Source organism: Holdemania massiliensis, assembly GCF_022440805.1.
Taxonomy (GTDB): Bacteria; Bacillota_I; Bacilli_A; order Erysipelotrichales; family Erysipelotrichaceae; genus Holdemania; species Holdemania massiliensis_A.
The window spans coordinates 3,802,281-3,915,817 of sequence record NZ_JAKNTK010000001.1; the positions used below are offsets into that span (position 1 = coordinate 3,802,281).

The following is a 113,537-nucleotide window of genomic DNA, read 5'->3' on the forward strand; positions in this document are numbered from 1 at the left end:
TTGCGCGTTCAAATTTTTGCATAACCATTTCCCTCCTCAATTAGGTTATTAACCACGTGGCCGCTTCGGTGGACGGCATCCATTGTGCGGAATCGGAGTCACGTCGTTGATGACCGTGATTTCTAAGCCTGCTGTCTGTAAAGAACGAACAGCCGCTTCACGTCCAGGTCCTGGACCCTTAACGTTGACTTCGACAACCTTCATGCCGTGATCGACAGCAGCCTTGCCGGCAGCTTCGCCTGCCATCTGAGCGGCAAACGGTGTAGATTTACGAGAACCCTTGAAGCCTAATGCACCCGCGCTGGACCAAGCGATGGCATTTCCGCTTTCATCGGTAATCGTAACGATTGTATTGTTAAATGTTGAATGAATATGTGCAACGCCCCGAGCGACATTCTTGCGGACACGACGCTTGCGGCTTGTCTGTTTCACTTTTGCCATTGACTACTATCCTCCCGCTTATTTCTTCTTATTCGCTACTGTACGACGCGGTCCTTTGCGTGTACGAGCGTTAGTTTTGGTGCGCTGTCCGCGGACAGGCAGTCCTTTACGATGACGAACACCGCGGTAGCAGCCGATTTCCATCAAACGCTTGATGTTCAGCTGGGTTTCCCGGCGCAGATCGCCTTCAACTTTGATCTGGTCGACTTCCTGACGGATTGCGTTGACCTGATCGTCAGTCAGATCCTTAACACGGATATCTTCGCTGATTCCGCATTTCTTCAGGATCGTTTTTGCTGTGGAGCTGCCGATTCCGTAGATATAAGTTAAGGATACCACTACGCGCTTGTCGCGTGGGATATCGATTCCTGCAATACGAGCCATATCTCTCTAATTCCTCCTAGTTTCCTTGACGCTGTTTGTGCTTAGGGTTTTCACAAATAACCATAACGCGGCCTTTGCGCTTGATGATGCGGCACTTATCGCATATTGGTTTGACAGATGGTCTTACTTTCATGCGTTTTTCCTCCTGTAGACTATTTGTGTCTAAATGTAATACGCCCACGTGTTAAATCATACGGTGAAATTTCAACGGTAACCCGATCTCCCGGTAAAATGCGAATGTAATGCATACGGATTTTACCAGAAACGTGAGCTAAAATGGTGTGACCGTTGGCGAGCTTCACCTTAAACATTGCATTGGGAAGCGTATCTTCTACTATCCCATCAATTTCAATGACATCCTGTTTGCCCATAAACTGAATCTTCCTCCTCATCTGGATTGATTGTCAGAATTTCATACCCGTCATGCGTAATGACGATCGTATGTTCGTAATGTGCTGCCAGAGAGCCGTCTTTGGTAACGACTGTCCAGTCATCAGCCAACACCCGTGTGTGCGGCTTGCCTGCGTGAACCATCGGTTCGATCGCGAACGTCATGCCTTCTTTTAAAAGAATGCCTTTGCCCGGCGTTCCGAAATTAGGGATCGCAGGTTCTTCGTGCAGGTGCGTGCCGATTCCATGACCTGTATAATCGATTGGCACTGAATATCCGTGCGCTTCAACAAAAGATCCGATGGCGTGCGAAATATCACTTAAACGATTCCCAGGTTTTGCCTGTTTTAAACCTATAAATAGAGATTGACGTGTAACTTCCATCAAGCGTACCGCATCCTCGCTGACGCGGCCGACGGAAAACGTCCACGCGGCGTCCCCATGATAGCCTTTATAACAAGCTCCGATGTCAATGGAAATGAGATCTCCGTCTTTCAGCACAGTCTGATCTGGAATTCCATGAACCAGCACTGAGTTGACCGAAGTGCAGATAGACGCAGGAAAGCCCCCGTACCCTTTAAAGGACGGTGAGGCTCCCTGTTCTCGGATCACTTTCTCAGCGATCCTGTCCAGCTGTTTAGTAGTGACTCCCGGTGCGATTGCAGCGGCCACTGCCGCGCGGGCAAGGGCTACAATTTTCCCGGCTTGCTTCATCGTTGCGATTTCTCGCTGCGACTTGGCAGAGATCATTTCACGTTCTCCAATGCCGCGGCGACATCATTCCACACCTCATCAATTGAACGGGTGGCATTGATATCGACGACCAGTCCCTTTTCACGATAGTAATCCAGAACCGGCTTGGTATTCTTTTCATGCTCGTTGAGACGAACACGAAGTTGTTCCTCTGTATCATCAGCACGCTGAATGAGCGGAGAACCGCAGACATCACAAATCCCCTCCACCTGACTTGGGTGGTTGCGGACATGATAGATCGCGCCGCAGTTCTTGCACATACGGCGGCCTGTGATGCGATCGGCCAGAGTTTCAAACTCCACTACTAAGTTTATAACAATTTCCACTGGTTTGGCAATTTCTTTTGACAAATTTTCAAAAGATTTTGCCTGAATCAGGGTTCTTGGATAGCCATCCAACAGATAACCGACTTGACAGTCCGGCTCTTTCAGCCGATCTGCGACCATTGCGACCGTAATTTCATCCGGTACGAGCTTGCCGGCATTCATGTACTCCTGAGCTTTTTTTCCTAATTCCGTGCCTTCTTTGATGTTGGCGCGGAACATATCTCCAGTTGAGATATGCGGGACTTTGAAGTTTTCAAGAATCTTTGCCGACATTGTCCCCTTGCCGCTTCCGGCGGGTCCCATGATCAGAATGTTCATTCTCACTCACCTCTTATTTTTGAATAAAACCGCGGTAGGATTTCTGGGTCATCTGCCCTTTGAGCTGACTCATCGTTTCCATAGCCACGCCGACGACGATGATAATTCCGGTTCCGCCCATCGAAACGGAGGAAGGCAGATTTGTCACCATCGGCAGGACATACGGAAGCAGAGCGATAAACACTAAGAAGATCGCGCCCAGAACTGTGATCCGGTTGAGAACCTTGGATAAGTATTCCTTTGTTTCCGTACCCGGACGAATACCCGGAATATAGGTTCCGGATTTGCCGAGATTTTCTGCAATCTTCTCCGGATCCACCTGTAAATTAGTGTAGAAGAAGGTAAACAGAACAATCAGCACCGCATAGATGCAAAGGCCTAACGGCTTCTGCAGCGACAGGATATTATTCAGAGTGGTTGTGAAACTGTTGGCCTCAAAGAAACTCATGATCGTCAGCGGCGCCGTCATAATCGCCGAAGCGAAGATGACCGGAATGACGCTGGCAGAGTTGATTTTGAGCGGCAGATATGTCATATCATTGCGGCCCTTGGTCATGGAGCTGGATGTGTACTGTACCGGGATCTTTCGGGTTGCCAGCTGCATAAAGACAACCAGCACGATGATCAGCAAGTACATTAACACATACAGCATAAATGTCAGGATCCCATTGAACATCGCCGTGTTGTTCGTCGTGTCTACCAACGTATTGAAGACCTGAATGAACTGGAACGGAATGTTGGCAACGATCCCCGCAAAGATGATGATGGAAACGCCGTTTCCGATCCCCTTCGCCGAGATTTGATCACCGACCCATAACAGGAACATCGTGCCTGCCGTCAGAACCGTCGCTACATACAAATAAGTAGAAACGCCGGCGCCGGACAGAATGCCGTAGCTCTTGTCAAAGGCATAGACCATCGTAAAGGCTTGAATAAACGCTAAGACCACACCCATATACCGTGTGATCTTATCCATTTTCATACGCCCCTGCTGACCCGATTTCGCCATTTCCGTCAACGCCGGAATGACATCCATCGACATCAGCTGGATGATGATCGAAGCGGTGATGTACGGTGTAACGCCTAAGGCGAATACCGACAGACGTTGTAAGGCGCCGCCGCCCAGCAAGTTCATCATTCCTAAGATGGAATTGTCAGCAATGCCGGCGGTCAGCGCTGTCGCATCCACCCCGGGAACCGGAATGCCGGAACCCAGACGGTAGATGAACAGCATGGCCAGAGTAAAGAAGATCTTAGTCCGGATTTCTTTATTCTTGAACAGACTGGTAAAGGTCTGGATCATGTTAGATCACCTCTACTTTTCCGCCTGCTTTTTCAATTGCTTCTACAGCTGATTTGGAGAATTTATTGGCTTTGACCGTCAGCTTCTTTTCCAGTTCGCCAACGCCCAGAATCTTTACGCCGTCCAGTTCTTTACGAACTAAACCTGCCTGCTTCAGCAGTTCAGGAGTCACCTCAGTGCCGTCTTCAAACCGGTTCAGCAGTTCGATGTTGACAATCGAGAATTCCTTACGAGTAAAGTTTGTGAATCCACGCTTCGGCAGACGACGCCAGATCGGTGTCTGACCGCCTTCAAAGCCCAGTGCGACTCCGCCGCCGGAACGAGCGTTCTGGCCCTTGGAACCCTTGCCTGCGGTTTTGCCCCATCCAGAGCCATGGCCGCGGCCGATTCTCTTCGAGTTACGACGTGCACCTTCTGTGTATTTCAGTTCATGTAATTTCATATAAGCTGCCTCCCGTCTAACTTAGCGAATTTCCTGCGGCTTCTTCTCACGCAGTTTGCTAACGCTTTCGATCGTTTTCAGTTCTTTCAGACCGGCAACGGTGGCATGAACCATGTTGATCGGAGTCCGGGAACCGATGCACTTGGACAGAACGTCGCTGACGCCTGCCAGTTCCAGAACCGCACGGACAGCGCCGCCGGCGATAACGCCGGTACCTTCTGCAGCCGGTTTCAGGAACACTTCACCTGCGCCATAAACGCCTGTGACAGCATGTGGGATCGTGGAGCCATTGTTTACCAGAGGAACTCTGAACAGATTCTTCTTGGCATTTTCACTGGCCTTCTTAATTGCATCAGGAACTTCGTTAGCCTTTCCTGTGCCATAGCCTACGCGGCCTTTTTTGTCACCAATGACGACCAGGGCGGCAAAGCGGAAACGACGTCCACCTTTAACAACCTTGGTTACTCGGTTGATGACAACAACGCGTTCTTCAAATTCTTTATCGCGTTCAACTCTTCTTGGTTTACGTTCCATTCAGCGAGCCCTCCTAGAATTTCAGTCCGGCCTCTCTGGCAGCATCGGCCAGGGCCTGGACACGTCCGTGATAAACATAACCTCCACGGTCAAATACAACTTCTGTAATGTTCTTAGCTAAAGCACGCTTCGCCAGTTCGGTTCCGACTGTCTTTGCGGCTTCGATGTTTCCGCCGTTTTCCAGCTTCAGATCCACGCTGCTGCAAGCCACCAACGTTGTGCCGTTGACATCGTCGATGATCTGGCAGTGGATATGGCTGTTAGAACGGAAGACGTTCAGGCGTGGGCGTTCCGGAGTTCCGCTGATCTTTGTACGGACACGAATGTGACGACGAATTCTTTCATCATTTTTAGATACTTTCTTAAGCATTGTTCACTCTCTCCTTTCCCACTATTTCTTACCAGCCGTCTTGCCTTCTTTACGACGGACATGTTCGCCTTTATAGCGAATACCTTTACCCTTGTAAGGTTCAGGTTTCTTTGTAGCACGGACAACCGCAGCGAATTCGCCGACGCGCTGCTTGTCAATGCCGGAAACTTTAATTTCCGTTGCGGACGGACATTCAACTTTCAGGCCTTCCTCAATCTCGAATTCAACCGGATGAGAGAAGCCGACGTTCAATGTCAGCTTGTTGCCGCTGACAGCGGCACGGAAGCCGATACCGACAACTTCCAGTTCACGGGTGAAGCCCTCAGAAACGCCGACGACCATGTTGTGCAGCAGCGCGCGGGTTGTCCCGTGCAGCTGTTTGATCTGCTTGATATCGTTCGGACGAACGACTTTGATTTCATTGCCGTTGACATCGATCTGCATGTTTTCGTTAAACTGACGTGTTAAAGTACCCTTAGGTCCTTTGACCGTCACCTCATTGCCAGCCGCAACCGTGATTTCAACACCGGCTGGAATGGTAATCGTTTTATTACCGATACGTGACATTGTTTTCTATTCCTTTCTCTAACACGCTTACCATACGTAGGCGATGACTTCGCCGCCCGTATGCTTCGCTCTTGCTTCTTTATCCGTCATCATCCCCTGCGAGGTCGAGATGATCGCGATGCCTAAACCATTCAGGACACGAGGGATCGAGCCGCTCTTGGCATAGACGCGTAAGCCCGGCTTCGAGATACGCTTGATGCCGCTGATAACTTTTTCGTTATTCGGGCCGTATTTCAAAGTGACTGTAATCTTCTTTTCTGCAGCGGTTTCACCTGTGACTGCATAATTCAGGATAAATCCTTCATTCTTCAGGATCTTCGCAATTTCAACCTTCTGCTTGCTTGCCGGAATTTCAACGGCTTCGTGACGTGCCTGAATACCATTACGGATTCTTGTCAGCATATCTGCGATAGGATCAGTCATATTCATCATTGCTTTTTCCTCCTTCCGTATCCTTACCAGCTTGCCTTCTTGACTCCCGGAATCTGACCCTTATAGGCTAATTCGCGGAAGCAGATGCGGCAGACTTTGTACTTGCTTAAGACCGAGTGCGGACGTCCACAACGTTCGCAGCGCGTATATTCTCTGACTTTGTACTTCTGAGGACGCTGCTGCTTAATTTTCATTGATGTCTTTGCCATGGTTGTTGTCCTCCTTATTTCGCAAACGGCATGCCCATACCTGCCAGCAATGCCTTTGCTTCTTCATCAGTATTGGCTGTCGTTACGATAACGATATCCATACCGCGTACTTTGCTTACTTTATCAAAGTTGATTTCCGGGAAAATAATCTGTTCTTTCACGCCCAGCGTGTAGTTGCCACGACCGTCGAACGCCGTTGTGCTGACGCCGCGGAAGTCGCGGACACGCGGCAGGGAAATGTTGAACAGTTTGTCCAGGAATTCATACATGTGTTCACCGCGCAGGGTGACCTTGCAGCCAATCGGCATGCCTTCACGCAGCTTGAAGTTCGCAATTGACTTCTTTGCTTTGGTGATGACCGGCTTCTGGCCTGCCAGCTGAGTCAGTTCGGCAACAGCTTCATCCAGTGCCTTCGGGTTAGCGATCGCATCGCCAACACCCATGTTGATGACGACTTTTTCGATCTTCGGGCACTGCATGACAGAGCTGTAATTGAACTGCTTCATCAGAGATTCAATGACTGTCTTCTGGTATTTTTCAACAAGACGGTTCATTATTTCTTACCTCCCTTGACGACGTTGCCGGATTTCTTGAATACGCGAACCTTTTCGCCCTTTTCGACCTGAAAGCCGATCCGGCTGGCTGTTTTGGCTTTGGAATCATACGCCATGACATTGGATACATGAATCGGAGCTTCCTTTTCGATGATCCCTCCGTCCGGGTTAGCCTGAGTCGGCTTCAGGTGCTTCTTCATCAGATTGACACCCTCAACGATGACTTTGTTCTCTTTCGGCATAACGGCCAGAACTTCGCCGATCGTTCCCTTGTAATGTCCAGTGATGACTTTTACTTTATCGCCTTTTTTAATTTTCATCTCAAGCCACCTCCTATAAAACTTCTGGTGCCAAAGAAACAATCTTCATGAAGTCTTTGTCACGCAGTTCTCTTGCAACAGGTCCGAAAATACGGGTTCCTCTTGGTGTGTTGTCGTCCTTAATGATAACCGCTGCATTGTCATCAAACTTGATGTAGCTGCCGTTTTCACGACGGATGCCGTAACGTGTCCGGACGATGACCGCCTTAACGACGTCGCCCTTCTTTACAGTTCCGCCAGGAGCTGCTGTCTTGACCGAGCAGACGATGATATCGCCGATGTTCGCTCTTTTGCGCTTGCTGCCGCCCAGGCAACGGATGACTAATAATTCCTTAGCACCGGTGTTGTCCGCGACATTTAATCTACTTTCATTCGTAATCATTGTCAGTTCCTCCTTGTGCTATTAAAGAATTACAGCCTTTTCGACGATCTTAACCAGGCGGAAACGCTTGGTTGCGGATAACGGGCGGGTTTCCATGATCTCTACGATATCACCGATCTTCGCCTCATTGTTTTCATCATGTGCTTTGAATTTCTTTGAATATTTAATACGCTTCGAATAAAGCGGATGACTCTTGCTGGTTGCTACCTCAACCGTAATGGTCTTGTCCATCTTATCAGAAACGACTTTTCCGCGTAATACTTTACGGTTTGATCTTTCCATGACCAGTTATCCTCCTTATTTCGCCTCACTGAGTTCGCGCTCAGTGATGACAGTCTTGATGCGAGCGATCGTCTTGCGAATTTCCTTCATGCGGGAAGGATTCTCCAGCTGGCCGGTAGCTTGCTGGAAACGCAGGTTGAACAGCTCTTCTTTTAAAGATTCAATTTCCTGAAGTAATTCAGTATTGCTCTTATCACGAATTTCCTTAACGTTCATTTCCTATTCCTCCTCGCCTCGGCGCACAAACTTGCACTTGACCGGCAGCTTATGAGCTGCCAAGCGCAGAGCTTCACGCGCGGTTTCTTCATCGACGCCGCCGACTTCAAACAGGACACGGCCTGGCTGAACTACGGCTACCCATCCTTCAGGTGCGCCTTTACCGGAACCCATTCGGACTTCCAGCGGTTTCTTCGTAATTGCCAGATGCGGGAAGATTTTGATCCAAACCTGGCCGCCACGCTTCATGTAACGAGTCATGGCGATACGTGCCGCTTCAATCTGACGGTTGCTGACGTATGCGCCGGAGTAAGCAATTAATCCATACTCACCGAATACGATTTCACGTCCGGCCTTAGAGCGACCTTCATAACTCTGACGATGAGGTCTTCTGTATTTTGTTCTATTAGGCATTAACATGATTAATTACCTCCTTCAACGGTTCCTTCAGCCTTAGGTGCAGCTGCTTTAGCATCTCTGGCTTCGGCATTGCGGTTGTTGTTATTGTTGCGGTTGCCGCGGCGGTCATTCCGTCCGCCACGCCGGCGATCGCGGCCCTGAGGCATTTTTGGTGCTTCTGGTTCCTGAACCATCTGGCCCGGCAGAACCTCACCGCGGCAGATCCAGACTTTAACGCCCAGTTTGCCGTAAGTGGTCATCGCTTCAACAATCGCAAAGTCGATGTCCGAACGCAGGGTATGCAGAGGAACAACGCCCTCAGAATAACCTTCGCTGCGCGCGATATCCGCGCCGCCTAAACGGCCGGAAACCAGGGTACGGATACCCTTAGCGCCTGCCCGCATCGTCTTCTGAATCTGACGCTTCTGGCAAGTTCTGAACGAAGCACGCTGTTCCAGCTGCTCAGCGATAGCGCGGGCAACCAGATGTGCATCCAGATCCGGATTGGCAACTTCAACCACTTTGATGTGGATCTGCTTGCCGTTGCACATTTTCTGCAGCTTCTTCTTTAAGATTTCAATGCTCTCACCGTTGCTGCCGATGATCACGCCCGGGCGCGCGGCACGGATGATGATCTCAACACGGTTCTTAGAGCGTTCGATTTCGATTCTGGAAACGTAAGCCGCATGCAGTTCCTTAAACAGGAATTCACGGATTTTAACGTCTTCCATCAACAGGGTGCCGTAATCTTTTTCAGCATACCATCTGGATTCCCAGTCGCGGATGACGCCGACACGCATTCCAATTGGACTAACTTTCTGACCCATGAGAGTACCTCCTACCGTTCTTCAACCACAACAGTAATGTGGCTGGTGCGCTTTAAAATCTGAGCGGCGTTGCCCTTTGCCCGAGGCATGAATCGCTTCATCGTGATTCCCTCATCGGCATAGCACGCTTTGACATACAATTTCGATTCATCCAGCTGATGATTGTTGACCGCATTGGCAACGGCTGATTTCAGCACTTTTCCAACTGCATCGGCAGCGTGGTTTGGTGTGAACTTCAGGATTGCTTCTGCTTCTTTTGCATCTTTGCCTCTGACTAAATCCAGAACAAGTCTGACTTTGCGAGGGGCGATGCGGACAGTTTTCGCTGTTGCTTTGACTTCCATTGTGGCACCTCCTACGCTTTCTTGTCGTCACCATGACCGCCAAATTTGCGGGTTGGGACGAATTCGCCAAGTTTATGGCCGACCATATCTTCTGTGACATAGACAGGGACATGTTCCTTACCGTTGTAAACCGCGAACGTATGTTCAACGAACTGCGGGAAAATAGTGGAACGGCGAGACCATGTTTTGATGACTTCTTTCTTGCCTGACGCGTTCAGCTTTTCCACTTTTTTCATTAAATGGTCATCACAGAACGGTCCTTTTTTCAAACTACGACTCATTTTAGCTTCCTTCCTTTCGTTTACTTACCGTTGCGGCGGCGAGTGATCAATTTAGTAGACGCCTTTTTGGCTTTGCGGGTCTTGACGCCCATAGCTTTCTTGCCCCATGGAGTCATTGGTGATTTACGGCCAACCGGAGTTCTGCCTTCACCACCGCCATGCGGGTGATCATTCGGGTTCATAACAGAACCGCGGACTGTCGGACGAATGCCCAGCCAGCGGGAACGTCCAGCCTTACCTAAGTTGACCAGGCTGTGATCTTCATTGCCGACTGTGCCGATGGTTGCGCGGCAGTTGCTCAGAACCTTGCGGACTTCGCCGGAAGCCAAACGCAGGATTGTGTAGCGGCCTTCAGAGCCCAGAATCTGTGCGGAAACACCCGCGGAGCGAGCCAGCTGGCCGCCCTTGCCCGGCTTCAGTTCAACGTTGTGAACGAAAGTACCTTCAGGGATGTTGCGCAGTTCCATAGCGTTGCCGACTTTGATATCGACGGCTTCGCCGGAAACGATGGTCTGTCCAACCTGCAGCCCCTTCGGAGCCAGGATGTAACGCTTTTCGCCGTCTGCATAGTTCAGCAGCGCGATGTTGGCGGAACGGTTCGGATCGTACTCGATCGTTGCGACCTTAGCCGGAATGTTGTCTTTATTCCGCTTGAAGTCGATGACACGATACTGACGTTTGTGTCCGCCGCCCTGATGACGGGTTGTGATCCGACCGGTGTTGTTGCGGCCGCCCTTTTTGGACAGCGGTTCAAGCAGTGAGCGTTCTGGAGAAGTCGATGTGATTTCTTCAAAGCTCAGGCTTGACATACCACGACGGCCTGGAGTCGTCGGTTTATATTTCTTAATCGCCATTGGATTTAGTCCTCCTTACGCATTTTTCCGGAAATAGCGTGTTCTTCCGATATGTTTTTCAGCTTATTCAGAGAATAAGTTGATATCCTGTCCTTCCGGCAGTTTGACAACTGCTTTGCGGACAGCGCTCGTCTTGCCGACGTATTTGCCCATTCTCTTTGTCTTCGGCTTGCAGTTCAGGATGTTGACCTGTTCAACCTTAACACCGAAGATTTCTTCAACAGCCAGACGAACCTGTGTCTTATTTGTGCCTTTAGCAACCTCAAACGTGATCTTGTTGTCGGTGTCCATCAGCTTCATCGTCTTTTCTGTGATGATCGGGCGGATAATGATATCTCTAGCGTTACTCATTATGCGAATACCTCCCCAGCTTTGTTGGCAGCCGCTTCCGTCATGACCAGCTTCGCAGCGTTGGCAATGTCGAAGGCGTTCAGTTCTTCAACTGTCAATAAGGCAGCGTTTGGAATATTGCGCAGCGACATGAAGGCATTGTCGAAGTCCTCGGCGATATCCGCTACAAACAGCGTCTTGCCTTCAAACTTGAATGCGTCCATCACTTTGACAAATTCCTTTGTTTTGATCGCGTCAAACTTCAGCGCATCGACAACAACCAAGTTGTTTTCAATGACCTTTTCAGAAAGCAGCGATCTCAGAGCCAGCCGGCGAACCTTACGGTTCAGACGGTAAGCATAGCTGCGCGGTGTAGGACCGAAAGCGATGCCGCCGCCTCTCCACTGCGGAGCACGGATGGAACCCTGACGGGCACGGCCTGTGCCCTTCTGACGCCAAGGCTTCTTGCCGCCGCCGCTGACTTCGTGACGGCTCTTGGTGTCATGCGTACCCTGACGCATATTCGCGCGCTGCATGATGAGCGCGTCAAACATGACCTGCTGATTAGGTTCAATGCCGAATACAGCCTCAGCCAGTTCGATTTCACGAATCTCTTTAGCTTCCAGGTTATATACATTTAACTTTGGCATCTGTTATTCCTCCTCTTTTGTTTCTTCGGAATAGCTGATCAGATCTTTGGCCGAAACAGCAGCTGTTCCTTTGACGGATGACTTAACAACAACCAGTCCGCGCTTCGGTCCCGGAACGTTGCCCTTGACCAGCATGTAGTTGTTTTCAACATCAACCTTGATGATTTCCAGATTCTGAGTCGTTGTGGTGTAGCCACCTTCCTGACCCGCTCCGGCTGTTCCTTTTTCAATCCGGCCGTTGTTTCGTCCGGTTGTTGCCAGAGAACCGATATGCCGCATATTTTTCGATCCGCCGTGTGTCTTCGGACCCATTGTCGCGTTGTTTCTGACGATCGTACCGTTGTAGCCGCGGCCCTTGCTGGTGCCGGTTACATCGACGATCTCACCCGCTGCGAACAGATCAACCTTGACTTCGTTGCCGACTTCCAGATTCATCATTTCCGCTCCGCGGATTTCGCGGACAAACCGCTTCGCTGCAGTCGATGCCTTGGCAGCATGACCCTTTTCAGCTTTGTTGGAACCCTTTTCGCTCAGATCTTCAAATCCCAGCTGAACAGCTTCGTAGCCATCGTTTTCCAGGGTTTTCTTCTGCAGCACTACGTTCGGCAGTGCTTCAACGACTGTGACAGGGATCAATACGCCATCCGTAGTGAATACCTGCGTCATGCCAAGTTTACGTCCTAAAATACCTTTCATGATGTCACCTCCACTGTCCTTACAGCTTGATCTCGATGTCGACGCCGCTCGGCAGTTCCAGACGGCTCAATGCGTCAATGGTTTCTGCAGTCGGTCCGACGATCTCGATCAAACGCTTATGTGTTCTGATTTCAAACTGTTCACGGGAATCTTTGTACTTGTGGACAGCTCTCAAAATGGTTACCACCTGCTTCTCAGTCGGCAGGGGTACAGGTCCGACGACTTTCTTTGCGCCGTGTTCCTGAGCAGCCTTAACGATCTTTTCGCTGGCTGTATCCAGGATTCTGTGTTCGTAAGCTTTTAAACGAATTCTTACGCTGTTTTTTGCCATGAAATCTTCCTCCTTCATTTCATCCGCCTTTACGGCAGATTCGCTCGGTGTGAATTCCCCGGTCTTCACGCTTAGCTGGCGCTATCGTGACAACGCCGATCAGCGTGCCGGCAACCTCCCACGTCCATGCGAATGCTTCGCTATTATAGCACTCAAAAACAGGCAATGCAACACTTTTTTCAAAAAAGTTAAAAAGTTAGAAAAACGGCTTCAGATCAAGCTCTTTTCCACTTTTGAAAATCATAGATTTCCTTGTTTTCATAGCAACGAAGATCAGCGTGCCAAAGTCCTGTCCTGTTCCGTCCGCGGACTTTATTTCTTACTTTATTCCTTCTATATTTCACTGTTTTTTGCTCATTTTTGCGACATTTCTTATATGTCAGCGCTTACATTAAGAGGAAATTCGACATTTCATTCCGGTCAGGATCGGATTCCATTCCCCACAAGCCAAAATTTATATTATAATAAGGATACTTTCCAGGAGGATACCGGTATGTTTGAATTTCTGAAATCAAAAAAGCAGAACCCGCGCCGCACCGTCGTTGTCGCGCTGCATGGATTTGGCCGGCGCCGGACCGATGAGTTTCTGCCGCTTAAAAATTTTCTTGCGGAAAAGAAGATCGAGCTGATCCTGCCGGAGCTGTTTAATCCGCGCAACCCCCAGGACGTCGATCCGCAGAAATGGATTCAGCGGGCCGAGGAAGTGGTTGACGAGCTGACAGCGCAGAACGCCGACGTCATTTTGATCGGATTTTCCATGGGCGGCGTCATCGCCGCGCATCTGGCGGCTGTCAAACCGGTGAAGAAGCTGATCCTGCTGGCGCCGGCCTTCAATTATATCAATGTCGGCAACGCTGCGGATTTAATCACCGGCTGGTTCAGCAGTCCCAATAAAAAAGAACAGCCCGATGACTATCCGCCGCTGCCCTCTGATTTCACTTCTGTCTTTATGAATGTTGTCGATCTGTTGAAACAGGATGCCGTCTTGGTGGAATGCCCGGTCATGATCCTGCATGGCACGGAAGATGAAACGATTGCCGTTTCTTCCAGCCGTAAGATTTATAAGAAGATCCCGGCCGCGCAGAAAGGCTTAATTCTGCTGGAAGGGGTAGGCCATGCAATTCTGGATGATCCGGCCTATGCCTCCATAGCACTCCATACGATCGCGGCGTTTATTGACGGTCAGATCCATTTTTAAGCAGGCCCCTCTATTCCCAGTTCTTGGCACTTTCCTGCCCTTAAACGAATTGAACATTGTTTCACCCGACTTTTCATCCTGATCATAAATAAAGAAAGACCGCGAGGAAACTGGACTTGGCTTCTGCCGGATCCCTTCGTTTCGGTCTTTCTTTTCAAGCCTCTCTTTAGCCTTGTCTTTAGAGCTGCGGCCGTTTGGCACTGCGCCAGTAAGCCCATGCTGCAGCGGCTGAAAGCGCGAAGGCACCCGCACTCAGCATAAACGGAAACAACATATTCAGATCATAAACAATTCCCGCAGCCAGCGAGCCGAGAACATTGCCCATCGATTTAATCGCATTGAATAAACCGGTGATGATCCCAACTTCATTATTCTTTCGCCCTTCCACCGACAAAGCCTGCGTAATCGGCTGATATACCGCATTGGCCGTGAAGAACGCCAGGTTCATGGCGATAAACAGCGTCAGATTCCCCGGAATCAGCGCTCCGGCTGCCGTCAGCGCGCACAATGCCAGAACTACGATCAGCGACTTCTTAGCATCGGTACGGCGGATAATCCACAGGTTGATTGAGAAATTGGCGATCAGTCCGATGACGCCAATGACCGCTTTGATCAAACCATTATAAATTGGCTTAAAATCCAGCTCGGCCTTTAAGAAATAGTTGAAGGCATTTTCATGACAATTGGTAGCGAAGCCGGTCAGAAACACAACGATCAAAAACAGAATCATGACCGTGCTCATCAGACTGCGGGCACTGGCGAAGGAATTGAACGGATTCACCGTTTTCAGTAGTTCACGGGGCTTGACGGTCTGCGGGTCCACAATGGAATCTTCCACAAAGAACACCGTTCCCAGCCCCAACAGAATCATCCAGGTCGCCTGAACATTAAACGCTAACTGAAAATGAATTGTTCCCAACACACCGCCCAACAGATAACCCACAGCCAGCGACACAGACTGCATCGCGGTGTAGACCGCCAGGTTGGAGGCCTGTTTGGAAGGTTCGCTGACGTCGATCACATACGCCATTGTCGCAACGATCGCCCCGCCGGAAAAGGCCCCGGCCGCCCCGCGCGAAATCAGCACGGCCAGCTCACTCGCAGAAAAGCCCAGGCTCAGCTGCGCCAGGCCATAACACACGCAGGAAATCGTAAACACTTTGACCCGGCCGATATGATTGCTGAATTCACCCCAAAAGACTGAAGTTAAAAATGAAAAGAAGCACATGACCGCCATGGATGTTCCGAAAATCCGCGATGGAAGTTCCATTGCCGTATACAATGTCGGCGTCACCGGATGATGGAAATTCATTCCTATCCCCAACAGCACCGTGATCACCATCATCCTGAAAACCGATTTCTTTTTTGTCATCCTTGCATCCCCCTCACGACTTCTCTATAATACAAGTTAAACCCAGGTTGAAGTCAAGGTGAAAGAGGGAAAGTTATGAATTATTCGATCAAAGAAATTTCCGCACGGCTCAATATTCCAGCCTCCACGCTGCGCTATTATGAAAAACGTGGGATTATTGGCCCGTTAGCGCGCCGGGCCGGTCAGGTCCGCGTGTTTTCCGAAGCGGATCTCAAGCTGCTGCAGATCGTCCAGTGTCTGAAAAAAACCGGAATGCCGATTGAGGAAATCCGGCAGTTTGCCGAGCTGATCTGCCAGGGCGATGCAACGCTCAGTCAGCGCGCCGATTTGTTCGAGCATCACAAGGCACAGATTGAGCATCAGATTGAACAGCTGCAGGAAAACCTCGCTGTGCTGGAGAGGAAAATGAAAATATTCAGCACCCCTTCGGCAAAATAAACAAATCCCGTCTGGCATGATCTGCAGGCGGGATTTATTTTTTGATGGATGGATCCGGGAGGGGATGATCTTTGCGGTAATCACACAATGCCTGTTTGGCCTGGCAGCTGCCGGCTTGATAACTGGCGCAGGCCGTGCAGTCCCGGTGTTTTTTCGAGCGCAGCCGAATCAGACAGTACACGGTCCACAAACCGATCACGCCCACGACTAGAAACGTTGCCATAAGATCCCCACCTTTCTTTTCCTTATTATATCCGGATGCGGACAAAGAATAAATAGAAATGCCTGCCAGGGATTACGACATCCGAATCAATGACGCATCCTATTAATCCACGTCTTTATTTCCATCTTCGCTTTTCCCATTCCGCTTCTTTATCCAGGCGGCAAAATCGCTTGCTTCACGAAGTCAAAAAATCGAGGGAAGCAAGTCCCCTCGATGAAATGAATTTATCCGTGCCGGACCGGATGGTCCTGGCGGTATGCGCTGACCAAGGGATTCTCGACAGCATCACTATGACAAATTTTGTCCATACCGCAGCCGCTGCAGCCGCCTTTGCAGGACGAACCGGAGCTGCGGTGTTCCCGAATCAGACTGCGGATCGCAAGCAGACAGACGCCCGCGACAAGCATCAGGACCAGACTTTGTCCCAACAGACTTTGAATTTCAGGCTGCATTGTTTCTCCTTTCCGCCCTTCGGCTTAGATCTTCACGGTTTCCTTAAGCTCCACCTGCAGCGTCTTGCTTTCCTTATACGGGCGAATTAAGAGGTAAATCAGACCCGCCAGCAGGACGGCCGCGATGACCGTAAACAGCGTCAGCGGCACCTCGCCGGTGATGAAGCCGCCGATCTGGTAGACGATCATCGCCGCAGCATAAGCGAAGCCGCACATGTAACCAATCGCTCCGATTGTCCACTTCGGATTGTTCATTTCGCGTTTGATCGCCCCCATCGCAGCGAAGCAGGGTGCGCACAACAGATTGAAAATCATGAAGCTGTATGCCGACAGCGCGGTAAAGTCCGCCGCGACGAAGGACCAGATTTCATTGCCGACTTCACTCAATTCACCGCTGTAATGATACAGCACAGCGAATGTATTGACGACTTCCTCCTTGGCGATCAGACCGGTCATCGTCGCGACCGTCGCTTTCCAGCCCATATCACCGATCCAGCCCAGCGGATAGAAGATCCATGCTACCGCATTGCCGATCAGTGCCAACAAGGATTGATTGTTATCCTCTACCGCCTGAAATACGCCGTTGACAAAGCCATATCCCTGTAAGAACCACAGGACGATGGAGCTCAGCAGAATGATCGTGCCTGCCCGCTTGATAAACGACCAGCCGCGCTCCCAAGTTCCCCGCAGCACATTCGATGCGGATGGAATGTGATAAGCCGGCAGCTCCATGACAAACGGTGCCGGATCGCCTGCGAAAAGCTTTGTTTTTTTCAGCAGGATGCCGGACAGAATCACCGCCGCAACACCGATAAAATAAGCGGACGTCGCGACCCAGGCGGAATTGTTGAACAGGGCTCCGGCAAACAGACCGATGATCGGCATTTTGGCCCCGCAGGGAATAAAACCGGTTGTCATAATCGTCATCTTGCGGTCACGATCCTGTTCAATCGTCCGGGAAGCCATAATGCCCGGGACACCGCAGCCTGTCGCCACCAGCATCGGAATAAAGCTTTTGCCGCTCAGGCCAAAGCGTCGGAAAATTCGGTCCATGATGAACGCGATCCGAGCCATATATCCGATATCCTCAAGAATACACAGCAGGAAGAACAGCACAAGCATCTGCGGTACAAAGCCTAAGACCGCGCCGACACCAGCAACAATGCCGTCCTGAATCAAACTGGCCAGCCATCCGCCAACCCCCATCGTATTCAAGAACGTTCCGACCATGCCAGGAACCCATTCACCAAACAGAACATCGTTGGCCCAATCCGTTCCCAGTGTTCCGATCGAAACCGACCAGCCGCCCATCGAAACCGCATAAACTAACGCCATCACCGCAATGAAAATCGGCAGTGCCAGCCAGCGGTTGGTGACGATGGAATCAATTTTATCGGAGACCGACATCCGCGATTGATTTTTTCTTGCATAACATTGATGAATAATCGAGCTGATATAGTTATAGCGTTCATTCGTGATAATACTCTCGGCATCCTCATCCAGTTTGTCTTCCGTCTTTTGAATCAAAGCTTCAACATTTGGGACCGTACTCATCATCGAAGCGATTTTATCGTCGCGCTCAAACAGCTTAATCGCATAGAAACGCTGCATGGCGGAAGGGATATCAGAAGGCAGCTGTGAGATGATTTGATCCAGAACCTGTTCCACATTGGAGCTGAATCGATGCACCGGCGGCAAGGCTTCTTGGTTGTGCGCCAGCTTGACGGCCTGAGCCGCAGCTTCCTTGATTCCAGTTTGCTTCAAGGCCGAAATTGCCACCACCTCGCAGCCCAACGCTTTCGCCAGCTGCTGCAGGTGGATCTGATCGCCGTTTTTCTTGACGACGTCGATCATGTTGATCGCAACGACCACCGGAATTCCCAGCTCCAGCAGCTGCGTGGTTAAATACAGATTGCGTTCGAGATTGGTGCCGTCAACGATATTCAAAATCGCATCCGGCCGCTCATGAATCAGATAATTCCGGGCGACGACTTCCTCCAGCGTATAGGGAGAAAGTGAGTAAATTCCCGGCAGATCCGTAATCGTAACGTCTTTCTGATCCTTCAGCCGGCCTTCCTTCTTTTCAACCGTCACGCCCGGCCAATTGCCCACAAACTGATTCGAACCGGTTAAGGCGTTAAAAAGTGTCGTTTTCCCGCTGTTCGGATTGCCGGCCAGCGCAATTTTAATTCCCATGGTCTGTTCCTCCTTAAAATTAGTCTGAGCTAACTTTTATTCCAAAAAAGACAGGCGTATTCGCCTTTATTCCACTTCAATCATCTGCGCGTCTGCTTTGCGCAGTGATAATTCATAGCCGCGGACATTGACCTCAATCGGATCGCCCAGCGGAGCAACCTTACGCACGTATACCTGTGTGCCTTTGGTAATTCCCATATCCATGATCCGCCGTCGGACAGCACCCTCACCATGAAGCTTCTTGACGGAGACCGTTTCCCTGACGGGAATGTCTTTCAATGTTTTCATTCTGTTCTCCTTTTTTATATCATGATCTTATTGGCCATTTCCTTGCTGATGGCAACTCGGGATTCTTTCACTTTGACGATGACGTTGCCCTGGTTCTGAGAAACAAGCATGACTTCACTGCCTTCGACCAATCCCAATGAATTCAGGAAACGGCGCACTTCTTCCTTCCCGCCGATGCGTTTAACCGCGTTGATCTGCCCTGTCTGTGCCAATGTTAACGGCATCAACCTCACTCCTTTTCAAGTTGTAGATCGCAATCATTAGCCTTAGCTAACTTACGAAACTAATGTTATCCCAATCTAACTGTAATGTCAATCTCTTTTTGCAGAATTTTCCTCTTTTCAGGCATTTTGCTTGACAGTTAGGATATCAGCCCCTCTGATAAACGAAAAGCTGCCGGATGGATCGGAATGGTTGCGCTCTACTATTATAAGATGAGAAAAAGCAGGAATTCCGCTTTGCCCTTCCAGGCTACCCTCTCCTGCTTTCCATCTTTATTTTTCTATATTACTCAGAGTTTACAACAGATCGAGCAGTTCCTCAATCTGATAAATCCGCGGCAGATCCGCCTGACATTGCTGGCCAGGGTTGGAAAAAATCCAAATCGGCTGCATCCCGGCCCGATACGCACCGATGATATCCGTAAAGAACGTATCCCCGACAAACGCAATTTCCTGCGGCGGCAGCTGTAGCTGACGTGCACCTTCCAGAAAGATTTCAACATCCGGCTTATGGGCCTGAAACTCACCGGAAATGACGATCACCTCAAACAGATCCGCCAGTCCGCAAAGTTCAAGCTTGCGCCGCTGCATTTTAGAGCTGCCGTTGGTCACGATGCCGACTTTATACTTCTTTTTCAGCTGTTCAACGACCGCGCGGGCCTGTGGAAAAACAACGGTATAATCACCAAAGGTTTCTCCCCAATCCTGACATAAAGCTTCTCTCTGTTCCTCACTTAAGCCGTATTCCTTTGCCAACATCGAATACATATGGATCTTGGGAATGGATCCATATTCATCCCAGGTCAACAGCTTCTGAACAATATTTTCAAACTCCACCGGATCCTGCACCTGCGGAAACAGCTCAGCCACCAGTTTTCTGACCTTGGCATTCGCGGCGGCCTGCCGATCGATCAGCGTATTATCCAAATCAAATAAAATTCCCTTAATCCCAGTTCTCATGCATTCCTCCATAGTATTGACTGCGAACCTCCAGATAGCACTCCGCATCCGTCTGATAAATATAAGGATGGATGAAATAAGTGCCGATATTGAACGTGATCGCCCCTAATACATACCATAAAAAGAAGGAAAGATCCAGCACAAACAAATCCAGCTTGATCCCCTGCGTCATTTCCTGGGAAAGCGCAAGGATCTGTTGAGGATCGAGATCTGGTTCATCTTCTGTCAAGTAGGGTACAAATCGGTAGCTGTACGATTTAACAACACCGGGAATGATAAATAACAAGGAATACAGGAACACAATAAGATCCCGCCAGAAGCCCGTCAATGCAGCACGCTTCAGTTCTTCCCATTGATTAAAGCTGCGGAAGACGTCGTTGACATTTTCCTCATCCGTTGCGGCGCGTTTAAAGTAATTCATGACGCCAAATCCCAGCGGATTGAAAACGACCAGCCGCAGTAAAACCGCGACAGCCGCACTCAGCAGCGTATACATCAAAACCAGCGGACCAAACAGCCCCCATAGCGAAGACAAGCCCACATACGTTTTGCCCAGCAGCGTAATCGTCATGGCGTCCAGCCATTGTGATGTCGGAACTCCAAAATTAAAATTCACTGAAAAAATCTTGAAGTTTGGAATTCCATCTGTCAGCCAGTACAAAATCAACGCGGCTAGAAATAATTTTAAATATTTCCGGCTCAGCACCTCTTTCGCTCGGCGTTTTAATTCAGCTCGTACAAACATAACCATCCCCTCCTCTGCTTTTATTTTACACGAAGATTCCTCAAAATCCTAGGATTGCGGCAGAGTTTGTCCATTTTCGAACAAAAAAAAGATCAGGAATTTCTCCTGATCAGAATGGAAACGGTATTGAATGACTGTTTCGGCTATTCTTTTGTTTCTTCCTCTTCATCCTCATCTTCACTGTTCGCCACTTTGCGCTTCCTGAAAATGCGGCACAACCCGATGCTCAGCTGATACAACAGAAGCATCGGCACCGCAATCATAACCTGCGACACAACATCCGGCGGCGTGATAACAGCCGCAACAACAAAGATCACAACGATGACCACAGAGCGGCCTTTTACCATCCATTCCGGACGCATTAATCCCAGCTGTGTCAGGATGACCGTAGCCACCGGCATTTCAAACACTGTGCCGAAAGTAATGAAAATCGTCATGATAAAGCTGAGATAGCTTTCAATCGAAATGGACGCGACAATGGAAGTGGAGGCGTTAACGTTGATGAAAAAATACAACATAAACGGCAGCGCGATCTTATAAGCAAATCCTGCGCCGAGAATGAAGAAAAACAAACCCGCGACCATCGCGAAGAAAAAGACAAAGTTTTCCCTGCGTTCCAGCCCGGGACGGATAAACGCCCAGATTTCATACAGAATTACCGGTGAACCGAGGCATACTGCCCCAATCAACGCAACCTTGATATACTGCATGAACAAAGCCTGCGGTGAAAGGTACACGAACTGATATCCCAGTTCTGTCCCCTGTTCCGTCAACAGGTTAACGATCGGCCCCGCGTAATTGAAACAGATCAGTAAGCCAGCGAACAGAACCGCGATCACAATCAGAATCCGATTGCGCAGTTCTTTCAGATGACCGGTCAGCGACATGACCGCTTCTTCATTCTCTTGTTCCTGTTTCTGTTTATGCTTCGCCATAGTGCTTATTCTTCGTCGTCAGACTTGTCAGAATCCTTATCGGACATGCCTTCCTTAAAGTTCTTAATTGTCTTGCCGAACATTTTGCTTAACTTAGGCAGCTGCTTCGGACCAAAAACGATGATGACGATGACTAAGACGACTAATAATTCAGTTGTACCAAATTTTCCAAACATAAGTTTTCCCTCCTGATTTTATTCATTACGCATTATGCGTGCGGCGTCCTGTACTTTTTGCCGTTGGACGTGAACGGCGCGGCGCCTTGCGGCCCGTGTAGGTTTCGGCCAGTGACGGTGTTTCCGGTTCCTCCGTTTGCGCCAAAACTTCCGTTTCTGCTTCCACCGCAGCTTCACTGACTTCCGCCTCAATGACTTCCGGCTTCGGTTCTTCCTTCTTCGCCGGCTTGCCAATTGACTTAAACGACTTGGTGACGTCGTCAATCGACTTATTGACGTCCTCTTTCAGTGAAACGATTGGTTCAATCGCTTCTTTCAGCGGTGCACTCGCTTCGTCGAGCGGCTCGACGATATTCTCGCGGATGTCCTTGGACAGATCACCCGTCACCTTTTTGACTTCTTTCAGCGATGCGCCCAGCTTCTTAGCGTAGATCGGAAGCTTCTCCGGCCCCAGAACCACCAACGCGATCACACAGATCATAACGATCTCGGTAATTCCTATCTTCATACCCCGTTTCTCCTTTGTGAGATTATTATAACAAGTCGTTTGGCATTTGTATAGCGAATATTTATATTTTTATGATTTTATTTTTTGATATATTGACTACTCAAGCAAGAACGCAGACGACTTTGCAGGCAGGCAGCTTCTTCCGCATCCACCCGCATAGGTTTTCCGCTTCCCTCAGCTGTTGCGGTTGGCGGCAATGCAGCTCAAATTTCCAGTTTTTCGTAACACGGGTTCCCAGACGGGCATAAACCTGAGCGATGAGTTCTTCAAATTCCTGCCGATCCTGCTCCCCCTCCAGACAATCCATCCGAATCTGCAGCGTCACGCTCAGCTGCCGCTGACGAACCAGGTTCATCAACAGGTCAAATCCATACCAGGTTAATACGCGCTGCTGTCCCAGCATCAGCACGTTGTCCGGATGATACAGATCCAGCTTCAGTTCCAGCGAGGCCGAAGCTTTCAAGGCTGACTGATCCCGCAGCCACAGATACTGCTGATAAAGGCGGGTATCGGTTTTGACATAGTCCAGCTGACACTGCTGCGCTGCAACGTATTGCTGACCTTCTGCCGGAGACAGAATCCGCTCATCCGGAAAGCGGGATTTTGTCCACAGGCTCTTCCATTGACTCGGCGTCATCCCGAATTCCTGCTGGAAATTGCGGTAAAAGTATTTGGAATCGGAAAACCCGCAGGCCTTGCAGATCTCCGCATTGCTGGCAGCCGTAAACAACAGCCGCCGTTCCGCTTCCCGCAGCCGATAACGGCTGACACATTCCAAAAAGGTCATGTTGTCATTTTGTTTCCACAGCTGGGCAAAATAGCTCTTCTGCATTTTTTCAGCCTCGGCCGCCTGCTGCAGCGTCAGCTTGGCATCCAGATGCGTCTGAATATAATCAATGATCCGATAATAGCGGACGAATTTATCCTCACTGACAGATCGGAACTGACGATTGATTTCATTCTGCACATTATATTCCATCACCAAAGTCAATCCCAGCTTTTCTTCCATCAGCTGACGCTGACCGGCCGGTTCCTCCTGATTGAACAGCCGATAGCTTTCAAGCACGTCTTTCAGAAAGATACAGTCGCGGTAAACCAGCGAAACTTCCCGGGTTTCTTCCGGATCCACCAGGGAATCCACCAGCTGAATCCGATCCGCGTAAGGATAGCTCACCTGCGGCAAAAGCGCTGTTTCCACATCTACACACAAGGCCACACAGCCCTCACGCGATGTCATGGCCCACACCTCACCGGCATTGACAAAAAAAACATCGCCGGCATTCATTTCCGCCAGCCGGCTGAACCGCTTGACCTGAGCCTGCCCTTGAAGGATCGCGACAAGCGTCAGCGCTGTCCCGGAATGACGCAATGCTGTCTGATGGAACTGCAGAACATGTGAGCTAATGTAATCGTGTCGGGTTGTATTCATGCCAAATTCTCCTGTTTTTTATTATACCATCGGCGTTTCCCAAACGCAAAAAGAGATCCTCACGGATCTCTTTTTCAGGATTTTTTAACGAATCACTCAACTTATTTAATGATTTCGATAACGTTTCCAGAACCAACTGTACGGCCGCCTTCACGAATAGAGAACTTTGTTCCCTGTTCAACAGCGATCGGAGCGATCAGTTCAACTGTCATTTCAACGTTGTCGCCCGGCATGCACATTTCAACGCCTTCCGGCAGTTTGATGACGCCAGTTACGTCCGTTGTACGGAAGTAGAACTGAGGACGGTAGTTGGAAACGAACGGTGTATGACGTCCGCCTTCTTCTTTGGTCAGAACGTAAACCTGAGCCTTGAATTCAGTATGCGGATGAACACTTCCCGGCTTCGCCAGAACCTGTCCACGCTGTACTTCATCACGGTTAACACCACGCAGCAGCGCACCGATGTTATCGCCAGCTTCAGCGAAGTCCAGCAATTTACGGAACATTTCGATACCTGTAACAACCGTTTTCTTGGAATCGTGGATACCAACGATTTCAACTTCTTCGCCCAGCTTCAGGATACCACGTTCAACACGGCCTGTCGCAACAGTACCACGGCCTGTGATTGTGAAGACGTCTTCAACAGCCATCAGGAACGGCTTGTCAGCGTCACGTTCCGGAGTCGGAACATAGCTGTCAACTGCATCCATCAGTTCATCGATCTTGCCTTCCCAAGCCGGATCGCCTTCCAGAGCCTTCAGAGCGGAACCGCGGATAACCGGAGCGTTTTCGCCGTCAAAGCCATATTCGCTCAGCAGTTCGCGAACTTCCATTTCAACCAGGTCGATCAGTTCTTCATCATCGACCATGTCGCACTTGTTCAGGAATACAACGATTGCAGGAACGCCTACCTGGCGAGCCAGCAGGATGTGTTCACGTGTCTGAGGCATCGGTCCGTCAGTTGCCGCAACAACCAGGATCGCGCCGTCCATCTGAGCTGCACCAGTGATCATGTTCTTGATGTAGTCAGCGTGGCCCGGGCAGTCAACGTGAGCATAGTGGCGAGTTGCCGTCTGGTATTCAACGTGTGCAGTGTTGATTGTAATACCGCGCTGCTTCTCTTCCGGCGCACCATCGATCTGGTCGTAAGCCTTAGCTTCAGCCATACCGTTCTTAGCCAGGTGGTTTGTAATAGCGGCTGTCAGTGTAGTTTTACCATGGTCAACGTGACCGATGGTACCGATATTGACATGCTCTTTAGATCTGTCAAATTTTGCTTTTGCCATTTTGCAAATTCCTCCTAATTTTCCATTCAATTAGCCAAGTCTATTTTAAGATAAACGTCCGAAGAAATCAAGGTCAGATTACTCAGCGGAAGCGTTTTTCTTGGCGATTTTTTCAGCAATGCTCTTCGGAACTTCTGAATAGTGGTCCATCTGCATTACATAGTTGCCGCGGCCCTGAGTAAATGAACGCAGGTCCGTGGAATAACCGAACATTTCAGACAGCGGTACAAAAGCCCGGACAACGATCGCGTTAGCCCGTTCTTCCTGATCGCGGATCTGACCGCGGCGCTTGGTGATATCACCCATAACGCTGCCGAGATATTCGTTTGGTGCTGTGACTTCAACCGACATGATCGGTTCCAGCAGAACCGGCTTACATTTCTTAGCCGCTTCTTTTAAGGCCATGGAAGCCGCAATCTTAAACGCCATTTCAGACGAGTCGACTTCATGGTAAGAACCGTCAAACAGTGTAGCCTTGATATCAACGACCGGATAACCGGCAACCAAACCATTGTTCAGGGCTGCTTCCAAGCCTTCCTGAGTCGGTTTGATGTATTCGCGCGGAACTGTGCCGCCGACAACACCGTCGACAAATTCAAAGCCTTTGCCTTCTTCATTTGGTGCAAAGCGGATCCAAACGTGACCATACTGGCCGCGGCCGCCGGACTGACGGACAAACTTACCTTCACATTCAGCTTCCTGACGGATCGTTTCACGGTAAGCAACCTGCGGCGCACCGACGTTGCAGTCAACCTTGAATTCACGGCGCATCCGGTCAACGATGATATCGAGGTGAAGTTCACCCATACCGGCGATGATCGTCTGGCCTGTTTCTTCATCCGTATATGTTTTGAACGTCGGATCTTCTTCCGCCAGCTTCGCTAACGCTAAGCCCATCTTGTCGGAGTCAGCTTTGGTCTTCGGTTCAACGGACATCTGAATAACTGGTTCTGGGAATACCATGGATTCCAGAATGATCGGTGATTTTTCATCACACAGCGTGTCGCCGGTCGTCGTTGCTTTTAAGCCGACTGCCGCTGCGATATCGCCCGCATACACTTCCGTGATTTCAGCACGGTGGTTGGCATGCATCTGAACGATACGGCCGAAACGTTCGCGGGTATCCTTGGTTGCGTTTAAGACATAAGAACCGGCATTGGCCATACCCGAGTAAACCCGGAAGTAAGTCAGACGGCCGACAAACGGGTCCGTCGCAACCTTGAAGGCCAGCGCTGAGAATGGTTCTTTATCGTCAGCGTGACGGGCTTCCTGCGTTCCATCTTCCAGATGACCCTGAATCGCCGGGATATCCAGCGGAGACGGCAGGTAGTCAATAACAGCATCCAGCATCAGCTGTACGCCCTTATTCTTGTACGCAGAACCGCACAGAACCGGGAAGAATTCCGAGGAGCAGACGCCCTTACGGATCGCTGCTTTGATTTCAGGAATCGTCGGCTCTTCGCCTTCCAATACCTTCATCATCAGTTCATCATCGTAATCGGCTGCTTTTTCGATTAATTCAGCCCGCAGCTGCTGCGCCTGATCCAGCATATCAGCCGGGATTTCCTTGATTTCCATCTTGGTTCCCAGATCATCCGCATAGAAGATCGCATGCATTTCCAGCAGGTCGATGATGCCGCGGAATGTGTTTTCCGCACCAATCGGCAGTTGGATCGCCGCCGCTTTCGCGCCTAAACGATCACCGATGCTGCGGACAGACATCATGAAGTCTGCGCCGGTCGCATCCATTTTATTACAGAAGACGATACGCGGAACCTTGTAGGTCGTTGCCTGACGCCAAACGGTTTCCGTCTGCGGTTCAACACCTGCTTTCGCATCCAGAACTGTAACCGCGCCATCCAGAACACGCAGGGAACGTTCAACTTCTACCGTGAAGTCAACGTGACCCGGAGTATCGATGATGTTGATGCGGTGACCTTTCCAGGAAGCGGTTGTAGCCGCGGACGTGATCGTGATGCCACGTTCCTGTTCCTGCGCCATCCAGTCCATCTGAGAGGCGCCGTCATGGGTTTCTCCCAATTTATGAGTTTTTCCGGTGTAATAAAGGATACGTTCCGTTGTGGTGGTTTTACCAGCATCAATGTGAGCCATGATTCCGATATTACGGGTATTTTCTAGCGAAAATTCACGAGCCATAAATTTCTCCTTTCGTAACTCTGCAGATTCTGCAGCCGCTTACCAGCGGTAATGAGCGAAGGCCTTGTTGGCTTCGGCCATCTTGTGGGTATCTTCCTTCTTCTTGACGGAAGCCCCGGTGCCGTTGGCCGCATCCATAATTTCCGCAGCCAGGCGCTGTTCCATGGTCTTTTCATGGCGCAGACGGCTGTAGTTAACCAGCCAGCGCAGACCCAGCGTCAGTCTTCTTTCAGAAGAAACTTCGATTGGTACCTGGTAGTTGGCACCGCCGACACGGCGAACTTTCAGTTCCAGCAGCGGCATGATGTTGGACAGAGCCTGTTCAAAAACTTCCATCGGCTGACGGCCTGTCTTCGCTTCGACGATATCGAAAGCGTTATACAGGATATCCTGAGCGACATTTTTCTTGCCGTCCAGCATCAGCTTGTTGATCAGGCGAGTGACCAGTTTCGAATTGTAAATTGGATCAACCAATACATCTCTCTTCGCAATATAACCTTTTCTTGGCATGTGTTATTCCCTCCTTATTTCTTAGCTTTCGGCTTCTTTGCCCCGTACAGAGAACGGCTCTGATTCCGGTTGGCAACGCCGGCGCAGTCCAGAGTTCCGCGGATGATGTGGTAACGGACACCTGGGAGGTCCTTAACACGGCCGCCGCGGATCAGAACAACACTGTGCTCCTGCAGGTTGTGACCGATTCCTGGGATATAAGCTGTAACTTCCATTCCGTTGCTGAGACGAACACGCGCGTATTTACGCAGAGCCGAGTTCGGCTTTTTCGGTGTCATGGTTCCGACACGGGTGCAGACGCCTCTCTTCTGTGGCGATGCAATGTTGGTGGCCTGACGCTGCAGGCTGTTGTAACCTCTGTTTAAAGCCGGGGACTTCGATTTCCAAACCTTGTTCTCACGGCCCTTGCGGACTAACTGATTAATCGTTGGCATGGTTTTTCTCCTTTCGATCTTTTCAAGCACACACTTCCAAGCGTGCCATTCCTTGGCATAAATATAAGTTTCCGCATAGGAAACCCTTATTCGTAGCTAAGCGAGGTTAATTCTAGCGGATAAACGAATAATTGTCAACGAGAAAAGAACAGACTTTTTCGTTTTTTTCCATTTCTTTTCAAATTCCCGGGCAATCCACCGTTACAGGCGTTGCATTTTGCCTTTTTCCGCAGGATTTCAGCTCTTTTGGTATACCCGGACTTCAACCTTTTATTCTTTCAACACCAACATTCTTTATCACTCTGTCCAGATTGTCAATTTCGCAGCATTCCTTATTTAAATGATCAATGCATCCCTGATACCTTAGACTTTAGCTTCAAAAAAGCGGCGGCTTCAGCCAGTCCTGCAGCTGCTGCTGAATACAGGAAGAAAACAGGCCGCAGCTAAAGGTATATACGAGAAACAAGTCTGAATTCAGTCCCTGTCCCAGTTGGAATTTTCCCTGCAGCGCTTCTTTCAGCTCTTGCAGAAGCGGAAGATACTCCGGATTATTTTGGACACGCAGCAGAATCGTTTCCAGGCGCTGCATGCAAAGTGTGAAACGATCGCTGAATTCCATCATTAAGCCCAGAATGGCGCTTTGATAGAATTCCAAATCAGGCCGCAGGATGAGCTCATATAATAAGATCCAGATGGATTGAAGATGCTCGTCATGGCTTAAAAGCCGGCACTGATTCAAAAGTTCTGTTTCAAACGGATCCAGAGATTCTCCCTGGGATAAACGAAGAAACAGTGCATATTGCGCTTCCGTCGACTGTTGAATTTCTTGAGCGCTGAGATGATAAATCAGCCGCTGCAAATATTTCAGATTCTCTTTGAAGTGCAGCTTGAGCTCAGAAGAAATCCGATCCCAGAGAAACTGCCGGTACGGGTCAACTTCAATATCCAAAAACGGTGCCAGCAATAAAATGGCAATCATGCGCGCATCCGAAACAACATCCATGGAATCAGCCAGCCGGATCTGCGGCAGCGTGTCAAAATGCTGACGCGGCAGTTTCAGCAGAAACTCCGGCGTGGCATTGCAGGGGATAGTTTCCAGCAGATAACGAATCACTTCCAGCTGAGCGGCCATTTCATTGATTTTCTGTTTTCTCTGATAAACGTGACGATGAAGAAAAAAATTCAGCGAGATCGGATACCGAAACGCTTCATGAATGACTTCAATGGGAAGATCCAACTGCCGCAGCCGCTGAATAATTTCCAGCGTTTTCAGATCAGATTCGTTTAAGTCATAGTAGCCATTTTCATTTTTAACCGGAGAGATCAGACCTTCCTGGATATAAAAATGTACCGCTTTGCGGCTTAACCCGGTTTTCTTGCAGACTTCATGAACACGCATCGAAATTCACCTCAGCCAAAGCATACCCTTACAGGACAGATTTTGCAAGATAATTTGTGAAATTAATAATTAAATGTTCAGAAAATCTTTTTTCCGGGGCTAAAAAACAGAAAAAAAGCAAAGAAAAAGCGGGGTTGACTGTCCTTGTGACGGATGTTGTATTCTGAAATCAAGAAGAAAGGCTCATTGCGCCGTAAGGTGCGGCATGAGCGAAGAGAGGAAAAAAGAGATGAAAATGAAACGGATCTTCTTACCCCTTCTGGCAGCGCTGCTGTTAGGCGGATGTACGGCAGCCCCTGCACCCCAGACAACAACCACCACGAATTTTGATGCAGAGGTCGATTATCTGATCGTCGGCGGAGGGGCCGCGGGCATTGCCAGCGCAGTCGAAGCGGCTGATCAGGGAATTGAAAAAATCATGATTGTTGAAAAGACCGGCATGCTTGGCGGTGCGGCCGTTTATTCCGGCGGCATCTTCGGCGGCGTTGAAACAGAAGTAACCAAAGCCCTGGCCCTGCATGTCGATATCGAAGCGGTCATTGCCGAACAGCAGCGTGAAAAACATTATATTCTGAACGACGAATTAACCCGTCTGACCATCGAAAGCGCAGGCAAAACGATCGACTGGATGATCGGCACCTTAGGCGTTCAGTTCCAGCCGGAAGTGATCGTCAAAGACGGATATGGAACGCTGCAGACGATTCATTTGGTCGAAGGGGAAGGTTCAGGTCTCAGAGAACCTTTTGAAAAAGCCATTGCGGATCGCTCCATCGAAGTCCGCAAGAATACCAAAGCAACCTCGCTCATCACTGAAAACGGCAAGGTGATCGGCGCTGAATGTGTGGATGAAAACGGAAAAACAATCCGGATCAAAGCCAAGGCAACGCTTTTAGCCACCGGCGGGTACAGCGCAAACGCTGAGCTGATGGCCAGCGCTGCTGAACCGAACCGTTATTTCCAGACTTCCAATCTGAGCTATCAAAGCGGCGACGGCCTGGTCATGGCTTCGGCCATCGGAGCCGGCGTCCAGAATCTGGATCAGATTCAGGTCTATCTGCGCGAAGTGGAAAACAGCACAAGTCAGTTCCCGTACATGTTTACGATTTTTGTCGGACAGGATGGCCGCCGCTTCATGGATGAGAAGAGAACGGCGCAGACCTGGAATCAGGAAATTAAAGATGATGTCGTTGAGCTTTATGGAAGAACCGGTGTGGATTATTTCTGGAGCCTTGCGGATGAAGCTTCTCTGCAGATGATGCAGATCGCAGATGCAGCCAAAGATCACGAAGGAATTGTGGTTGCGGATACTCTGGATGAGCTGGCCCAGAAGACCGGAATGGATGCGGAAGCGTTAAAAGCGACAGTAGACCGCTGGAATTCCTTTGCGGCTAAAATGGAAGATGAAGATTACAACCGGACAGCCCAGTTCTGGTTCCCGATTTCCACAGGCCCGTTCTATGCGTTAAAGACGACCTTCTTCTCCAGCGTTTGTCATGGCGGCATCACCAAAAACGCCAATGCCCAGGCAACACGCATTGACGGCAGCGTTATCGAAGGCTTATATGCCGCCGGTGAAGTTACCACCGTTACCAATTCCAATGGCTACACCATCTCCAACGCGATCACCTTTGGTCGGATCGCTGCTCAGCATGCGGCTTCACAGATCCAATCCGCAAACTAAGTTATAACCGATATAAAAGAATCGCACCCCTGCGATCACGCCGTTTCTGACTAATTGGAGACGGCGTTTTATTATGTCCGCAAACTTCCGGCAAGGACTCCAGTCTCACAAACTGTCAGAACTTTTTTCCAACAGAAAAGCGGCCTATAGCGCCGCCTGACTGGTTCCTGTATTTTTACTTTTGTTTCTGATCACTGCGTTCCAGAGCCTCGGTTAGAAAGATCCGCAGTTTGTCCATCGTGGCATCACTGACACAGTGTTCCATATGGCAGGCATCTTCCTCCGCTGTCTGTTCGTCGATCTCAAGCACTTCCATCAGAAATCGTTTAAACAAAACATGGCGGCTGTAGACTTTCTGGGCATAATGCCGGCCGGATTCGGTTAAGTGGATCGTACCGTAAACTTCCTGATGAATGTATCCGGCATCCTTCAAGACACCCATGGCCTTATTGACGCTGGGCTTGCTGACATGAAGCATGGCGGCGATATCGCTCATTCTGACGCTCGGGTTGCGCTGTTCCAGAATCAATATGCTTTCCAGATAATTTTCTGATGATTCATTCATTCTTTCCATAATGATCCTGCCCTCGCTTTCTGCAGTTTATTATAACAAATCCTTTGAACTTGGACAACTAAACCGCTTTCTTTCGCTGCAATTTTAAAGATCGGGCAAGAAACTCCACCGTTTGCCGCAGCCCCTCTTTTCGTGCCAGGCTGCGCGTTGAGCTGCTTTGTCTTTCATCAGGCTGTTCCTCGGTAAAATAAAGACCGGTTTCCGGGTCAAGACTGAGGCTGTCCAAAGGCCAGCCCGGATGACGGACAGGGTGAGCGCTCTCACACAGCCAGAATCCGCCGGCCCGAATCAGCTCAGGATCTGTCAGCTGAAACACCGCTTCCTGTCCTGTTTCATCGACAACCGCCCAGCCATCCAGATAAGCCGCCATCAGTCTTCCGCCATGGCGATGGGCAAGGCGCTGATAATGCGCCAGCATTTCATCATCACTCATCTCATGTACGCCGTCTTTCCGCCGAACATACAAACCTGGCTGATCGGGATCCTGAGGGTCAAGATCAAGAAACTGAAAGGCCGAATCCTGACCGATACAGGCCATGCGGGTCTGCGCAAAACCAACGCGTGCTTTTAACAGCGCATTGCCGCAGGGACTGTCCGCGGTTTCCTCCACGATCAGTGGAGCATTGAGCGTATGTATCCCAACAATCTGCACCGCATAGTCCGCCAGCCAGCGCCGCATTCCTTCAATTTTATTCACATTATGCGTTGCATAACAAATTGTTTTCATCCGATTTACTAACTCAACTTTCACTCATCCGAATTATCGAAACAGAAGGCGAACTTGATTGGATACAAATTTCGCATAATCATATTTATCTTCAGAATCGGTACACCATTTGATCAACAGACCGGTAAACGTTCCGATAATAACAGTATAGAATTCCTTTTCTTGATAATCCAATCGAAATGCCTGTTCCTGCTTTCCCCGACGGATCAGATGAAATAAAATTTTGACCATTGCCCGATCTTCAATCATCAGCTCAATCTGCGTCCGAATCTGGCCGATGTACGATTGCCGCGTCCATTCTTTTCCCTTTGAGCAGGCATAATCGAACATACACTGTATTAGACTTATCATCTGATCCAGCAACGGCTGATGGTCATCCAAGTTAAAATACTGTTCAAGATAGAGATCCATTTCCTGAAAAAAGGCTAGGATGACCAAATCTTCCTTAGCTTTGAAATAATAATAAAATGTCCCCTTGGACAGATGACTTGCTTCGCAGATATCATCCACCGTTACTGTATTATAACCATATTCGCTGAACAAACGCAGGGCTGTGGTATAAATTGTCGCTTTATTCTGCTGCGATTTTAATTGCTTTTCCGTTTTTTTAATCGCCATGTTGTCACCTTCGTTGTGTTCAATATATCATAAATTTCCCAGATCTAAAACTACTTTTAAAATTCAACCATGTTAATCTGTTGACAAACAATTGGCAAAATGTATAATTCAATTATAGACTGCAGTCTATAACAAAGAATATAAAAACAAACAGAGGAGAGAAAAAAATGAGAAAACTCAATGTTTTTCCTGCGGCCTTTTTACTCATCAGCAGCCTCTTGGCTGGTTGTTCTGCAAGCCCAGCCTCCGCTCAGCCACAGTCTGCATCGCCTTCTACCCAAGAATATCATGAAGAAGTCGTCATTGTCGGTGCCGGCGGAGCCGGACTCATTTCCGGAATTACAGCTCTGGAAGCTGGACAGGATGTTTTGATTATCGAAAAAATGAGTTTTGCCGGCGGAGCAACTTTATTAAGCGAAGGATATATTGCAGGAGGAGGAAGTACCTTTCAAAAAGAAAAAGGAATTGATGATGATCCGGAAACGATCTATCAGGACTTGATGAAAGGCGGAAAAGAAAAGAATCAGGAGGATCTGGCCCGGCTCTACGCTGAAAACATGGGCGCTGCTTTTAACTGGCTGACAGACGATCTGCACGTACCCTTTACCGAAGCTTCGCCTTTAAGCTATCCTGAACATACTCACGACCGAGTGATGGTTGTCGATGGAGGCGGAAGTCAATATGTTCAAATTTTAAAGACGAAATATGAGGAATTAGGCGGTCGGATTCTCTATGATACAAAAGCTCAGGAACTCTTGACAGACGCTGGAAAAGTCATCGGAATCCGAGCGGAAGACAAAGCCGGAGAAGAAATCCTTCTGTATGCTGATGCAGTTTTATTAGCGACAGGCGGATTCGGCGCCAGCCCAGATCTTCGTCCTGAAGGTCTGGAAGATGTCGTTTTCTACGGTGCGGTGTCCTCGACCGGAGATGGTATTAAAATGGCGGAAAAGATTGGCGCGCAAACACTTTTCATGGATACGATGAAAATTTATCCACAAGGCTTGTTAAACCCTCAGGAAAAAGAGCTGACAGACGAAGGGGCGTTGGTCAGAAACGGCATTTCCTGTGCTATCGGCTCCAAACAGACAACCAATACAACTGGTTCGATTTATGTTAATTTGGAAGGAAGCCGCTTCATCAATGAGAATACCGATTTTGTATCGATTAAGGAAGCTCAGCTGCTGCAGCCTGAGAAGAAAATGTTTCTCGTTATGGATCAGGCTGGATATGATGCCTGGTATGCTTATACTTCAACCGTGTTATCTACAGAACTGGCTGAAGACTGGTTTCAGCGCGAAGGACAGCCGATTTTTATCCGTGCGGAGTCATTGAGCAGTGCTGCTGAACAGGCAGGTATTGATCCTGTAAAGCTGACTGAGACAGTACAGCATTTCAATGAAATGGCAAAAAAAGGAAATGATTCAGACTTCGGCCGCGAACTGACCGGCGGAATTGAAGGCGATACCTACTATATTATCGAATTGAAGCTGCGGACAGCGACAACGCTGGGCGGTGTTAAAACTAATGATGCAATGCAGGTGCTTGATACACAGAACGAAGTCATTCCAGGATTGTATGCAGCAGGCGAGATTGTCGGTGGCGCTAACGGTGTTGAATCCATGCCTTCCTGCATGAATGCCTGGTCCTTGGTTTCAGCTCGAAAAGCAGCTTCAACCATCTTAGAAAACTTGAATCATTAGATTGACTGACTTATTCTTTAAAATACGGTTTATTTCAGACGTTTGAGATAAACCTTTTTCTATCTATGAAGAGTTCTGACCTTTTCCCCTATCAAAATTTTTCCATCTACGCCAAATAAAAAGGCGTGATTTTCATCTGCGCCTTATTTCAAACTTTCATTTTTCATTAATGTTTAGTCGGTCAGAAATTTGAACTACATCAGCAAGGAAACGACATGATAGACGACAAACGACACACAGTAGGCAACGCTGATCTGAAATCCAATCGACTTCAGCGTATATTTCCAGCTTCCCGCTTCGGAGTGAATCGCCGAAATCGCGGCAACACATGGAGCATAAAGCAGAACAAACGTCATGAAGGCAATTGCAGAAGCCGGGGTAAAGACCTGGGTCAGCACAGTTGCCAGCTGCGAAACATTACCGACGTTATACATGACTGCCATCGAGGACACTACGCTTTCCTTCGCGATCAGACCGGAGATCAAAGCGATCGCCGACTGCCAGTGACCAAAGCCCAGCGGAATAAACAGCGGGGCAATGAACCGGCCGATCATTCCCAGAATGCTCGCCGTCGGATCATCCACCATCTGCAGCGTAAAGCTGAAATTGGTCAGCACCCACAGCAGCACTGTCATGGAGAAGATGATCGTTCCTGCTTTGATCAAAAAGCCCTTGGCCTTCTGCCACATGTGGTTCATCGTAACCTGAAACGAAGGAATCCGATACGGCGGCAGTTCCAGAATGAAAGTGGATTCATTGTCTTTAAAAACCGTATGCCGCAATAAGAATCCGCAGCCAACCGCAACCAGAATCCCCAGTACGTACATGCTGAAGATCGCGATGCCGGAATGCGCGGGGAAGAAGATTCCGGCAAACAGCGCATAAACCGGAAGCTTGGCGCCGCAGGACATAAACGGAATCAAAAGAATCGTCATTTTGCGATCCTGTTCATGTTCCAAGACCCGTGAAGCCATGACTGCCGGCACGGTACAGCCAAAACCCATAAGCATCGGGATAAACGCCTTGCCGTTCAATCCGATTTTCCGCAGCATGCCATCCATCAGAAAGGCTGCCCGCGACATGTAGCCGCTGTCCTCCAAGACCGACAGAAATAAAAACAGAAGCATGATCTGGGGCATGAATGACAGGACGCTGCCAACCCCGCCGATGACGGTATTGACCAAATCCAATGCCCACGGCGCGACGGCCATCGATGCCAGCGCTGCCAGAAGATTTTCAGCCAGCACATCATTGATCAGCATTTCAACCCAGCCCTTTAACCCTTCGCCGATCGGCCCGAAGGTCACGATAAACATGCAGAACAAAATCAGGAAAAAGACCGGAATACCCAGGTATTTATGCGTCACGATCATGTCGATCCGATCCGACACCGATGTTTCACTTTCGCGTTTTTTAACACACTGCTTCATCATCATTTCGATCAGGGAATAGCGCATATCCGCGACTGCCATATCAATTTCCCGCTGGCCGCGCTGATCGCAGAACTGCTTTTGCAGCGCTTCAAGCTGACTGAGCTGCGCCTGGGACATCCGCAGATCCCGCACAATCGCTTCATCGTTTTCCAGCATTTTCATCGCATAGAACTTATCATGCACATGGTCGTGCTGACAGGCTTCGCGGATCACGCTGATCTGTTTTAAAATGGCTTCGGTTGATGAATCATACTCCAAAACGGAGCTGTGCGTATTGTGGACAAGTTCATGAATCAGCTCCGCCATGCCGCTGCCATTTTTCGCACTGATGGCAACCACCGGCGTATCCAAAAGTGCTGATAATTGTTTCAGATCCAAGGTGATGCCCTTGCCTTTCAGCTCATCCAGCATGTTGACTGCGATGACCATCGGAATGCCCAGCTCTTTCAGCTGCAGGCTTAAATACAAATTCCGCTCAATATTCGTTCCGTCGACAATGTTTAAAATCAAGTCGGGATGTTCTTCCATGATGAAATCCCGGGCGACAATTTCCTCCATACTGTAAACAGACATCGAATAAATCCCCGGCAGATCCACCAGCGTGATCTCATGTTCCTCGATCTGGAAGGAACCTTCCTTTTTTTCAATCGTTACGCCCGGCCAGTTGCCGACATGCTGCTTCGATCCGGTCAGCCGGTTGAACAGCGTCGTTTTTCCGGAGTTTGGATTTCCCGCCAGCGCCACTTTAAAGTTCATCGGTCAACCCTCCTGACTTCAATTGTTTTCGCTTCATCTTTGCGCAGCGATAACTCATAGCCGCGGCAGCGAATTTCAATTGGATCGCCCATCGGCGCTACTTTTCGAATAAACAGGACTGTGCCTGTAGTAATTCCCATATCAATCAGACGTTTGCGGATTGCGCGTTCCCCACTGACGCCGAGAACCTCCGCCTTTTCACCAACCTGACAATCAAATAAGGTCATGCCAACCCTTCTTTCTAATTCTACACAGTACAATTTTAGCATTGTACCCTGCCTTGTCAACGTATTTTGTTAAGATTGACTAACTTTATTAGAGAAAGGCAACTTTAGTTTTCAGGTTTCCTTAGAAGTATCGATCGAAAACAGAAAAAAGAACTCTCCGCGGCCAGCGTTAGAGAGTTCAGCTTTCGATCATCCATTTTTTTATTTTAGGGGAAATAGTTAGGAAATATAGAGGTTGGGATGATCATTCAGAGTCAACTGCGGATTCTTTATGATCAATAAAGAACCGGGACCGCAGCTTCCTTTGCAGGGTTTCGCAGAAAAGAGGAGAATCTGCGATTTAAGTTAGTATTATCTAACTTATGTTTACATGTTATCACAGTCTAACACCCATGTCAATAAGAATTCAAAAACACGTTAATCAGCACACAGCCAAAGGGTTTGATCCTGCCGCAAAAATTGTTCAATTTCAGCATGATAAAATGAATTCATCTGGCTGAGCCGTCCTTGTCCCTGAACAAGCGGATCAATCCAGCGCAGCTTGGCGGGAATCTGCAGCCATTCGGATGGGTTGTCTGGATTCGCATGCCGTCGCACATGAGCACATTGGCAATAAGCTTCCCAAGCTTTGGCCATCTGCGGATCCTTTTTCAGCTTGGCAATCACCTGCGCTTCGCTGCTCATCAGATCCTGCGGGACAAGAACCTTGAGCGCCAATGCCTGATGGATTAAATTCGCCAGTCTCTGCATGGCGTACCGATCCTCATCCGCCACATAAATCCACGAATTAATCAAAGCCAGCCGGACAAATTCCCTGGCCCGTTCAAAGGATTGAAAGACCAGCTCCGGCTGTCCGTGTTCGTCTGCAGCCACCACCAGATCCTCGAACAGCGCTTGTAATCGGGAAAGGGGATAAGCTTGAAACGCGATTGCATTCCCTAACGTATATTCCAGCCGATCGGCAGACAGCTGAGGAGAATCATTATCGGCAATCGGATATTGGTGATAATCCGCCACCTGATCTGTACGCAAGTTCCACTTTTTTAACAGAGATTGCAGCCGAGAGTCATTCTCAAGGATCTGCCGGGTTGACCCTTCCGTCGATTCCTGTCTGAGATGATCATGATTGAGAAAATCTATCACATGAGCAAAAACAGGCGTACTGATATCGTGGAACAAGCCGGCTGCACTCTGCGCCAAATCGTGCGTAAAATGCCAGATGATCAAGGCCACGCCAATACTGTGTTCATAGCGCGAATACGGCTTTGTCAGGTGCCGGTATATTGGAAACTGAGTGTATTCCAGACCGCAGTTCATTCCAATCCCTTTCAGCCGCTGCATCGACGGCGTTTGAGCGAATTCGCCAAGCCAATCGGGAATTGACTCGTTCAGGATGGGAAACAAAATTCCTTCGCGGGTCATAGAACAAGCTCCCTTTCATCTTCTCGCTTCAGCTTAAGAAAACCTTCCATCGGCTGTCCTTTCACCTTTGGAAGCTGCCGCGCATCCCCGCTCTCCGCCGCTTTTCTTCTATATTGCTCCACTCTTAATTTCATTCTGATTCCTCATTTTCTATCCTTTAGATTTTAGCAGGATCATCCGTCAAGTCAACAACAGAAACCTTCCACTCCCGCGGCATGTTTTGATCAAAGGCAAACAGCGGCCGTTCGATTTGAACAGGCCGCTGTTTTACATCACAATTAAAATCTTTCAGGTACGTTTTATTCCGCAATGAGATTGTATGGAACTTCCTTTCCTGCCGCTTTAAAGTTCAACCGATATGTTCCGGCCTGGATTGATTCCGGAGGTGTCACAGTTATTACTTTAGTTTGGGCATTCCCGTTAGAATTAACAGGTGATTCTTGCTCAATTGTCCAGCCCTCAGAGGATTGATAGCTCCCCTCAGCTGTCTTGATTTGCGGTATCACTTCTACGTTCTCGTTTGCATCGCTCAAATAAGTAACGTTGAACTTGAGAGGTTTCCTTTCAGCCACGTCAAAGATCCGGCTGCCTTCAATCAATTCAACACTCAGTCCGGTTTCCTTCCCTTTTTCCACAGCCATAGTCAAGGATTGATTTAATCTTTCATTTTTGCTGTTCACCGCATTTTCCCCGATCGGGAAAATGCTTGCTTTTAACGATAGCTTTCCCTCCGTAAATCCTGTTGACTGTGTTGTATCCATTTCTATAGAATACTCTCCCGCTGCGCCTAAGGAAATATAAACCTGTCCCTGAGATGGATAATAAGATACACCTGCATAAATAAAGAACGTTCCTTCAGGAAAATGCTGATCACTATCCAAACTGAACACAACGCCAACCTCCGAATAACGCGTGTCAGACGAAGGTGTTACTTTCAAATTCAGATTTACTCTATCTTTCGTAAAGATAGGCTCGGATTCAGTTTGACTGAATTCAACAACACTCGCTAATCCATTATTCACAGTGAATGAACACCACTGCGTATCAGCGCCCGTTGAGTTCCGCAGACGCAGTGTGTACGTTTCTACAGAAATTCCCTCTTTATCAAAATCGACAATGACCCTGACTGGCTTACTGACAATGCCTTCCATTGTTTTATTATTTTTGTTGCTAAAATTAGATAACGGAATTTGACTCTTTGCTTCATTGCCAGTTATTGAATAAGCATAATAGTCAGATCCATAAATCAACGTCAGCTGAGCTGCTTTTGGCAATACTGCTGTCTCTTTCCCATCTCTGAATTCCAGCCATAAATCATTCACAGAAGGATTGCCTGCCAACTCAAATTCTACGGTCAGTGAACTATGCTGATTGATTACTAAGTCTGCCGCTGAATCCAATGAAGCAAGATTGTATTTTCGGCCTGGCTGGGCGGTGATCTTTTTTACAACCGATTCCTGCCAGTGAACCCTCAGCGTAATTGCAACCGTTTTTCCGGACCCTTCGATCAACGTTAGTTTAACAAGATCTGATTCATCTTTCGCTTTGAATTGTCCGTTATTCTCCAAGGTGAAGTTAATCACTGCCTGATAACGACTGTCCGTTTTCCCAATCGGAATTGAATTTGACACTTTGTTTAGATCACAAGCCTCTGTCATCAGTCCAGCGCTCAGCCAGCCCTGAGAAGGAGCCGGAGCCATCGCAACGGAAAATTCATAATCAGTATAACTTGGCGCTTTAGGTACCATATTCCCAGGTTTTGAATCAACTTTGGCCAGACTCAGCTCTCTGTCAGCACCAGCTGGAATGATCAGCTGTCCAGTAAAACTGCCGTTGGACGTCGCATACAAGTCCAATGTCTGATCTTCCAGCGAACTTGCCTGGGTGAGGATATTAACGCTGATGTTTATTTTTTCATGATTATTTGTTTCATCCTCCACTGCTAATATGATCTGTACTTCTCCTAAATCGGTACTCGCGCTGATTCCTGGGTTATAGTAGGTCAGATAGAAATTCAACTTTGGCCGGGAGTTGGCCTGCGCCCTTGGACTCGTCTGTCCTACAATCGAGGAAGGGCTCTCTGATTTTATTGAATCTGCGGATATTATTTTCCCAACTGTGTTGGACGGATCCGTTGTATCAAAACCTTCACCAATCTCCATAAATAAACCGAAACTAGTCAGTGGATTTATTTGCATTGTATCTTGAGCTAGGTTAATCATATCTTCAGAAGTTCCCCCAGAGGACTTATTAATACTTTCATCAATCCAATTACCTGTACCGTCCATCGCTGCTTGTACCAGCCCCAAGCCATTCGGCAATGTGATGCTTTCAATTGTATAGTGTGACTCTTGCAATAATTGCGGCAGTTCAACGATGCCTTCAGCAATCAAAAACCCATCCTTTCCCTCTATTTTCTGCGCGGTTAATACTGTCTGCCGATCAGCGCTGGCGTTTTCTCCGGAAAGCTGCCAATACCGATAATTTGTCCCTACATTATGATAAGGGATTTCTTTCTTTAGATCTTTTTCATTAACATCAACAAATCCGCCGTCATCCTTATTCGTCATAGGATCGGAATCGGTAATTTTAGGTCGGGCATAAGCATAAACGCTGGCATTGTCTGCCGCCTGCATATACGCATAACCAATCACTGCACCATATTGAGTCTGTGTTATTCCATCTTTTAAGGCTTCATAAGACACTTGAAAAACCGTGCCGGTTTCAAATTTTATCGTGTTGTGTGCTTTTGATACATCACCCAAGGTTACGGTATTCCCACCGTCATCCATACTTTTAAAATTTGCGGTTTCTATCATCGCAGATTCCAGCACAAGCGTACTTCCACCTTGAAGCACCAATCCATGATCATATTCCTCGGCAATCATCCCATGATCACCAATGCGGTTCAGGGAATATAACGCTGTTTGATTGGTATTCGCAATATCGCTTAATCCGGTCAGACGAACATGCGAGTTGATTAAGGTAACACGGTCAGCCCGCTGAATCGCAGATAACGTCCTTGATACATCAGAAACACGGTTACTTCCTTCTTCCCATGTTACCTCGCCATAATTTTTTAGCGTAACTAACCGAGTAGAACCCGCATCACAGGAAGCTCCGCTTCCAAAGACGCCACCGTCAATTTTCATTTCTGGATCTACCGATAAATTTCCTGTCTTATATCCTGTACCGTCAATATATACATGGGAAGTTCCCTGAACGGTAATTTTAGTATAGTCTTTGGCATCGCCACCGCCATAATCACCGCCTGCATAAACCGAATCCCGTATTTCCAGACCTGAATGCGTCAGTGCCGGTTTCTCCCCGGGATTGTCTTTATAATACTGACATGCGCTCATTGCCCCGGAACCGATATGCAGATGAGTTGATCCGTTCACGATTCCGCGGTAACCACCACCAAAGACTTTTCCACTGACAGTTCCGCCGACTAGATTGACGAAAACGATATCCGGCCAGCCTGCTTCTGGTTTGTTTCCTTCCTTACCATCATTGCTGAGCTCACTGCCACCATATAGATTGCCTCGAATCCATCCGCCGGTCATGTTCACTGCAGCGCCTTCTAAAAGCATAAATTCTCCTGTTTTACCCAGGGCACCACCATATACAGAACTTTCCATTGTACCGCCCTGAATTGTGACGTTGGCCTTACCGGTTACCAGCCCTTCTTTACCGCCGCCGTAAACATTACCCATTACCGTACCATTTTTAATTTCTACTGAAGCCGATCCTAAAACTTCCGCAGTCTGACCGCCGCCAAAGACACTTCCCTGGATTTTACCGTCGTTAATTTCTACTGAAGTTGATCCTAAAACTTTCGCAATCTGACCGCCGCCAAAGATACTGCCCTGGATCGTACCACCGTTTAAAACAACTTTGACGCTTGAACCATCACAAATCCGGGCACATTCCTCATATCCATTTGCGTCAACTCCTTTTCCGCCACCGTAAACATTGCCTTGGACAACAGCTCCATCATTGATCCAAATTTCTCCCTCACCTTTAAAATAAGCATTTTTATCAGTATCATAAACAATGTTGTTACTTTTAACTACACCTGCTCCGCTGCCATAAATATCCCCTGTGATGACAGCTCCAGAGCCCATCTTAATTTCAAAGTCTCCTGTAAAGCTGCCAAAGTCGTTAGGATCTTTAGTTAAGTTCTTATAAGTGTCTGTAGTTTTAATTGCCGTATCTGCACCTTTTCCCGCGGCATAAATAGTACCCACCGTTGCATCTTTAACGTCAATCGTTACTTTTGTTTTTTTACCTGAGTCTGGACTTACTGTATATGCTGCAGAGCCGGCGCCATAGATTTCTCCAACACTCCCACCGGTAACATTTATATTCAAAGCGCCCTCAAAAGTAGGGATACTGACGATTCGGCCTGTACCAGCACCCCAGATTGTATCCACTCTCCCTCCGGAAATATTGATCTCGGTTCGACCTATATAAGCTGCAGCTGTTTGATTAAAACCCTGGTTACCGCCCTGAATGCTGGTTACTTTACCTTTTTCGACATTGATTTGAACATTACCGTTAGTTACTCCACCGCTGGCTACGCCGGCAACGATTGTTCCCACAACAGCATTACCCTTTACTGTGATTTTAGATAATTTTTCCGGAGCCATTATATTAGAATTTACACCACTTTCACAGCTGCGGACATAAGCGACAATTCTTGTAATATTGCCGCTGGAAACCTCGATTTCTCCGACAGAATCATTAATGTTAGCCCGGCCACCGCCATAAAGATAAATCACACTTTTCGCCTTAGTTGGTTGCTCCGTGAAATCATTAAAAACACTATCACCCAATATGATGTTATGTCCGTTCCCATAAAAGTGATTCAAATATTGAAGTTGGATTGATTCGATTTTCACATCGGCCATAACTTCAATCCCACAGTCATTATCCTTCCCACCTTGGTTTGAATCAATGCCAATGAGTCTAGCATCGGGTGTTGCCCCACTGATGGTCGCAGGTTTTCCTTCTTCCAAAAGCGTAATCGTTGTTCCCGTATCAAAATCTTTTTTAAAATTGTACTCCCCTACAATGATAAGCATGTTGTTGTCCAGGCTGCCTCCCGCATCCATTGACTTTAGGTGTTTCACAGCTTCATCAAAACTGGCTAAAGCATTATCTTTAGATAAGCCATTATTGATATCATTCCCATCCTTTTGATCAATATAAATTGTCGTGACTTCAGTTATGCCTGTAGCTGGATCTGAATACAACGTTTTGAATTTATCCTGTTGGACAGCCCGCATTAAACTGACAGCCTGAATACCGCAGCGGAATTGACGTTCATTGTCCTCAGGCTGAATTTCTCTCTGATACGTGCTTTGATCTGCATTCTCAATATTCTGCCAGACTTCCTCATCAGGATTACGATACTGCCATTGATATTGCAGACTGAAACCTGCAGGTGCAATCAATTCTTCCCCAGATTGCGAATCAATTAAGGAATAGATTACAGATGACGAATCAGAAAATTCCGTATGAACTGAGAGAGTATATTGCGGAACAAGCGTCGACACTGAATAAAGTGATATTCTTTTATCCTCACCAAGATCCAGACTTTCGCCTGCAGTCAGAGCCGTGACCGCATCAGCTTGTAAATCATCCGATTTGGTCTTCGACCAGCCCTGAAAAGTCAATCTAAACAGCGGATCTTCTCCGACAGGCTGCATAAGCGCTTCCGGACATTCAGGCAGTTGAATCTGTCCCTGTGTCATCGGCAAAGTTAGCTGCAGACAATCATCCAGACTGATTTCAGCCAATTCCTCAGCACTTTGATATCCCGCATCCTCTGCCGCTTTCAGAAATGTTGTATTTTGTTGAGAACACACAACATAACCTGACTGGCCTGCGAAAAACAGCGTCGATGGATTGGCAATCCGCTGTTCCACAATTGTAATAGATTCGTATGAATTTCCTTCTTCCGGATCAACCGCCAACTTAATTATGCCAGTCTGACTGCCTACTGCTTTGACCGGCTCATTGACTGCCGGCCATTGTGTTGGCTGCAAAGGAGTTTCTGTTTCCGCATCGGTTTCTTCATCCTTCGTTCCTGGAGCTTCTTCTGAAACAGAATTATGATCCAAATCTGAATCCGGCGTCCCTTCAGGACTCTCAGGCACTTCTGGAGAAGTTAAAGGGGTTGTTTCATTCTCTTCCGATCCTGGAAGTTCCTCCCCTTCATCTTGCTTGACTTCCTGCTCGATCACACCGCTGACGAAATGATTGCGGATTCCTGTAAACTTTGGCGCATTTTCAAAATCATCGCCCGAAAATGCCGCTTCCCCCATTCCCAGTATTGTTGAAGGAAGTTCAAGAATACCGTTTACCTGACCTAAATTATAGAACAGATAAGCACCGATATACGTGATACCTTCTTCAATTATGATGGACTGAATCTTTTCTCTGTCATGCACGAAGGGATTGGTCTGCGCTTCATAATCATAGGTATCTCCGCTGCCGGACACTGTCAGACGGCCATTCTCTAAAATGGCTTCCACCTGATCGCCGATCTGAAATACCGTGGCTGAACCTTCAGCGCGAATGGCCGAAGACTTACCCTGAATTGTTCCCAAAAGCAGACAGACGGTCACCAGCATCGTTAAAAGACGATGTTCATGATGTTTTAAGTTACTCAACTTTCGTTTTTCTTTCATGATGTTTCCCTCCTTTGCCCAGATGAAATGAATCATCCAATTCACTTCTCATTGATTTCTATTTTATCGGCAAACTCTGTTTCTGGTCGAGTCCAGTCGTGGTCCGTGTCATTTTTCAACAAAACAAGTGAATAAATACCTGAACCAGGCGATATAAAATAAAACGAAGAATTATCTTTTACCAATCGGCTGTTTGTCGGATCTGCGATTATACCCTCTGGCAGATCCAATTCAATCTTACCGCCACTGTCCGTATTGATCATGGTTAAAACCGCCGCTTTATTTCCTATACTATCCGTGATTGAATATTGATTTCCTTTCGCAAGAACAAATCGTGCTGATAATGTTTTTTTATAAGGCTTAGTCGCAGAGACTTTAACTTCGACTTCTTCGCTGTTTGGGGTGGTCGGAACAATTTCCAACGTCACTGAGTTAGCCGATTTTCCTTCCAAAACATCCGTTGTTGGAGAAAGCGTTCCTCCTGTCACTTCAACCAAATACTCGATATCCGCAGTTGTATACCGCAGACTGTTGGCCGGTTCATAATTATAAAGCTGAATCGTAAACTGACTCGTCGTCGGATCAATATAGTACAATGCAGATGCAGAATCTGCCTGAAGCAAATCGCTGGCGAAAAAGAAATTCTGAGGCTCTGCCGCCTGACTGCTTTGCTTTTGAATCAGATAGCGGCCTGCCGTTGTACGAATAGCCAGCACCCCAATGATGAGAAGCAGACTTATAAAAGCAATACCATATCCTTGAATTGGAAACTTTTTCTTTTTCGCTTTCATTTCATCGTCTCCTTTCACTGCGGCTGAACTTGTTTCGCTTCAATGATCAACAAAACCCGGTCGATTTCATCCAGATACTTCTCATAATCCACACCGTTCCAGCTGACGCTTAACTGATACATGTGAGTAACTGCCTTTCCTGTTGGCAGCTGGCCGCCAGTTCCCACCCATTGCGTTGGATTCGATTGGGAAACCTGAAACGTTTTAATATAATCGTTCGGCGTTGACGTTGATCCAACAGTGCTTAACGCAAAGTTAAGCGGAAGATTTCCCGTTGTTTCCACGGTTATCGTATAATCCTGAGCAACCTCACTGATCTTTTGGATGCCCTCTTCTTTTTTAAAGTTAACCACTGAAAATTCAATTTCTACTGGATTCTCTGATGCTATCCCTTTTAGCTGATCGGTAATATCCTTGACGGTGACATCCATCAGAACATCCGCAGTTTTTCCCGCAGCGGAGCCTGTGATCTCACGATTAAAGCGGGCATACGTTGCGCCTAAGACTAAAGTGCAAGCGAGCAGAAAATAGCAGCCGTAACTGATGATTCTTGCCTTTGTCAAATGCTTTTTCATTCGCTTACTCCTTTCCTTTTTTTACTCAGATGGGACAATCCGCACTCCATCAAGAACCCTGCGGCCAGAAAACTCAAAAATCCAGCCGGTGTTTTCAAGAAAAGAGCAGCGTGCCCAAGCCACGGTACAGTGAGGACTACTTTTCCTAATATCTGTTCTGTCGGCACAGGATGCGGATCCGCTGCATTGTTGGCATCTCCCTGCAGAATCAAATTCTCATCCACGATTTCCTTAATCCGATGAGTAACCAGAAATCCATCGTCCGGATACGTGACGATCTCTCCTGTCCGATATTCGGATTGAGCCTGAACGATAATCAAATCTCCCGGCGTCAGCACCGGCTCCATACTGCCGGAGGTTACAACGAGAAAAGAATATCCAAATAATTTTATCCTTGAATGGGACGAATAGATTTTGATCAGCATCAGCCCTGCCGCCAAAAGCAGAACAAGGCTGATAACCTTAAGCCCTTTTTTCCAGGTGGAGGAACATTTCTGATTCATTCATGTTCCCCTTCAAGATGAAGGGCCAAATTCAGTTTGTACGTTCCTCCCTGTTTACCCGCCTGTGTGTCTGCCTCATCCATTCCGCTGTCCAACGGCCATTGCCAGTCCAGGCGATAAATCAGGGTAGAGTCTGCTTCCATCTCGCTCTTTAATGTCAGCGGCTGATCCTGGGTTAAAGTTCCGGAAACTGGATCTCCCTTTTTCTGATAAGGCTGCAGCGTAAATACTAACGGCAGATAAGGACTGTCGGCTTCCTTTGTGAATGTCAGCGTGATGATCAGTTTTTCCTGGCGATCATTTTCTAGCTGGAATAAATAATAGCCTTGAGAACCCGGCGCTATCTTTTCATTCTGACCTGTTGTCTGGTTGTAGAATAAGTCAAGCGTGCGATGTTGATCCCATGATGTGAAGCTTCCATCCTTCTGTGAAGCTGAGATTTTAGCTTCACCGGAATCCGCATACGGCGGTAAAGTCGGCTTAATTTCTTCTTCTGGTTTCTCCGGCTCCGGATTTCCTACCGCTTCAGAGGATTCTGACGGAGGTTCTAACGGATCCAAGAATTCCGGCGTAGGCTCAGTTTTAGGTTTTTCTTCCTCACCGGAAGAACCGATTGGCGTTACCGTCTGTTGACTGACAATGACACCCGTTTCGCCGGGTCTTTCCGCTGCTCCCTCGCCGGTTATGATTTCTCCTCCTGGCTTAATCATAGTTCCATCCGGCAAGGTTACAATGCCTTCACGGGTCACGTCATACGCATCGCTGACCAATGGGTGATTAATGATCACCTGATCATCCGGAAGCAGAATTTTAGTCGGATCTTCCAGTGTTCCTCCAGGGAAAATCACATGGCCGTCCGTCAGATAGACATTCCCCTGCGGCGTAACAATCGTTCCCTGACTGATATTGGCAGTTCCATACGGCGTACTGACCTGACCCTCTGCAGTGGCGAAAGTCAGGTTAGGATCAATAAACAGACTGCCTTGATCCAATTCAATTGTAATTTCCAGAACTCGAACATCCACGGAAAGTTCAATCACATAACTGCCTGTTTCAGTGAGTTTAACGCTGGCCTGATGAGTCTGATTTTGACGTAAAATCTGGACTTCCCGCTGAGCCAGAACATCGCCGGTTGCACTCAGCACTGAAATGCTATGTTCTCCCTGTTCAACATTCGGAAACAAAAAGTTTCCGGCGGAATCGGTCTGTGTTTCCATCGGTTCACTGTGCAGCTGCATTCTCAAACCGGCAGCCGGAGAGCCATTCGTATATAACGTCTGACCCGATAAATGAAACACCGGCGCCTCCGGTTCCAATACAATGGTATCGTCGATTTGTCCTAAAGGCATAGTTCCTGTTTGTCTGCCTAGAATAAATCCGAGAATACTGGATGTGACTAACGCTATAAAAATCAACAAAAGAAACCACAGATGCCCGCTTCTTTTGTTCTTTTGTTCATTTTTATCAGTCTTAAACGCTGCTTTACCTTCCATCACTATCCCCTCCCTCTTAGGAACGGACAATCAACGGCAAAAGGCGTGGCTGTTCCACGCCCGATTGCCTGGGCTGAATGCCCTTGATATCAAAGTCTTTGTTTTTGAAGGAATCCTTCATCTTTTCTGTGATTAACTTGCTGATGCTGGTGTTGCTGTAGGAGTTGTCTGCTTGCCAGTAACGGTGATGTCAATTTCCCATTTTTCACCCGCATAGTTATTGTCATTAGCAGCTGCCGTATCGTCTTTCCCAAAATCCCAAGCCCAATAAACTGTGACTGTTTCTTTCATATTGCCCGAAACATTAATCGTACCTGTAATAGGGTCTAAATCAGCAAGTTTTTTTCCTGGTTTACCCTCCGTAATCGCTTCAGTTGAAAACACCATATCATCAGGGAATGTGATACTATCTGCTGCTTTCAGATTAATTTCATAGTCGATTCCTACATCGCTGCCTGAACCGTCGATGGCAATGTTAAACGAACCCGAGGTTCCCGGAGCAATCACTTTATCCGCAATAGTTGTATCGGTATAAGCAGTCCGTCCTAGATCAATATTAGTAAAATTTGCACTTCCTTCAGCATCGCTAGCCGTAAATGACCACTTAGCCACGGTTGCAGTAGCTGAACCAGTTACCTCAGTAACGTAACGTGCCAAGGTAGAACCCATAAGACAGGTTGTGACCAACGTTAGAGCGAGGGCGGTGACGCCCAGGCGTGCTGCATAAACTTTTTTCTTCATACAAGCTCCTCGCTTTCTTTATTGGGAAATTTCCCCTCCAAGTTTGCCTTCGATTAAACGAAAGCAATTTATATCTCCCCGGAAAATTCCGAGTCTGTACAGCCTGTATCTCATCATCGCAGGCTGGCACATATAAACTAAGGCTGATCCTTGGCTGCAGTTTCTTTTTCCGCTTTGAGCGCAGCCAGCTCAGCTTCAAGCTCAGCCGTTCGTTTTGCCTCCGCCTGATCCAGCTGACGCCGGCGCCAGAGATCCCAGATCAGAAACAAGAACAGCGGGCAAAGGATAAACAGAACCATTCCCTGTGTCGACTGCATGAACAGGATTGCTTGACCCAAACCGGAAAACCGCTCGCCTTTATAAATTCCCTGAATCTGATCCGGTCTTACGGTCTGATCATCCCGAACATTATTGGCGTCTCCCTGAGTTACATATTGAATCTGACCTTGAGCATCTTGGGTGATCTCTGAAATTCGATGTGTAACCGCCTTTCCCGAATATAAGTAACAAATCACATCGCCTTCCTTCAAGGAAGTGGAATCCACGCTGTGAACTAAAATCAGATCTCCAATTTGTATCGTTGGTTCCATAGAACCTGATAAGACGACAGCGGGTTTTATGCCAAAGATTCCTGGCAGTTCTTCCGGATGCGTATAACCCCGCAGAATCAAGACTAAATTAATAAAAATAATCGGAATTAGGATAAGGCACAGAAGAACATTCAGAATACTCTGAAATGAAATCCTTTTTTTCTTTTCAGACATGCCATCTCCTCCTGACTTAATTAATTCACTTTTTATCCTACACTAATACCGAACAGAATCGCTCACTTAAGAACAAATATATCACATTAATTATATAAACATTTTAATTGTCAAATAATGTACACTTTTTTAGCCATGAACTTTCCCACTTTATAGATATAAAAAAATTGCCTAAAATGGCAATTTTAAGGCTTATTTAAGCCTGTCATTAATTGTGTGATTTATATGACAATGACGATATAAATACAAATTTAGGATAACCGATTTGTTTTTAACATTCAAGATAATCACGCCAATTGTCATTGACAAATCATGTCACCACTTGTGACATTAATGTTGTGATTTCTAACATTCGGTTTTATACTAAAAAGATGAGGAGGAATACGCCATGCAATTTTGGGAAATGCTGGACTTTCTGATGAAAACCACACAAACCTCAAACCGGATGTTAGCCCAGGAGCTCAAGGTTGATCCATCCTTGATCAGCCGGTTCAGAACCGGGGATCGCAATCGCCCCCGTCAGCTTGAACAGCTCAAAGCTATGAGTTCCTATTTTGCTAAGCGCTGCTTATCCTCAGCGCAACGTCAGGCAATTGCCAACAAACTAAACGTCAAAGCTTCGTTAACAGCCCAGCCGGAACTGCTGACGGAAATTTTATACGCCTGGCTGTGCGGACAGGACGCCTTAGCACGAAACACCCGACTTTTACCTGAAGCTCTGAAAAAAAACACCGGTGTTGGCAGTCTTTCGCCGACTCATGCTAAAAATAAACTTTATTACGGCAACGCAGGAAAACGGTCAGCCGCAGCGACTTTCTTCAATACGGCTCTTGCGCTGCCGGCGCCGGTTACCCTCTATTTCTATTCTGATGAATCCGACGTTTGGATCCAGGAAGCCGATCCTCACGCGGCCGATAATCGGGATTGGCTCTCCCTCTTGATTGAAAAAGGGTTTCAGATCGTTCATATTGCTCCGCCTACCTTGCTTGCTGAAATGGCTTATCAGTCTTTGACCCGCTGGCTGAGTGCTTATGCTACAGGGAAAATCGAAGCCTACTACTATCCGGGACTTCGAGATCAAGTTCATCGCCGCACATTATTCATCATTCCTGGAAAACTTGTTCTTTCTTCCCATTCAATAGCACACCGCGCGGACAGCTATGTTTCCATGTTGGCCACTGATGAACCCTTAGTTCAAGCGTATATGACAGAGTTTCATGATTATCTGTCGCTTTGCCGCCCACTGCTGCGCAATCACGAATTACCCGATTCGCAAATCCGGCTCTTTACTCACTTTTTCAGTTCTCAAGGGAATCGGATTCAGAAAACCCCAGCCTTATCCATGAACACTGCACCTAGTACCTTAATCGAATCCTGTATCCAAACTCTAAATCAGCGTGGTTATAAAAAAATCAGTCAGTATTTTTCGCAAGCAGTGGAATTGATGCATGCCTGCCGAAACGAAGAATTGATTGATCTTGGTTATCTGGCTCGGCCTGAGGAGGTTCTGGCAGGACAGGTTACAACAACTTTGGCATGCGGGCCGATTTTTCTGCCTGTCACCTATACAGTTTCCTTGTATCTGACCCACCTAAAAAATATTCTGAATATGCTGGAACAGAATGAGAATTATCACTTTGTTCCACTCAATCGTAATCAGCGTTCAGATTATACGTTTATGGTTGAAGAGGACCAGCATGCCATTATCCTTCAAAATAAAAAAACGCCGAACGTCATTGAGCTTGTCGAACGTCAGCGAATTTTACTTTGTTGGGAATACTTAAATCGGACAGCGGATGAAATCGGATATCGAGGTTCCCGGCGGTCTGACATCAAAGCCCGGCTCCGCGGTCTGATTGCCCAGCTGGAAATTCTATAAACTCAATAAGAACTGAAATCCCCGTGACTGAGCCTGTTTTTCAGGCGAATTTCCGGTATCGGATTTCCGTTTTTTTTTAATCTCGTTGTCGGATTATCCGTGGATCAGCCGGAAACCTTTCGGTTATGCTGATAAAGCATGACAGCCACCGCGATGATCATCGCATAGCCGACAAATGACAGGGCATCGGGAATCTGCCCGAACACAATCCAGCCCAGCAAGGCGGAAAATACAACCTGGGAATAATCAAAGACGGAAATCTCCTTGGCCGGCGCATAGCTGTATGCCGCCGTCACGCTGAACTGCGCACAGGCTGCCGCAACGCCCGCTAATAAGAGCGATCCCAGCTGAAATCCCGTCATCGGTGCGAAGCTGAACATCAAATACGGCAGGGTCACCAGACAGGAAAAAGCGGAAAAGAAAAACACGATCAATGGGCCGCGTTCCCCACGCTGACTCAGCCCCCGCACACAGGTATAGGCACTGCCGGCGGCCATCGCTCCGGCAAACCCGATCAAAGACGGAACGATCTGATCAATCTGCAGCCCCGGTTTGATGATGAACAGACTTCCGATAAAGGCCGCGACAACGCTGAGCTTCTGCACGGAATCCGCTTTTTCTTTAAGAAAGACAGCCGAGAAAATAATGACGAAAAAGGGTGAAAGCTTGCTTAACATCGAGGCGTCGGACATCACCAGATGATCCACCGCATAAAAGTTGCACAGAATGCCGATTGTCCCCAGTGTTGAGCGCAGGATCAAAAGCGGCAGATTCTTTTTCTGAAAGCCGAATCCCTGCCCGCCGCGGATCAGGATAACCGCCGCGACACCGGCCGCGACCAGATTGCGGAAAAAGCTTTTCTGAATGGACGGCAGATCGCCGGATAATTTCACGAACAAATTCATGACCGCAAAGAAAAATGCGGACAACAAAATAAATTGAACCCCTTTGTTTTTCATTGTTGTTCCCCTTCCTCAAATACCCAGAGCTTCGCTTGAGATTGTTCTAGGTTATACCGATAGTTTCCAACCTGGAGCTGACGCACGGCTTCCCGCTGCTTCAGCTTGAGATCGACAATCTGCCGCGCCATCGTTCCGCGCAGCTTTTTCGCCTCCATCGATGGCGCTTTCCGGCCGTTTTTCATAAACTGCACGAAGACCGCATCCGGCACCTCCACCATCCGCGCGTATTCCTGTGAAGCCAGGATCAGCACCTCTTCTTCAGCCAGCGCCTGCGTCAGGATTGGTTTCCATAACTTCAACGGAAGCAGCTCTCCAGCTTTGTCCATCGGGTCTAAACGATAGGGCATAATCGCATCGAGCGGCCGAAGCAAACCATAGTAGGCCGATAAAATCCGCAGATGTTCCTCGCAATACTGCCAGTCTTCCGCCTTCAGGGTTTCCGCGTGAAAGTTGCGGAACGCTTCCCCATGGAAAGCCGCCAGCGCCGCGGTGAGCGGCTGGGCTGAATGCATGCGCTCTGCGTTTTCCTGCGCCGCCTTCTCGGACAGTTTGAATTGCTTCTGCCACTGCGCCGCCGTCAGCTTTTTCAGCTCGACGTGTAGCTGTTCCGTCGTTTCTGGAAACAACGGCATCTGAACAGAAGGCACATTGCTCAACGCTTCTTTACGGAACGTTTTTGCTGGGGATAACAGGATCTTCATACAAGCTGTTCGTAAGCCTCGGCCCGATAGCCGACCAGCACCCGATCCTGATCAATCAGCAGCGGACGCTTGACAAGCATGCCGTCGCTTGCCAACAGTTCGATCATTTCCGCTTCGCTCATCTGCGGCAGTCGGTCTTTCAGCTGCATCGACTGATACAGCTTGCCGGACGTATTAAAAAATTTCTTTACCGGCAGACCGCTGCGGGCGATCCATTGTTTCAGCTCCTCTGCAGTCGGATTTTCCCGGGAAATATCGCGTTCTTCAAACACCACTCCCAGCTGATTCAAATGCTTTTTTGCTTTCATGCATGTACTGCATTTTGGATAACAAAGTAATAACATGGTTTTTCCTCCCTGTTCAAATTCAGTGTCTTTATTGTAACGGAAGTCCGGGTTCTTTTTCAACGACGATGATCTATTTCATCGCCAGAGCGCTGCGCGCGGCAATCCGTCCGAAGGTCACGGTATCCGGGATCGAACAGGAACCCAGACGATTTGCGCCATGGATCCCGCCGGTGACTTCCCCTGCCGCATACAGGCCAGGGATCAGCTCACCCCGCGAGTCGAGGACACGGGCCTGTGTGTCAATCTGAACTCCGCCCATCGTATGATGAACGGAAACGACGGCGGAAAACATCATATACGGACCTTCGCCTAACGGCTGCAGCTGATCCTTGCGGCCAAAGTCCGGATCGGTTCCATTCGCAGCGTATTGATTATAACGGTTTACTGCCGCTTCCAGCTCGGATGCCGGAATATCGAAAAACGCGGCGCACTCCTGCAGCGTTCCCATCGCCAGAACCCCCTGATCATAACAGCGCTGGACCTCGGCTTCAATCGTTTCATCCAGCTGCATTTCATCGACAACTGACTGTTCGATCAGCTCGTAGATCATCGCTCCGGTTTGATTCAGCGCCGCTTCCGACAAATTATCCCGTGTTTCCTTCTCATCAACAAACCGCCGGCCTTCCTTGTTCACCAACAAAGCGTTGGCGGTCAGGCGGGCATAGTCGAGGAAATAATAATTGCCGGTAGCCGGATTGTTGACCGGATAGAGCTGGATATATTCCATGCCGATCAGCTGGGCGCCGATCGCCTGGGCCATGCGCAGACCGTCGCCGGTGATCGCCGGGGAATTGGTTGTCGGGATCTTCTCATCCAGCTTGTTCCAATGCGTATCATACTGCATCCGCATTTCTACGTTGGCACCGAATCCGCCGGTCGTTAAAATCACGCCTTTGCGGGCATAGAAACGCAGCGGGCGTCCGCCGCGGGTGGCTTCAATGCCGATTACCCGGCCGTTTTCATCCTGCAGAAAGCGCTCAGCCCGGGTGTTGTATTCCACCTCCACCCCCAGAGATTCTGCCTTTTTGATCAAGGTTTCCACATATTGCGGGCCATCGCCGACCGGCCACAGCGTTCTTGCCACCGTGTGACCGCCGTACCAGGATTGGTAGTCGCGATATTCAACCCCGACAAAATCCCGCAGCCACTCTGCATTGGGCAGCGCGTTCTGAGCTAAGATCCGCACCAGTTCGGGGTTGCCCAACTGTTTGCCGCCCTTCATTAAATCATCGTAAAACAAATCCGGACTGTCGTTGTCAATCCCTTCCTGCAGCTGCACCCAGTTCTGCGGAGCGGCAAATTCACCGCCGGACATCCGCGTATTGCCGCCGCCAAAGGACATCTTTTCCACAATCAGAACTTCGTCCTCACTTTGTGAAAGAGCCTCAATCGCCGCCGCAAAACCAGCGCCGCCTCCGCCGACAATCAGCACGTCGCATTCCATTTCCTGCTCGTTTTTTTCCTCATCGCTCCAGCCAAGCTGCTGCTCGCTGAGTCCGGCCTGATCCAGCGCGTCCTGAACGGCTTCCAAAAAGCCCTGAGAAGTATACGTCGCGCCGCTGATCGGCTCCACCTGCAGGGAGTTCTTGGACAGGATCTCATCGCTCATCTGCACCATCGCTGTATCAAAACCGGGAATTTCATTATGCGAAAGGATCTCAATGTGCTGAATCTGATTGTGATCGATCATCACATCCACCTGAATTTCACCCTGCTTGCCCTGACCGGCTCCGGTAAACGTTCCGCTGATCCGCCCCTGCTCGTCAACATCTTTAGTCATGCGGGCTGATGGCGCACAGCCGGAAAGGATCAGACACAGTGCCAGAATCATCCATCCCCGCCTCATTGTGCTTCTCCCTGACCAGCCGCACTGCGGTATTCCTTGGGGGAAAGTCCGGTTTGTTTCTTAAAAATCCGTGAGAAATAGAACTGATCGCTGTAACCGCACCGCCCGGCAATTTCCTTCACCGGCAGCTCTTTCTGAGCCAGCAGCCGCTGCGCCAGATCCATCCGCAGATCAGTGATCAGTTCCACCAGCGTTTTGCCAGTCGCAGTTTTCACCAGCTTGAACAAAGTGGAATGACTGATTGAAAACTGTTCCTGCAGCTTTTCAGCGTTGAGATCCGGATCAGTAAAATGTTCGTATAAATAGCGGATCAGCGAGGCAGGCTCAGGTTCTTTTTCCTTCACCTGACGAAGCAGCTTGCGCTGTTCCATCCGGCTTTGAAAGCGCTGCACCGACTGACGCAGCACGTCCTCCAGTTCCTCATCTTCAACCGGTTTTAACAGATAAAAATCCACGTGATGCTGGATTGCCTTTTGGGCGTAACTGAAAGAATCATAACCGGACAGAATCAGAATCACGCAGTCCTGATCCTGGGCGCGGATCTGCTCGATGCATTCCAATCCGTTCATCAGCGGCATGTTGATATCCAACACCAACAGATCCGGCGTCATTTTTTCATAGTAATCCATAACCTGACGGCCGTTTTCCGCCGCCGCGACGACCTGAATTCCCAGGTTCAGCGATTCGATCTGGCGAATTAAACCGTTGCGGATATTTTCTTCATCATCGCCGACTAAAGCGCGGATCATACCGATCCCTCCTTTTTATCAATAGGCAGAATGAGCGTGATGCAGGTGCCCTGCCCCAATGTGCTCTCGATGTTCAGCTGGGCCTTTTCGCCGTATTCAATCCGACAGCGGCGCAGCACATTCTGCAATCCATAGTGACCTTCCATCTGTTGATTCTGCAGCGCCTGACGCAGTGTCTGCAGCGTCGCTTCATCCATACCCACGCCATCATCCGCCACCTGAATCTGCAGCGCATCGTCTACAAGCCGGGCGCTGACGCCGATCGTTCCACCGTTGTCCTTCGGTTTTAAGCCATGGTTAATCGCATTTTCAACCAACGGCTGAATCAGGATTTTCAGCATCGGCAGATCGCGCGCCGCCTCATCCAGCTCCAATGTATAATTTAGTTTCTGACCGTAACGGATTTTCTGCATCGTCAGATAGGCTTCCGTATGCTTAAATTCCTGCGCCAGCGTAATCTTTTCCTGACCGTTGCTCAAAAAGATCCGGAAGTAGGTTGACAGCGACGTAATTGCTTTGGCGACTTCATCCGCCCCCTGCGCCTTAGCCATCCATTTGAGATTATCCAGTGTATTGTAAAGGAAATGCGGCTTGATCTGAGCCTGCAGCACTTTCAGCTCAGCCTGCCGTTTTTCCGCCTGTTCCTCATAAATTCGGTCGATCAGCGAAATGATTTCATCGAGCATCGCATTGTAGGAACGGCCCAGCGAATCAATTTCATCGCGCGTTCCCGGCAGCGTATAATAGGCATCCAGCGTTCCTTCCTCCACCCGCTTCATCTGTCCCTGCAGCGCCCGGATCGGCTTGAGTACCCACTGCACCAGTGAAGCCCCCATGACGATGTTGATCACAAGCAAAACGCAGAACAAAATCAGAACGCCGATCAGGATCTGGTTGGTCGAACGTCCGATCACGGAATCCTGCACCAGCGTACAGAATACCCAGTCGTCGTATTCCGTCACCGGCGACACAAACAGCGTTGCCCACTGCCCCCGTGCATCGCGCACGCGAAATTGATCGGAACTGATGATGGCCTGCATATCCAGCTGATCCAAAGCGGGGCGGGAGAGGACGTTTTCCACAAAATATTCCTCATCGGTTGTGATCAGATCCTTATTCCGGGTCATGACCCAGCTGCGGCCTTCATAAATCTGAACGGGATTGACAATTTCCTTTAACCGCACAGTTGGGATCGCCGCGCAGATCAGCGCTTCTTTGATGCCGGTGCCGCCCAGAACCGGGTAGTAGAAAAGCATCACCTGCCGATGCTCCGGATTGACAATCGGCAGTGAGAGAATGAATTCGCGGTCATCCTGATAAGCCAGCTGATAATCGTTGTGATCCATCAGGTTTTCCACAGCGCTGGAATTAATCCAGCAGAACCCATTTTTTCCGATGTAGGAGAAGGTTTCCATCGTTTCTCCGTTCTTTTTATACAGCTCGGTAAAACGATCGATCAGCGGCGTAATTTCCCGCACATCCATCGAACTGAAAGCAGGAATTGCCGCGATCGTGCGGTATTCCACAGCCATGCGCTTCACCCACATGCTGACCTCATTGGCTTTGGATTCGACCATCTGACTGATCGCAAACCGGGTCTGTGTCATCGTGCGGGGACGGACAGAAAAGCCGATATACGCGCCCAACGCGGAAAAGACCAGCAGGCTGGCCAGCGAAAAGAAGAAAATAATTTTATGCCGGATGCTGAACTTCATCATACTTCCCCTTTTTCTGATCTTATTTTATCATACTTCTTTCTTACAGCGTCAGCGATTGCTGGAATCTTATGTCACACTAGCAAGGATATTATAATGAAACATCAAAGGAAGACTAAAAAACTTTTATAGATTTATTGTCAAATGATATAGTTATGCTAGGAGGCAAAACAATGTATAAAAAAATTCTTTGTATCTGTGTTTTTGTTTTATTTGCTTTATGCGCCTGTGATTCAAATGATAAATCAGCTGTACCGGATTCTGATCCTGCCACCTCTAACAATCCAGAGTTAATATCAACTCCTATTTCTACCTTAGATAGTTCATCAAGTAATGATTCTATTAATATTTTTTCTAATGAAATGACTGAATTCACATGCCCATCTTTAGAGTATTATGGTCTTACCGAAGAAAAACTAGGGTCTGGTTTCTATCTTGTTTTTTATAGTGACGGCACTTTTAGAATTGGTTATAGTGAAACTGGAGGAGATTATTATTATGGAAGATTTGAAGAAATAGAAGAGAATTTGTTCTATTACTATGGGGAAGTACTCGATTATACTAAATTGGCAAGTTGTGAGGGCGAGGGTTGTTTTATTATGCCTGAAATAACAGATAAAACTATTGATGGTTATACAAGACTGGACGGAAACACTATGTATTTTATACCCCATGAAATTTCCAAAGATGATCTTAGAACATATTCTGATGATAAGGGCTGTATTTATAACAAATAGATAATAAGTCTTTTTTATATCTTAGACTACTTCAACAATAAAAAAACACTTTTGAATTGAACCTCAGCCTCATAAATATCAAGTATCATGGCTATTACTATCCTATATCTTTAATTTTCCTGCGCAAATCTTGACTTAAAGAGAGTAGCGACTAAAAATTAAAGTAATCAGAAGCGCTTTATGCTTCAGTATTATGAAGAATAAAACAGACCCGATATCAAGGTTAGCGCAAAAGTGCAAATTGTTCTGAAGGCTAATCATCACATGGAATTGACGGATAAACTTCATCTACTTTTTAGATTTTATATCGACACTTAAATTATTAGACTTCACAACTACGATCAATTCTTCGCTCAGTTAAAACTTGACCTAAAATTACTACATTTTTTAAATAGCTAAAAGCCTCAGTTTGCCTTTATTGAAGGCGTTTCCTGAGGCTTAACTTTATCTAACTGTCAAAGATGGGATTTTATCATACTTCTTTCTTACAGCGTCAGCAATTGCCGTAATCTTATGCTCAAGAAACAGGATCAAAAGCGCTAGCAATAATCACAAGCGTTAATATTGAAGGCTTTCTGCACTTACAATACAAAAAGCGGCAGTTCTGCGTATTCTTTATCTGCCGCTGCCGCTTTCTTTCCTGTTATTTTTTTTCGGTTTTATTCAAATATTCGTCGATCTTCTTTTTCTGATCTTCCGGTATCTTCCGCTCAATCGGGAACACGACGCTTTGATCAAGCTGCTTGAGGAAATTCAGCACGATCTGAGTTGTCTTTGCAAGACTGTCGGCACTCAGATAATCCAGCACGTCATGCCGGTTGTGAATGTAGTTGGCGCCTCTTTCCCCGAAACGCATGAAGCTGACGGAAGGAATGCCCTGATCGGAAAATGGGACTTCATCGCTGGAATAAACCTCGCTTTTTACCTCGAGCTGAATCCCAGCCTGCGCCGCATAGGTTTTCACCATCGCTTCCAGCTCCACAGGGCCTAAGCACCAGGCACTGTCATGCCCCAAAACAGCTCCGGCCACATCCACATTCACGTTAAAGCGGATCGCCTTGAGATCCTCTTCATGCGTATCCACATAGGCATGGGAGCCCAATAAGCCCCGCTCCTCACTGCCGCACCAGATAAAACGCAGCGTGCGATTAGGCTGATGATCGTGGAAATACTGTAACAGCTCCATCAAAATGACGCTGCCTGCGCCGTTATCATACACACCGGTACTGTATTCAACGGAATCATAATGCGCGGTCAGCACGATGACCTCTTCCGGTCGGGTTAAGCCCTGAATTTCAGCGATGACGTTCTGCGAAACCGCCTTCAGCGGCTTCTGTTGGACCACCAGCGTGATCATCTTCGGGTTTTCCTGCACCAGCCGCATCGCATCCTGAATCGTCATGTTGACGCCCGGAAGACGGCCTAATTCCGCCAGTTTGTCCCGCAGTTCGCGATGAGCGATATCCGTGGTTTCCGCACTGTCCCGCGCTTCGCCATTGTAGGTAATAAAGCCGACAGCGCCGCTTTCAACTAAAGCCTTATACAATTTATAATTCAGATAGCCGTTGACTAAGACGATCTTGCCGCTGGCCTGTTGCTGACTGACGGCGTCGGGATATTCCATATAATAGAACGGCGCGGTGATGCCGCTGTCTTCGGTTTCCCCACAGCCGCCGTAAGCCGTGACCGTGTAGCTGGTTTTCTCCGTGGCACAGCTGACCTTTTCGATGCTCTGATCGGCAACCTCAAACATTTCCAGACGCGCTTTTTCCCCGCAAGCTTCCACAGCTTCCCGCAAAAGCTCTGCCGCCTGTTTTTCCTGTTGGGTGCCGCTGACGCGGACAAAGCCGATTTTCTGCAGTAATTCCCATTGTGTTGTGTTCATTCATCTAACCTCTTTTCATAAGCAACCCGTAAACTCAGGTCGCGATGCAGCTGAATGACGCCGCATAACTGATAATTGTGTTTTTCCAGCAAACGCCGCATTGAAGTATTGTCCTGATGCGTGTCAATTTTGATGCTCAGCACGCCGCGCTGAGAGCACATCTGTTCTGCCTGTGCCAGAATCCAGCCGGCAATCCCCTGACCTTTCAGCTGATCATCGACAGCGATGCGGTGAATCACGGCATAGGGCCGATCCGTCAGCCATTGGCCGCTGACCATCGTCGTGTAGTTTTCATCCGGCGTAAACGCCACCGTCGCGCAGCCCGCGATCATCTTATCCTGCTCCGCAACGTAAGCGGTGCCGTTTTGAATATCCTGAAGCAGGGTTGCTTCATCCGGATAGCCATCCTGCCACTGATCAATTCCCTGGGCTTTGAAGTATGCCTGCGCCTGGTGCAGGATCGCCATCACAGCCGGCAGATCATGGATTTCCATTCTTCTGAGTTCCATTCCAATTCCCCCTTTTCTTCTTTTTCTGATCCTTTGCGGTTTCCTTTCTTTCTGGCTTATTCCAAAAACTCGCAGGTTCCCAAAGGGCGTTGGAGAAAGTCCTGCAGCTGGGTCATTTCCGCGCAAACCTGAGCGCGTTCCGCAGGGGTCAGCGCTTTGAACAAGGTGATGCGGGCCTGAGTCTTCCCCTTTTGTACCGGAGCGTTCCAGATCCCAACAATCTGTGAATTTTGAAGCACAACGCCGGGACTTCCGACAAGACGCCAGACTTTTTTCTGTGCAGCCGGATCCGGCAGAATCCAGCTGCGCTGAGGCAAATCCAGAAATGGATCATGTGTGCCCAGCAGCTGAATTGCGGAAGTTTCCTGCGGCAGCCTGTCCAGCTCTTCCAGATCCGCTTTCAGCATCCATCCACGCTGGCCCTGCACCTCGACCTCAATCCGTTCTCCCTCCCCCAACGCCCACAGCCGTTGAGCCTGGGTCCGGCTGCAGCCCGTCCAGCGGGCAAAATCCTGAACCGAGGCTGGACCGTAGCAGTGCAGAAATTGATCGACGATCCGCTGCGGCTGCGGCTGATCATCCAGTGCACTTCCAAACCAGGCAGAGGGACTGAGAAAGACGGGTTCCTGCTTCTGTCTTTCTCCCATCATCACGCGCCCTTCCAGCGAACACTGCCGAAGCAGATAAGACACCGCTGCTTCCAGCAGCGTCTGATTTTTGGCAACCAGCGAAGGTTCATCGGCCTGGCTGCGCACGGATTGAGGCAAATAGGATTTCATCGCTTCGGCCAGAACATGATCCAGCTGCGCTTTGCCGACGACAATGCTGTCGTCTAAAATGCGGCAGGCCTGGCGCAAGGCTTCCAGCAAGACCTTTTGATCCGCCTTTAACGCTTGGGCGGTGTAGCTCAGCGGTTGGGCATAGATCGGAACTTCATCCTCCTGCGCGGCCAGTGCGCCTAAAAAAGTCCCGGCTTCGGCCGTCGGAAAAATCGTCGGTGCCCCACGCAGACTCCACGCCTGCATTAAGCGTTTGGTTTCGATCAGTTCGCGATGCAGATCATTCCGGCTGACGGCTTCGACCCGAGCTCTGACAGCCAGTTCCCAGCTTCCCGGCGGACTGTTGACAAAACCGCAGGCTGAAGCCGCTTCCAAGATTTGACCTCGGGGCAGCTTTCGATCCAGATGATGGGCATGCCGCATCCGGCAGACCGCTTGTTCTTTCGTCATGCTGCGCATATTTGACTCCTTTTGTCCATGCTTTCAGTGTATCACAAAACAAGCTTCCCTCACCATAAGAAAAGCGAAGATTTACTGCGCCAGCAGTGTCTTCGCCCGTTGTCTTCCTTCTTCAACCGCCGCTTCCGCCGGTGCGCCTTCAAACACGAAACCCTCGCCGCACAGAATCCCGCCGATCAGCCGCGTCCGTTCCTCCCACGGCTTCATATACGCACCCGCACCCCAGCCATAGGAGCCAAACAACAGCACCGGTTTTCCACGCAGATACGGCTCAATCTGTTCCAAAGCCGGCATAAACTCCGCTTCATCCAATTCCTCAACGCCATGGGCTGAACAGCCCAAAGCCCAATGGGTAATGGTTGGCAGCTCGGCCGCAGGCAGTGTGGACGCTGTGCACAGCACCACCTCTGCGCCTTCTTTCCGCGCCTGTTCCGCAATTGCCATCGCCATCTGTTCTGTATTGCCGGTCGATGAAGCATACATCACCATACATTTTTTCATTGTCAACGATCCTCCTGATCTCAGGATGGTTCAATGACCGCAATTTTAAACTGAAAACGATCAAAACAACCCGCTTATCTAAACATTTTCCAGGCCTTCTTTCACATACAAGAAAGTGATGCAAGCATCACTCTGAAAGTCTAAACCTTCAGAGCCCCTCTCTGTTTCTTGCCAGGAGAGTATTCCTGCAGTTTTGTTCCTTCCTCCTCCCTCTCGCTTCACAAGAGGAAGGCTGTGTCGAAGGTTCTTCCCCACAGGCGTCTTCGTTCTCTTTCTGTTTCTTAATTTCATTCCGACGCGAAAGTCAGCGATCTTCTTGTCCCTGCCTTCTTTGTACAGATTAAGAAACAGAATTCGGTTGCTTCTATTCCATTCCCATCCCTCGCCGCGCTATCACATACGCGGCTGCCATATGCACTGTACAGCCCATTCTTTGGCTGTATTTTTCTTTCCCGATCTTGCTTGTATTCGCTGGATTCACCTTCTTTACTCCATATCCCTCTTTCCAGCATCGTCGCACAATCGCTTCTTCGATCTTTCTTGTTGCAAAGTCGGATAACATTTTATTTTGTCTTCGATTCCCATACCGCATCTTATTTTTTGTCTTCTGAAAATCCAAATCTTCCATCACTAACGGCTTATGACTCCGCACACATTCTAAGACTATTTCCTTGGCTGTCTGACATATTTGATGTTTCCTTTGTTCACTGGTTTTCCCATCCAGAGGCATTTTCACCGTTTTCAATAAAACACAGTTTCCGCAGCCATCCGTTTCACTTACCGCGATATGATTGACATTGATATCAATGCCAATGACCCCTTGTTCTGTGTTTTCTCTCTTCGCTTTCTCTTCCATCTCGACGATCGCTTTGATAATAAAATAAGCGCCATGATCTTCCAACACATAAGCCACTGCTTTTCCAGGTGTATTATGCGGCAGTCTTACCGCTCTTTCCAATTCTTCTTTGTGTTGATGAAATTCAATCTTGAGCGGGATCTCCCGTTTCTCACTACTGCAGCGGTAAATCAAAACTCCCTCTTTGATATGATATTGGAATAAGTTATTTGAGAATTTTCCTTGCCTTCTTCCCCGTATCATCATCGTTCGATTGCGGGCTGATTGATATGCTTTCAGCCAGGTTTCATGTTGCCCTGCATACACCGTCGTTCTTGCCCTAGCTAACTTCTTTCCACCAAAACAGGTAAACTCCATTTTTCGTTGAAGAGCTTCTAACTTCTGCTTTCTCCGATTTAATCCATAAATTAGATGAGAACGTCGATTCTTGAATCGCTTTCGCTCAGGACGCAGCTGTTGCACTTCAAGCAAGTAATCCGCTTCAGTTTGTTTCCCTTGTTTTGTTTTTCTGAATAATTCTTTTAATTGTCGGTCAATTTTCCGAATGTTGTTTTCGACTTCTTTTATTTTTTCTCGATGGCCTTGCATTGAGCCTTCAGTGCTTTCTTCTGATTTTCATGGTTGGCAAAATCGTTGCTTAAATGTTGCTGTGCTTCTTGAATCGCAGAGAGTGGAAAATAGTCATTGGTATGAAAGCGACGTTTCATTTCTTTTCCCAGACTGTCATCAAAGGAAAAGGGAATCCCCTCTGACTTCAGACATAACAGATGATAAGCGGTGTGCATCATGGCATGATAGAGCTGGATATCCTGGTGCAGAGCGTTCGCTTCTTCCAAGGATAATTCCGAGTAGTAAATACGATTAGAACAGGTAATTGTCTTCATGGAAAGAGAACCTCACTTTCATAGAAAATCAGAAAATGGAATTACTACTTCTTTTGAGTTATTATACAACATTCCTCAAAGCTACACAACGCGGCTGAGTTTGTTTCATCCTTTTCATTCTTCTCTATATGGCTCTTGGGAAAAAGAAATGATCGAACAGTTTAATTGAATTCAGATCTCTTTTCCCTTGTTTACAAACGCGGTTCGTTTCAACCTTTAAAACCTATCCGCTAAGCTTCTTCGCGTCCAAAATTTCATCCGAGTTGAACTATTCAATTGCGGTCCTTTTTCATGCAAATCTCTAATAGAATAGAACTCAAAAAGGCAAAAGAGAGAGTAGCGTCATAAAATAGAAATCTGATAAGATAGAGGTGGGGAGTACCATGAAATCCACACTATCCAAGAAAGAAACAATCTTAGCTCTTGGTCATTGTGACACTTACTTTCCAGGTCCGAATCCCATTTCCATCGCTAAAATCTTTGCTGAAAATCGATGGCGGCTGCTTGTTGATTATGAACTTTATTGAAAAGGGATCCGTCCCGCAATCATGAAAGCAGTTAACTCGATTATTCTCTTTGAAGACTATGATGTTGACCTTGACTTTGTCTGGTGGCACTATATCGACCATCAAACCCACGAACGTGTAGATGTGTTTGATTCCACTCTCGTTTTCATGAAAAAGCTCATTCTTCATATTCCTGATGATCATTTCAAAATGGTTCGTTACTTAGGCGCCTATACTTCTCGAAAAAAGAAACTTTGTCGCTGTATTCAAAAAATGTTACGTAAGCCTCGAGCTTGGATTCGTAAGAAGCTTTCTTCTTATCGAGCATTTCGTAAGGAGTCCACAGGCATTGATCCTTTCCTTTGTTCCTGCGGACACATCATGGAATTTGTTGAATCCTTTTTCCCGGCTGGATTGGAGGTGAAAATCAATGAAATCTGGGAACTCTATGACTGGCACCGTGAACTCGATCCCCTTCAAGTGTACTAAGTGTGGTTTTCTGGATCCGATGGAAATCGATATCGCTGAAGAAGTTTGTGATCTTATTTCTTATCGGGGTATTCCATGTTTCCGCGCCTACTGTATAAAATGTGATTCTGTTATGATCCCTGTCGATGTCTTAGACCCACTCGCTCAGGAATAGTCTATCCTTCCACTCCTCTCTCATTTCTCTTTTCAATGCGACCTTTTAGGTCGTTTTTCTTTTCTATTTAAGATTCGTTTGAGTTATTGAACTCACCTGAATTCGCAGCCCGTTTTGATGCAATTTCCTAATAGAAGAAAAACGGAAGTTTCCCTCCGTTTTTGACCTTGGATTACAGTTTCAGGAATTTCTCGACATCCAGAACGAAGATGGTTGCCCCTCCGACCTGAACTTCAACCGGGAACGAAGCATACCGGCCGATATCGTAAGAAGCAGTCGACGGAACGATTTCTGTTCTGCGCTTACTTTCATTGCCGATAATTTCGATAGCCTGATCCACCTTATCGTCATCTGTACCGACGATCATCGTTGTATTGCCTGCCCGCAGGAATCCGCCGGTAGTCGCCAGCCGCGTTACCTGGAAATTGGCTTTGGTTAAAGCAGAAGAAACACTGGAACTATCATCATTAGATACAATGGCTAAGATCAGTTTCATAATCAAGGCCTCCTTTTATGTATTTCTATTTTACCATATTTTGCCCGCCTTGAAATCCCTTTCCATGCATTTTCATACAAATTTCATTTCTTCTTACATTGATAATTTTTTTCTTTCCCTCTCCTTTTTCTCTGTTTTCCTACCGATCCTCAGTCATATTTACAATCTTTTTGTTGGATTCTGCTATACTGAATTCATGAGAAGGGATACGGATATGCAAAACGAAATCTTTCAATATACAATTCAGCCGGACGCCCTGGGCCAGCGCTTATATCAGTATCGGCTCAAGGCCTTCCGCATCGGCCGGATTTTAGCCAAGGCTGAGGAAAATCCCCAGTCCTATATTCATCTGTTCCGCGTCAATTATATCCTTCGCGGTGAAGCAATGCTCATCATTGATGATCAGGCTTTTCCGGTTTGTTCAGGTCATGCCGTCATCATTCCGCCGCGGGGAATTTTAACTCAGGCCGATCCGAAGGCGGATGTTGAAACTTACTTCATTAACTTTGACGTCAGCAATCTGACCCTTCGTGATGAGTTTGTAACGCGGATGATGGAATGGTTCCCGTTCTATCAGGTCCATGACAATGATCGGAAGATTCTGCTTTATTTCTTTGACCAGATTTTTAAGGAAGCCTCCCACTCCAATTTAGGTTCCTGTCTGACAGTACAGAATCTATTTTGTTCCCTGCTTATTAAAATGGTGCGTCTGGCTTGTGAGGGTGAAGCTGTTTTCGATCTGCAGCCCACGCCCATCAATTCAACGCATTATCTGATCAGCCGGGCAGTCAGCTACATTTATCAGCACATCGGCGATCCGGTCAGCGTCAAAGCGGTGGCGGACCATCTCAATATCAGCGAGATCTATCTTTATAAGCTGTTCAAGGAACACACTCAGCAGTCGCCGCAAACCTTTATTCTTGAATATCGAATGCATCTGGCCTGCGAATATCTCAGCAACCCGGAATATTCGATGAAGGAGATCGCGCAGCAGCTGGGCTTTGCGAGCGCGGATTATTTTTCAGCCAGCTTTCATAAATATGCCGGCTGTTCCCCTTCAGCCTACCGTCAAAAGCAGCTCCCTGCCAATCTAACACCCAATCCAAAGCAAGAAGCATCCCTAATCGAAAAACCAACCCTTTAATCCATTGGCTTATTCAGCAAATAAAAAGAGGAATCGTTATGGAAAACACAATTTTTCAATATGATATTCATCCGGATGAATTAGGCAGACGCCTTTATCAATACCGGATCAAGGCGTTTAATGCCGGCTATCTCAAAGCCGCTGCCGAGGAAAACCCACAGTCGTATATTCATTTATTCCGCATTGACTATATCGTAAAAGGCCGCGGATTAATTTTGGCGGATCAGCAGGTTTATCCGGTGGAAGCCGGCTCCGCGGTCTTTCTTCCGCCCAGTGCTTTATTGATCCCCACGGAGCAGCAGGAGGAGCTCGAGGTTTATTTTGTCAACTTTGAGATCAGCAATCTGCCGATGCGGCAGGAATTTTTAAGGCGCATGAGCGATCTGATACCGCAGTTTCAGGTCCGGGATACGGAAGATCAGGCGATGAAATTCATGTTGGAAAACATCTTTGCGGAAGCTTCTAACCATCAGCCCGGCGGCTGTCTGATCATTCAGAACTTGTTTTCTTCCCTGCTGATCTTCATGGTACGGCAGGCGCAGAAAGGTCTGGCACCTCACTCCCTGGCTCCAGTTCCCGTCAAAAACACCAACTATCTGATCAGCCGGGCAGTCAGCTATATTCAGCTTCATCTGCAGGAAAACCTGAGTGTGAAAGGATTAGCTCAGCATTTGGGAATCAGCGAAATCTATCTCTACAAACTGTTTAAGGCGCATACCGGTCAATCTGTTCAGCTGTTTATCCTCAATTATCGGCTGCAGATCGCCAAAGACTATCTGAGCAACCCTGACTATACCGTTAAGATGATCGCCGATGAACTGGGATTTGCGAGTCCGCATCATTTCTCCTCAATCTTCCGCAAGCATGTCGGCATTTCGCCTACGGGCTACCGCCGTCAGCTTCAGGATCAGAATGAAATGCTGCTGAACCCAGAATAACCCCTGATTCTTCACCATGGTTAAAGAAAAAACTCTGATCTTTGAGCCGTCCGCTTTCCTGAGTTCAGGTAAAGCTTGGGTTTGAGTTCAGAGTTTTTTATAGTTCAGTTCACAATACGGCTGTTCATCTGCCGCTTCATTGAAAGCTGGAACGTTAAATTAGTCTGCCAGAGCTTTCGCAGCCAGCGCTTTAAAGCCTTCAACACCGATCGTGCAGGAAGTCATCAGATCCGGATCGGTCGTCTTGCCTGCTTCATCCACTGGCAGCGCTTCAATCTCAGCTGCGGATTTTCCTTCCATCCAATGGGTCAGGCCTTCAATCTGCTGATACCATTCTTTGCCGATGGAGCTGGCTTTGACCATGCCGTAGTCGTCTTTCAGTTCGCCTTTGGTCAGGGATGACTGACTCTTTTCCATGTCCACTTTGCCTTCGACTGAGAACTGTCCCTGATTCTGGGCAGTATCCAGCAGTGTAAAGAGAACTGTTCCCTGCTCGTCGGTTCCCATCAGGATGTAGCTTGTATTGACCTGAACGCTGCCTAAAGTGTCAGCGGCCGCATCCTTGACCGTCAGTTCAGATTCACTGGCACTGTGCATCGCCGCTGCGTTAGCAACCGGCTGCAGCGACTGCGAGGCTTTTTCCACAGCGGCCAAGAAATCGCTGACACCAATCGTGCAGGAAGTCATCACATCCGCATCGGTTGTCTTTCCATCTTCACCTACCGGCATATTCATGATTTCTTCGATCGTTTTTCCTGTCATCCAGGCTTCCAGAGCTTCTGCCTGCTGATACCATTCCTTGCCGATGGAGCTGGCTTTGATCATGCCGTAGCCTTCACCCTGTTCCTTTTTTGTCGGACGGGCTGCATTCTTCTCGGCATTGCCCAATCCTTCGTTAGTGAAAGCACCGCTGTTTTGGGCGGTATCCAGAGAAACATAGACAACCTTGCCCATGTCATCCAAAACAAGGGAAGCGATTGTCGTATTGATTTCAATCGAGCCTTCCTTATCTGCCTGGGCATCAGTCGTTTTCAAACTTGTGACACTGGCGATGCCAGCCTGCCAGGTACCCGTTGTTTCCGGGGCTGCAGAAGGTTCTGTGGTTGGAGTCATTGTCGGTTCTGGTTTATTCTGTGCAGCACAGCCGGCAAGCAGCGCCAGTGAAGCCGCGATCGCAAATAGTTTTTTCATCCTGTATTTCCTTCTTTCCGGGCTTAATTATAGGCACTCTTGGAAAGAAACAGAATAAGCTGATCCATACTCTTGATCCTCTTATCCATACTCTCTACATCGAAGCAAAGGAAAACGGGCTGATTGGATTAAGATTAAAAACCAAAAGAAAACTCTGTAGATCAACAAGATCCGCAGAGTATTTCAGATCATTCTTTGAAAAAAATCAGACGTTAAAACGGAAATGCATGACGTCGCCGTCCTGAACGATGTAGTCCTTGCCTTCCAGACGCAGCTTACCGGCTTCCTTCAATGCGGTTTCGCTCTTATACGTCATCAGATCTTCATAGCTGTACGTTTCCGCCCGGATGAATCCGCGCTGGAAATCCGTGTGGATGATGCCTGCGCATTCCGGAGCAGTCATGCCTTCGCGGAACGTCCAGGCCCGCACTTCCGGTTCGCCAGCCGTAAAGTAGGTTTTTAAGCCCAGCAGATGATAAGCCGATTTGATCACCCGATCCAGACCCGATTCCGGGATTCCCAGCTCTTCCAGAAAGGCCAGCTTTTCTTCTTTTTCCAGCGATGACAATTCTTCTTCAATCTGGGCGCAGATCGCGATCACATCGTTGTTCTCGGCCTCGGCATAAGCCTTCACCTTCTGATAATAGCCGTTGTTTTCAGGATCGGCAATATCGTCCTCCGACATGTTTGCGACATAAATCATCGGTTTGGCCGTCAGCAGCTGATATCCCTTGGCAATCAGGGCTTCTTCTTTGGTCAGCTCCACGCTGCGGGCAGCCTTGCCTTCGCGCAGGGCTTCCACCAATTTGCTTAACACGGCATATTCTGCCGCGGCTTCCTTATCTTTTGCCTGAGCTTTGCGCTCGACCTTTGTAATGCGGTTTTCCACTGTCTGCAAGTCGGCCAGCGCCAGTTCCAGATTGATAATCTCGATATCGCGGATCGGATCAACAGAGCCTTCGACATGGGTAATGTCCGGATTGTCAAAGCAGCGCACGACATGGCAGACCGCGTCAACCTGACGGATATGACTCAGAAACTGATTTCCCAGCCCTTCCCCTTGGGAAGCGCCTTTGACTAGTCCGGCAATATCCGTAAATTCAAAGGTCGTACGGATAATTTTCTTCGGGTTGAACAACGCCGAAATGTTGTCGATGCGCTCATCCGGCACCTCGACAACGCCGACATTGGGCTGAATCGTTGCGAACGGATAGTTCGCCGCCTCGACCTGACTCTGGGTGATGGCGTTAAACAGGGTGGACTTGCCGACATTCGGCAGTCCTACGATACCTGCGGTTAATGACATAAGTTTTTCATCCTTTCACTATGCGGTCTTTCTCGGATCCAGACCGCTCAAATCCTTTATTAGTTTACCTTTTTTCAGGCTGATTCTCAAGATGCAGCGTGCGGTAAAAACAGAAAAGACGGATTTACTCCGCCTTATCCGCTTTCTCGATGAGTTTTTTGCATTTCCGCTCAAATTCCGAGCGGGGAAACATGATCGCCGCACCGCAGCCCAGACATTTGATTTTAATGTCGGCCCCCATGCGGATAATCTTCCAGTATTTTGATTTGTGGCAAGGATGTTCCTTCTTCATTTCCACAATATCGTTTAAATCATAATCCGTAATCATAAGCTATTTCCCTTCATGTTGGTGATAGGCCTTCAAGGTATTTTTCAGCAGCATCGTGATCGTCATTGGGCCGACGCCTTTAGGAACTGGAGTAATGAATCCGGCCTTCGATTCAACCGAGGCAAAATCCACGTCGCCGACCAGCTTGCCTTCATCATTGCGGTTAATCCCCACGTCGATGACGGCTGCGCCTTTCTTGACATACTCCGCCGTTACCATTTTCGCCCGGCCGACCGCCGCGATCAGAATATCCGCTTCAGCGCATACCTGCGGCAGATTTTCCGTTTTGGAATGGCAGATTGTAACCGTCGCGTTTTCATTGAGAAGCAGCCGGGCTACCGGCGCGCCGACTAGATTGCTTCGGCCCAGCACTACCGCCCGCTTGCCTGATGGATTGATGCCCATGCGGTGCAGCAGCTCCATGCAGCCCAGCGGCGTACACGGCACGAAACCGTCTTCCTTTAAATGCAGCTTCCCGACGTTGATCGGATGGAATCCATCGACATCCTTATCCGGCCGGATTTCACGAATGACCTGAGCGCTGTCCAGTCCCTGCGGCAGCGGCAGCTGACAAAGAATCCCGTCCACCGTCGGGTCTTCATTCAGGCGATGGACAACGGCCATCAATTCATCCTGGGTCGTTGCTTCCGGCAGCTTGATCAGCTCCGATTCCATACCGACCTGCGCACAGGCTTTTTCCTTGCCGGTGACATACGAAAGCGACGCCGGATTATTGCCGACCAGAATCACCGCCAGCTTCGGCATCCGTGCTCCCGCACTGCGCAGCGCTTCCATCTGTTCACTCAGCTGGGCGCGAATGTCTTTTGATACCTCAGAACCATAAATCACCTGGGCCATGCTTTTCCTCCTTTTCAGACTGATTTGTCTGTTTCCTTCTTTGTTTCTTTGAACAGAATGCGGTTAAAATAATTCACTGCTGTCCAGAATCAGGGTTACCGGACCGTCGTTCAGCAGCCGAACTTTCATCTCTGCCCCGAAAATTCCCGGTTTGACAACCAGACCTTGCCGGCGCAGGGCTTCGTTGAAATAATCGTACAGCGGGCTGGCCAGTTCCGGCCGGGCAGCCTGGTCAAAACTTGGCCGGCGGCCTTTTTTACAGTTGGCATACAGCGTAAACTGCGAGATCGACAGCACCTGACCTCCGATCTGTTCAATCGCTAAATTCATTTTACCATTTTCATCTTCAAAAATGCGCAGATCATGAACTTTTGCCGCCATTTTTTCCGCAATTTCTTCGCTGTCGCCCGCCGTGATGCCGACTAAAAGCAGATAGCCGCCTTCAATTTCATTATAAAGCTGACCGTCAATCGCAACCGAGGCTTCCTTGACACGCTGCAAAACAATTCTCATTTCTTCCTTTTCCGATCAGTAAGCAAATTCACTGATTTTTCCTTTCGTGTTTATCCTTTCTAATTATAACGGAAAACCGAACCGCCGCAAGCACTGAGAAGGACATTGAAAAAAGAATAAAGTCCTCCGCTCATGAAGACTTCATGCCCTTATGGTCCATTTGTTCCCGCAGTGCGTCAAATGCCTTCGGATCTAATGGACGGGAATAATAATAGCCTTGAATCCGATCGCAGCCAATTTCACGCAGGAATGCCGCCTGATCGGCCTGCTCGACCCCTTCCGCCACAATTTCCAGGTTTAAGTTTTTAGCCAGTGCGACAATGCCTTCAATCACCACCCGGCTGCGCTGATCCAGCACCTCCGGAAAGAAGACCCGGTCCAGTTTGATCGCGTCGATCTCAAACTCTTTTAACAACCCCAATGAAGAGTAGCCGGATCCGAAATCATCCAGTGAACAGGTAAAACCCGCCTTATGGATCTGATGAACAATCTGTTTGACACGTTCGATGGACGGTTCATCAAAGAAGATTGATTCCGTAATCTCCAATTCGATCAGACCGGGATCGACCTTGTACTGGGCCGCAAGTGTCTGCAGACGGCTCAGGAAATCGAGATTTTTAAAATGATGGCGCGACAGGTTGACCGAAATCGGGATCGGTGTCTTCCCGGCTTTCTGCCAGGCGGCCAGCTGCCTGCACACCTGTTCAAAAACAAAGGTATCCAGCTGCACGATCATCCCATTGTTTTCAAAAACCGGAATGAATTGGGCCGGAGAAATCATGCCTTTCTCCGGATGGTTCCATCGAATCAGAGCTTCTGCGCCAGCCACCTGTTCCTTTTGCGGATCGACCTTCGGCTGCAGGACGATCATAAATTGTTCGCTGCGCAGGGCTTCAGGAAAAGCTTCAGCCAGGGCATGTTCATGTCGGAGCGCGTCGATCAGCTGCTGATCATACTGACAGATCAGCAACTCCTGTTTTTCCGCACTCCAGCAGGCGGTCTTGGCTCGTCCCAGCATGACCTGAACATCCTGCGAAGGATCTTCAATCGCATAAAAGCCAGCGTTAAATGTCAGGGAAAAGCCGATTTTCTGTTCGGTCAGCTTCGCCTGAAGGGCTTGCTGAAGCTGCTTCATCCACGCTGTCAGCAGTTCAGGATCCTGGCCCTGAACGAACAAGGCGAAATGATCAGCTTCAATCCGACCGGCCAGCTCCGGCTCGGCAATCGAATCAAGCAGACATTCCATGAAGATTTTCAGCACCTGATTGCCGGCTTCGCTGCGGTAGTTCTCGTTGATCAGCTTGAAGTGCTTTAAATTAATAAACACAATGGACTGCCCCGAAAAGCCCGCGGTATCCAGCCTGCGCCGGCACAGCATCTGAAACCCGGAATGATTCAGCGCTCCGGTCAGCGTGTCCACAAATGCAATTTCGCCCAGACGGCGGCGATGTTTCCAGCCGCGGTACAGACTTAACAATAAGATCAGCGCGCAGAAGACTAACAACAACGCCAAAACGATATAATTCCAGAAAGCGTATAGATCGACTTCCCGCGACATGTACGCCGCCGGCACCAAGGTCAGCAGTACCCATTCACCGTTTTGAATTGGAATGTAGGATAAGACCAATTCAGTCTGATCACGGGCGATAAATTGGATTACACCGCGTTCGCCACGCTGCATTCGCTGCTGCATCTGTGCGATATCGGCAAGAACTTTTGCATCCCGTTTTTCCACAAAGATCTCATCCAGCTTCATAAACGGGACTAATGAGGTCGGTGAAATGATCACTTTCCCCTGGGTATCGGCAATGCAGGACAGACTTTCACCGCCGAAGCTCTGTGACTGGATCATCCGCTGCATCCGCTGCTGGGACATCCGGCCGGTCAGCTGACGTTCATCATCCATCGGAATCGTCACTTCAATTTGTTGATTTTCACAGATATGGACGCCGGCTTCGGCTTCAGCCGGCTGAATGCTCAGGGTATCAAATCCAAACAAATCCGCGGCGCTCAGCAGAAAAGCCGGACGCCGGGCCTCCGTTTCATGTTCCAGATGTTCTTTGACCAATTCCAGGTTCTGCTGCAGAGCCTGAAGCTTCTCATCAATCCGGTAGGCATTCTGCAGCGCAACATCCGTAAGGTAGCTCTGCGTCTTCCGGTCAATCGCCATCCGCAGCCGCTGCGTCAGGAGAATGACCCCCAGCAGTGCCGCCGCAAATACAAGGATCTGCCCAAGAATTTCCCATTTCTCATTCCGGTTCAGTCCCTGTTCAAGCTCGCCGGAAATCCGTTTTGTTCTCATAACCCATCCCTTCCTTTTTTCATTGTATAGGACGCGAAATTGACCAACAAGATCAAATCTGTGTACATAGCCATAGAGGTTGTCTGAAATATGGTATAATGTCTGATAGAGGTGATGTTCATTGGCTGCTTCGTTGACCCGACCAACGCAGCTGGCTCAGACGCTGCGTCAGGAAATTCAAACCGGACGATTAGTACCAGGTCAAAAACTGATGTCGATCCAGGATCTCAGTCAGGTGTATCAGGTCAGTGTGCGGACTGTGCGGGAAGCGCTGACTTTGCTGCAGCAAAGCGGATATCTTCAGTGCCGGCCGCGCCGCCGCGCGGTCATCCTCAGCGGCCCGACACCCCAGCCTGTTCAGCTGATTGAGGATACGCTGCGGAAGCGGGAACAGTTCAGCGATGGTTACCGGACAATTCAACGAATTCTTCCGCTGCTGTTATGGCAAAGCCGGCTGATGATGGACAACCATGAATTTGATGATTTCTACCGCTACAACCGGAAGATGGTGCGCTGGAAAGGGGATAATTCGTGGCTGCTTTCCGCTGCGCTGTTTCATGGCCTGTTAAATTATTCCGGCAACAGCTTATTCCTCGACTTATACCGCAGTCTGGAACAGCTGTGTCTGATTCCTGTCATTCCCGATGTCCCCCATCCTTACGAAGTTCTCGCACGCAATCCGCAAAGCCGTGATTTTTCGCTTTTGCTTCAAGGTTTACAGGAACACAATTTTTCAGCCCTTCAGGAAAGAATCGGCACGATGATCGAAAACATTCAGCAGGCGGTTTCGCATTATATCCAGGCTTTATCAACAGCGGTATCCAGTCTGCCTGAGCCTGTTTTTCACTTTCAATGGCAGCTTGGCTCCACTTTGCATCCGCAAGCCAAAAGCCGGCAGATTGCCCAGACGCTGATTTTGGATATCCTGAGCGGAAAATTATTGCCCAACACCTTTTTGCCTTCTGAAAAAGTCATGGCTGCACAATGGAATGTTTCCGTCGACACGCTGCGCCGCAGTCTGCATTATCTGCGCCAGCTTCAGTTTATCCAGACCCTAAACGGCAAAGGCTCGCTGATCTGCAGCCCGGATCTGAATCGGCTCAATCCGCTGGCCAGCGCGGAAATCCGCAAAAACTCATTCACTTATCTGCAGGCACTGCAGCTGCTTTCTTTGCTCTGTGTGCCGTCTGCCCTGGATGCGGCAGCCGCGCTTGACGCCGAGGCGCGGGAAGCGGCCGCAGCCGCCATAGGGAATGCACCGCTGCCGCTCACAGCACTGCTTGATTTCCTGCTCACGCACCAGACCTCCCCTGCCATGGACGCAATTCTGCATCAGGTATTCCAACGAATCTATGCCGGCAGTCCCTACCTGTATCACGCCCGAAAACTGCCCGGCGGATCGGTAACCCCGGATGTCGGCTACCTTCTCAATCAAACACTGGACGCGCTGAAGCAAAATCAGATGCTGACCTATGCCCAATCGATGTATCAATGCTTTCTTCTGTTATTCAGGGAATCCCAGGCCTTTCTGATTCAGGCGGGAGTCAGTGAAGCGAAGCGGCTGCAACTGCCGGACACGCTGCCTCTGACCCTTTTCAGTGAAATAAATCCAGCAATTACGGGTGTTTCCTAATTCCCTTTCTGATGCTAAAATAAGACGAAGGAGTTGATCGTATGAAGCAGCCGTTAGCCTTTCGGATGCGCCCGGAAACTTTGGATGAGGTGATCGGCCAGCAGCATCTCATCGGACCAGGACAAGTGATCCGGCGCTGTATTGAACAGGGCCGGTTGTTTTCGATGATCTTTTACGGCCCTCCGGGAACAGGCAAAACCACCCTGGCTTCGGTGCTGGCCAACGAGCTGCATCTGCCTTACCGCCTGTTCAATGCGGTGACCGGCAATAAAAAAGAACTCGACACAATTTTTGAGGAAGCCAAGTTCTATGACGGACTTGTTTTAATCATCGACGAGGTTCATCGTTTAAATAAAGACAAACAGGATCTGCTTTTGCCGCATGTGGAAAGCGGGCGGATTCTCTTAATCGGAGCGACGACCTCCAATCCGACGATGGCGATCAATCCCGCGATTCGTTCCCGGTGTCATCTGTTTGCGATTAAGCCGCTGGAAAAGGCCGACATCATCGCGGCGCTCAACCGGGCGGCAGCCAGTGAAAAAGGATTAAAGGGTGAAGTCAGCCTGGAACCGGAAGCTGCGGAACTGATCGCCAGTTACTGCGGCGGTGATATCCGCTATGCTTTAAATGTGCTGGAGCTGTGCGCGATTGCCAGTGATGAACCGCAGATCAGCCGCCAGTTGGTCCAACAGTATGTGCAGCGGCCCGTCCGGGGCATCGACAAAGACGGGGATGGTCATTACGACGCGGTCAGCGCTTTTCAGAAAGCCATCCGCGGCAGCGACGTCGACGCCTCTTTATATTATCTGGCCCGGCTGATTCAGGCCGGCGACATGGATTCCATCGAACGGCGCCTGTTAGTCATTGCTTATGAAGATATCGGACTGGGCAATCCCGCTGCCGTAGCGCGCACAATCTCCGCGATTGATGCCGCCAAGCGCGTCGGTTTCCCTGAAGGCATGATTCCGCTGGGCGTCGCGGTGATCGACCTGGCACTCTCCCCCAAGTCTAAATCCGGGGAGCTGGCCATTCAGGCCGCGATGGCCGAAGCGGAAGCCAGCGATCCACCAGTTCCCGCTTATCTGCGGTTTACCCCGGTCGGCATGAAGGAAGAAGACAAATACCCGTATGATCGGCCGGATCTGTGGCATAAGATACAATACCTGCCGGATGCCCTTCGTACAAAACGCTTCTATCAGCCGCAGACCTCCTCAGCCTACGAAAAGCAGCTGGCGGCCAACTACGAATCATTAAAACGCTATGCCCGATCTAAGAATCTGACGGAATTAAAACACGGAAAATAATTCGACTGATTCTGAGGCTTTCCTTTTCCAGTTCCGCCGCTCTGCCATCCTGACGTCTTCTATGGGCGTCCGGTTTTTTTTTGTTTTTTCAGTGTATTCTTACTGCGGCCTGAAACAAAAATGCAAGCGGTGTCAGAAGAAAATTGAAGGTTAATAAAAATAATATTTTTACCTTTTTTGAGGTCGTTTACCATTGATATCCAAAATAAGAAACCTGACAAAAATGTCATTTTGTCTGGCAGCCAACTCAGAAAAAGGGTATTTTTCTAGTCATTTTTGAAGAAGTGTCTACAGAATTCTTAAATTTTTATGAATTTCCTGAAAAGAAAAACGAAGGAATTTTCTCCCATTTTTAACAAAAAGGCCTTCAAATGTGGGATTTTCATGTGAATTCTGTGAAAATTTCCTTATTCAATTTGCCATCGAAATTATTTCATTATACAATAATCATGGTCGTGAACCGAAGGAGGAAATTATGACTCAAAAACATAAAGCTCTTTCCAGTTCATTAACGATCGTTACCTTGCTTACATGCTTCACCACTGCGGCGCTCACTTCTCCGATTCGAGCCGAGGGTGAATCCGAAGCAGACGTCAAGCCAACGATCCGTCTGGAAATTAACGACCTGAATGCCGCTGATAAAATTAAAACAGCGTTATTTCAGGAAGCCGCTGTCAGTGTTCCGGCTGAAGCAACAACGCTGATGGCCCCGGCCGCTGATCTGACGAATGCCGAAATTAAAATCGATCAGTTAGACCTAAGCAAATTAGGTCCTCAGGATGTCATGGTTCATTTGACGCTGAACAACAGCGCAGCGCAGAACAGTCTGCAGACAACCTTGTCGCGTGAAGTGACCCTGGACATTCAGGATACAACGGCTCCTGTCATTGAACTGAAGTATCCGCACATCCGCTTAGAATACGAAGAAGAATGGAATCCGCTCGACTGGGTCGAATCGGTTTCCGACAACAGCCTGGAGCCGTTAGACATCCAGCAGCTGTGGGTTGAAAATTATGTCGATGCTTCCACCAGCGGTGAATATGAAGTTTATTTCTCCATCGCTGACGCTTCCGGCAATGTCGGTTCCGCAACATTGGGAGTTCAGGTGAAGGAAAAACCGAAACCGAAGTCCAGCGGCATTGTGGCCGGCGACGCGATTACATCCATGTTGAATTTGATCAACAACGCTCGGGCCGATGCCGGATTGGATCCGTTATCTCTGGGTGATGAAAATGCGCAGGCAGCCATCGGTGTCCGTGCTTCGGAGGCTGCGGGTTACGTTTCGCATAAACGCCCGGATGGTTCCCATTATAAAACGGCGTTTGACGAATATGGTGTTTCTTACAGTCACCCGCTGGAAATCCTGACTTACTCGGGCAGTACCGTTCAGGATAAATTTAACTGGTGGATGAATTCCTCCGGTCATCGTTCAATCATCCTCAGCAGCAGCTCAACCAAAATTGCGATCGGTTATTCCGGCAAGATGTGGGCCGCGATTGCCTATCAGTAATCCACTTAAAAACCGGATGGCTTTCTCAAGAAAGTTGTCCGGTTTTTTATATTCATAAAAAGGTTGTTTGGCTGCCGGTGTCTTTGTGCCATGTGAAAACGAACGTTTCCAGCCAGCAAAAATCGAACGGTGTGATTATTTTGCCGCCTGTTGGGCCCGGGCCAGAGCCTCAGCGACAGAGGCGACTGAGCAGGAAGCCTGACTTTGAATCGCGGAAGCGGCATGATCCATGCAATAGCTCAGCGGAATGACTTTAAACATGGACAGATCGTTTTCATTATCGCCGACAACCGCAATCTCCTCACGGCAGATCCCCATGGCGTCCGCCAGTTCAAGAATTCCGCTGCCCTTGTTGATGCCAATCGGACTGACGTCCAGCATATCCGCATCGGACGCCGCAATTTCAAACCGGCTGTCAAACGCCAGGTGCAGCAGACGCGAAGCCTCACGATGCTGACCGGGTTCCACAAACAGACTGATTTTTGAGCAGCGGCCGGAGCGATAGGCAAAATCAGCGAATTCCAGCCGCCAGTTCTGGCGGATTACCGGACTGCCCGGAGTTAAGCGCTGCGGATAATCATGTTCACCGCCAAAGCCGTAAGCACCGCCATCCTCTCCGCGGGTAATCAACGAACCGTTAATCCGATGCGTCTGGATAAAATCAGCCAGCTGGGCAAAGTCCGAAAAGAACATCCAATGCTCGCTGATCTTTTCACCTTCTTCATCCAAGACCACAAACCCATTCATCCCGATGGCCGCCACCGGAATCCCCAGCAAGCCGCTGATCATTTCTTGGGCATCCGCTCCCCGTGAGCTGGCAATCGCCACATGCCCTCCAGCCTTCACAAAAGCTTCCAACGCTTCGCGGTTTTCATCACTGATCCCTGCCGACAGCTCGTTTCCGATTTTCAAAAGCGTTCCATCCAGATCAGTAACCAATAGTTTCAGCATTTGTTTTCCCCTTTCCTTCCATAACTTTTTCCCTTTGCGATTTTCATTGTACCTGAATTATCGTAAAAGAAAAAGAGGTTTTCCTCTTTCTCTAAAATTATGAACGCCGGCGGCTCATCCGGCCTAAAGCTGCGATGAGAAACAACCCCATAAAGAGCGCGAACACCGCCACGCTGAACAGATCCAGTCCCTTTTGAATAATCGGCCAGGTCGTAGCTTTAAAGCTGATATCATTGACAGCCAGCTCTTTTTCCATAGCCTGACGGGCGATCTCCACGCCATTTTTATTTAAAATCGCATAGGCCTGAATCGTTTGAGGATCGTTTTCATTTTCAACAATGACACTGGCGCTGTACTGGCTTTCATCATCACCGCTTTGAGCCAGGATCTTGAAGTCATAGCTCATTTTAAAAGCTGCCGTAGCCCACAGCTGACCGCGTTTTTTTATTTCAATCGTCTTTTCTTCAAAGGCAGAAGCAGGAATGGTAATCTGCTTGTAATTCGCAAAGCCATAATCAAACAAGGTTCGAGTATCGGTATACCGGGCGTTCTTATTGGAATTTTTCAGCACCACGGCGATCAGGTTTACTCCGTCTTTGGACGCTGTCGTTACAATCGTATAGCCGGCATCCTCCGTCCAGCCGATCTTGCCGCCCGTTGCGTATTCATAGAAAAATTCGCCCTTTTTCAGCATATCATTGCCGGAAGCAAAATACCGAACATCCTTCTGTTTGTTTGTCGGCTGCATCTCATATTTAACCGTTCCGAAAATCTCCGCAAAATCCGCGTTTTGAATTGCCATCCGTGTGATCATCGCCATATCGTAGGCGGTTGTGTAATGATCCTCATCCGGCAGTCCATGCGCGTTGGCAAAATGTGTGTTTTTCGAGCCGGCGGCCGCCGCCGCTTCATTCATCATTTCAGCAAATTCGCTCTGCGAGCCGCCGACGGCTTCGGCCAGAACATTGCTTGCATCATTGGCACTGGCCATAATCGCCGCATAGCAAGCATCCTTCAGTGATAATTCTTCTCCATAGTCCAGCCAGATGTGACTGGATTTCCGGTCAATGTTGTCAATCGCAGTATCCGTAGCCGTCAATATCTGATCCAGACTGCCATGGCTTAAAGCGAGATAGACGGTCATAATCTTGGTTATACTGGCAGGATAATGCCGTTCATCGGCGTTTTTTTCATACAGGACCGCGCCGCTGTCGGCGTCAATCAAAATCGCTGATTCTCCATCCAGCGTCAGTTCTTCCTCTGCTTTGACTGTCCCCACCGGGAAAATCGTCAAGACCAGCACGAAAGCGGCCAGACCTTTCATCCATTTTCTCACGTGCATCCCACCTTCTGTTCTCTTTGGAAATATGCCCTTTCATTTTACACCAAAATCCACCATTTGACGAACGAAAAACTGACCTGGTATCAAGTCAGTTTCAATGAGATTCAGTTTAGTTTTTAGAACTGCGGCCTAAGATTCGCAGCACATACAGGAAAATGTTGATGAAGTCGAGATACAGATCCAGTGCGGAATAGATCGAAATCTTATCCAGCATTTCCGGCTCTGATTCACAGGCATAGTACATCGCTCTCATCTTCTGCATGTCATAAGCAGTCAGACCCAGGAACAGTCCGATCATGATATAGTTCATCACCATCGAAATGGCATCGAGATTGATGAACCAGCCGACAATCGTAATCACAATCATCGTGATCAGGCCCGCCATCAGAATCGGTCCCAATCCGCTTAAATCCCGCTTGGTCGTCATGCCGATGACCGCCATGCTTCCAAACATCAGCGCGGTGAAGCCAAAGGCAATAAACATTGTGCTCAGTCCATAGGCCAGCGGCAGAATCGAGAAGGTGACGCCGGTCAGCGCCGAATACGCAAGAAACAAGATCTTAGCCGTCGACGGCTGCATTTTAGCCAGCTTGCCGGTCAGATAAATAACCACACCCAGCTGGGCAATCAGTAAGACAAACGGTGCCAGGGAAAACGAATAAATCGTCATCCATAAACCACTGAACAAGGTAACAAACGCCACCACGGCAGTGACCGCCAGACCCGCGGTCATCCATAAAAACGTATGCGTAAGATGCTGCGAAAGGCTGACTCCGCCTAAGGACGAAACAACTTCCTGATGATCCATAATAATATACCTCCCTTATTTCATCGTTATCGAAGACAACGCTGTCTCCGATCCGTTGTTAATAGAATACCACTCAATCACGCCGCGATCAATATCCAATACCGCTCGATACTTCGCTGCGGCCCGATCCAATCCTTCTTCTTCATTGTCGTTGATATAACTGAGCTCATTCTCATCAAAGAAAAACAGCTCCTCCACCACAATCCGGGAAAGGACGTTGGAGTAGTACTCCGCTTCACAGATTTCCTGAACATTGGCTTCTTTCATGTTTTCTGTCGCCAGTAAAATTTCGCTCCAATCCGAAGTGTCGTCGTTGTTGAGTGAAAACTGATAGCGGACATTGGTTCCCGCGTAGCTTAAGGAATAGAACTCTGCCGCAGTATAGTCATAACTGTCGGCTCCGCCTTCGGCATAGCCGCTCAGAAAACAGTATTCATACGGTTTGGCCAGCGGAATTTCCAGTGTTCCGATCACCTTATCATTTTCATCATAAACGGTCATTTCGCCATAAAAGAAATACGGTGTTCCATTGTAAACCGCAAAATAAGTCTGATTGTTTTCCTCAGAAAGAATCAGCGGCTTAACCAGATCCGCATCCCCATCCGTTTCAGCCATCAGTCCTTTTGCGACCTGCTGGAACTGTTCATCCTGAATCGAGGCGATATAATCATTTACCTTTCCCGCGGCCGGTTTGGATGTCTGAGAATTTCCGACAACATTCGGCGTTGTCTTCGGCGCAGAGGTGCGGGATGGCAGGATGTTATAGATTACCGAGAAGGCGATCACCATTCCGACGACTGCGACAATCGCCGCAACCGTTTTCTTGCCGCCCATTCCCTGTTCCTGCTGCATAATCCGATCACGGCGGGCCTGACGATCATCCTCTGCACTGAGATCCCCAGTTGCGGCAAGCGCTTCCGCATTATCCGGTGTATCCAGCGGCGGAAACCACTGATCCAACGCATCGGTAACCCGTTCGAAATCACCCTTGCGGCTGCAGATAATCTTATATTTCTTCTTGGGTCCGACATACAGCAGAATCATCGGATAAGTTCGGCCTTTCTGATAATAGCTTGTTTCCTCGACATGGTCGATGCTGCGGCGGTGCAGCGCGAAATTGGATCCATATAGACCACTGACCAGCCAGTTTTTGCTCATCGAGATTTCCTTGGTGACCGCTTCAAATTCCTGCTCTTCATCCAGCTCAATCCCCAGTTCTTCACATTGACGCTTCACCATTTTTCCAATGCGGGCATACGGCACCACGCCGACAAGCCCGAAGATCAGGAAAACAAGAAAGAACATCAATCCCATCGTCATGATCATAATCAACATGGTTTCGATGCCCTGACCGGCGCTCAGCAATCCGAACAAAACTGCCACACCTAAGAAAATGGCACCCAACAGGCCCAGCGTGCGCGCCATTCCGCGGCGAGCCAGCTTTTTAATTTGCTTCATAAATATCCCCCTCAATGGTGGTATTATATCGGAAACCGAAGCAAAAGAGTACACCCTTTCCAGTAATTTCATTTCATTTTAAGAATTTTTTAACTTTTCATTCTTCTTTATTGTCCCCATACCTAAAAACACCGCCGGGTAATCCCCCGACGGCGCTGCTTTCAAGCGTCAGAATGTTGAATTTCAGCAACAACGGTCCGCCTGATATTGAAATAATAGTAAAGATAGACAAGAATTGAAGCACCAATCCAACCTGCCGGATAGCTAAAATAAACATTAAAGACATCCGGCTTGATGCTCATACTGACCGCCAGCCACAGCTGCCGGCAGCCAACCAGACCTAAGATAACACACAGCATTACGGACTTTGATTTGCCAAAACCGCGGACAACGCCGGAAAAAATGTTATACATTGCATTGAACAGATAAAATGGCATGATTACCCGAATCATTGCTGAGGCGTAAGCGACCACCTCTGCATCCCGGTTAAAGATTACCGCAATTCCCGGGGCCAGGATAAACAAGGCAATGCTGGTTAGTCCTACCATAATCACCGAAATCCAGACGCTGATCCGAATCCCCTCCACCGCTCGTTTTTTCTTGTTCGCTCCATAATTCTGACCAATAAAGGTCGTGATGGCTACGCCCAGTGAGCTGCAGGACAACCCGGCAAATTTCTCCACCTTTTTTGCTACGCCGATTCCCGCCATGGCGGAAGAACCGAAACCATTGGTGTAGCGCTGCACGAACATATTGGAAATCGACGTGATGCTGGTCTGAATGCCTGCGGGAATTCCCAGCGTTAAAACCTCAGCCAGAATCGGCGGATTCAGCCGTAATTTCCGAATTTCCAATTTGTAAACATCATGCGTCATCATCATTTTTCTTAATACCAGAATGACGGATACCAGCTGAGCTAACGTTGTCGCCCAGCCAACACCAGCCACGCCCATGTTAAATCCGCAGACAAACAGAAGATCAAGCACAATGTTGGTAACGCTGGAAATTAACAGATAATAAAACGGACTGCTGGAATCTCCGACCGCTCTTAGGATCCCGGCGCCGACGTTATAAATGGCGGTAAAAAGGATTCCAATCAGATATATCCGCAGATATTCCAAAGCGCTAGCATACACGTCCGGCGGACAACTGATCAGCTGCAGCAGCTGCGGCGAGAGCCAATAACCCACCCCAGCCATGACAAAGCCGAAGAGAAAGGCAAACAAAATCGTTGTATGAATTCCGTCGCTCAGCTTCTGATAATCCTTTTTGCCAAACATCTGAGCAAAGAAAACTCCGCCGCCGGAAGCCAGTCCCGTAAAAAAGCCCACAAGAAAATGGGAGATATCATTGGTTGAACTAACCGCTGCCAACGCCGTTTTCCCAACGAAGTTGCCGACGACCAGCGAATCCACACTGTTGTATAAATTCTGAAACAACTGTCCAACAAAGATCGGAAGGGCAAACAGTAATAGCTGTTTCCAGATCGATCCCTGCGTTAAATCCACGCTGCTTTTCTTTAATTGTTTTCCGCCATGCAAAAAGATGCGCCTCCTTTAATTTTCCTTCTGTTCCTCACAACACCCAGCTTCATTATAATCAGCCTGGATTTTAACTTAATTCCAAAGTTTGAGGTCTGTTCAGCGCAATTTCACAAAAAAAACTGCCGCAGCAGTTCTTTGTTTAATCATTGGCGGTTAAAAAATCCTGAACTCCGATGGCATTCAGCGCTCCCTGGGCGGATCGCAGACATTGGTCCAGAAACTCATTGAGGTTCTCAGCCATATCCCGTCCCAGCGCCAATTCCAGCACTAACGGCAGATTCGCGCCGGCGAAAATCCGGCAGTCAGTATCGCTCAGCGCCCAGATGCAGGCATTATACGGCGTCGCGTTTTCCAAATCACAAAGACAGACCACCGGTATCTGCTGATTGTGATAAAAATCATATTTTTCTCTGATTTGAGCAGCCAAAGATTCTAATGATTCTCCCTCCCATAAAGAAAAGGTTTCAACGAAATCCAAAGGACCTGCGATCATCTCTGCGGATTTCTTCAATCCAGTTGAAAAGTCTGAATGCGAACAGATAAAAATTGCTAACATAAAAAGTTCCTTTCTTTTCACGTCCGCCAGGAAGGAACGGATCTTCATGATTATCGAAAAAAACAGAAAGAACGCATGGGGTGTTGAAGTGACTTCGATAACAAGATTATCACTTCTGGGGATCTGTTTTGATTATAGCCCGCCGATTTTCAAAATGTCAATCCTGAATTTTAGGGTTTTCCCAACCCGCTGCTAATCAATTATACCTTTCTCCTGAATTGTTTTCCTGAGCTCAGCGCGTTAAAATAAAACAAGAAAACATTACAATTTTAGATCGAGGGGTACGCAATCATGATTTTATTTGAGAAACAGATTCGCCTTCTGAACCTGCTGATTCTAACCGAAGGTCCGGTTTCTGGTCACGTTCTGGGAAAAGAATGCGGCCAGAGCCTGAACACACTGAAAAAAGAAATCGAGCTGCTGAACGATCAGCTTAAGAATGAGGGGTTTATCATTGCCTCCTGTCTGTCCCGCGGATATCAGATTGAAATTTTGGATTCGGATCAATTCCAGCGCTTCCGCCGCAAATTTCTGACAACGACGCATGCCCGGCATTTCTTTGCGACTGAACAGAAAGAACGGATTCATTTTCTTCTCCGCCAGCTTCTGACCTGCGATGAAAAAATGACGATCAGCGATTTCGCCCAGACCTGCAGCTGTTCCAATTCCGTTGTCAATCAAGACATGATCGAAATTAAAAAGATGCTGCGGCAATTTGATCTGCGGCTGGAGAATCACACCAACAACGGACTGCGTGTCTGCGGCAATGAATGGAATAAACGCAATCTGCTGATCAACGAATTCCGCATTCTCAAGAATTATGATAATCATGTGCATCTTGATCAGGACTACCGTATGATTCACCTTTTTATTCAGGATGAAGCGTACCAGCGTGTCCGTGCAGTCGTCCTGGAACAACTGAAGCAGGCAGAATTTCTCATTCCTTACCGTGATCTGGACAAATTGATATTCATGGTTTTAATGAACACGCTGCGGCATCGCTATGAAAGTCAAATTGTCTTTAGCCCGGAAGTGATTGAAGTTCACAGACAGATCATTCCTCAGGGTTATCCATTAGCCCTTTCCATCCTGTCCCAAGTAGGTACGATTTATAATGTTCAGTATACGGAGAACGAAATTCTTTCCGTCGCGATTCTGCTGAACTGCTACCGTACCCTGAACCCGGAATCAGCTGCCCTGCTGAATCAAAAACTAGGCTTTGAAAAAACGATTCAATCCTGCCTGAATCATTTAAAATCGGTCTTTCATCTGGAAGCTTATTCCCTGCCGCTTTTTGAATCGGAATTTCGGCTGGCAATGACTTCGTTTTTACTCCGTGAACAAATGAAACTCCATGTGGATGTCGACGCAGTTTCCAAATATCGTCTGGATGTCTATTTGAATAATTTTTGTCTGGTTCTGTTTGAGCATCTGAAAAAAGATGGTTCCTTGTTCTTCAATATCTATGATATTTATCGCTTTTACCCCGTTTTCAGCATTCTGCTCAGTGAAATCAACAAGCAGATCCACCGCACGGTCTTCGTCATTTCCAAGGATGGACTGTCTTATTCCCGCTATTTATGTCATGCTCTGCGCAAGCTGAATACGGTCTTTGCGATCGAATATATTCCAATGGACTATCTGGAATATCTGTGTTTGAGCGATAAAAGCTGTGATTTTATCGTTACTGACATCAGTAAGCAGGAATTGGATCTGGATCCGGAACGGGTGCTGCGCATGCCGACCTATAACATTGCGCAGGATAAGAAAATCTACATTCACAAGATGAATAATCCTTTTTACTCATTGGAAATCAGCCGGTATTTTCAAGCCGCAGACATTACCTATCTGCAGAATGCCGCAACCCGGGAAGCGGTCTATCACCAAATTGAAACAGAGATTCTGGCCGACATTCCCAATGCTCAGCAGTTTGTCCGGCGTTGTCAGCAGATGGAATCCATCATCAGTCCGGTTTGGGATAATCAATTAATTGTCCTCAATACGACTCAGGATCTGGTTGGAAAAACCTTCATCAAGGTTCTGGTCCTCGACAAACCCGTCAAATGGAAAAAACAGCTTTGTTCCATTATCGTTTTATACAACGTCAGGGACAATCATGTTCTGTATTCCCAATACATCTGCGTCAAAATCCAGAAATTAATCAAGGAAAAAGGCCTGCTTCCGGATAAAGATCATCGTATCGATTATGCTACCTTAATGCGTATCATTAACAAATAATTGCGGTCAATACCCCTCAATTTGACAAATTGAGTTCCCTTTTCCTGAATGCTATGATGCAATCAGGAGGAGTAGAAAAAATGAAAGCGCATTCAGAACAGTATTGTTTAACCCCGACCTATAAGCCGTTTTATATGATCGGGTATAATTCGCCGCTGCGGGATCTGCCCGCTCAAGGCGTACATGACGATATTTATGTCACAACGACATTGTTGGACTTCAATGATCAGAAGTTGTTTTTGTTCAGCACCGACTGGCTCCATGTCGAGGATGAAATCGTCAGTGAAATCCGGGAACGGCTGCATGCACAATTTAACCAGGATCCCAAACTGGTCCTGGTCTCCGCAACGCATAATCATCAATCCGTCCGCGATCACATGCAATCGGCGAAAAGTGGTCAGTTCAATCAGGAATATCATGACCATGTTTTAGACCTGGCCGTCCGTGGTTATCAGGAATGTTCAGCACAATTGGAAGAGGTTGAATGCTGGATGGGACGCAAGGTCATTCCGGGCTATTACGGAAGCCGGATCGTCTATGGAGAACTGGCTGACAACGAAGTCATTCTGGTTGAATTCCGCAATGCTCAGAATCAGGTTGTCGCGGCAATCTGCAACTGGGCGGTACATTCTACGGTGATCACCCCGGACAACGCTTTACTGACCGCAGAATTTGCCGGCAATGTCCGCCGCCTGCTGAAAGAGCGAAAAGGCTATGCCCCAGCCATGATTGTCGGTGCGGCCGGTGACTGCAGTACCCGCGCTACCCGTCAGGGCAACGATTTCAATGAACTGCAGCGCGTGGCCCAGGGCATGGCTGAGGAAATCAGCAAAATCGAAGTGAATGAAAAACTGGATCTGGAATTTGAACGTGTTGCATCGACTGAACATCATGTCCGGTATCCGATTGATCACAAGGAAGTACAGAGAATCATTGACGCCAACGAAGAAGAATTAAAAACCTGTCAGGATTTTGACCGGCGGAAGATTCTAAATTCCATGATGAGCGGACTTCGCCGCAAACTGACGATGGATGAAGCCCGGACAGACTGGTTTGCCGATACCCTTCGGCTGAAGGACATTGAAATTGTCGTCAGTCCCTGCGAGCTGGCCTCTAAATTCGGAAAGGAAATCAAGCGTTTAAGTCCTGCTAAATGTTGTCTGATCTTCGGCTACACCAATGGCCGCGGCAGCTATTTATTCCCAAAGGAATATTACGGTTTAACGTTTGAAACGATCAGTTCTGGAATCCCGGCGGAAGAAGTCGAGAATTATATCAACAAAATCATTGCCATTTTATAAAAGGAGAAACGAATTATGATCAAGCTGATACGCAGTGACGACCGGCTGATACACGGTCAATGTGTAACTCAAATCGTCAAGCTTTACGCCATCCAGCACATCCTGGTCATCGACGACTTTACGGCGACCAACCCGTTTCTCAAGCGGATTTTTGAGAAAGCTGTGCCGTCTAACATCACCGCTGAAGCGCTGACTGTCGATCAGGCGATTTCAGCCGCCAGAAAAGCAGTTGACAATGAAGTCAGCACGTTGATTCTGATGAAGACACCCTTAGTGATGCAGCGCCTGCTGGAAGCGGTGGAAGATCTGCCGAAAGATCTGAACATTGCTTCACTGGCAGCCGGTCAGGATCGGACCGCCGTAACAAAATATGCCTATCTGACGCCGCAGGAAATCAGCGCCGTCAAACAGATGGGTGAAGACGGCGTCCATATTTGGTTCAGGCTGATCCCCACTTCACCATGTACCGAGTGGGATAGCATAAAAATGAATTACTGAGCAACCAAGGAGGGGAAAATTCATTATGACAGTATTTCAGGCTTTACTGCTGGCCGTTGCGTCCAGTATCTACGGGCTTCCATTCTGGCGGGGCGGCTTTATTGACCAGTTTACCGGCAAGCCGCTGATCATTGCCCTAATCATCGGCATCGTCATGGGCAATATCAAACAGGCGATGATCATCGGTTCCGTATTGCAGGCGATGTATATCGGCGTGATCGCCGTAGGCGGTATCCAATCCATGCCGTCGATTACCCGCTGCATCTGGTTTGCGCTGCCGCTGGCGATCATTTCCGGCGCCGACGCCGAATTCGCCGTTACTCTCTGTGTTCCATTCAGCATGCTTGAGACTTTTATCACTCAGTTTCTGAGAACCTTAAACACCTACTTTCTGCACTCCGCTGACCGAAAGATCGACGAGGGGAAATTCGACAAGGCATACATCACTTATTATTACGGTTTAGTATTATCCACAGCCGTCAACTTCATTATTATTTTTGGAATGAATGTTTTGGGTTCCACCGTCATCCTGCAATACGCGGAACTGATCCCGGCATGGTTGTTGGGTTCGATGAAAATCTTTACAAAGATGGGGGCAGTCTTAGGCTTCGGTATGCTTTTAACCGGTCTCATCAAAAAGAACATTCAATTCCTATATTTCGTTTTCGGATTCGTACTGTTTAAAGTGATGGGTTTAGATACCATTACTGTAACGATCATCGCCGGTGTTCTGGCTTATCTGTTATTTATCTGTACGGGAACAAAGAAGGAGGCTGAACATGTCTAATCCAAAATTAGATCAATTAGCCAATGATAATAAATGGCTGAGAAAAGTTCTGTTAGCTCATTATAATGTCGCCGGTGTCTGCTTCACCTTTGAACGAATGATGATGCCGGGGATGGCCAACATGTTTATCAAGATTCGTGAGGATCTCTATCCCGGAGATCCTGAAAAACAAAAAGAGCTGATTAAAAATCACGCGGTCTTCTATAATACGCAGCCGAATTTAGGAGCAATTGTCCCGGGCGTAGTTCTGGGGTTGGAAATCGAACGGGCAAAAAACAATTCCATTGACAATGAATTGATCCAGAGTATCAAACAGGCGCTGGCCGGTCCTTTCGCCGGTATCGGTGATTCCTTAATCCAAGGCTTATTGATACCGATTCTGCTTTCCATTGGCATCAGTCTGAGTGCTGACGGTTCCCCATTAGGAGCCATTCTGGGTGTGGTCGTGTTCTTCGGAATCAATATCCCGATGGTCTGGTTCTTATTTAAAACCGGTGTCAAAATGGGGATCAGCGGCGCTGAAAAGCTGATGGACAGCGATCTCAAGGACCATGCAGTCAATGCGATTGAAATGCTGGGCATTATCGTGATCGGCGCTGTCGTTGCCAGTACGGCAAATGTGCAGACCGGTTTGGCCATTACAGCCAGCGGCAGCACCACGAGCATCCAAAGCGTCATCGACAGCATTCTTCCAGGCTTGCTGACAATTCTGTCCACGGTTTTAATCTACTGGCTGATCAAGTACAAAAAAGGACGCGCCATGCGGATCATGGTCGCCATGTTCTTAATTTCTGTCTTGGGCTACTTTACCGGCATCTTAATTTAACTGCCAAATATTCTGTTTCAAGTTTTAAAAGGAAGCGGGCTGCCATGGGCAGCTTCCTTCCTTTTCTAAAATAAGGAGGAAATCGATGAAATTAATTGTCAAAGCCGATGATTATGGCTATACCCCAACCTACAATGACGGAACGATCAAAGCGATTGAAGAAGGCATAGTCACCACGGTGGATCTGATGCTGGATACGCCCGGTGTGGAAGATGCGATAGAGCGAATCAAAGCTTATCCATGGATTTCGGTTGGCTGGCACAGCGGTCATTACTGGGGAGTTCCCGTTGCTGATCCGAAACTTGTTCCGTCTATGGTCAATGCCGACGGCCGGTTTAAATTCCGCCATGATTCCAAAGCGAAAGAAACCGTTGATTTTCATGAAGCCCTGATTGAACTGCGGGCTGAGGTGGAACGCTGCATCCGACTGCTGGGTCGAGCTCCGGATTCCACGCGGCTGCACGGAACCGGGCCGTTGGATGAAGCCAAGCGAATCATCTGTGAGGAATATGGTATTCCTTATGATTATATTTATAACGTCCGTGACGGCGTTGCTTTGAATGAACCAACACAGTTTCAGCAGGCGCGGATCATTACCGTCGGCGATCGCCGAAAGTATATTGGCTGCGGCAAGGAAGACTGCAGCCTGTTCGCGGATTACAATCCTGTCCGTTGGTATAAGGAAACTATGGATCCTGCTTGGGAAGGGGCTTACATCACAGCCTGGCATCCAGGATTCCTGGATGATTACATCGTACAGGAATCCTCGTTTACCGCCTGCCGGCCGCGCGATGTCTGGGCCTTATGCGCACCGGAGCTGAAGGCTTGGATCCGGGATTCAAAGATTGAGTTAGTATCCTTGCGGGACGCCTTATATAACCGGCACGATTATCAAAATCATCTGAAAGTCATCGGCAGTGATCTGGCTGTTCAATCGAGCCGGGAGGACTGACTATGGCCTTTGAATCCTTGGAGCTTCACCACCCTGTGCAGGCTCAGTTAAAAAGTCAGCGGCTGCGCTATCGGGAACCGGAAAATCCGATCAAATGGCCCTATGAGAAGCTGCTTCGGGAACAAAGCAAAACCCGCCGTGTCTATCCGATCAATCCGTACGCCGAAGTGTACCAATTCCGCAAAAATGTCTATGCTATTTTTACTGAGAGTTTAGACGGAGCGGGCAACCCCTGGATTTATTTAATTCTGGGCAGTGAGAAAGCCATGTTGATCGACACCGGCTTTGGCGCCGGTGATCTGAAAGGCCTAGTCAACGAAATTACCGGCGGAATGCCGCTGATTGTCGTGAATACCCATGCCCACAGCGATCATGTACTTGGCGACTTTCAGTTTGATGAGGTTTATTGTCACGAATATGAAGTGCTCAATTTAGAAAAAATCAAAACACCCCAAGCCTGGGATCGACTCTTTGATGCCGAAGGAAATTGCATTTATACCCAATTCGACCGGGCTGATTTAATCGGTTATCATGATTTTAAAATTATCGGTGTTCCCAACGGAACAACTTTCGATTTGGGCGGCGGCACTGAGATTGAACTGATGTTTCTGCCTGGACATGCGACCGGCATGAGCGCCTTTCTGGATAAGCAGAATAAAATTTTGTTTGCGGGCGATTACACCCATGCCTATGGTACTTCCCCCGATCATCCCTACGCCCGATACTGTACGGTCACGGCCATGCGCGATGCGCTGGTTAACATCATCGCCCGTCGCAATGAAATCGATTTTGTCTATCCTGGACATGGACCGTTGGATCAGCCCAGCATCGTTTTAGTGAATTTGCTGGAAACCCTGGAACAGGTACTGGAAAATCCGGAACACTATGATTTTCGGGAAGAAACGATCAAAGGCGGCAAGAAGAAAGTAATCTACGGTAAGATGATTTTCCAGTCCAGTTATTTCAAATATTGCATGGAGAGCCTGCGCTGAGAGTGATGCACCCATGGTTTTAAAAATTCACATTCTCTAATCCTGATCTCGCTGCAAATCGAAAAGTCCCGCTGCGTATAACTAGCGGGACTTTTCTGATCTTCTCATCTTTATTATTAAAATGTATGTCTTGCCCTTTAAAACTCAACAGACAGGCAGCCGAATCAAACTTATTGATTTCTCTTTCATTTTGTATTTTAGACATTCTCGATCAAGGCCTGAAAAACGACCGAGGCACAGCTCAGACCCGCGGCGGCAGGCACAAAGATTGTGCTGGCCGGTGGATATTTTTGCTTTAAGGTTTTCCCCTCGGCGTGGATCAGCTGGTTCTGAGTGTACGGCAGCTCTTTCGACCAAACAACCGGGATCTTCGCAGTAAATCCCCGCTTCCTGACCATCTGCCGCAAAGCGCGGGCAAGTGGATCATTGCAGGTTTTATCTAACGTTGTAACGGTCAGCTGCGTTGGATCAAAGCGGTTGGCCATCCCCAGCGAACTGATGCAGGGCACGCCATGCCGATGAGCCATTTCGATTAAGGTCAGCTTGCTGGAAAGTGTATCAATCGCATCGATGACATAATCCATTTTCTGATCGAACAAGCTTTCACTCTGTTCATTAAAAAATTCATGGATCGTTACCACTTCACAATCTGGGGCAAAACTGCGGATCCGCGCGGCCATCACTTCGGTTTTGGACTGATTCAGCGTATCCAGCGTCGCGATGATCTGACGGTTCAGATTGCTTGGCGCAACTGTATCGGCATCGACTAAAATCAATTTTCCAATTCCGCTGCGGCCTAACGCTTCGGCGGCATAGCCGCCGACGCCGCCAATCCCGACGATCAGCACGCAGGCCTGCTTCAATCGTTGGATCGCTGCTTCGCCGACCAACAGTTCCAATCTCTCTAACGGCGTTTCCATGCTTCATCCTCCTTCAGCCAGGCCTCGATCTCCGCAATCAGCTGTTCCTTTTGTCCCGGCTGATCCATTTGGAACCAGCGAATCGGCGTTTGGCGGGTAAACCAGGTCATCTGCCGGCGAGAAAACTGGCGGGTATGGGTTAAGATCTGTTCGCGAGCCTGACTGATTGTTTCTTTTCCTTCAAAGTAGCCGCGCCATTCTTTGTAGCCGATGCCCTGCATCGACTGATCATCAAAGCTGACGCCTTGTTCCAACAAACCGCGGATTTCCTCAATTAACCCCGCCGCAATCATACCGTCGACGCGTTTTTCAATCCGCTGAACCAGAAATTGTCGCTCGCATGTCAATCCGCAGATCAGCACGTCATAGATCGGCTTGTGTTCCTGCCGGCTTTCCAACTCACTTTTCGGCGCTTCGGACAATTCGTGAATGACCAACGCCCGGATCAGCCGGCGTTTGTTATGCGGATGGATCTGAGCTGCGGTCTTGGGATCCACCTGTGACAGCCAGGCATAAAGTTCTTCTTCGGAGCGCTGTTCCAGCTGTTCGCTGAGCTGTTCAGCGCGCGGATCCTGCGGCTGAAACTGATAATCATACAACGCGGCCTTGATATACAAGCCCGTTCCGCCAACAATCATCGGCAGCTTCCCTTTCGCGCTGATTGCTTCCATCGCGGCCCGCGCTTCCCGCTGAAAATCAGCGACGCTTGTCTTTTCCTTGGGACTCAGAATGTCGATGAGATAATGCGGAATCCCCTGTTTTTCCGCTTCGGTGACTTTCCCAGAGCCGATGTCCAAACCGCGGTACACCTGAATGGAGTCACCGCTGATGATTTCACCTTGAAAGCGTTGAGCGAGTTCGATCGACAAGGCGGTCTTGCCTACGGCCGTCGGACCGACGAGGACGAGCACTTTTTTCATCGCTGGAACTCCTTAATCAATTGTTTTTCGGTAATTGTGATGAAGGTTGGACGGCCATGCGGACAATGGTAAGGCTGTTCACAATGCGCCAGCTGTTCGATGACCTCCTGCATTTCCCCTAACGACAGCACACGGTTAAACCGGATTGAGTGGTGGCAGGCGATCGTTGCCAGACGATGCCGCTGCAGATCTTCGGCCCGAACTTCCCGGCCATCCTTCCACAAATCAAGAACATCCTGCAGAAAGGCCTGTTCATCAATTTCACTCATCCAGGCCGGCAGCTGACGGCAGATCAGACTGTTCTGCCCAAAGTTTTCCAGATGGATGTGCATCGGTTCCAGCAGTTCGTTCATTTCCTGCAGCCGTGCGGCAACAGAAGCGCTGCCTTCCAAAATGATCGGCACAAGCAAATCCTGCATCGTCGGCTCCTGATCCAGAAAGCGCTGCTGAACTTCCTCAAAATGAACGCGTTCCTGGGCGGCATGCTGATCAATGATATATAAGGCATGCTCATCCTGAGCGAGGATGTATTTGCCGTGCATCTGGGCCAGCACCTGCATCTGCGGAAAGGCTTTGCGCGGAACTGTCTGCAAGGTTTCTTCCGCGGCTTCTGTCTGACTCACCCGCGGATCGAGCGGTTCGCTGACCGGTTCCTGATCGGACAAGGCCTCGGCAGCCGAAGCCGTATTTTTTTTAACCGGACTTCCTGCGCTGAAATCCGGAAGCTTCGCCATCACTTCGCCTTTTAAATCCTCAGGCAGAATTTCTTCCTTGTCCTTTCCTGCCATCAGGGGCTGAGGCTGTGATATTTCCCGGGAAAGCGACGCGGCGATAAATTCGCGCTGTCGCTGCTCGTTCATTACTTCGGCCTGCCGCCGCCATTCTTTGGCTTCAACGGAATCTTCCCGAACCTGATCTTTCACACTCTCGGCAGGCACTTCAAACAGCTGCGGCATTTCCACTTTCTCGCGCGGCGTATCAATCCGCATGACTTCCGGTGCCTGCATGTGCTCCCGCAAGGTGCGGGTCAGCGTATCCCGGATTAAAAATTCCAGCTGCTGCTCCTTGGAAAGCCGGATTTCCCATTTGGACGGATGGACATTGACGTCGCACAGATGGCTGTCCATCTCGATATCCAGCACGACGATCGGATACCGATCCTGCGGAATATAATTTTTATACGCTTCCAGAATCGCTTTCTGGATCCGGTAAGAGCGGATCATCCGGCGGTTGATGAAGACCGTCATGTAATTCCGGCTGGCGCGGGTCTGAGAAGGCAGCGCCATCAGACCACGGACGGTATAGTCAAAATCCTGACCATCGACCTCAATGCACTGACGCGCCAGATCACGGCCGTAGATGATCGCCATCACTTCCAGCAGGCTGCCGTTGCCGGCGCTGCGGAAGACCTCCTTGCCATCGTGAACAAGCCGGAACGCGACGTTCGGATAGCTCAGCGCGAACTTCTGGATCACATCCAGGATCAGTGAAGTTTCATACGGGATCGACTTCAGGTGCTTAAGCCGGGCCGGTGTTTTCTGAAACAGACCGCTGACGGTGATCTGCGTTCCCTGGTTGCAGGGATAAGGACGGGCGGACTGACGTTGCCCATAGCGAATTTCCACGCGCGTGGAGTCTTCGCCGTTGTTCGTCAACAGCGTCAGATTGGATACCGAGGCAATCGAAGGCAGTGCTTCCCCGCGAAACCCCAGCGTGTGAATCGCCCACAGATCCTCGGTCGTTTTAATCTTACTGGTCGCATGCCGTTCAAAACACAGACAGGCATCTTCCCGATCCATTCCAATCCCGTTGTCGATCACTTCCATCAGCTCTGTGCCGCCTTGGTTGATATTGACTTCAATCCGTGTCGCCTGGGCATCCAGCGCGTTTTCAACCAGCTCTTTGATGACGCCCATCGGCCGCTCGACAACCTCCCCAGCGGCGATCATATTGGTTAAATGCGCATCCAGCTGCTGTATTTTTGCCATCGTTATTCACCTTCCTGTTCCTTTCACTGAAGCGTTTATTCTGATTCCTTCTGATGTCCCTGCCGCAGAAATTCATAAAATGCAAAGCCAATGGAAATAATCGTCAATAAACCGACGATCATTTCCGAAAGATTATTCGCATATTCAGCCTGCCCCGGATCTACCAGTGCCAGCACCAGGAAATATAGGCACCAGATAAATCCCAGCATCAACATTCCAAATGTCGTATAGGTCAGAATCCTCGATCCCGTTTTCCATCGCTTCCGGCCTTGTTCCAGCTGCTTCGGCGTATAATGAAAATCAGGATTTTTCCGATGCCGCCGCTGCTGACGAAGCAAACCCGCAAGAAGTCCGAGAATTAAACCCTGGCTGAGCGCCAGACAGATCATTCTAAAAATATCCATGATTTCCTCATTTCTGTTTTCTTAAATTCGATATCCTGATATCGGGTATCCATCGCAAATGCCGGAAAAGGGCAACGCAAGAACCGCTAGGCTTTCTGCGCTTCGCTTAATTCCTGCTTTAAATCCATGATCATCTGCAGGGCCTGAAGCGGAGAGAGCTGATTGGGATCCACCATCTCCAGTTTATCCAGAACGCCCTGTTCTTTAACCGGCGCCTTGACCATTTCCACAATCCCTAACGACTGCTGAACCACCCGCTTCTTGGATTCATATTCGGCTAACAGATCCCCTGCCCGATCCAGTACCGCATCTGGCAGCTTCGCCAGGCGGGCTACGTTAATCCCATAGGAACGATCTGCCTTGCCCTTCTTTACGCGGTACATAAACGTAACATGACCGTTGTCCTCATGCACCTCAACATGCACATTCTTCACCACCGGCAGACTTTCATCCAGTGAAGTCAGCTCATGGTAATGGGTTGAGAACAAGGTTTTCGCATGAATGCACACAGCGATGTATTCGATCATCGCCTGGGCCAGCGCCATGCCGTCATACGTGGAAGTCCCGCGTCCGATCTCATCAAACAGGATGAGGGAATGTTCAGTTGCCTGTGATAACGCGTTATTGGCCTCCGTCATTTCCACCATGAACGTCGATTGTCCGGACAGGATATCGTCGCTTGCTCCGATGCGGGTGAATATCTTATCGAAAATCGGCATTTCGCATTTCTTCGCCGGAACAAAACAGCCGATCTGCGCCATCAGGATGATCAGCGCTACCTGCCGCATATAGGTGCTTTTACCACCCATATTCGGGCCGGTGATAATCAAGATCTGATTTTCTTTGTCCATCGCCAAACTGTTGGACACATAGCGGTTGGTGCTGATCTTTTCCAGGATTGGGTGCCGGCCTTCTTCAATTTTCAGCTCATCCTCAGTAAACACCGGACGGACATAACCGTTGTCCGCACTGATCGACGAAAGGGCGTAATACACATCCATGTTCGCCAACATCAGAGCCAGCTTCTGCAGCTTTGGCAGATAACTGCGGATCTGTTCGAGGAGGTTAGCAAACAGCTCGGTTTCCAAGCGGATGGAACGTTCTTCCGCATGCAGAATCGCATCTTCTTTTTCTTTCAGTTCAGAGGTAATGTAGCGCTCGGCATTGGTCAAGGTCTGCTTGCGGACATAGCCGTACTCTTCCTTCACCTGCGCCACCGCACCTTTGGACACTTCAATATAATAACCGAAAACTCGGTTATACCCAATTTTCAGCGTCTTGATGCCGGTCCGTTCCCGTTCATAGTTTTCCTGCTGAAGGATCCAGTTTTTCCCATCCTTCTGGGCGCTGCGGTATTCATCCAGCTGTTCGCTGAAGCCTTCCGCAAACATCCCGCCTTCTTTCACCGACACCGGCGGATTTTCCACAAACGCCCCGTCCAACAGCTCGGTCAATGACAGGCAGCAGTCGATATCCTGATATTCCTGAAATACCGGAGCGTCATGAAACAAAGTGATGATATCCGGCACCTGACTGAGTGTTTTCTGCAGGCGCTGGCAGTCAATCGCATTCGCTGAGCCATAGGCAACACGGGCGATCAGCCGTTCCATATCATAAATCTGATTCAGCTTATCCTTCAGATCCTCACGAACCAAATAATTCTTCATTAAATAATCAAGCCGGTCCTGCCGGAACAGGATTTTCTTTTTATCGACCAATGGCCGTTCAATCCATTTTTTCAACAGACGCGAGCCCATCGCGCTTTGACAATGATCGAGGAATGACCACAGCGTTTCCGATTTGCTTTGGGTACGCAGCGGGACGACGAGTTCCAGATTTTGCTGGGTCGAGAAGTCCATATACAGCACATCATTTTCATTCTCAATTTCAACGGTTTGTAAATGGTGCATCATCCGTTTCTGCGTTTCGATCAGATAGTTCAGCATTAAGCCGTAAGCTTCCCGCTGCGGCGCTTCGGTTACCTCTTCGCACAACGGCAGATAGTCCTCTCCGATCTGATCCTCACTGCAGTAGGAAATCGCCACGGCCGACAGATCGCGGACACCGCGGATGTATTTCTCATCGAAGCCTTCTTTAACAACAATCTCCCGAATGTTGTTTTTTAATAAGGTCTGCTGCAAATGAAGAATGTTGCGCGGAATGTGGGTAACGGTAGTTTCTCCAGTGGACATTTCACAGATCGACAGCGCCAGCCCATATTGATAATCCACAACCGCCGCCAGATAAATACTGGAGCGTTCATCGAATAATTCATCAATCACAGTTCCCGGCGTGACGACTTTGATGACATCGCGTTTGACTAATCCTTTGGCCAGTGCCGGATCTTCCATCTGTTCCACAATCGCTACTTTATAGCCTTTTTGAACTAACCGCTGAATATATCCCGTCACGGCATGAAAAGGAACGCCGCACATCGGCACGCGATCCTTCACCCCGGCATTTCTGCCGGTCAGAACCAAATCCAGCTCACAGGATGCAATCTTGGCATCCTCAAAAAACATTTCATAAAAGTCGCCCAGACGATAAAAAACCAGGGCGTCCTGATAGTTCTTTTTCACCTCCAGATACTGCTGCATCATCGGCGTATATTGTTCCATATTCTTCACCTCTAAAAAAACTGTTCTTATTATACCATTATTTTTTCTGCGGGTCAGGGGAGTTTTGGGTTTATAATAAGGAAAATGGAGGTGCGGATATGCGAATTTGTACGATTTTAGGAAAGGGCTATGAGGAGATCGAAGCCATTGGTACGCTGGCGTTGTTAAAACGCAGCGGTCTGGAAGCCGATCTGTTTGGAATCAGCGGTGAAAAAACATCCGGAAAGCATGACCTGCCGATCTGCGATCTGCTTGCGTTGGATAAACTTCAGCCGGAAAATTACGACTGCCTGCTTCTGCCAGGCGGGCCGCATTATGTTTTGTTGGAAGAGAGCGAACAGGTAAAACAAATCATCCTGAAATTCAGAGAACTGGATAAGCCGATTGCCGCGATTTGTGCTGCCCCGACGATCTTAGGACATATGGGCTTATTAAAGGGAAAACGCTACACTTGCTTTACAAGCATGAATGAAGATTTTGGCGGCACCTATGTTGATCAGTACACGGTCACTGACGGCAATCTGATCACCGGGCGCAGCGCTGCAGCCACGATTGACTTCGCGTTTGCGATCATTGAGAAACTGCAGGGTTCAGCTCAAAAAGAAGTGATTCAGAAACAAATTTACTATTGATTGCTTCCTAAAAAAAGACACGCTGGTTTTCAGGGTGTCTTTTGTCTGCCATGTTATGACTATGAATACAAGATCTTATTTATTATCTGTGAAACAGGCGGCTTAGGGACAGTTTACTTTGGCCAATTTATATCGTACAATATAGCGATTTTATTAATTAATTCCTCCGTAAAATTGATATCGCTATTAAATCGTAAAATTATCATTCTCTTCCCTGACAACAAATAAATTGCATTTTGTTCTCTATGCTCCGATGGGAATGTATAATCGAGAGCTTTTATCGAGTAAGCTAAATCTGATTTCCATTGCGTTGCATTCAACAAATTTAGGTTTTGACAATATTCATTAAGTTTTGATTCATTAAATTGATTGGGATAAATTGTCATTCCGATTTCTCTCAAGTAGCTTATAATCGGATCACTTTCAAAATCAATAACTTGCAGGTATATCTCAGCAGTCCTCTTCAAGTCTGAAGTAAACCCAGATAAATTTAAACTATATCTCAAATTACCCATGGAATCGACCACGGAGAGCTTACGTTCAACTGTTTCATTAACAAAACCAAAATCTGTCATATGAATTATCTGTGGCACTTCTTGTTGTATATCATGATTTGACGCGTATATTAATAACCCTAATAAAATTAGAGTTACAAAGAAAGAATGATTAATTCTTCTTGAATTTCTTCTAATAATTTCAGCTTGTGTATAGGTTATTCCTAAAGCTGACATAAACTTCTCTTTGATTTTCTTAAACATAATTTCCCTCATTTTATTATTAATACGTTGCCTGTATAAAATCGGATAGAGGCTAATAATTAGAATATTTCGCTTCCTCTACAGAACTGTGCTTACCTTCGCGCACGACTCCTCATTAGTTTTCTATTGTTACAGGCAATATTGCGTAAATGTTGGATTACCTGCTCTACTCTACTTTTATTATTAATGGCTTTATTCATATCTTGATAGTTACTTACTTTCAACTATCCTTCTTGACTGCCCACCACATTATAAAAGACACTCTAATTTCAGGGTGTCTTTTTTCTACGCGGAAATAATCTCCACAAGTTTGCCGCTGAAGGCAGCTCCAAAGAGAATGATCTCATGAACGCCCGCATCCCGAAGCTGCTGATCATATTGTTTCTTCTTAATCTGATCCAGTGCTTCATTGGCCATTTTTTTCAACTCTTCCGCGGTACCGTGCTGAGCTGCCTTTAACTCGATAAGAATCCCCGGCAATTTTGCCTGTTTTGGAAACAGACAAAGATCATAACGACCCAGACCTGATTCTTTATTGGATAACACTTGATACCGATTATCCAGCGTGGCAAGCAATCCGAGCATAAGTCCATGATAAAAGGTTTCCTTTGCCGTATCATAATAGCTTACAGAGGTCTTCAGCAATTTACTTAAATGTTCCCGCAGACTTTCTGCATCGCCCGCATAGATTGCCTGTTGAATCGCAATCGACGTCGATTGCGGAATCAGTTCCGAAAACTGATTTAATATCTCACTTTGGTAAACAAAACGAATCTCTTGGTTCGGCAGTGCCACCTGACACATATTTCCCATACCAAACGACTTGCTTTCGATGGCCTTTAAATAACCTGAAACCAATAAGAAACTGTAAATTGACGAAGGATTATTCTTGATTTGAGGATAAATAACGCTGGTATCCACATAGGTGAGAATTGATTTTCCCTGAAGCAGTTCTGCCATCTGATCAAAAACTGTTGAATCCGCATGATCCAGAACTTCTCCAATAATGTCATTCCCACTGGTTGAACCCCAATAAGCTCTGGCTTCACATGCATTATTAAAATAGTTAATCACTGACCAGGGATTAAAAATTTCCGTTTCACCAAACCGATAACCGTCGTACCAGGCGCACAGTTCCGGCAGCTTATCCTCCGCTTGGTAATAGGCTGCCATGGCTTCTACTTCAGGTTTTGTAAAACCAAAGTATTCACTGTACTTCTTGTCCAAAACAGAATTGACCACAAGGTTATTTAAGCCGCTGAAAATACTTTCTTTTGCTACACGAAGAATTCCTGTCATAAAGCCATAGGCAAGATTACGATTATCTTTAAGCCCACTCGAAAAGAAATTGCGCATAAAGGAAACAACAGGTTCGTAAAACCCTGCTAAATAGCCTTGTTGAATCGGCGTATCATATTCATCAATAATGATCACTGCCGCTTCCCCATAGTGCTTATAAAGCATGGAAGATAGGACTTTCAGGGCCGATATATAATCAGTTTCCCCCGCTTTGCGGGAAACAATTTGTTGGTAAAAGTCCTTATCATAATCGCTGCACTGATCACTGGAAATCAACACATTGTGCCGCTGAAACTCTTCACTGATCAAAAGGGTCAGATGTTCATAGGTTTCTTCCCAAGTATTGCGCTTTATATCTTTGAAGCTGAGAAAAATAACGGGATATTTGCCCTGAACATCACGATATTTTTTCCCGCAGTGCCAAATTTTCATCGACTTAAAATAAACAGAAGTATCTTCTTCAGTCTTCTCAAAAAAGGTTCTCAGCATATCCATATTCAACGTTTTTCCAAATCGGCGCGGACGTGTAAAAAGTGACACCATTGGACGTTCGTCGATAAAATCCTTAATCATCATCGTTTTATCTACATAGTAATAGTTTGAAGAGGCTAAACGATAATCAGATACGCCGATAGGCAGCGGTAATTTTTCAGAATGGGCAGCTTTGCGATATGCCCCGGTTTTAAGCCTTCTGTCCAGGGGTCTCTTCACATCAGCTGGAATAATCCATATCCCTTTTTCTTTTCTGGCATTTTCAATTTTACCTTCTTTACAAAGCGTGGTGACAGCCCGCGGAGTAACATCCCAAAGTGCGGCCGCTTCTTTTACAGTGAGAATTTCTTTCATTACAATGCCCCCTTTGATATCCTGAATCTATTATATCGGATTATCAGAAAAATATCATCTTTAAAAAGAAAAATATAATATCAGTTAAATATTTTTCTTTTTATATTTCTTTCTTTCCAATACTGCGGTTCTTTCCTGCTTCTTGTCGACTTACGATTGCGATGAATACAGGATCTGATTTATTATCTGCGAAGCAAGCGGCTTAGCGACAGCTGTTTATCAATCCATTCCGCATAGAACCCTACTTCATGACACACCAGAATCATCGCACCCGGATAACGCTGCAGTGCTTCCTTTAATGCCTTTTTAACCTGATTATCCAAATGCTGCGTCGGCTCATCCAGGATTAAAAGACTGCTTTCTTTTTGCAAAGTCAAACACAGCTTAACCCGGGCTTGTTCCCCGCCGCTTAAAGTTTCCAGAGGACGCATGGCCAATTCATGCGTAATCCGGCATTGAGCAAGCTGAAAACGCAGTTCCTGCAGCGTTTTATGCGGAAATTGATCGGAGAACATCGCCAGTGCACTTTGCTTGGGATCCGGCCAGCTCAGCATTTGAGAGAAGTAATTGATCTGAATCTGTTCAGAGAGCTGTACTTTTTGAGCCAGCGGCGGCAATTCTCCAATCAGGGTTTTTAGCAATGTCGTTTTCCCAATTCCATTAAATCCAGTTATCACCCATTTTTCCCCTGCCTGAACCGTTAGATCCAAAGGTGGAAGCAAAGGATGGTCATATCCCACGCTCAGACCGGCTGTTGCCAGCAAAATTCCCTGTCCCGCGGTATAGGGAAAATCAAAATGCAGATGGGCAACTGTATCCGGCGGCGTTAACCGTTCCATCCGTTCCAACTGCTTGCGCCTTCCCTGAGCAATTCGGGTATTCACGCCAGCGATATTACGGCGGATATACTCCTCCGTCTTTTTGATTTTTACCTGCTGCGCTTCATATTGTCGGCGATATTCCTTTTGACGATGTTCTTTCTGCTGCAGAAAGGAAGTATAGCTTCCATAATATTTGGTAATCTGTCCCCATTCTACATTTAGAATGGAAGTCGCAATCTGCTGCAGAAAGGCGAAATCATGCGTGATAACCAGAAAGGCCCCCTCGCGCTGCCGCAGCACCTCCGCCAACCATACGACATGCTCGTGGTCCAGATAGTTGGTCGGTTCGTCCAACAGCAGCACTTCGGGGTTTCTAAGAATCAGCTGCGCCAAAATGACTTTAGCACGCTGACCGCCGCTGAGCTGGGACAGTCGTTTTTGCACTCCAATCTGATCCAATCCCAATCCGGTTATCGTTTTTTCAATTATCACTTCAATTTCATAAAAACCCGCCGCATTTAGCTGTTCCTGCAGCCGCCCTGCTTTTTTCAGCCAAGCTTCGCTTGCTTCTGAAGCCGCTTTAAAATAGGCTTGGTTCATCTGTTCTTCCCATTGCCACAGCGGTTCAAAAGCCGTTCGCAAAAATTCCAAAATTGTTAATTCTGCCTGATCTGTCCACGCCTGTTGATTTAAAGCACCCAAGGTGATGCCTGGCTGCCATCGAATCTCTCCCTGGTCTGGACTGATCAATCCCGTTAAGATTTTCATAAGTGTGCTTTTCCCCGCACCATTAGGTCCAACGATTCCGCAATGTTCATCTTTCAATAATTCAAACGTCGCGTCCTGATATAATTTTTTCTCATCAAACTGGTGTGTTAAATGAGAAACACTACAATAACTCATAATCTAATCCTACTTTCTATTTTATGGAATTCTTGTTTTCTCATTGAATCCAAAACAAGAATGAGTACGTCGTAGAAAAACAAAAAAAGCAGCGGTAATGGGAATCCTTTCTTCCCTGACCTCTGCTTCAAAAAAACAACAAAGGCCACAGATAAAGCATCTGTGACCTGCAAGCTCTGCTTTCTCTCTGCCTATGACAAAAATATGAAATCCTTACTTAATTCCAGTATTCCCAATGACAGATGAAGAATGATAGAAAATCAAAAGATTTCCTGTTTCAGCTCCGCACAATGCTTCATCGACTCGATTTGCACGGAGCTCATGGTTCTTGTAAGAATGATACGTTGTTCAAAAAGCATCGTGTTTCGCCTCCTCTTTTAAACGAGGCTATTCTAGCATGGAGAATCAAGGAATGCAACCCTAAGTCATCCCAGTTTCTCTGCGGAAATAAAAGTCATTTAATTGTCCTGGTAAATTTGCATACCCAGCCACTTTTTACCAAGAGATAAGAAGCTATCATCAAAAGGACGGGGGCCAAGTATTCGATCCGATTCCATCCATACTACAAGTAACGGAAAAGCTTATCCATTATCAATTACCAATTATTTCTCTCTTTTTAATCAAGAAATAAAAGTTTTACTCTGTTAATTAAATCGCTCTTTTTATTAAAAATAATTCCAGATGCATAATACTTATAATTGATTAAAATTGTATTATCTGAGAATATTTCAATATTCCAAGTATTAGTTCCATTACTCGCAAAAATTTTTACTGATTCTACTGAACCTTCGTGAACAGCCTTGTGATGCATAAAAAATGCTGGATAAAATGTGAAGTCAAGACTATTACTTAGCTCAATCAATTCGTCTGTATTTCGAAATTCTAAACTGCTATACTGTAATTTTGATCGAGATTCTTCAAAATACAACAAACTGACATAATTTGATTTTTGAATTATTTGCTTTAACTGAACAGCATTACACAATTTTACAGAAATGGTTAAAGATATTATTGCTAATACAAAGATAAATATTATAAATTTTTTATGACAACAAATAAAATGACATTTCATTTCTTTATTCAGCATAATAATACCATCCCTTATCATTATATTATCCTACATTTTGGATGAAATAAATTAAAATAAACATCAGATTCTTGGATTACCCTTCCCTTTTCAAGACGATATAATGTTGTGGCTGAACAAATCTGACCATCCTGGCCGTCGGTAATGATCTGTTTTCTCGTCAATCTAAGCCTTTGACGTTCTACACGAATCATCGGACCCAAGATTTTCTTTTTCTCTTTGCTGATCTCTCTTGCCACAAGGTACTCCTCCTTTTTTTTCATTATACTGATTTTTTTCTAACATGTAAAAGTACAGTGCTATTCTCGAAATACCTGTCACCTTATCTTTTTTACAAAGGCAATATAAAAAGCTGAGATTTTCTTTGCTTTGTCCTTTCTCAGCTTTTCTTTTACTCTAATTCGTTTGTTTATTAATTTCCATTCAACCAGACTGTTAACCTAGGCTTTGACTACATCAATACGATTTATTCTTCAGGATGTTGAATTACTTGATTGTAGCCTTCTAGAATTTCTTCTAATGTTCTTGGCTCGTAAGCAATCCAAGGGTGCATGCAACCAACATTGATGGCTAACATAGGTGTTCCGCCTTGAGCGAATAAATTCAGATCGTCTCGCTCATTCATTTGTGCAATGCAGCTTTGAAAAAATTGATCTTCCCCAGAATTATGTGTATGACCATAAAGTAAAATCGACCCGCGGTGCTGATTTTTCCACATTAGAATTGGATAATGACTTAACACCAGATTATAGGACTGCCCTTTAATATGATCTGTTATTTCTTGATAATCATGGATTTCATAGAAAAGCTGTTTATAACGATAATCTTTCAGAATGTCATGATTACCTTGAATTAATACTTTTTTCCCCTTCAAAATGGCTACCAGTTCAATCAGTTTTTCCTTACCATGAAGCAGAGATACATCGCCCAGAATATAAACGACATCATTATTGGTAACCTTTTTATTCCAATGTTGGACGATGTAATCATTCATTTCATCCACAGTGGAAAATGGCCGTTGATCAAAATTTAAAGCATTGGCATGGAAGAAATGAAGATCTGAAATGTAATAGTTCACCGAAACAACCCCTTTCTATCTGAAAAAAATAAAGAAACTGAGATCCGTCATTGTATCCTTTGACTTATATCTCAGTTGTTCATTTCTTTATGCGCTGCGCTTCATTTCCTTGATGCGCTTGTTGATTTCATTTTTTATGATTGTGCTGCCGGCTCCGAAATTTACCGAATAGCCCGCGCGGCTTTCTACAACGCGGCTGGCGCCCAGACGCTGAATCTGAGAGAAATTGATCAGCGAGGAATCGACAACCTGAATCGTTAAGCGGGTAGGAGAAGAATGCATCATTTTGATATTTTCCAAACCGCCGACCGCCAGGATAAAGCCTTCAACCCTTCGCTTGCTGGCACCAGTATTGAACAAGTCCAACGCCAAATACTTAAAGTAAAAGCGGGTAAATGCCAAGTAGAGAACAAACAGAATCACACCGACGACGAAGATCATCTGAATCGTGTGCTGCATATTCGGATTGCGGACATACAGCATAAAATCAAACAGCGTTCCCGGCATAGCCGTCACGGTACTTCCGGCATAACTGAATCCCAGGGTCACGCTCATCGACTGGAAGATTCCAAACAACGCCCCGGTGACTATCAAATGGAACACAAATAACAGCGGTGTCAGGGTCAGAAGATACAATTCCAACGGCAGCAGTGTGCCTGTCACTAACGACACTAGAATCGCAACCAAGAAGAACAGACGAATCCGCCGTTTTTCCATCTTATCTGTAAAGATCGTATAGAAACCGATCAGCATGCCCGGAACCGCAAACAGATTCAGAACATAATACGGCGTGATCAGCCGGCCTACTCCACTTGGCGTAATCAGACTGTTCATCTGCGCCGTCCAGATGCCGACATCTCCTGTATAGTTGACGCCTAAATTATTGATCCACGTCCCGCCCTGTTCGCCAAACCAGAACAGATTCCGCATCAGCGCTCCCAGATTCAGATCCGCTAAAATCCGATCCATAACGCCGTAAACAAACAAGTTCATCGGATTGGTAATATCCGTAGCGATGAACTCAAAAATCGTATTGAGAAGACTGAGCACAATCGGCCAGATCCAGACCAGCGCAAAACCGGTGATCAGACACAGAACCAAAGTTAAGATCAAGCCCCAGGTATCCCGGTCGACAAAAGAGAAGAACCCGTATATCGACTTCGTCCGTGATTTGGAATAGGCAATCCGCGAAGCCAGCACAACGGCTGCGCACGCAAAGAACCCCGTCTGTAACGGATATCGTGTCCGGTCAAATAAGGATGAAGAATAACTTAATCCCAGAATGGCTGAAGAAGCCGAGGTTGGCAGTCCAGAGGGCTGAAACAACATCGTAATCACTAAGACCAGCACATATCCGGTAATTCCGATCATAATCGGCACGGATGAATTGCTTTTTGTCGCTAAAAACTTTATCATGACAAAGAAAGGAAAATTGATAATAATAAAACTGCCGGTCCGTTTGAACAGATCTGCCAGCAGCAGGATATTGCGATCATTAACCGACCAGAAAACCGATAAGCTCTGGTTGGTAATCAAGGTTCCAAGCCCCGTCAGGATGATTGCCACAAACAGCATTTTCAATGGAAATTGAATGATTTCTAATAAAGAATGCCATCTTCTCATACCATCACCTCGCCTATTATGATACCATTATTATACGTTAGATTCAAATGAAAGGAGTGGTTTGACTTTCATGAAAACCAAGTTTGCTGAAACACAGGCTGATTTCTTTCGGATTGTCAGAATCCGGACTGAAGTCTTTGTTATAGAACAACAAGTTGACCTGCATATTGAACAGGATCAAGACGACGACACCGCCCTGCACTGGCTGGTGGAAAATGAGGACGGCGAAGCGATTGCCTGCTGCCGGGGATTGGATTTCGGAGAAGAAATTCATCTGGGACGCGTAGCTGTCCTAAAGCCTTACCGCATGCAGCATATCGGAGCTTTGATGATGCAAGATGTAGAGAAAGATCCGCATCTGGCAAAATTCAAGAAGATCGTCGTTCACGCCCAAGCGCAGGTTGAAGGCTTTTATGCGTCGCTGGGCTATACAACCGTGTCCGAGCCCTTTTATGAGGCCGGCATCAAGCATGTAACGATGGAGAAAGCGCTATGAGCCAACAGCCGGAACGCATCCATAAGAAGTTTCATATCGACCGGACCTTGATGTTTCTGCTTCTGGCCATGACCTGTGTGTCCTTACTGGCAATCTATTGCGCGGATCCGATCATGGCGACCCGGCTGCAGGGCACCTATCTGTGGGCCAAGCAAGGCATGTGGTATGCGATCGGATTTCTGATGCTGGCGTTTCTGACACGATTTGGTAGTGATCGGTTATTTACCGGCGTTAAGATCTTTTACTGGATTTTGATGGTTCTGCTGGCCATCCTGCTGGTGGATAAATATTTAATTGATCTGCCGGATCGCTTCATTCGACCTGTTAATGGAACGACAGCGTGGTATCAGATCCCTGGCCTGGGTACCTTCCAGCCTAGTGAGTTTATGAAAATTGTTCTGATCATCATGGTTGCCAACATTATCCATGAGCACAATCTGGGCAAAACTGAGATGTCTTTTGCCAGCGACTTTCAGTTATTCTGGAAGGTTGGAAAAATTTCCGTTCCGCCGCTGATTTTAATTTTCTTAGAACCGGATACCGGTATTCCGTTAGTCATCATCGTCAGTATTCTAGTCATGCTGGCTGTGTCCGGAGTGCGCCGGGAATGGGTTTGGCTGGGTGCTGCGTGTCTGATAATCGGCTTCGGCGGCTTGATCCTGATGTTTAAATTTTATCCGAATGTTCTGTCCTCCATCTTAGGCGGAGGGTATAAAATGCGCCGTATCTACGGTTGGCTGGAAACGGAGAAATACATCAATACCTGGGGCAATCAGCTTTATACTTCGCTGCTGACAATCGGCTCTTCCGGCTTGACCGGCCATGGTTTCCGCGAAGTGCTGATCCGTTTCCCAGAACCACAGACGGACTTTATTTTCTCCGTTATCGGTCAGAACTTCGGATTTCTCGGCACGACCTCCGTGGTCGCTCTGCTGACAACCTTTGATCTGAAATTGATCAGTATCGCGACGAAATATGATCAGCCAAGAGAACGGTATATGGTTGCCGGCATGATCGGAATGTTATTGTTCCAGCAGCTGGTCAACATGGGCATGATCACCGGTCTGTTCCCGATCACCGGGATCACGCTGCCGTTTATTTCCTATGGCGGATCGAGTATGCTGTCCTACATGATCCCGCTGGCCATTGTCTTCCAGATGAGCTCGGAAACTAAGAGCCGGCTGATGCATTAGACTCCGAATAAACAGAAATTTTAATTTTGTAAACATAAAAAGCAGCGATAAGATCAACTTCCATTGTGATCACTATCACTGCTTTTAAATTTATTTTCAGAAGACAGGATAAGGCAAAAACTACCAATTTATGACATCATAAAATTCTTCTAAATTACTACCTCTTTGTGCACTTAAGTCTAACTCTGTGTTCTTAATTTCTATTTCAAACATTTTCTTATTGATTACATAATTATTTTTAATAATTTTAGGACCTTTGCGTATTTGATCCAACATGACAAGATAACTGTTATTTTTACTGTTTAAATAATAATAAATATCTGCATTGTTCTTAAACTGTATCAAATTCTTAAAACCAAATTGATTAACGATATAATCATTTGTACTTTGACCTCGATAATCTCTATTATGCAAACAAGCAATAAATTCGAAATCTGGATTATTTACTATTAGAAAATGCGGAACGGCTCGTTTTTGATTTTGTAATCGACAATAATTCATCAACTCTAAGAATCCGTTTTTTTCACCCTTATTACGGCTGATCCTATCAGCGTCCACAATAATAAATTTCGCAATACAATTGGTATTCGCCCGGGTGCGGATCTCATTGAGAAAACTAGCATAGCCTCCGCCTCTCATATTAATAGGCTGCAGTGAAATCTCGTCTCCTTGATTTTTTCTCATTTGATCCATGTAGTGAAATTCAGTATCTCCTTCACAAAAAATAACAAATTTCTTTCGTAGCTTTCTCATGGGTCTACTCATCAGAAGTCCCTCCAAGTATACCTTTCATATAAAACTCATAAATTTTAGTCGTTTCATAGCGAACTTCCGGAAAATCTGACAAAGCATACAACTCAGAAATCAATGAATTTTTGTCTTTAGAAACAAAGTAAATCTGTTCCTTCATAAATGTTGTCAGATTTAAATGCAGAATATTATGGGTTGTAAAAATAAATTGCCCATGATGTTTTTTTCCATGGATATACGCAATAACACGATCGGAAAGAATGGGATTGAACACTCGGTCCATTTCATCTGCGAAAATAATCTTATTTTCATAGACGACCCGAAAAATCTGAACGGCCCAAGCAAAGAATTCTCGTACACCTGCTGAATCCATGGATAATTCTCGTTTCATAAGAACATTTTCCTCGTTTTTACGAATAATTATCGTTTTGCTGTATGGCATTTCTTCATCTAAGTCAATAGCCAGAATACTAGAATCAACCATCCTTAATATATCTAAATATCGATCATCCTTTAAGATTTTTAAATCTGTTTGAACTTTCCTCATTTCCAATTCATTATCCGTTAAAGAAGCGATGTATAGAGATTGGTTTACCCATTGAGTCACTTGCATTGCATGTTCATTGCCAACTATGGCAAGCTTTGTAATAAATAAACCTAAACCTACATTGAGTTTTGAAAATCGTGCTGCAATGTTAAGTAGTTCGCCCGTAATTGCATAATCGTTCTCTTTTGTTCGGCAGGCTGAAAAACAAAGATTATCTGCAGCCTTCATTTTATTTCTTGAGTAAAGTTTTTCTTCAACAATGCCGGATTGATCAATGATTAATATATAATGATAAATCCGACTGTTTTCTGCGAGAATTTCTAATTCAAACTCCTGGTTAGGTGTTTTTTGT

At 47.6% G+C, this 113,537-nt stretch carries 121 protein-coding genes (2 of these 121 cut by a window edge); 23 read left to right on the top strand and 98 right to left on the bottom strand.

The features are described from left to right. The 28 genes from MCG46_RS17635 to rpsJ all read right to left on the bottom strand — a co-directional run. Positions 1-22, bottom strand: the beginning of a protein-coding gene (locus MCG46_RS17635; protein ID WP_020226066.1) for a DNA-directed RNA polymerase subunit alpha. The gene continues 938 nt to the left of window position 1, outside the view; only the first 22 of its 960 coding nucleotides appear in the window; it begins with the start codon at positions 20-22; its stop codon lies beyond the left edge, outside the window. Positions 23-48: 26 nt separating this feature from the next. Continuing rightward, complete coding sequence (rpsK, locus tag MCG46_RS17640; RefSeq protein WP_006058589.1) at positions 49-441, bottom strand: 30S ribosomal protein S11; 393 nt, start codon at positions 439-441, stop codon at positions 49-51. Between the two features lie 18 nt (positions 442-459). Continuing rightward, a complete protein-coding gene (gene rpsM / locus MCG46_RS17645; RefSeq protein WP_020226065.1) occupies positions 460-825 on the bottom strand; it encodes a 30S ribosomal protein S13 in 366 nt (121 codons plus the stop codon). 16 nt (positions 826-841) lie between these two features. After that, positions 842-958 (bottom strand): 50S ribosomal protein L36, encoded by a 117-nt coding sequence (gene rpmJ, locus MCG46_RS17650; RefSeq protein WP_008979808.1) that lies wholly within the window; start codon positions 956-958, stop codon positions 842-844. A 19-nt stretch (positions 959-977) separates the two neighbouring features. Next, a complete protein-coding gene (infA, locus tag MCG46_RS17655; protein ID WP_006058587.1) occupies positions 978-1,196 on the bottom strand; it encodes a translation initiation factor IF-1 in 219 nt (72 codons plus the stop codon). Beyond that, entirely contained in the window at positions 1,174-1,965 is a 792-nt protein-coding gene (map, locus tag MCG46_RS17660; protein WP_020226064.1) for a type I methionyl aminopeptidase, read from the bottom strand. Before map ends, infA begins: the two co-directional genes overlap by 23 nt. Next, a complete protein-coding gene (locus MCG46_RS17665) occupies positions 1,962-2,612 on the bottom strand; it encodes an adenylate kinase (protein ID WP_020226063.1) in 651 nt (216 codons plus the stop codon). Before MCG46_RS17665 ends, map begins: the two co-directional genes overlap by 4 nt. A 13-nt stretch (positions 2,613-2,625) precedes the next feature. Beyond that, positions 2,626-3,915: a preprotein translocase subunit SecY gene (gene secY, locus MCG46_RS17670; RefSeq protein ID WP_240281153.1), complete on the bottom strand. Its 1,290-nt coding sequence runs from the start codon at positions 3,913-3,915 to the stop codon at positions 2,626-2,628. 1 nt (position 3,916) lies between these two features. Then, positions 3,917-4,357, bottom strand: a complete 441-nt coding sequence (rplO, locus tag MCG46_RS17675; protein ID WP_020226061.1) for a 50S ribosomal protein L15 — start codon at positions 4,355-4,357, stop codon at positions 3,917-3,919. A 21-nt stretch (positions 4,358-4,378) separates the two neighbouring features. Continuing rightward, on the bottom strand, positions 4,379-4,891 hold the full coding sequence (gene rpsE, locus MCG46_RS17680; RefSeq protein WP_006058582.1) for a 30S ribosomal protein S5: 513 nt from the start codon (positions 4,889-4,891) through the stop codon (positions 4,379-4,381). Positions 4,892-4,904: 13 nt separating this feature from the next. Beyond that, positions 4,905-5,261: a 50S ribosomal protein L18 gene (gene rplR, locus MCG46_RS17685; protein WP_020226060.1), complete on the bottom strand. Its 357-nt coding sequence runs from the start codon at positions 5,259-5,261 to the stop codon at positions 4,905-4,907. A 21-nt stretch (positions 5,262-5,282) separates the two neighbouring features. Continuing rightward, entirely contained in the window at positions 5,283-5,828 is a 546-nt protein-coding gene (rplF, locus tag MCG46_RS17690; protein ID WP_020226059.1) for a 50S ribosomal protein L6, read from the bottom strand. A 27-nt stretch (positions 5,829-5,855) separates the two neighbouring features. Then, positions 5,856-6,257 (bottom strand): 30S ribosomal protein S8, encoded by a 402-nt coding sequence (gene rpsH / locus MCG46_RS17695; RefSeq protein WP_040452374.1) that lies wholly within the window; start codon positions 6,255-6,257, stop codon positions 5,856-5,858. A 26-nt stretch (positions 6,258-6,283) separates the two neighbouring features. Then, positions 6,284-6,469: a type Z 30S ribosomal protein S14 gene (locus MCG46_RS17700; protein WP_006058578.1), complete on the bottom strand. Its 186-nt coding sequence runs from the start codon at positions 6,467-6,469 to the stop codon at positions 6,284-6,286. A gap of 14 nt (positions 6,470-6,483) precedes the next feature. Further along, a complete protein-coding gene (rplE, locus tag MCG46_RS17705) occupies positions 6,484-7,023 on the bottom strand; it encodes a 50S ribosomal protein L5 (RefSeq protein WP_006058577.1) in 540 nt (179 codons plus the stop codon). Beyond that, entirely contained in the window at positions 7,023-7,343 is a 321-nt protein-coding gene (gene rplX / locus MCG46_RS17710) for a 50S ribosomal protein L24 (RefSeq protein WP_020226057.1), read from the bottom strand. Before rplX ends, rplE begins: the two co-directional genes overlap by 1 nt. Positions 7,344-7,356: 13 nt before the next feature. Beyond that, positions 7,357-7,725 carry a 50S ribosomal protein L14 gene (rplN, locus tag MCG46_RS17715; RefSeq protein WP_020226056.1) on the bottom strand — a complete coding sequence of 123 codons (369 nt, stop codon included), beginning with the start codon at positions 7,723-7,725 and terminating at the stop codon, positions 7,357-7,359. Between the two features lie 21 nt (positions 7,726-7,746). After that, the gene (gene rpsQ / locus MCG46_RS17720) at positions 7,747-8,007 is read right to left on the bottom strand and encodes a 30S ribosomal protein S17 (protein WP_020226055.1); all 261 of its coding nucleotides are present in this window, start codon (positions 8,005-8,007) and stop codon (positions 7,747-7,749) included. A gap of 15 nt (positions 8,008-8,022) precedes the next feature. Continuing rightward, the gene (gene rpmC, locus MCG46_RS17725) at positions 8,023-8,223 is read right to left on the bottom strand and encodes a 50S ribosomal protein L29 (protein ID WP_006058573.1); all 201 of its coding nucleotides are present in this window, start codon (positions 8,221-8,223) and stop codon (positions 8,023-8,025) included. A 3-nt stretch (positions 8,224-8,226) separates the two neighbouring features. Further along, positions 8,227-8,643, bottom strand: coding sequence for a 50S ribosomal protein L16 (rplP, locus tag MCG46_RS17730; RefSeq protein WP_020226054.1), 417 nt, complete (start codon positions 8,641-8,643; stop codon positions 8,227-8,229). Positions 8,644-8,645: 2 nt separating this feature from the next. After that, a complete protein-coding gene (rpsC, locus tag MCG46_RS17735; protein WP_240281154.1) occupies positions 8,646-9,449 on the bottom strand; it encodes a 30S ribosomal protein S3 in 804 nt (267 codons plus the stop codon). Between the two features lie 11 nt (positions 9,450-9,460). Further along, a complete protein-coding gene (rplV, locus tag MCG46_RS17740) occupies positions 9,461-9,793 on the bottom strand; it encodes a 50S ribosomal protein L22 (RefSeq protein ID WP_020226052.1) in 333 nt (110 codons plus the stop codon). Between the two features lie 11 nt (positions 9,794-9,804). After that, entirely contained in the window at positions 9,805-10,074 is a 270-nt protein-coding gene (gene rpsS / locus MCG46_RS17745) for a 30S ribosomal protein S19 (protein ID WP_006058569.1), read from the bottom strand. 20 nt (positions 10,075-10,094) lie between these two features. Continuing rightward, positions 10,095-10,928: a 50S ribosomal protein L2 gene (gene rplB / locus MCG46_RS17750; RefSeq protein ID WP_020226051.1), complete on the bottom strand. Its 834-nt coding sequence runs from the start codon at positions 10,926-10,928 to the stop codon at positions 10,095-10,097. Positions 10,929-10,991: 63 nt separating this feature from the next. Further along, on the bottom strand, positions 10,992-11,279 hold the full coding sequence (rplW, locus tag MCG46_RS17755; protein ID WP_020226050.1) for a 50S ribosomal protein L23: 288 nt from the start codon (positions 11,277-11,279) through the stop codon (positions 10,992-10,994). Next, a complete protein-coding gene (rplD, locus tag MCG46_RS17760; protein ID WP_020226049.1) occupies positions 11,279-11,908 on the bottom strand; it encodes a 50S ribosomal protein L4 in 630 nt (209 codons plus the stop codon). Before rplD ends, rplW begins: the two co-directional genes overlap by 1 nt. Before the next feature lie 3 nt (positions 11,909-11,911). Next, a complete protein-coding gene (rplC, locus tag MCG46_RS17765) occupies positions 11,912-12,604 on the bottom strand; it encodes a 50S ribosomal protein L3 (protein WP_240281155.1) in 693 nt (230 codons plus the stop codon). A gap of 19 nt (positions 12,605-12,623) precedes the next feature. Further along, the gene (rpsJ, locus tag MCG46_RS17770) at positions 12,624-12,935 is read right to left on the bottom strand and encodes a 30S ribosomal protein S10 (protein ID WP_020226047.1); all 312 of its coding nucleotides are present in this window, start codon (positions 12,933-12,935) and stop codon (positions 12,624-12,626) included. Between the two features lie 493 nt (positions 12,936-13,428). Here rpsJ and MCG46_RS17775 point away from each other — a divergent pair, with 493 nt between their 5' ends. Next, positions 13,429-14,133 (top strand): alpha/beta hydrolase, encoded by a 705-nt coding sequence (locus MCG46_RS17775; RefSeq protein WP_240281156.1) that lies wholly within the window; start codon positions 13,429-13,431, stop codon positions 14,131-14,133. A gap of 178 nt (positions 14,134-14,311) precedes the next feature. On the opposite strand, the gene MCG46_RS17780 is transcribed toward MCG46_RS17775, so the two are convergent. Beyond that, positions 14,312-15,505, bottom strand: coding sequence for an MFS transporter (locus MCG46_RS17780; protein ID WP_240281157.1), 1,194 nt, complete (start codon positions 15,503-15,505; stop codon positions 14,312-14,314). A 75-nt stretch (positions 15,506-15,580) separates the two neighbouring features. On the opposite strand from MCG46_RS17780, the gene MCG46_RS17785 reads away from it, so the two are divergent. Then, on the top strand, positions 15,581-15,943 hold the full coding sequence (locus MCG46_RS17785) for a MerR family transcriptional regulator (RefSeq protein ID WP_240281158.1): 363 nt from the start codon (positions 15,581-15,583) through the stop codon (positions 15,941-15,943). A 34-nt stretch (positions 15,944-15,977) separates the two neighbouring features. On the opposite strand, the gene MCG46_RS17790 is transcribed toward MCG46_RS17785, so the two are convergent. The 16 genes from MCG46_RS17790 to MCG46_RS17865 form a co-directional block, all read right to left on the bottom strand. After that, complete coding sequence (locus MCG46_RS17790; protein ID WP_240281159.1) at positions 15,978-16,166, bottom strand: hypothetical protein; 189 nt, start codon at positions 16,164-16,166, stop codon at positions 15,978-15,980. Positions 16,167-16,390: 224 nt separating this feature from the next. Beyond that, a complete protein-coding gene (locus tag MCG46_RS17795) occupies positions 16,391-16,618 on the bottom strand; it encodes a FeoB-associated Cys-rich membrane protein (protein WP_240281160.1) in 228 nt (75 codons plus the stop codon). Between the two features lie 24 nt (positions 16,619-16,642). Further along, entirely contained in the window at positions 16,643-18,814 is a 2,172-nt protein-coding gene (feoB, locus tag MCG46_RS17800; protein ID WP_240281161.1) for a ferrous iron transport protein B, read from the bottom strand. A 66-nt stretch (positions 18,815-18,880) separates the two neighbouring features. After that, positions 18,881-19,102, bottom strand: coding sequence for a FeoA family protein (locus tag MCG46_RS17805; RefSeq protein ID WP_020226040.1), 222 nt, complete (start codon positions 19,100-19,102; stop codon positions 18,881-18,883). Between the two features lie 14 nt (positions 19,103-19,116). After that, positions 19,117-19,326, bottom strand: a complete 210-nt coding sequence (locus MCG46_RS17810; protein WP_240281162.1) for a FeoA family protein — start codon at positions 19,324-19,326, stop codon at positions 19,117-19,119. A 294-nt stretch (positions 19,327-19,620) separates the two neighbouring features. Continuing rightward, complete coding sequence (locus MCG46_RS17815) at positions 19,621-20,283, bottom strand: HAD family hydrolase (protein ID WP_240281163.1); 663 nt, start codon at positions 20,281-20,283, stop codon at positions 19,621-19,623. After that, a complete protein-coding gene (locus MCG46_RS17820; RefSeq protein WP_240281164.1) occupies positions 20,267-21,028 on the bottom strand; it encodes a DUF975 family protein in 762 nt (253 codons plus the stop codon). Before MCG46_RS17820 ends, MCG46_RS17815 begins: the two co-directional genes overlap by 17 nt. 143 nt (positions 21,029-21,171) lie before the next feature. Beyond that, on the bottom strand, positions 21,172-21,963 hold the full coding sequence (gene tatC / locus MCG46_RS17825) for a twin-arginine translocase subunit TatC (protein ID WP_240281165.1): 792 nt from the start codon (positions 21,961-21,963) through the stop codon (positions 21,172-21,174). Between the two features lie 5 nt (positions 21,964-21,968). Further along, positions 21,969-22,139 carry a twin-arginine translocase TatA/TatE family subunit gene (gene tatA, locus MCG46_RS17830; RefSeq protein ID WP_240281166.1) on the bottom strand — a complete coding sequence of 57 codons (171 nt, stop codon included), beginning with the start codon at positions 22,137-22,139 and terminating at the stop codon, positions 21,969-21,971. A gap of 25 nt (positions 22,140-22,164) precedes the next feature. After that, positions 22,165-22,647, bottom strand: coding sequence for a twin-arginine translocase TatA/TatE family subunit (locus MCG46_RS17835; RefSeq protein WP_240281167.1), 483 nt, complete (start codon positions 22,645-22,647; stop codon positions 22,165-22,167). A 100-nt stretch (positions 22,648-22,747) separates the two neighbouring features. Beyond that, positions 22,748-24,076, bottom strand: a complete 1,329-nt coding sequence (locus MCG46_RS17840; RefSeq protein ID WP_240281168.1) for a helix-turn-helix transcriptional regulator — start codon at positions 24,074-24,076, stop codon at positions 22,748-22,750. 101 nt (positions 24,077-24,177) lie between these two features. Continuing rightward, positions 24,178-25,362 carry an elongation factor Tu gene (gene tuf / locus MCG46_RS17845; protein ID WP_020226032.1) on the bottom strand — a complete coding sequence of 395 codons (1,185 nt, stop codon included), beginning with the start codon at positions 25,360-25,362 and terminating at the stop codon, positions 24,178-24,180. A 78-nt stretch (positions 25,363-25,440) separates the two neighbouring features. After that, a complete protein-coding gene (gene fusA, locus MCG46_RS17850; protein ID WP_240281169.1) occupies positions 25,441-27,519 on the bottom strand; it encodes an elongation factor G in 2,079 nt (692 codons plus the stop codon). Between the two features lie 39 nt (positions 27,520-27,558). Then, on the bottom strand, positions 27,559-28,029 hold the full coding sequence (rpsG, locus tag MCG46_RS17855) for a 30S ribosomal protein S7 (RefSeq protein WP_006058545.1): 471 nt from the start codon (positions 28,027-28,029) through the stop codon (positions 27,559-27,561). 14 nt (positions 28,030-28,043) lie between these two features. After that, the gene (gene rpsL, locus MCG46_RS17860; protein WP_040452285.1) at positions 28,044-28,463 is read right to left on the bottom strand and encodes a 30S ribosomal protein S12; all 420 of its coding nucleotides are present in this window, start codon (positions 28,461-28,463) and stop codon (positions 28,044-28,046) included. Between the two features lie 376 nt (positions 28,464-28,839). Next, on the bottom strand, positions 28,840-29,862 hold the full coding sequence (locus MCG46_RS17865) for a MerR family transcriptional regulator (protein WP_240281170.1): 1,023 nt from the start codon (positions 29,860-29,862) through the stop codon (positions 28,840-28,842). Positions 29,863-30,091: 229 nt separating this feature from the next. Between MCG46_RS17865 and MCG46_RS17870 the strand changes: the two genes are divergently transcribed. Next, entirely contained in the window at positions 30,092-31,543 is a 1,452-nt protein-coding gene (locus tag MCG46_RS17870) for an FAD-dependent oxidoreductase (RefSeq protein WP_240281171.1), read from the top strand. Positions 31,544-31,718: 175 nt separating this feature from the next. Here the strand turns inward: MCG46_RS17870 and MCG46_RS17875 are convergent, their stop codons facing one another. Genes MCG46_RS17875 through MCG46_RS17885 form a run of 3 tightly spaced genes read right to left on the bottom strand, consistent with a single transcriptional unit; the run spans position 31,719 to position 33,462 of the window. Beyond that, entirely contained in the window at positions 31,719-32,117 is a 399-nt protein-coding gene (locus MCG46_RS17875) for a metal-dependent transcriptional regulator (RefSeq protein ID WP_020226027.1), read from the bottom strand. A gap of 58 nt (positions 32,118-32,175) precedes the next feature. Further along, a complete protein-coding gene (locus MCG46_RS17880; protein WP_240281172.1) occupies positions 32,176-32,844 on the bottom strand; it encodes a non-canonical purine NTP pyrophosphatase in 669 nt (222 codons plus the stop codon). A 33-nt stretch (positions 32,845-32,877) separates the two neighbouring features. Next, positions 32,878-33,462 (bottom strand): TetR/AcrR family transcriptional regulator, encoded by a 585-nt coding sequence (locus MCG46_RS17885; protein ID WP_240281173.1) that lies wholly within the window; start codon positions 33,460-33,462, stop codon positions 32,878-32,880. A 167-nt stretch (positions 33,463-33,629) separates the two neighbouring features. Here MCG46_RS17885 and MCG46_RS17890 point away from each other — a divergent pair, with 167 nt between their 5' ends. Then, the gene (locus tag MCG46_RS17890; protein ID WP_240281174.1) at positions 33,630-35,165 is read left to right on the top strand and encodes an FAD-dependent oxidoreductase; all 1,536 of its coding nucleotides are present in this window, start codon (positions 33,630-33,632) and stop codon (positions 35,163-35,165) included. A gap of 194 nt (positions 35,166-35,359) precedes the next feature. Here the strand turns inward: MCG46_RS17890 and feoB (MCG46_RS17895) are convergent, their stop codons facing one another. The 11 genes from feoB (MCG46_RS17895) to MCG46_RS17945 all read right to left on the bottom strand — a co-directional run bounded on the left by feoB (MCG46_RS17895) (position 35,360) and on the right by MCG46_RS17945 (position 50,568). Then, positions 35,360-37,354, bottom strand: a complete 1,995-nt coding sequence (gene feoB, locus MCG46_RS17895; protein WP_240281175.1) for a ferrous iron transport protein B — start codon at positions 37,352-37,354, stop codon at positions 35,360-35,362. Further along, on the bottom strand, positions 37,351-37,581 hold the full coding sequence (locus tag MCG46_RS17900) for a FeoA family protein (protein ID WP_240281176.1): 231 nt from the start codon (positions 37,579-37,581) through the stop codon (positions 37,351-37,353). Before MCG46_RS17900 ends, feoB (MCG46_RS17895) begins: the two co-directional genes overlap by 4 nt. A 417-nt stretch (positions 37,582-37,998) precedes the next feature. Next, the gene (locus MCG46_RS17905; protein WP_240281177.1) at positions 37,999-39,003 is read right to left on the bottom strand and encodes an HD domain-containing protein; all 1,005 of its coding nucleotides are present in this window, start codon (positions 39,001-39,003) and stop codon (positions 37,999-38,001) included. Next, a complete protein-coding gene (locus tag MCG46_RS17910) occupies positions 39,000-39,137 on the bottom strand; it encodes a hypothetical protein (RefSeq protein WP_240281178.1) in 138 nt (45 codons plus the stop codon). Before MCG46_RS17910 ends, MCG46_RS17905 begins: the two co-directional genes overlap by 4 nt. 165 nt (positions 39,138-39,302) lie before the next feature. Continuing rightward, positions 39,303-45,701, bottom strand: coding sequence for a hypothetical protein (locus MCG46_RS17915; RefSeq protein WP_240281179.1), 6,399 nt, complete (start codon positions 45,699-45,701; stop codon positions 39,303-39,305). A gap of 41 nt (positions 45,702-45,742) precedes the next feature. After that, a complete protein-coding gene (locus MCG46_RS17920; RefSeq protein WP_240281180.1) occupies positions 45,743-46,492 on the bottom strand; it encodes a hypothetical protein in 750 nt (249 codons plus the stop codon). Between the two features lie 14 nt (positions 46,493-46,506). Next, on the bottom strand, positions 46,507-47,067 hold the full coding sequence (locus tag MCG46_RS17925) for a hypothetical protein (RefSeq protein WP_240281181.1): 561 nt from the start codon (positions 47,065-47,067) through the stop codon (positions 46,507-46,509). Then, on the bottom strand, positions 47,064-47,570 hold the full coding sequence (locus MCG46_RS17930) for a signal peptidase I (RefSeq protein WP_240281182.1): 507 nt from the start codon (positions 47,568-47,570) through the stop codon (positions 47,064-47,066). The genes MCG46_RS17925 and MCG46_RS17930 overlap by 4 nt, the downstream gene beginning before the upstream one ends. After that, positions 47,567-49,063: a carboxypeptidase-like regulatory domain-containing protein gene (locus MCG46_RS17935; RefSeq protein ID WP_240281183.1), complete on the bottom strand. Its 1,497-nt coding sequence runs from the start codon at positions 49,061-49,063 to the stop codon at positions 47,567-47,569. The genes MCG46_RS17930 and MCG46_RS17935 overlap by 4 nt, the downstream gene beginning before the upstream one ends. Positions 49,064-49,195: 132 nt before the next feature. Beyond that, positions 49,196-49,804: a hypothetical protein gene (locus MCG46_RS17940; protein ID WP_240281184.1), complete on the bottom strand. Its 609-nt coding sequence runs from the start codon at positions 49,802-49,804 to the stop codon at positions 49,196-49,198. Positions 49,805-49,941: 137 nt separating this feature from the next. Further along, on the bottom strand, positions 49,942-50,568 hold the full coding sequence (locus MCG46_RS17945) for a signal peptidase I (RefSeq protein ID WP_240281185.1): 627 nt from the start codon (positions 50,566-50,568) through the stop codon (positions 49,942-49,944). 388 nt (positions 50,569-50,956) lie between these two features. On the opposite strand from MCG46_RS17945, the gene MCG46_RS17950 reads away from it, so the two are divergent. Then, positions 50,957-52,447 carry a hypothetical protein gene (locus tag MCG46_RS17950; RefSeq protein WP_240281186.1) on the top strand — a complete coding sequence of 497 codons (1,491 nt, stop codon included), beginning with the start codon at positions 50,957-50,959 and terminating at the stop codon, positions 52,445-52,447. A gap of 104 nt (positions 52,448-52,551) precedes the next feature. Here MCG46_RS17950 and MCG46_RS17955 read toward each other — a convergent pair whose 3' ends face one another. From MCG46_RS17955 to MCG46_RS17980, 6 genes are all read right to left on the bottom strand, one after another. Then, positions 52,552-53,406, bottom strand: coding sequence for a DMT family transporter (locus MCG46_RS17955; RefSeq protein ID WP_240281187.1), 855 nt, complete (start codon positions 53,404-53,406; stop codon positions 52,552-52,554). Continuing rightward, entirely contained in the window at positions 53,403-54,110 is a 708-nt protein-coding gene (locus MCG46_RS17960; protein WP_240281188.1) for a YaaA family protein, read from the bottom strand. Before MCG46_RS17960 ends, MCG46_RS17955 begins: the two co-directional genes overlap by 4 nt. Beyond that, entirely contained in the window at positions 54,107-54,454 is a 348-nt protein-coding gene (locus tag MCG46_RS17965) for an arsenate reductase family protein (protein ID WP_240281189.1), read from the bottom strand. The genes MCG46_RS17960 and MCG46_RS17965 overlap by 4 nt, the downstream gene beginning before the upstream one ends. Before the next feature lie 73 nt (positions 54,455-54,527). After that, positions 54,528-56,303: a flavocytochrome c gene (locus tag MCG46_RS17970; protein ID WP_240281190.1), complete on the bottom strand. Its 1,776-nt coding sequence runs from the start codon at positions 56,301-56,303 to the stop codon at positions 54,528-54,530. After that, the gene (locus MCG46_RS17975) at positions 56,300-57,052 is read right to left on the bottom strand and encodes a response regulator transcription factor (RefSeq protein WP_240281191.1); all 753 of its coding nucleotides are present in this window, start codon (positions 57,050-57,052) and stop codon (positions 56,300-56,302) included. The genes MCG46_RS17970 and MCG46_RS17975 overlap by 4 nt, the downstream gene beginning before the upstream one ends. Beyond that, positions 57,049-58,770 (bottom strand): sensor histidine kinase, encoded by a 1,722-nt coding sequence (locus MCG46_RS17980; RefSeq protein WP_240281192.1) that lies wholly within the window; start codon positions 58,768-58,770, stop codon positions 57,049-57,051. Before MCG46_RS17980 ends, MCG46_RS17975 begins: the two co-directional genes overlap by 4 nt. Before the next feature lie 170 nt (positions 58,771-58,940). Here MCG46_RS17980 and MCG46_RS17985 point away from each other — a divergent pair, with 170 nt between their 5' ends. Beyond that, positions 58,941-59,504 carry a hypothetical protein gene (locus MCG46_RS17985; RefSeq protein ID WP_240281193.1) on the top strand — a complete coding sequence of 188 codons (564 nt, stop codon included), beginning with the start codon at positions 58,941-58,943 and terminating at the stop codon, positions 59,502-59,504. A 643-nt stretch (positions 59,505-60,147) separates the two neighbouring features. Here MCG46_RS17985 and MCG46_RS17990 read toward each other — a convergent pair. From MCG46_RS17990 to MCG46_RS18015, 6 genes are all read right to left on the bottom strand, one after another. Next, positions 60,148-61,389 carry a M28 family metallopeptidase gene (locus MCG46_RS17990; protein ID WP_240281194.1) on the bottom strand — a complete coding sequence of 414 codons (1,242 nt, stop codon included), beginning with the start codon at positions 61,387-61,389 and terminating at the stop codon, positions 60,148-60,150. Next, complete coding sequence (locus tag MCG46_RS17995; RefSeq protein ID WP_240281195.1) at positions 61,386-61,898, bottom strand: GNAT family N-acetyltransferase; 513 nt, start codon at positions 61,896-61,898, stop codon at positions 61,386-61,388. Before MCG46_RS17995 ends, MCG46_RS17990 begins: the two co-directional genes overlap by 4 nt. A gap of 56 nt (positions 61,899-61,954) precedes the next feature. After that, the gene (locus MCG46_RS18000) at positions 61,955-63,127 is read right to left on the bottom strand and encodes a winged helix DNA-binding domain-containing protein (RefSeq protein ID WP_240281196.1); all 1,173 of its coding nucleotides are present in this window, start codon (positions 63,125-63,127) and stop codon (positions 61,955-61,957) included. Between the two features lie 81 nt (positions 63,128-63,208). Beyond that, positions 63,209-63,637: a flavodoxin domain-containing protein gene (locus MCG46_RS18005; protein ID WP_240281197.1), complete on the bottom strand. Its 429-nt coding sequence runs from the start codon at positions 63,635-63,637 to the stop codon at positions 63,209-63,211. 364 nt (positions 63,638-64,001) lie between these two features. Then, entirely contained in the window at positions 64,002-64,667 is a 666-nt protein-coding gene (locus MCG46_RS18010; protein ID WP_240281198.1) for an IS200/IS605 family accessory protein TnpB-related protein, read from the bottom strand. A gap of 389 nt (positions 64,668-65,056) precedes the next feature. After that, positions 65,057-65,377, bottom strand: a complete 321-nt coding sequence (locus MCG46_RS18015) for a hypothetical protein (protein WP_240281199.1) — start codon at positions 65,375-65,377, stop codon at positions 65,057-65,059. Positions 65,378-65,760: 383 nt separating this feature from the next. On the opposite strand from MCG46_RS18015, the gene MCG46_RS18020 reads away from it, so the two are divergent. Continuing rightward, on the top strand, positions 65,761-65,904 hold the full coding sequence (locus MCG46_RS18020) for a hypothetical protein (RefSeq protein ID WP_240278678.1): 144 nt from the start codon (positions 65,761-65,763) through the stop codon (positions 65,902-65,904). Positions 65,905-65,925: 21 nt separating this feature from the next. Further along, entirely contained in the window at positions 65,926-66,372 is a 447-nt protein-coding gene (locus MCG46_RS18025; RefSeq protein WP_240281200.1) for a transposase, read from the top strand. Positions 66,373-66,698: 326 nt separating this feature from the next. Here MCG46_RS18025 and MCG46_RS18030 read toward each other — a convergent pair whose 3' ends face one another. After that, positions 66,699-67,022, bottom strand: coding sequence for a cyclic-di-AMP receptor (locus MCG46_RS18030; protein WP_006058515.1), 324 nt, complete (start codon positions 67,020-67,022; stop codon positions 66,699-66,701). A gap of 214 nt (positions 67,023-67,236) precedes the next feature. On the opposite strand from MCG46_RS18030, the gene MCG46_RS18035 reads away from it, so the two are divergent. Continuing rightward, positions 67,237-68,166 (top strand): AraC family transcriptional regulator, encoded by a 930-nt coding sequence (locus tag MCG46_RS18035; RefSeq protein ID WP_240281201.1) that lies wholly within the window; start codon positions 67,237-67,239, stop codon positions 68,164-68,166. Between the two features lie 38 nt (positions 68,167-68,204). Next, positions 68,205-69,104 (top strand): AraC family transcriptional regulator, encoded by a 900-nt coding sequence (locus MCG46_RS18040; protein WP_240281202.1) that lies wholly within the window; start codon positions 68,205-68,207, stop codon positions 69,102-69,104. Between the two features lie 159 nt (positions 69,105-69,263). On the opposite strand, the gene MCG46_RS18045 is transcribed toward MCG46_RS18040, so the two are convergent. The 6 genes from MCG46_RS18045 to MCG46_RS18070 form a co-directional block, all read right to left on the bottom strand. Next, positions 69,264-70,295 (bottom strand): hypothetical protein, encoded by a 1,032-nt coding sequence (locus MCG46_RS18045; RefSeq protein WP_240281203.1) that lies wholly within the window; start codon positions 70,293-70,295, stop codon positions 69,264-69,266. Positions 70,296-70,500: 205 nt separating this feature from the next. Further along, the gene (ychF, locus tag MCG46_RS18050; protein WP_240281204.1) at positions 70,501-71,601 is read right to left on the bottom strand and encodes a redox-regulated ATPase YchF; all 1,101 of its coding nucleotides are present in this window, start codon (positions 71,599-71,601) and stop codon (positions 70,501-70,503) included. 124 nt (positions 71,602-71,725) lie between these two features. Then, positions 71,726-71,929 carry a DUF951 domain-containing protein gene (locus MCG46_RS18055; RefSeq protein WP_072685370.1) on the bottom strand — a complete coding sequence of 68 codons (204 nt, stop codon included), beginning with the start codon at positions 71,927-71,929 and terminating at the stop codon, positions 71,726-71,728. A 3-nt stretch (positions 71,930-71,932) separates the two neighbouring features. Beyond that, positions 71,933-72,787 carry a bifunctional methylenetetrahydrofolate dehydrogenase/methenyltetrahydrofolate cyclohydrolase FolD gene (folD, locus tag MCG46_RS18060; protein ID WP_240281205.1) on the bottom strand — a complete coding sequence of 285 codons (855 nt, stop codon included), beginning with the start codon at positions 72,785-72,787 and terminating at the stop codon, positions 71,933-71,935. A 63-nt stretch (positions 72,788-72,850) separates the two neighbouring features. After that, positions 72,851-73,300, bottom strand: coding sequence for a D-aminoacyl-tRNA deacylase (dtd, locus tag MCG46_RS18065; RefSeq protein WP_240281206.1), 450 nt, complete (start codon positions 73,298-73,300; stop codon positions 72,851-72,853). Between the two features lie 130 nt (positions 73,301-73,430). Then, entirely contained in the window at positions 73,431-75,602 is a 2,172-nt protein-coding gene (locus MCG46_RS18070; RefSeq protein WP_240281207.1) for a putative bifunctional diguanylate cyclase/phosphodiesterase, read from the bottom strand. A 121-nt stretch (positions 75,603-75,723) separates the two neighbouring features. Between MCG46_RS18070 and MCG46_RS18075 the strand changes: the two genes are divergently transcribed. The 3 genes from MCG46_RS18075 (at position 75,724) to MCG46_RS18085 (ending at position 80,049) form a co-directional block, all read left to right on the top strand. Further along, the gene (locus tag MCG46_RS18075; RefSeq protein WP_240281208.1) at positions 75,724-77,235 is read left to right on the top strand and encodes a GntR family transcriptional regulator; all 1,512 of its coding nucleotides are present in this window, start codon (positions 75,724-75,726) and stop codon (positions 77,233-77,235) included. A 41-nt stretch (positions 77,236-77,276) separates the two neighbouring features. Then, a complete protein-coding gene (locus tag MCG46_RS18080) occupies positions 77,277-78,539 on the top strand; it encodes a replication-associated recombination protein A (protein ID WP_240281209.1) in 1,263 nt (420 codons plus the stop codon). A gap of 475 nt (positions 78,540-79,014) precedes the next feature. Next, positions 79,015-80,049, top strand: a complete 1,035-nt coding sequence (locus tag MCG46_RS18085; RefSeq protein WP_154240238.1) for a CAP domain-containing protein — start codon at positions 79,015-79,017, stop codon at positions 80,047-80,049. A 135-nt stretch (positions 80,050-80,184) separates the two neighbouring features. On the opposite strand, the gene MCG46_RS18090 is transcribed toward MCG46_RS18085, so the two are convergent. The 6 genes from MCG46_RS18090 to MCG46_RS18115 all read right to left on the bottom strand — a co-directional run bounded on the left by MCG46_RS18090 (position 80,185) and on the right by MCG46_RS18115 (position 86,708). Further along, on the bottom strand, positions 80,185-81,000 hold the full coding sequence (locus MCG46_RS18090) for an HAD hydrolase family protein (protein ID WP_240281210.1): 816 nt from the start codon (positions 80,998-81,000) through the stop codon (positions 80,185-80,187). 97 nt (positions 81,001-81,097) lie between these two features. Further along, the gene (locus MCG46_RS18095; protein WP_240281211.1) at positions 81,098-82,336 is read right to left on the bottom strand and encodes a D-alanyl-D-alanine carboxypeptidase family protein; all 1,239 of its coding nucleotides are present in this window, start codon (positions 82,334-82,336) and stop codon (positions 81,098-81,100) included. A 115-nt stretch (positions 82,337-82,451) separates the two neighbouring features. After that, the gene (locus MCG46_RS18100; RefSeq protein WP_240281212.1) at positions 82,452-83,150 is read right to left on the bottom strand and encodes a Bax inhibitor-1/YccA family protein; all 699 of its coding nucleotides are present in this window, start codon (positions 83,148-83,150) and stop codon (positions 82,452-82,454) included. A gap of 15 nt (positions 83,151-83,165) precedes the next feature. Beyond that, the gene (locus MCG46_RS18105; protein WP_240281213.1) at positions 83,166-84,608 is read right to left on the bottom strand and encodes a hypothetical protein; all 1,443 of its coding nucleotides are present in this window, start codon (positions 84,606-84,608) and stop codon (positions 83,166-83,168) included. Positions 84,609-84,769: 161 nt separating this feature from the next. Then, positions 84,770-86,149 (bottom strand): MATE family efflux transporter, encoded by a 1,380-nt coding sequence (locus MCG46_RS18110; RefSeq protein ID WP_240281214.1) that lies wholly within the window; start codon positions 86,147-86,149, stop codon positions 84,770-84,772. Positions 86,150-86,291: 142 nt separating this feature from the next. Beyond that, positions 86,292-86,708 (bottom strand): PTS sugar transporter subunit IIA, encoded by a 417-nt coding sequence (locus tag MCG46_RS18115; protein ID WP_240281215.1) that lies wholly within the window; start codon positions 86,706-86,708, stop codon positions 86,292-86,294. A 291-nt stretch (positions 86,709-86,999) separates the two neighbouring features. On the opposite strand from MCG46_RS18115, the gene MCG46_RS18120 reads away from it, so the two are divergent. The 7 genes from MCG46_RS18120 (at position 87,000) to MCG46_RS18150 (ending at position 94,302) form a co-directional block, all read left to right on the top strand. Continuing rightward, the gene (locus tag MCG46_RS18120) at positions 87,000-88,946 is read left to right on the top strand and encodes a helix-turn-helix domain-containing protein (RefSeq protein WP_240281216.1); all 1,947 of its coding nucleotides are present in this window, start codon (positions 87,000-87,002) and stop codon (positions 88,944-88,946) included. 80 nt (positions 88,947-89,026) lie between these two features. Continuing rightward, positions 89,027-90,247, top strand: coding sequence for a hypothetical protein (locus MCG46_RS18125; protein ID WP_240281217.1), 1,221 nt, complete (start codon positions 89,027-89,029; stop codon positions 90,245-90,247). Positions 90,248-90,262: 15 nt separating this feature from the next. Then, positions 90,263-90,745 carry a PTS system mannose/fructose/N-acetylgalactosamine-transporter subunit IIB gene (locus MCG46_RS18130; RefSeq protein WP_240281218.1) on the top strand — a complete coding sequence of 161 codons (483 nt, stop codon included), beginning with the start codon at positions 90,263-90,265 and terminating at the stop codon, positions 90,743-90,745. Positions 90,746-90,770: 25 nt separating this feature from the next. After that, positions 90,771-91,532, top strand: a complete 762-nt coding sequence (locus tag MCG46_RS18135) for a PTS sugar transporter subunit IIC (RefSeq protein WP_240281219.1) — start codon at positions 90,771-90,773, stop codon at positions 91,530-91,532. After that, complete coding sequence (locus MCG46_RS18140; protein ID WP_240281220.1) at positions 91,525-92,358, top strand: PTS system mannose/fructose/sorbose family transporter subunit IID; 834 nt, start codon at positions 91,525-91,527, stop codon at positions 92,356-92,358. Before MCG46_RS18135 ends, MCG46_RS18140 begins: the two co-directional genes overlap by 8 nt. An 85-nt stretch (positions 92,359-92,443) precedes the next feature. After that, a complete protein-coding gene (locus MCG46_RS18145; protein WP_240281221.1) occupies positions 92,444-93,310 on the top strand; it encodes a ChbG/HpnK family deacetylase in 867 nt (288 codons plus the stop codon). A gap of 2 nt (positions 93,311-93,312) precedes the next feature. Then, positions 93,313-94,302, top strand: coding sequence for an MBL fold metallo-hydrolase (locus MCG46_RS18150; RefSeq protein ID WP_240281222.1), 990 nt, complete (start codon positions 93,313-93,315; stop codon positions 94,300-94,302). 197 nt (positions 94,303-94,499) lie between these two features. Here the strand turns inward: MCG46_RS18150 and MCG46_RS18155 are convergent, their stop codons facing one another. The 5 genes from MCG46_RS18155 to mutS form a co-directional block, all read right to left on the bottom strand. Next, entirely contained in the window at positions 94,500-95,222 is a 723-nt protein-coding gene (locus tag MCG46_RS18155; protein WP_240281223.1) for a tRNA threonylcarbamoyladenosine dehydratase, read from the bottom strand. Beyond that, a complete protein-coding gene (miaA, locus tag MCG46_RS18160; protein WP_240281224.1) occupies positions 95,207-96,142 on the bottom strand; it encodes a tRNA (adenosine(37)-N6)-dimethylallyltransferase MiaA in 936 nt (311 codons plus the stop codon). Before miaA ends, MCG46_RS18155 begins: the two co-directional genes overlap by 16 nt. Then, positions 96,139-98,130 (bottom strand): DNA mismatch repair endonuclease MutL, encoded by a 1,992-nt coding sequence (gene mutL, locus MCG46_RS18165; RefSeq protein ID WP_240281225.1) that lies wholly within the window; start codon positions 98,128-98,130, stop codon positions 96,139-96,141. Before mutL ends, miaA begins: the two co-directional genes overlap by 4 nt. 35 nt (positions 98,131-98,165) lie before the next feature. Beyond that, on the bottom strand, positions 98,166-98,534 hold the full coding sequence (locus MCG46_RS18170; protein WP_240281226.1) for a transporter: 369 nt from the start codon (positions 98,532-98,534) through the stop codon (positions 98,166-98,168). 86 nt (positions 98,535-98,620) lie between these two features. Then, positions 98,621-101,152, bottom strand: a complete 2,532-nt coding sequence (mutS, locus tag MCG46_RS18175) for a DNA mismatch repair protein MutS (RefSeq protein ID WP_240281227.1) — start codon at positions 101,150-101,152, stop codon at positions 98,621-98,623. Positions 101,153-101,250: 98 nt separating this feature from the next. Between mutS and MCG46_RS18180 the strand changes: the two genes are divergently transcribed. After that, a complete protein-coding gene (locus tag MCG46_RS18180; RefSeq protein WP_240281228.1) occupies positions 101,251-101,784 on the top strand; it encodes a DJ-1/PfpI family protein in 534 nt (177 codons plus the stop codon). 113 nt (positions 101,785-101,897) lie between these two features. On the opposite strand, the gene MCG46_RS18185 is transcribed toward MCG46_RS18180, so the two are convergent. From MCG46_RS18185 to MCG46_RS18215, 7 genes are all read right to left on the bottom strand, one after another. Continuing rightward, positions 101,898-102,542, bottom strand: a complete 645-nt coding sequence (locus MCG46_RS18185; RefSeq protein WP_240281229.1) for a hypothetical protein — start codon at positions 102,540-102,542, stop codon at positions 101,898-101,900. A 285-nt stretch (positions 102,543-102,827) separates the two neighbouring features. Continuing rightward, positions 102,828-104,687, bottom strand: a complete 1,860-nt coding sequence (locus MCG46_RS18190; protein ID WP_240281230.1) for an AAA family ATPase — start codon at positions 104,685-104,687, stop codon at positions 102,828-102,830. Between the two features lie 182 nt (positions 104,688-104,869). Further along, entirely contained in the window at positions 104,870-106,411 is a 1,542-nt protein-coding gene (locus tag MCG46_RS18195; protein WP_240281231.1) for an ABC-F family ATP-binding cassette domain-containing protein, read from the bottom strand. Positions 106,412-107,027: 616 nt separating this feature from the next. Continuing rightward, positions 107,028-107,498 (bottom strand): hypothetical protein, encoded by a 471-nt coding sequence (locus MCG46_RS18200; protein ID WP_240281232.1) that lies wholly within the window; start codon positions 107,496-107,498, stop codon positions 107,028-107,030. A 20-nt stretch (positions 107,499-107,518) separates the two neighbouring features. Then, positions 107,519-107,737, bottom strand: coding sequence for a hypothetical protein (locus MCG46_RS18205; RefSeq protein ID WP_240281233.1), 219 nt, complete (start codon positions 107,735-107,737; stop codon positions 107,519-107,521). A gap of 227 nt (positions 107,738-107,964) precedes the next feature. After that, positions 107,965-108,576 carry a metallophosphoesterase gene (locus tag MCG46_RS18210; RefSeq protein ID WP_240281234.1) on the bottom strand — a complete coding sequence of 204 codons (612 nt, stop codon included), beginning with the start codon at positions 108,574-108,576 and terminating at the stop codon, positions 107,965-107,967. 87 nt (positions 108,577-108,663) lie between these two features. Next, on the bottom strand, positions 108,664-110,199 hold the full coding sequence (locus MCG46_RS18215) for a hypothetical protein (protein WP_240281235.1): 1,536 nt from the start codon (positions 110,197-110,199) through the stop codon (positions 108,664-108,666). Between the two features lie 70 nt (positions 110,200-110,269). Between MCG46_RS18215 and MCG46_RS18220 the strand changes: the two genes are divergently transcribed. Then, on the top strand, positions 110,270-110,695 hold the full coding sequence (locus tag MCG46_RS18220) for a GNAT family N-acetyltransferase (RefSeq protein ID WP_240281236.1): 426 nt from the start codon (positions 110,270-110,272) through the stop codon (positions 110,693-110,695). Continuing rightward, a complete protein-coding gene (locus MCG46_RS18225) occupies positions 110,692-111,888 on the top strand; it encodes an FtsW/RodA/SpoVE family cell cycle protein (RefSeq protein WP_154240328.1) in 1,197 nt (398 codons plus the stop codon). Before MCG46_RS18220 ends, MCG46_RS18225 begins: the two co-directional genes overlap by 4 nt. A 120-nt stretch (positions 111,889-112,008) precedes the next feature. On the opposite strand, the gene MCG46_RS18230 is transcribed toward MCG46_RS18225, so the two are convergent. Then, positions 112,009-112,653 carry an RloB domain-containing protein gene (locus tag MCG46_RS18230; RefSeq protein WP_240281237.1) on the bottom strand — a complete coding sequence of 215 codons (645 nt, stop codon included), beginning with the start codon at positions 112,651-112,653 and terminating at the stop codon, positions 112,009-112,011. After that, positions 112,646-113,537, bottom strand: partial view of an AAA family ATPase gene (locus MCG46_RS18235; protein ID WP_240281238.1) — the 3' portion only. 278 nt of this gene lie beyond the right edge of the window; 892 of the gene's 1,170 nt are visible here — the last part of the coding sequence; its start codon lies off the right edge, out of view; its stop codon occupies positions 112,646-112,648. Before MCG46_RS18235 ends, MCG46_RS18230 begins: the two co-directional genes overlap by 8 nt.

Excerpts from the sequence above, each read along its gene's own strand:
- rplW (WP_020226050.1), bottom strand. The coding sequence starts at position 11,279 with ATGAGTAACGCTAGAGATATCATTATCCGCCCGATCATCACAGAAAAG.
- secY (WP_240281153.1), bottom strand. The coding sequence starts at position 3,915 with ATGATCCAGACCTTTACCAGTCTGTTCAAGAATAAAGAAATCCGGACT.
- map (WP_020226064.1), bottom strand. The coding sequence starts at position 1,965 with ATGATCTCTGCCAAGTCGCAGCGAGAAATCGCAACGATGAAGCAAGCC.
- miaA (WP_240281224.1), bottom strand. The coding sequence starts at position 96,142 with ATGAAAAAAGTGCTCGTCCTCGTCGGTCCGACGGCCGTAGGCAAGACC.
- rpsG (WP_006058545.1), bottom strand. The coding sequence starts at position 28,029 with ATGCCAAGAAAAGGTTATATTGCGAAGAGAGATGTATTGGTTGATCCA.
- MCG46_RS18125 (WP_240281217.1), top strand. The coding sequence starts at position 89,027 with ATGAAAGCGCATTCAGAACAGTATTGTTTAACCCCGACCTATAAGCCG.
- MCG46_RS17865 (WP_240281170.1), bottom strand. The coding sequence starts at position 29,862 with ATGCGTGTTCATGAAGTCTGCAAGAAAACCGGGTTAAGCCGCAAAGCG.
- rplC (WP_240281155.1), bottom strand. The coding sequence starts at position 12,604 with ATGAAAGGTATTTTAGGACGTAAACTTGGCATGACGCAGGTATTCACT.
- MCG46_RS17955 (WP_240281187.1), bottom strand. The coding sequence starts at position 53,406 with ATGAAAAACAAAGGGGTTCAATTTATTTTGTTGTCCGCATTTTTCTTT.
- rplV (WP_020226052.1), bottom strand. The coding sequence starts at position 9,793 with ATGGAAGTCAAAGCAACAGCGAAAACTGTCCGCATCGCCCCTCGCAAA.
- MCG46_RS17920 (WP_240281180.1), bottom strand. The coding sequence starts at position 46,492 with ATGAAAGCGAAAAAGAAAAAGTTTCCAATTCAAGGATATGGTATTGCT.
- MCG46_RS18080 (WP_240281209.1), top strand. The coding sequence starts at position 77,277 with ATGAAGCAGCCGTTAGCCTTTCGGATGCGCCCGGAAACTTTGGATGAG.
- MCG46_RS18005 (WP_240281197.1), bottom strand. The coding sequence starts at position 63,637 with ATGAAAAAATGTATGGTGATGTATGCTTCATCGACCGGCAATACAGAA.
- MCG46_RS18090 (WP_240281210.1), bottom strand. The coding sequence starts at position 81,000 with ATGCTGAAACTATTGGTTACTGATCTGGATGGAACGCTTTTGAAAATC.
- dtd (WP_240281206.1), bottom strand. The coding sequence starts at position 73,300 with ATGAGAATTGTTTTGCAGCGTGTCAAGGAAGCCTCGGTTGCGATTGAC.
- tatC (WP_240281165.1), bottom strand. The coding sequence starts at position 21,963 with ATGGCGAAGCATAAACAGAAACAGGAACAAGAGAATGAAGAAGCGGTC.
- rpmJ (WP_008979808.1), bottom strand. The coding sequence starts at position 958 with ATGAAAGTAAGACCATCTGTCAAACCAATATGCGATAAGTGCCGCATC.
- MCG46_RS18085 (WP_154240238.1), top strand. The coding sequence starts at position 79,015 with ATGACTCAAAAACATAAAGCTCTTTCCAGTTCATTAACGATCGTTACC.
- infA (WP_006058587.1), bottom strand. The coding sequence starts at position 1,196 with ATGGGCAAACAGGATGTCATTGAAATTGATGGGATAGTAGAAGATACG.
- MCG46_RS18070 (WP_240281207.1), bottom strand. The coding sequence starts at position 75,602 with ATGAGAACAAAACGGATTTCCGGCGAGCTTGAACAGGGACTGAACCGG.
- MCG46_RS17870 (WP_240281171.1), top strand. The coding sequence starts at position 30,092 with ATGAAAATGAAACGGATCTTCTTACCCCTTCTGGCAGCGCTGCTGTTA.
- mutL (WP_240281225.1), bottom strand. The coding sequence starts at position 98,130 with ATGGCAAAAATACAGCAGCTGGATGCGCATTTAACCAATATGATCGCC.
- MCG46_RS17785 (WP_240281158.1), top strand. The coding sequence starts at position 15,581 with ATGAATTATTCGATCAAAGAAATTTCCGCACGGCTCAATATTCCAGCC.
- MCG46_RS18185 (WP_240281229.1), bottom strand. The coding sequence starts at position 102,542 with ATGTTTAAGAAAATCAAAGAGAAGTTTATGTCAGCTTTAGGAATAACC.
- tatA (WP_240281166.1), bottom strand. The coding sequence starts at position 22,139 with ATGTTTGGAAAATTTGGTACAACTGAATTATTAGTCGTCTTAGTCATC.
- MCG46_RS18045 (WP_240281203.1), bottom strand. The coding sequence starts at position 70,295 with ATGAAAAAACTATTTGCGATCGCGGCTTCACTGGCGCTGCTTGCCGGC.
- rplD (WP_020226049.1), bottom strand. The coding sequence starts at position 11,908 with ATGCCAAAGTTAAATGTATATAACCTGGAAGCTAAAGAGATTCGTGAA.
- MCG46_RS17840 (WP_240281168.1), bottom strand. The coding sequence starts at position 24,076 with ATGAATACAACCCGACACGATTACATTAGCTCACATGTTCTGCAGTTC.
- rpsJ (WP_020226047.1), bottom strand. The coding sequence starts at position 12,935 with ATGGCAAAAAACAGCGTAAGAATTCGTTTAAAAGCTTACGAACACAGA.
- MCG46_RS18140 (WP_240281220.1), top strand. The coding sequence starts at position 91,525 with ATGTCTAATCCAAAATTAGATCAATTAGCCAATGATAATAAATGGCTG.
- rpmC (WP_006058573.1), bottom strand. The coding sequence starts at position 8,223 with ATGAACGTTAAGGAAATTCGTGATAAGAGCAATACTGAATTACTTCAG.
- MCG46_RS17700 (WP_006058578.1), bottom strand. The coding sequence starts at position 6,469 with ATGGCAAAGACATCAATGAAAATTAAGCAGCAGCGTCCTCAGAAGTAC.
- MCG46_RS17775 (WP_240281156.1), top strand. The coding sequence starts at position 13,429 with ATGTTTGAATTTCTGAAATCAAAAAAGCAGAACCCGCGCCGCACCGTC.
- rplE (WP_006058577.1), bottom strand. The coding sequence starts at position 7,023 with ATGAACCGTCTTGTTGAAAAATACCAGAAGACAGTCATTGAATCTCTG.
- feoB (WP_240281161.1), bottom strand. The coding sequence starts at position 18,814 with ATGGGAATTAAAATTGCGCTGGCCGGCAATCCGAACAGCGGGAAAACG.
- MCG46_RS17795 (WP_240281160.1), bottom strand. The coding sequence starts at position 16,618 with ATGCAGCCTGAAATTCAAAGTCTGTTGGGACAAAGTCTGGTCCTGATG.
- MCG46_RS18025 (WP_240281200.1), top strand. The coding sequence starts at position 65,926 with ATGAAAGCAGTTAACTCGATTATTCTCTTTGAAGACTATGATGTTGAC.
- MCG46_RS18055 (WP_072685370.1), bottom strand. The coding sequence starts at position 71,929 with ATGATTACGGATTATGATTTAAACGATATTGTGGAAATGAAGAAGGAA.
- MCG46_RS18200 (WP_240281232.1), bottom strand. The coding sequence starts at position 107,498 with ATGCTGAATAAAGAAATGAAATGTCATTTTATTTGTTGTCATAAAAAA.
- MCG46_RS18225 (WP_154240328.1), top strand. The coding sequence starts at position 110,692 with ATGAGCCAACAGCCGGAACGCATCCATAAGAAGTTTCATATCGACCGG.
- MCG46_RS18100 (WP_240281212.1), bottom strand. The coding sequence starts at position 83,150 with ATGGATCATCAGGAAGTTGTTTCGTCCTTAGGCGGAGTCAGCCTTTCG.
- MCG46_RS17945 (WP_240281185.1), bottom strand. The coding sequence starts at position 50,568 with ATGTCTGAAAAGAAAAAAAGGATTTCATTTCAGAGTATTCTGAATGTT.
- MCG46_RS18215 (WP_240281235.1), bottom strand. The coding sequence starts at position 110,199 with ATGAGAAGATGGCATTCTTTATTAGAAATCATTCAATTTCCATTGAAA.
- MCG46_RS17960 (WP_240281188.1), bottom strand. The coding sequence starts at position 54,110 with ATGAAGATCCTGTTATCCCCAGCAAAAACGTTCCGTAAAGAAGCGTTG.
- MCG46_RS17980 (WP_240281192.1), bottom strand. The coding sequence starts at position 58,770 with ATGATGAAGTTCAGCATCCGGCATAAAATTATTTTCTTCTTTTCGCTG.
- rplB (WP_020226051.1), bottom strand. The coding sequence starts at position 10,928 with ATGGCGATTAAGAAATATAAACCGACGACTCCAGGCCGTCGTGGTATG.
- MCG46_RS18020 (WP_240278678.1), top strand. The coding sequence starts at position 65,761 with ATGAAATCCACACTATCCAAGAAAGAAACAATCTTAGCTCTTGGTCAT.
- rpsC (WP_240281154.1), bottom strand. The coding sequence starts at position 9,449 with ATGGGTCAGAAAGTTAGTCCAATTGGAATGCGTGTCGGCGTCATCCGC.
- rpsH (WP_040452374.1), bottom strand. The coding sequence starts at position 6,257 with ATGAATATGACTGATCCTATCGCAGATATGCTGACAAGAATCCGTAAT.
- MCG46_RS17965 (WP_240281189.1), bottom strand. The coding sequence starts at position 54,454 with ATGTTATTACTTTGTTATCCAAAATGCAGTACATGCATGAAAGCAAAA.
- MCG46_RS17950 (WP_240281186.1), top strand. The coding sequence starts at position 50,957 with ATGCAATTTTGGGAAATGCTGGACTTTCTGATGAAAACCACACAAACC.
- tuf (WP_020226032.1), bottom strand. The coding sequence starts at position 25,362 with ATGGCAAAAGCAAAATTTGACAGATCTAAAGAGCATGTCAATATCGGT.
- MCG46_RS17890 (WP_240281174.1), top strand. The coding sequence starts at position 33,630 with ATGAGAAAACTCAATGTTTTTCCTGCGGCCTTTTTACTCATCAGCAGC.
- rpsQ (WP_020226055.1), bottom strand. The coding sequence starts at position 8,007 with ATGGAAAGATCAAACCGTAAAGTATTACGCGGAAAAGTCGTTTCTGAT.
- MCG46_RS18135 (WP_240281219.1), top strand. The coding sequence starts at position 90,771 with ATGACAGTATTTCAGGCTTTACTGCTGGCCGTTGCGTCCAGTATCTAC.
- MCG46_RS18190 (WP_240281230.1), bottom strand. The coding sequence starts at position 104,687 with ATGAAAGAAATTCTCACTGTAAAAGAAGCGGCCGCACTTTGGGATGTT.
- MCG46_RS17665 (WP_020226063.1), bottom strand. The coding sequence starts at position 2,612 with ATGAACATTCTGATCATGGGACCCGCCGGAAGCGGCAAGGGGACAATG.
- MCG46_RS18015 (WP_240281199.1), bottom strand. The coding sequence starts at position 65,377 with ATGAAGACAATTACCTGTTCTAATCGTATTTACTACTCGGAATTATCC.
- rpsK (WP_006058589.1), bottom strand. The coding sequence starts at position 441 with ATGGCAAAAGTGAAACAGACAAGCCGCAAGCGTCGTGTCCGCAAGAAT.
- MCG46_RS17790 (WP_240281159.1), bottom strand. The coding sequence starts at position 16,166 with ATGGCAACGTTTCTAGTCGTGGGCGTGATCGGTTTGTGGACCGTGTAC.
- MCG46_RS18145 (WP_240281221.1), top strand. The coding sequence starts at position 92,444 with ATGAAATTAATTGTCAAAGCCGATGATTATGGCTATACCCCAACCTAC.
- rplX (WP_020226057.1), bottom strand. The coding sequence starts at position 7,343 with ATGAAAATTAAAAAAGGCGATAAAGTAAAAGTCATCACTGGACATTAC.
- MCG46_RS17925 (WP_240281181.1), bottom strand. The coding sequence starts at position 47,067 with ATGAAAAAGCATTTGACAAAGGCAAGAATCATCAGTTACGGCTGCTAT.
- rplO (WP_020226061.1), bottom strand. The coding sequence starts at position 4,357 with ATGAAATTACATGAACTGAAATACACAGAAGGTGCACGTCGTAACTCG.
- MCG46_RS17915 (WP_240281179.1), bottom strand. The coding sequence starts at position 45,701 with ATGAAAGAAAAACGAAAGTTGAGTAACTTAAAACATCATGAACATCGT.
- MCG46_RS17975 (WP_240281191.1), bottom strand. The coding sequence starts at position 57,052 with ATGATCCGCGCTTTAGTCGGCGATGATGAAGAAAATATCCGCAACGGT.
- MCG46_RS17880 (WP_240281172.1), bottom strand. The coding sequence starts at position 32,844 with ATGAAAACAATTTGTTATGCAACGCATAATGTGAATAAAATTGAAGGA.
- MCG46_RS17985 (WP_240281193.1), top strand. The coding sequence starts at position 58,941 with ATGTATAAAAAAATTCTTTGTATCTGTGTTTTTGTTTTATTTGCTTTA.
- MCG46_RS17930 (WP_240281182.1), bottom strand. The coding sequence starts at position 47,570 with ATGAATCAGAAATGTTCCTCCACCTGGAAAAAAGGGCTTAAGGTTATC.
- MCG46_RS18230 (WP_240281237.1), bottom strand. The coding sequence starts at position 112,653 with ATGAGTAGACCCATGAGAAAGCTACGAAAGAAATTTGTTATTTTTTGT.
- MCG46_RS17885 (WP_240281173.1), bottom strand. The coding sequence starts at position 33,462 with ATGGCGATTAAAAAAACGGAAAAGCAATTAAAATCGCAGCAGAATAAA.
- rpsM (WP_020226065.1), bottom strand. The coding sequence starts at position 825 with ATGGCTCGTATTGCAGGAATCGATATCCCACGCGACAAGCGCGTAGTG.
- MCG46_RS17875 (WP_020226027.1), bottom strand. The coding sequence starts at position 32,117 with ATGGAAAGAATGAATGAATCATCAGAAAATTATCTGGAAAGCATATTG.
- rpsS (WP_006058569.1), bottom strand. The coding sequence starts at position 10,074 with ATGAGTCGTAGTTTGAAAAAAGGACCGTTCTGTGATGACCATTTAATG.
- MCG46_RS17780 (WP_240281157.1), bottom strand. The coding sequence starts at position 15,505 with ATGACAAAAAAGAAATCGGTTTTCAGGATGATGGTGATCACGGTGCTG.
- rplR (WP_020226060.1), bottom strand. The coding sequence starts at position 5,261 with ATGCTTAAGAAAGTATCTAAAAATGATGAAAGAATTCGTCGTCACATT.
- MCG46_RS17900 (WP_240281176.1), bottom strand. The coding sequence starts at position 37,581 with ATGACCTTATTTGATTGTCAGGTTGGTGAAAAGGCGGAGGTTCTCGGC.
- MCG46_RS18040 (WP_240281202.1), top strand. The coding sequence starts at position 68,205 with ATGGAAAACACAATTTTTCAATATGATATTCATCCGGATGAATTAGGC.
- MCG46_RS18195 (WP_240281231.1), bottom strand. The coding sequence starts at position 106,411 with ATGAGTTATTGTAGTGTTTCTCATTTAACACACCAGTTTGATGAGAAA.
- MCG46_RS17995 (WP_240281195.1), bottom strand. The coding sequence starts at position 61,898 with ATGGAACTCAGAAGAATGGAAATCCATGATCTGCCGGCTGTGATGGCG.
- MCG46_RS18000 (WP_240281196.1), bottom strand. The coding sequence starts at position 63,127 with ATGACGAAAGAACAAGCGGTCTGCCGGATGCGGCATGCCCATCATCTG.
- MCG46_RS17905 (WP_240281177.1), bottom strand. The coding sequence starts at position 39,003 with ATGACCCGCGAAGGAATTTTGTTTCCCATCCTGAACGAGTCAATTCCC.
- MCG46_RS18115 (WP_240281215.1), bottom strand. The coding sequence starts at position 86,708 with ATGTTAGCAATTTTTATCTGTTCGCATTCAGACTTTTCAACTGGATTG.
- MCG46_RS17940 (WP_240281184.1), bottom strand. The coding sequence starts at position 49,804 with ATGAAGAAAAAAGTTTATGCAGCACGCCTGGGCGTCACCGCCCTCGCT.
- MCG46_RS18130 (WP_240281218.1), top strand. The coding sequence starts at position 90,263 with ATGATCAAGCTGATACGCAGTGACGACCGGCTGATACACGGTCAATGT.
- folD (WP_240281205.1), bottom strand. The coding sequence starts at position 72,787 with ATGGCCCAGGTGATTTATGGTTCTGAGGTATCAAAAGACATTCGCGCC.
- MCG46_RS17910 (WP_240281178.1), bottom strand. The coding sequence starts at position 39,137 with ATGAAATTAAGAGTGGAGCAATATAGAAGAAAAGCGGCGGAGAGCGGG.
- fusA (WP_240281169.1), bottom strand. The coding sequence starts at position 27,519 with ATGGCTCGTGAATTTTCGCTAGAAAATACCCGTAATATCGGAATCATG.
- MCG46_RS18180 (WP_240281228.1), top strand. The coding sequence starts at position 101,251 with ATGCGAATTTGTACGATTTTAGGAAAGGGCTATGAGGAGATCGAAGCC.
- MCG46_RS18120 (WP_240281216.1), top strand. The coding sequence starts at position 87,000 with ATGATTTTATTTGAGAAACAGATTCGCCTTCTGAACCTGCTGATTCTA.
- rplP (WP_020226054.1), bottom strand. The coding sequence starts at position 8,643 with ATGTTAATGCCTAATAGAACAAAATACAGAAGACCTCATCGTCAGAGT.
- MCG46_RS18220 (WP_240281236.1), top strand. The coding sequence starts at position 110,270 with ATGAAAACCAAGTTTGCTGAAACACAGGCTGATTTCTTTCGGATTGTC.
- rplF (WP_020226059.1), bottom strand. The coding sequence starts at position 5,828 with ATGTCACGTATCGGTAATAAAACGATTACCATTCCAGCCGGTGTTGAA.
- MCG46_RS17810 (WP_240281162.1), bottom strand. The coding sequence starts at position 19,326 with ATGCCGTTAACATTGGCACAGACAGGGCAGATCAACGCGGTTAAACGC.
- MCG46_RS18030 (WP_006058515.1), bottom strand. The coding sequence starts at position 67,022 with ATGAAACTGATCTTAGCCATTGTATCTAATGATGATAGTTCCAGTGTT.
- ychF (WP_240281204.1), bottom strand. The coding sequence starts at position 71,601 with ATGTCATTAACCGCAGGTATCGTAGGACTGCCGAATGTCGGCAAGTCC.
- MCG46_RS18105 (WP_240281213.1), bottom strand. The coding sequence starts at position 84,608 with ATGAAGCAAATTAAAAAGCTGGCTCGCCGCGGAATGGCGCGCACGCTG.
- MCG46_RS18155 (WP_240281223.1), bottom strand. The coding sequence starts at position 95,222 with ATGGAAACGCCGTTAGAGAGATTGGAACTGTTGGTCGGCGAAGCAGCG.
- MCG46_RS17820 (WP_240281164.1), bottom strand. The coding sequence starts at position 21,028 with ATGTTTGTACGAGCTGAATTAAAACGCCGAGCGAAAGAGGTGCTGAGC.
- mutS (WP_240281227.1), bottom strand. The coding sequence starts at position 101,152 with ATGGAACAATATACGCCGATGATGCAGCAGTATCTGGAGGTGAAAAAG.
- MCG46_RS17990 (WP_240281194.1), bottom strand. The coding sequence starts at position 61,389 with ATGAACACAACACAATGGGAATTACTGCAGAAAATCGGCTTTGTCCGC.
- MCG46_RS17970 (WP_240281190.1), bottom strand. The coding sequence starts at position 56,303 with ATGAGGCGGGGATGGATGATTCTGGCACTGTGTCTGATCCTTTCCGGC.
- MCG46_RS18150 (WP_240281222.1), top strand. The coding sequence starts at position 93,313 with ATGGCCTTTGAATCCTTGGAGCTTCACCACCCTGTGCAGGCTCAGTTA.
- MCG46_RS17935 (WP_240281183.1), bottom strand. The coding sequence starts at position 49,063 with ATGGAAGGTAAAGCAGCGTTTAAGACTGATAAAAATGAACAAAAGAAC.
- MCG46_RS17815 (WP_240281163.1), bottom strand. The coding sequence starts at position 20,283 with ATGAGAACTGGGATTAAGGGAATTTTATTTGATTTGGATAATACGCTG.
- MCG46_RS17835 (WP_240281167.1), bottom strand. The coding sequence starts at position 22,647 with ATGAAGATAGGAATTACCGAGATCGTTATGATCTGTGTGATCGCGTTG.
- rplN (WP_020226056.1), bottom strand. The coding sequence starts at position 7,725 with ATGATTACGAATGAAAGTAGATTAAATGTCGCGGACAACACCGGTGCT.
- MCG46_RS18170 (WP_240281226.1), bottom strand. The coding sequence starts at position 98,534 with ATGGATATTTTTAGAATGATCTGTCTGGCGCTCAGCCAGGGTTTAATT.
- rpsE (WP_006058582.1), bottom strand. The coding sequence starts at position 4,891 with ATGGAACGTAAACCAAGAAGAGTTGAACGCGATAAAGAATTTGAAGAA.
- MCG46_RS17805 (WP_020226040.1), bottom strand. The coding sequence starts at position 19,102 with ATGAAAACATTGAAAGACATTCCCGTCAGGGAAACGGTCTCCGTCAAG.
- feoB (WP_240281175.1), bottom strand. The coding sequence starts at position 37,354 with ATGAACTTTAAAGTGGCGCTGGCGGGAAATCCAAACTCCGGAAAAACG.
- rpsL (WP_040452285.1), bottom strand. The coding sequence starts at position 28,463 with ATGCCAACGATTAATCAGTTAGTCCGCAAGGGCCGTGAGAACAAGGTT.
- MCG46_RS18035 (WP_240281201.1), top strand. The coding sequence starts at position 67,237 with ATGCAAAACGAAATCTTTCAATATACAATTCAGCCGGACGCCCTGGGC.